Below are 113,572 nucleotides of genomic sequence, written 5' to 3'. Positions count from 1 at the left end.
CCCCAGGGCAGCAGGTAGCCCATGAAGGCTTCGGCCATCAGGCACAGGAAGATCGCGCAGCCGAACACCCAGATCAGCTCGCGCGGCTTGCGGTAGCTGCCGTACATGAGGCCGCGGAACATGTGCAGGTAGACCACCACGAAGAACGCTGACGCGCCCGTCGAGTGGATGTAGCGGATCAGCCAGCCCCATGGCACGTCGCGCATGATGTACTCGACCGATGCGAACGCCTGGTTCGCGTCGGGCTTGTAGTGCATGACGAGGAAGATGCCGGTGACGATCTGGATCACGAGGACCAGCATCGCCAGCGAGCCGAAGATGTACCAGAAGTTGAAGTTCTTCGGCGCGTAGTACTTGCCCCACTGATCGTTCCAGAGCTTGGTCAGCGGAAAACGGTTGTCGACCCAGTTCAACAGCTTGGCGCTGGCCGGGGCGTTGGGGGAGATTTCGTGGAATTCAGCCATGTTCTTCTTCTGCCTCAGGCCTTCTTGGAGTCTTCACCGATCAGGAGCTTGGTGTCCGACAGGTACATGTGCGGCGGCACAGGCAGGTTGTCGGGCGCGGGCTTGTTCTTGAAGACGCGGCCGGCCAGGTCGAACGTGGAACCGTGGCAAGGGCAGAGGAAGCCGCCTTCCCAGTCGTTGGGCAGCGAGGGCTGCGGGCCGGACTGCAGGCGGTCCACCGGCGAGCAGCCGAGGTGGGTGCAGATGCCGACCACGACCAGCACGTCGGGCTTGATCGAGCGGTGCTCGTTCTGGGCGTACTTGGGCGTGAACTCGTCGGGATGACGCTTGGACTGCGGGTCCGCGAGCTGCGCATCGAGCTTCGGCAGCTCGGCGATCTGCTCCGGGGAGCGCTTGAGGATCCAGACCGGCTTGCCGCGCCACTCGACGGTGACTTTCTCGCCGACCTTCAGGCCGGAGATGTCGACCTCGACGGCAGCGCCGGCGGCCTTGGCCTTTTCGGAGGGCTGGAACGTGCTGACAAAGGGAATCGCGGTGGCCACGCCTCCCACTGCACCGGCACAGCCGGACGCGATCAACCAGGTCCGCTTGCTTGTGTCGATCCGGGGGGAGCCGGCGGTCATGTCACTCATGGGGATCCTCTATCTTCTTCGCTGGAGCAGGGTCAACCGACGATTGTAGCGGGGCGCAACGTGCGAATTCAACGGTTGCAAGACCGCGCGGTCGCGCGAATGACGCTCCGATCCGACATCGGCGGGGCGCCGTCCGCGTGTCATCGACGCTTCGTCGATGGACGGAACGAGCGCGCGCGAAAGCGCCCGCGGCTTGGGACCGCGGGCGCTTCACGAGGGGAGATTCAGTTCAGCAGGCCGTGCTGCATCGCTTCGCGAACGGCTTGCGTGCGCGACTTGACCGCGAGCTTGCGGTAGATGCTCTTGGCGTGGAACTCGATCGTGTTGATCGAGAGGTAGAAGGCCTCGGCGATCTGGCGATTGCTCCAGCCCTGCGCGATCAGGTTCAGCACCTTGAGCTCGCTGACCGAGAGCACCGACTTCGGCGCTTCGGTTTCGGCGGCGGCCGACGGCACCTGCGTGCTGCTGCTGGCCGGCGCGCGGCGCGCGGTGCCGAACATGCGCTCGAGCACGCAGCGCGCGACGCGGGGGTCCATGGCCGCACCGCCGCGCTCGAGCGAGCGCAGCAGGAAGACCAGCTCGGTGTCGAGCGCATCGGTGAGCAGATAGCCCGCCACACCGGCCGAGACCGCGGCGCGCACGCGCTGCGTATCGGGCAGGGCCGAGACGGCGATGCGCTCCATGTGCGGATGCGCTTCGCGCAGATGCAGGATCGTCGAGACACCGCCGTCCTCGGGCAGGTCCATGCCGACCAGCGCCAGCGAGCAGGAACTGCGCGCCAGGATCTCGCGAGCCTGGGCACACGAGCGGGCGACCAGCACGCGGGCCCTGGGCTCGAGCACCGACACCACGCTGCGCAGACGTTCGGTCACCTGAAGATCGTCATGGACGATCAGCACGCTCTGGAACTTCGAATTCCTCGCCATCACGCTGGCGTCGGTCTTTTCCAACAGAATTTCCACCTTGAGTCTCCCGGTGCGGCAACTGGGTTGCGGGTCTGAAAAAAGTTAACGTTGGTTTACGCAAACGCAGGATCGATGCCTGCGCAGGGCGCCGGAGCCAGCAACCCGTACCCAGGAGAACTAAGCGGTTGATTTCATTGGCCTTTTTTGAGGCGAATTTGCTCGGACGCCCCCGGAACACGGTGGATTTCGGGCGTTTCGGAGGCCTCGTTACGGTCGACGTCACGCCTGTCGCTACGTAACATCAGATGCGTAACCTTTTTCACGGACCCGCACCGCGTCGGGTAACAAAGAAGAAACCGAGTGCAAACGGGTTGCGACCCACTTTCAATGCTGCTACTCTCGAATCGATTGCATAAAAATCTTTGAGAGGATCCCTTATGAAAACCAACCAACTGCTTGCAGCTGTCGCTCTGTCCGCCCTGGCGGTTTCGTCTGTGTTCGCTCAGACCGCTCCTGCTGGCGGCACCAATGCCACCAACAATGCGCAAGGCAGCTTCACGACCGAAGAGAAGATCGCTGCCGGTGCAGGCGCGGCTCTGTTCGTCGCTGCCGTCAGCGGCAATGGTGGCAATTCGGGCGGCGGCTTCGGCCTGATCCCCGGCACCGGCACCACCGGCACGACTGGCACCACGCGCTGATGCCGCGAGCCCTCCTTGACGGAGGGCATTCGCTGAAAAGTCCCCGCGTCGGTATCGCCACGCGACTTATAAAATGTTGCCTTTTGGCAACGTTTTTTTTGGGCGTTGGCGGTTGTTCTTCCGGTTCTTCCGCGATGCTGGATACAGCACGCGCCCTCTATAGAGGGCAATCGTCGGCCCCGCCGCCGACTTTCAACCCCAATTTCGCCTACCTGCGCGCCAACATCTCTGGCCGCACCGTTTACATGGTGCTTGGCTACCTGGATCAGCGACCCGAGGGCGCTGTCGAAGTCTGGTACAGCGGCGGCGGCGAAGTCATTCGGTTGCTGGATGGCCGTCTGATCGGCACCACCGGGCTTTCCACGGACTGGCGCGCGGTTCGCATTGCCGACTGGCCCGCATGGCCTACCACAGCTTCGAACGCCGGCAGCGCCCCCGTGCAGCGCTACGAACGCGAGCGCGACGTCATGCCCGGTTATCGCTTCGGCATCAACGACGAAATCACCCGCATCTCCATACCGGCACCCGGCGACAGCGCGATTGCCGGCACGGATCCGAAGTCGCTGCAGTGGTATGAGGAGCGCAGCGTCTCGCGCCCGGCGAACGCCTCCCTTCCTGCCGCCCGGTTCGGAATCTCGAACAAGACAGGCACACCTGTTGTCATCTATTCCGAGCAGTGCATCTCCAACAATCTGTGTATGAGCTTCGAGCGCTGGACACCCCCCACGCCGGCAGCCGGCGCCCCGGCGAGCGCTGGGACATGACCTCGCGAGGTCCGCACCACCGGCATTCCCACTGGCCTCGTCATATCGCGGCGGCATGCGCGCTGATCGTCACTTGCAGCGCCTGGGCTCAGCAACCCAATCCGGCGCCGTCGAGCGGCCAGGCCCCTCGCTCAGACGCCGATGTTCGCGCTGGCGAACGCTTCAGTACATGGTTGCTGCGGCAGCCGCCGGAGACGGCCTCTCCGGGGCTTTCGTGGCGCGTTCCAGAGGAGCGGCTGGCCCAGCAGTTCCTGAAGAACACTCTGCTGGTCCGCCTCGAGGCGGAAGCTCGCCGCGCCCCGCGCGAGAACCAGGTCGACCGGCTCGCGCTGATCACCTGGCTGCAAGGCCTGCCCGTGACCGGCCGCGTGGCCCTCGGCATCGTCGATCCCCGCTGGCTCGAGACGCATCCCGAGGAGGATCCCGTCCTGTCGGCCGGCCAGCAATTCGTGCCGGGTCCGCCAGAACTGAAGACCATCGCCGTGGTGCGTCCCAATGGCGAGCTCTGCCATGTCCGCCATGAGGCCGGCCGCAGCGCCTGGGACTATGCCAAGGCCTGCGATCTTCCCGCCGCCGATTGGGCCTGGGTGGCGCAGCCCGATGGTCGCACTGCGCGCGTCGCTGTGGCGCCCTGGAATGCGCAACCATCGGACGAACCCGCGCCTGGATCCTGGATCTGGGCTGCGCCGCGAGCGATGCCGGATCTGGTCGCGGCGTCGGAGGGGATGATCAAGTTTCTGGCGACCCAGGGACCGTCGCCCCAGGTGCTGGATGCCGCGGCGCTCGATGCTGTCACATCGGCGCCCGCCGCCGACAAGCGCACGCCGCTGACCACATCCCTCGACGCACGCAAAGGCCTCGACGCAGCCCACTATGCGCCCGTGCGCTCCGTGCTGCCCGAGCCGGTGCCCACGCCCAAGGTCTTCAGAACCAGCACGAACGACTGGGGCGAAACCGGCCTGCTCCAAACGCCCACGGCCCGCATGGGCGAGCTCGGGGACTTCCGGCTCTCGCTCACCAACGTCTATCCCTACTCGCGGCTGAACTTCATGTTTCAGCCTCTGGAGTGGTTCGAAGCGGGCTTTCGCTACACCTCCATCAGCAACCAAGCCTACGCGGCGAGCACCACGGGCCAGTCGAACAAGGACAAGAGTATCGATTTCAAGGTCCGACTCGCCAAGGAGTCGGCCTACGTGCCGGAGCTCGCTCTCGGATTCCGCGACTTCGGCGGTACCGGCTTGTTCTCGTCCGAATACCTCGTCGCCAGCAAACGCTATGGCGACTTCGATTTCAGCCTCGGCATCGGCTGGGGCTACATGGGCAGCAGCGGCAACATCAAGAATCCGCTGATCGCCATCAGTAATCGCTTCAGAACACGACCCGGCAGCACAGCCACCACCGGCGGCCAGGCCAACTTCAACAGCTTCTTTCGCGGACCTGCCGCGCTTTTCGGCGGCGTCGAATGGCGCACCCCTTGGGACCCGCTGACCCTGAAGCTCGAGTACGACGGCAACGACTATCAGCACGAGCCTTCGGGCATCAACCAGCGCCAGCGCACCCCTTTCAATGTGGGGCTCGAGTACCGCTACGCGCCCGGACTGTCGTTCTCCCTGGGCTTCGAGCGTGGCGACAAGGTCATGCTTGGCGTGTCGCTCTCGACCAATCTCGCCAAACTCCAGTCTCCCAAAGTGGCCGATGCGCCGCTGCCGCGTTTCACGCCCGAGGCGCCCAAGTCGCCACCTGGTTGGCCGACCACCGCAGCCGACATCGAGGCCCGCACCGAATGGACCGTGCAGCGCATCGCCCCGCAAGACGACAAGCTGCATGTCTGGATCAGCGAAAGCTTGACGGTCTATCGCGAAGCGCGCGTCGAGACCATCACCGCATTGCTGCATCGCGACGCGCCGGCTTCAATCAAGTACTTCGTGCTCCACTACCGCGAACGCGGGCTCTCGCTGCATGCGCAAGTGATCAATCGCGACGAATGGGTCAACGAGCACTACAGGGCAATGACGCCGAGCGAGAAACGTGCTGTCGGCCAGCGCGAATACGCACCCAATGTGGACAGCAGCGAAGACATGCAGCCGCTGCGAGCAGTGGCTGCCACGGCGGCAAGCGCATCCGTCAATGCGCCGCAGAATGCGGGGAATGGCTCGCCGACCGGTGTCGCCGCCACCACAGCTGCAACGGCCATGCCGCCGATGGCACCATGGGAACGCAAGCGCGAACGCTATACCTTCGGCATCACGCCCAGCACCTCGCAGATCGTCGGCGGCCCAGACGCCTTCCTGCTCTACCAAATCGGCGTTCAAGCAGTTCTCGAGTACCGATTCACCGACAGCACCTGGTTCAACGGCGCCCTCAACTGGCGCATGTTCGATAACTTCGACAAGTTCAGCTATACGGCGCCCAGCAATCTGCCGCGCGTACGAACCTTCCAGCGCGAGTACGCCACGACGAAGCGGCTCACCTTGCCGGTGTTCCAGCTCACGCATGTGGGCCGTCTGGCAGAGGATCAGTACTACAGCGTCTACGGCGGCGCGCTCGAGCCCATGTTTGCGGGCGTCGGCGCTGAATGGCTCTATCGCCCGTCACGCAGCCGTGTCGCTTTCGGCATCGACATCAATCATGTGCGCCAGCGCGACTTCGCCCAGGACTTCGGTCTGCGCGACTACAAGGTCAACACGGGCCACGCCACGCTGTACTGGGACACGGGCTGGAACGGCGTTCGCGCGACCGTCAGCGTGGGCCAGTACCTCGCTGGCGACAAGGGCGTCACGCTCAACGTCAGCAAAAGCTTCGACAACGGCGTCGTGCTCGGCGCTTACGCAACCAAGACGAACGTGTCTTCGCGAGAGTTCGGCGAAGGCAGCTTCGACAAGGGCATCTACGTGGCGGTGCCTTTCGACGCCTTCCTGCCGAAGTCGAGCAAGTTCACTGCGGCCTTCAATTGGTCGCCGCTCATTCGGGATGGTGGTGCGAAGCTGGGGCGGATCAATCCGCTGTACGACATGACGTCGATCAGGGATCCCAAGGCCTTCTCGATCGGGGCGCCGGAGAGCAATCCGGCGCGGGCGGGGGACAATATTCTGAACTTCGAGGGTGCTCGCTGAGACGGAAGATGTGCTACCTCAGGCTGAGGAGCAGGCAAAGCACCGTGGTCCTCTCCGCACCGTGCTCGAAGGTATTCACATCAGAAACAAGGCCGCCCATTGCTAATGCAATGGGCGGCCTTGTCGCTTGCCGTCAGTCGTCCTGAGTGGATCAAGCAATCCGATTCAGGCCACCAGAACGGCTCCGGCAACCCGAGTCGAGCTATCCAGCAGTACCTCATCACCAACGATGTTCGAATCTTCATCGACGTCACGCAACAGCACCGCGTTTGCCGAGTGCCTTTCTAGATGCACCCAGTCGACCACCTCCGCATGCGGCTGGTATCCGGGCAGCATCTGCGCCAGCGCGTGCTTGAGCGCTGGCACATCGTTGCGATCGAGGATGGCTCCCAACATTGCGAACTGCCGCCATAGCTCCTCGGCCGGTGGGCAAGGCTCATGGGCCTTCATCACCCGAGAGTGACTGGTCTGCATCGCGTTGTTCCCGATGAGAAGTTCTTCATAAAGCTTTTCACCTGGTCGCAGGCCTGTAATGCGAAGTTCGATGTCTCCGTCAGGGGCGCTCTCGTCGCGAACGGTTCGCCCCGAAAGCTCCACCAGTCTTCGGGCCAAATCGATGATCCGAACAGGCTCACCCATGTCGAGAACGAAGACGTCTCCGCCTTGAGCCATGGCGCCAGCCTGGATCACCAGTTGCGCCGCCTCGGGGATCGTCATGAAATAACGGGTGATGTCAGCATGCGTCAGGGTAATCGGACCACCAGCCTCGATCTGCCGGCGGAACAACGGAACCACAGAACCACTGGAGCCCAGCACATTGCCGAAGCGCACCATCGAAAAGCAGGTGCCCGAAGGCTGCTGCGCTAATCCTTGCAGAGCAAGCTCGGCCAAGCGCTTGCTGGCTCCCATGATGTTGGTCGGCCGCACCGCCTTGTCGGTGCTCACCAGCACGAATCGGCGAACCTGGCATTCCATCGCGACTTGGGCCGCCATGAGCGTACCCAGCGAATTGTTTCGCACCCCTTCGACGGGGTTGTGTTCCACGAGCGGTACATGCTTGTAGGCAGCCGCGTGATAGACGGTATCGGGCCGCCAAGTGCGCATGATCTCGCGCAGACGCGCTGGGTCACGCACCGAAGCCAGGAGGGGAATCACTTGGACATCGGGGCACATCGCCTCCAATTCTTGATGGATCGCGTAAAGCGCGAATTCCGTCAGCTCCACCAACAGCAGCTTCGATGGCGCTAGCTTGATGATCTGCCGACAAAGTTCGCTGCCGATCGAACCGCCAGCCCCAGTGACCAGCACCACCTGATGCCGTATGTGCTTGTGCAACAGATCGTCGACCGGCGCGACAGGATCACGGCCCAGCAGATCCTCGATATCGACTTCGACCAGATCGTGAACCTGCACGCGGCCATTGGCCAGATCTGCGAGCGCGGGCAGCGTGCGCACGTGCAGATGAAGCGGCAACAGATCATGCAGGATCTCCGCGCGCCTTGCCCTGCTGGTGGAGGGCATTGCCAGCAAGACATCCGAAATTCCGAGCATTGCGGCGTTATCTCGCAACCAGCCCGGCGGCTGAATTCTGACGCCGTTGAGAGTGCTGCCGTGAAGGTGCTTGGCATCATCGATGAAGGCTCGCACCAGCATGTCGCGACTTTGCGCGAGTGCAGCCGCAAGTTGCAGCCCCGCACCGCCGGCGCCATAGATAACTACCTGCGGCAACGACTTGCGCTGGACAGCACTCATGTACATGCCACCGAGCCAGTATCGTGCAAGCATGCGCAGCCCGCCAATGCACATGAAGAGCAACAGCGGAACCACCAACCCGACCGTGCGTGGCACAGTGCTGACACCAACAACGGTGAAAAGCGCAGCGTAGGCAAGCCCGAACAACGCACACGCCCGCAAGATAGCCAAAACCGCCGGCGCCCCCGCGTAGCGAAAAATTGCACGATACAAGCCGAACACGGTAAACAGTGGAAGTGCAATCAGCACCGCCATGGCCCCCGCCCACCATTGCGATCCGCGAGGAAGCATCCACTGCTCGAAGCGTAGGCTCAACGCAAAGCAGACACACAGCACGCACACGAGTGCGTCCACGCTTAACGCCAGTAACCGTTTGGCAGGCCTAGGCAATCCGAGCAACTGCTCAGCCAGACGATTGATCACGCAAGAACTCCTACCCGAGCCGCGCTCGGACATTGCGAAGAATTGTGCCTCTCATGCTTCAAGCCACTCTCCGCGCTCAACACTTTGATTGTTATGAAGTGTACGAACTACTACGTTTGTAGGCGACCCCCCAAAAGACATAAGAAGTTCGACCACTCAACCTTCGAAAGTAGGTCCCCCTCTCTACAAGGGAGCACCTACGTCCCCAAATATTAGTCCGCCTGTTTGTACTTGTACTCGGTATAGCGATAGCCGCCGTATTTGTAGCCATAGCTACCATAGTGCCTGCGTGAGAGATCCATTCCGTTGAACACCACCCCGCTGACACGCTGGTTAGCATGCGCCAACCGCTTGACGCTTTCGCTCAGCTCTCCGATTTGCGTCAGCCCATCTCTGGCGACCAGCAAAATTGCCCCGACATGAGCAGAGACTGCCGCTGCGTCCGCTGCCACGAGAACCGGCGGACTGTCGATTACGACCAGATCGTATCGCTGTGCCGCCCCATCCAAAATATCTCCCAGCATGGCCGACAACATCATGTTGGCGGGATTGAAGGGGTAAAGTCCCGTCGTAAGAACGTCGAGATTCGGAAGCACCTGCGAATGAATGGCCTGATCAAAAGCCATGTCGCCGGCCAATACATCCGCAAGCCCTCCTTGGCGTGGAAGGCCAAAGGACTTATTGATATGGCCTTTACGCAGGTCCGCGTCAATAAGGAGCACACGCTTCCCAGCCTGAGCCATGATGACGGCATAGTTGCTCGACACAAAGCTCTTGCCGACGCCCGGTGTTGCACCTGTTACCAACACCCGATTGCTTCCAGACTCAAACATTGCTAACTGCAAAGATATCCGCAAATTTCTCAGGCTCTCGATCGCTAGACTCTCAGGCGCAGTCACTGCGAGGACTTGCGCACCACCAGCACCAGTTGCAATGAGCTGTAGCAGCGCATCCTGCTCAACCGCTTGAGGCACTACCGAAAAAACGCTCAACCCGAGACGATCTTCAATCTCTTGCGGGTTATGAATGCCGCTGGCCATCTTGCTTCGAGCAATTGCTAATGCAATCCCAGACAATAGACCCAACAGCAATGACAACGCGACAATAAGCGACTGCTGTGGTTTTACGGGCCTCCTGGGTTCAATCGCTTTATCAAGCACGCGAACATTTCCCACCTTTCCCTCTTTTACGAGACGCAGTTGAAGGGAGCTATTGAGAAGAGATTTGTAGAGCTCCCCATTTACGCGCACATCTCTCTCGAGACGCAAGGCGTCGCGCTGAAGCACTGGCATTGCGCTCACCCGACGGTCGACGCCGTCGAGCTCATGACGAAAAGCCGCTATTTGGCCATCGATGACACGAACTTTCGGATTTGCTTCCGTGAAGCGGGAAAGAAGATCGCGACGAAGCTGTTCCGACTCAAGTAGCTTTGTTTGTAGCTGGACAGCTTGACCAAGAATTGCCTTGGCCTCTTCATCAAATGCAATAGTTCCATTTTTATTACGAAATTCCGCGTAAATATCCTCCGAGTTTTCAAGTTGCTTTTTGAAATCGGGCAATTGCCTATCAAGGAATTGAAGAGTCTTCTCTGCTTCCGCAGCCTTGCGGTCTACATTTTGGCGCACGTACTGCGCTCCAATTTCATCGAGAATACGGCGTAGTCGATCACGATCGCTGTCTTCCAACGTCACACTTATCACATTGGATTGCTTTCCCTGTTCATTGAGCTGTACGCGCTTTTGTAAATCCTCTGTCGTGGCGAGCACAGAAGCCCGCGATACAAGAAACTGCGCCCCAGGCTTTCCATCGAGCTGAGACACCATCAGCACGAGAGCCCCTGCGGGCAATTTCTGGGTTAACACCTTACCGACGCTTCCAACTATTGGCTCATCTAGATCAGGATGCGCGAGAGTGTATTGATTATCGCCCCCCACCGTAATTGTAAAAGGAGATTGATCCTCAAACGCCACGGGCACGTCAAATTTTGCAATGCTTATAGCCTCTTTGCCAGAAACATATCCATTCATCCCGAGGAATCCAGGTTCAGAGATCCCCTTGGCACGCCGCGCAAGCCACTCCCCGATGAATGGTATATATCGCGGGCGCGCGTTTATGTACAGCCGTGTGGCTTCGACTGCACCACCCATAATCATTCGCGACCGAATAATCTGAATTTCACCGGTCGCTGGCGTCTTCACATCGAACAAATTGGCAGTATCGCCAAGAAAGTTCTTCGCGTCCGGCGCAGAGTCCTCAACCTGAATCAAAAGATTTGATTGATAGACTGGCGTCGAAAGCAGTGCGTATGCCATCCCAAAAGCGACTGCAACACCTGCGATGACTGCGACGAGCCACTTACGGTCAATCAAGATATCCAAATACTCCGACAACCGAATTACGTCGTCGTCATGCGAAGGCACCGCAACGCTAGCAGATGATGCGGATGAAGTAGCAAAGGCGTTCATGAAAGTTTTTTTATGCGCTCGGCCCAGGCGGCCGCACCAGCATCAATGAGTTGCAGAGCTTGGTCAAAGGCCGTTCGACCTAAGCGATAAGGGTCGGGAATGTCTACACGGGCCGCCTCGCCCAGACGGAACAATTTGCCGCGAGTGAACGGATGACGCTGATTGATATGCAAACGCTGATCTTCGTCCATAACCAAAATCAAGTCAGCCTCTTGACACATATTGCTAGTCAGTTGGCGCGCCCGGTGGGACTCGATATCAAGGCCGCGTTCAGCCATCAAGGCACGCGCCAAAGGATCCGCCGACTGACCTACGAGCGCACCGACACCGGCAGACGACACACTCAAATGTGGCAAGGCAGCAGCAATCAACGCCTCGCCCATTGGGCTACGGCAGATATTTCCAATGCACACAACTAATACGGATTTCATGTCGCCCGATAACCCGCTGAATTGAAGATGGCCAACAGTCGCATCAGATTTTTATTCATAGTAATTTCTTCCCTTTTTTTAGATTTTGGCTGATCACTGCCATGCACGGATATCAAAAAAACCAAGATGACCAAGACGCTTCGCATGCACGCCACGACTCCCGACGAACTGCGCCATTGTCGCCCACATAACAAGCGCGCCCCATGAGATGAACATTGCAGAACGAGGACAGCAGTAGTTGCCCGCGATCCATACGTCGACCATGCCGCTCAACCCGTCGCCTCCGCCAGCACTTGAGAGATGACACTGCAGCTCTTGTCGATCTCGAGGGACGTCAACGTTGGATGCACCAGAAACATCAGGCTTGTTTCGCCGAGTACACGTGCGACAGGCAGTGGCTGCAGCGGGCGCCAACTGGTGCCATCGAACGCACGCTCCAGATACACCTCGGAACAGGATCCCTGATAACAAGGAACCCCGTTACCTTGGATGATGTCGATGATGCGATCACGGGTCCAGCCCTCCGCCAACCGTTCTGGTTGCACATACATATAGCACTTGTAGTGCGCATGAACGCTCGCGGCGACGTCGTCGTGACTCGCGAAATCGGGAACACGGACCGCAGCATGAGGGCGAGCCGCTACCCACAAAGCCTTTGCATGACGCGTACGAATAGCCGTCCATTCCTTCATCCGCTGCAGCTGGATGCGACCGATGACGGCCTGTATCTCAAGCATGCGCCAATTGGTACCAAAGCTTTCGTGCACCCATCGAAAACCGGGCGGATGCTTGCGCTCGTACACAGCCTCAAAACTCTTACCATGATCCTTGTACTCCCACATGGCACGCCACAACGGCTCATCATTGGTAGTGACCATGCCACCTTCGCCGCCCGTAGTCATGATCTTGTCTTGGCAGAAGGACCAAGCACTCGCATGCCCGATGGATCCGACCGAACGCCCCTTGTAGCGCGCACCGTGCGCCTGGGCGCAGTCTTCGATAACCTTGAAGCCATGCCTGCTCGCCAGCGTCATGATCGGATCCATATCGCAGGGCCAGCCAGCGAGATGCACGCAGATCACGGCCTTGGTACGTGGTGTGACGACCTGGGCGATGGTTTCCGGCGAGAGGTTTCCACTGACCGCATCGACATCCGCGAATACCGGTGTCGCCCCAGCATTCACCACACAAGACACGCTGGCGATGAAGGTACGCGGCGTGACGATCACCTCGTCGCCCGGCCCGATGCCCATGCCCTTGAGGATCACATCCAGGGCCAACGTGCCATTGGCTAGCGCCAGCGCATGCGAAGTGCCCGCCCATGCCGCGAATTCCTTCTCGAAGGTACGGCACTCTTGCCCGGTCCAATAATTCACCTTATTGGAAAGCAGCACGTTCCGCACCGCATCGGCCTCCTCTGCGGTGAAGCTGGGCCAGGGGGAAAAAGGAGTATTCAACACAACAGTTCAGCCTTTTTTGAAAAAGGGTTTGGCCGGGTTTCCGGCCACGGTAATGCCGGGTGGCACATTGCGCGTGACCACCGCGCCCATGCCGACCAGGGCACCTCGACCAATTACGAGGGGGTGGCCCGGCGTGCCCTGCTTGATGACGGCTCCAGCGCCGATGTAGGCGTGGTCCTCGATATGCACATTCCCATTGCACTTGGCCCCAGGGGCAAAAGTAACGAAATCGCCGATCACACAATCGTGCTCTACATAGCTGTAAAGGTTGGCGTGAAAATGCTTGCCGATGCGAATGTTGGAGGTAAGCGTGACGAACGGGCTGAGAGCAGCCCCCTCGCCCAGCAAAACATCGTCCATGACCACTACATTGGCGGCTTGAATTGTCCAAGGCTGTACACCGTCGACCGCGCAGCGGTCAGCCAGTTTTTCACGAACCTTGCTGTTCGCGATAGCAATCACGATCTGCCTTGTACTTGCCTCGGCCCGTAAGAATTCTTCATAACGCAACACGCGATGGCCATTGACGGTCAGGGCGTCGGGCTGGTCGTCCACGAAGACCAATTGCGTTGCCGGAATGCCTTCGCGCGCCAGTTGCGCGCGAGCAAAGGGCATCACTCCGCGACCACAGCCACTGGCTCCGAACACAGCAAACAATGGCAAGCTCATTGTTCGCGCTCCAACTGCGATCCCGTAAAGCGCGGCATCGTGGCGTCACCTGCCGCACTGATGCCATCACGCACCAGCACCTTACGGACAGTGAGCCACAGAATCTTGATGTCGAGCCAGAGCGACCAGTTCTCGACGTACCAGACGTCGAGCTTGAATTTCTCCTCCCAACTCAATGCATTGCGTCCATTGATCTGGGCCCAGCCCGTGATGCCGGGCCGCACCTCATGACGACGCGATTGCTCGGCGGAATAAAGCGGCAGGTAATCCATCAGCAACGGACGCGGGCCAACCAGGCTCATGTCTCCCTTGAGCACGTTCCAAAGCTCGGGTAGCTCGTCAAGACTGCTGGCACGCAGAAAACGGCCGAACGGCGTCAAACGGTCCGCATCGGGCAACAGTTCGCCACGAGCGCCACGCGCATCGGTCATCGTGCGGAATTTGATCATGTTGAACGGCCGCCCACCCAGACCCGGTCGCCTCTGGCGAAAGAACGCAGGGTTACCCAGCTTGCGGCGCACCTGCCACGTCAAAAACAACAGCGGAAGGCTAAGGAGCAGCAATGCCAAGCAGGCAAGCACGATGTCGAAAATGCGCTTCATTTCGCCATCACCCCCCTGCCAATCGCTTGAAAATGGTACCGAATTTGGAGACACCAACCTGCAAGGCCAGTTGCTCACGGTAATAGCCTTGAGCTTGGCGTCCCATGGAGGACAAGGCCTCGGGCGGCATCGCCGCCAATGCTTCTGCAGCATCGGCGAGCGCCAGCGCGTTTTCGGATTCAACGACTACGCCACCACCCGACCGCGCAACCAGCTCGGCCGCGTTGCCATCGACCGCCATCAACAGCGGCTTGCCCACTGCCATATAGGCCTGCGTCTTAGAAGGGATCGTGATCTCGAACAGCGAATCCTTGCGCAGGTGGACTAGCAGGACCTCGGCCGCATTCAGCAGGGCACCTACTTCCGACATGGGGACGGGCGGCAAAAAGATCGTGTTGTGCAATTGCAGGTCGGCGGCCCGCTGCTGGAGTCGAGCCACTTCGACACCGCCTCCTAGCAGCACGAAACACACCCGCGCGTTGCGCGCCTGCAGGACAGCAGCCGCTTCCAGCACGGTATCCAGGGCTTGAGCCTTGCCCATGTTTCCCGCAAAAAGGATGCGAAGTCGCTCCGGCCCTGGAAAGTTCGCGGGAGGATGGCCTTGAGGTGAAGCCAGCGCGGCCTCATCGGCCCAGTTGTAGATCACGTCCACCTTGGCGTCGGGCACACCACGCTGAAACAGCAGGCGCTTGAAACCCGGTGAAAGCACTGCGATGTGGTCCGCACGCCGATATACCCATCGGCACACTGCCGCTACTACGCTCAAGGCTCGCGCGTTGCTAACCATGCCGGTGGCACGCAGGGTGTCGGGCCACATGTCCTGGATGTCATAGACCACTGGGACGCGGCGCAGGAGCCGTAGCAGCCCGGCAGTTACGCCCACCGTCAGCGGCGGATGATAGGCATAGATCACATCGGGGCGCCGCGCCATGAACAATCCATACACAAGCGATGAAGCGGCGAAGCTCGCGTAGTTCAGCACTCGTTTAATTGCCGACTGGTCATGGTTAGGATAGAGAGGAACACGCGTCACCTGCACGCCGTCGATCACTTCACGCTGCAGCAGCTTGATCCGGTAACCTGGGTACACCTTGCCGCCAGGGTAGTTGGGGAAACCCGTCAACACCTCGACCTCAAAACCTTGGCGCACCAATTCGCGGGCGAACACGATGCCCTTGAAGGTAGGTTCGGGATCGAACCACTGCGTCAGCAACAACACGCGAATTGCCATGCGTCAGTACTTCTTCCAGACCACGCGATTCACGTAGTCGGTGTAACTGTGGACGATACGCAGCACCTTGTCCGACACATTGGGCATGCTGTAGTCGGCCACTTGGCGCAAACCGCGTACTTCCCCTCGCGGCTGGCTCTCCAAAATTGCTAGGCCTTGGCGTACTCGGTCTACTTCGAGGCCCACCATCATGACGGCAGCTTCTTCCATACCTTCGGGACGCTCATGCGCTTCGCGCAAGTTGAGCGCAGGAAAGTTGAGGATCGATGACTCCTCGTTGATGGTCCCGCTGTCGGAGAGCGTGACGCGCGCCGAAAGCTGCAGCTTGACGTAATCATGGAATCCCAGCGGCTTCAACAAGCGTACCTGCTTGTGAAATTGCGCCCCCGTCGCGTCGATGCGCTTTTGCGTGCGCGGATGGGTGGATACGATGACTGGCAAGTCATGGTCTTCGGCAACAGCATTCAAGATTGCCACCAGTTTGGCAAAGGACTGCGGAGACTCGATGTTCTCTTCACGATGGGCGCTCACCACGAAGTACCGCCCAGCTTGCAAACCCAAGCGTTCGAGCACATTAGATTCGTCGATGCGTGGACGATAGTGCGTCAGCACCTCGAACATCGGGCTGCCGGTCTTGATGACCAGGTCGGGCGACAGCCCCTCGCGCAGGAGGTAATCGCGCGCGATGGTGCTGTAGGTCAAGTTGACATCCGCCGTGTGGTCCACGATGCGCCGGTTGGTTTCCTCTGGCACACGCTGGTCGAAGCAACGGTTGCCTGCCTCCATGTGAAAGATCGGTATCTTCCGACGCTTGGCCGGAATCACCGAAAGACAGCTGTTGGTATCGCCTAACACCAGCATGGCCTCGGGCTGCACCTCGTTCAACACCTGATCCATCGCGATGATGAGGTTGCCGATGGTGTGTGCCGCGCCGGCAGCATTGGCCGCGCTGTTCAGGAAATGGTCGGGCTTGCGCACGCCCAGGTCATCGAAGAAGACCTGGTTGAGTTCGTAGTCGTAGTTCTGGCCGGTATGCACCAACACGTGATCGCAGTGCTCATCCAGGCGAGCTAACACGCGCGAAAGGCGGATGATTTCTGGTCGGGTGCCGACCACTGTTATGACTTTGAGTTTTTTCATAGAGAGAGATCCAAAGTCCCCGAGCTACAGCGGACAGGCGAAAGTGTCCGGCCGCGCGCGATCAAACACCTCGTTGGCCCAGAGCATGACGACCATTTCTTCAGTGCCGATGTTGGTGATGTCGTGCGTCCAGCCGGGAACGGTCTCGACGATTTCGGACTTCTCGCCCGTTGTCACCAATTCATGGGTCTCACCGGTCTGCATGTGCCGGAACTTGAAACGTGCTCGCCCCTTGATGACGAGGAACTTCTCGGTCTTGCTGTGATGGTAGTGACCGCCGCGCGTGATGCCCGGGTGCGCGGTGAAGAACGAAAACTGGCCGGCGTCCGGCGTCTTCAGCATCTCGACGAACACGCCGCGAGCGTCCCCATGCTGCGGTACGACATACGAGAACGATTCCGGCGGCAAATAGCTCACGTAGGTGGAATAGAGGGCACGTACCAGCCCCGTTCCAACGCGGTCAGTTATAAGAGTGTTGCGACTGTCCTTGAATGATTGGATCTGCCGAGCCAGTTCGCCCACCGTGGTGGTGTATTTCGGCGTAACGGTCGCGAAGCCGTCCATATCCCTAGTCGCGTCGACGCCATCCATAAGCTGGACAAAGCGCTCGATAACATCATCCACATACACCAGCGTGACAGCCGCAGCCGGGTCGTTGACTTGGATAGGGATATCACGGGCGATGTTGTAGCAAAAGGTGGCCACCACGGAGTTGTAGTTCGGCCGACACCACTTACCAAACACATTGGGCAAGCGGAAGACGTGCACTGGAATGCCATGACTAGACTCCACCGCTTGCAATGCCTCTTCCGCCTCACGTTTGCTATGACCATATGGGTTATCGAACGCAGCTTGGGAGGATGAGGTGTAGACAATTGGAACCCTTCTGCCAGTATCCTCGGCCAAAGTGCAAACGGTACTCCCTAGACTACGTGTCAGTTCTGTATTGCCAGTGGCGAATTCCCGTGAGTCTACCGGGCGGTTCACGCCTGCTAGATGGAATACGATATCCACGTCTCTCAGCAACGCCGGGAGTTGCCCCAAGCCCTCATCCCGGGTGTAGCAAACCACCTGCACGTCCCTACGTTGAGACAGGTGCAATTGCAAGTTCTTACCCAGGAAACCGCGGGCACCGGTGATCAACACCTTCAAGATTTTATTCCTGCGACAGCGCCATCTCGCCGCGAGCGATACGCTGCATGAAGTCAAGCTTAAGGAGCAATGCCTTCATACCCGTAACATCAAGCCGCGTGGTGTTGTGCGAATTGTATTCGTCGCGATGCGCGCTTTGCGTCAGCCGCTCCTCTCCTTGATCAACGAATTTAGCGTAGTTCAGATCGCGTCCATCCGGCGGCACGCGGAAGTAATCACCCATATCTTCGGCGCAAGCCATCTCCTCTCGGCTAAGCAGCGCCTCATAAAGCTTTTCGCCGTGCCGCGTACCCAGTACACGAATCGGATGATCAGGCTTTTGCATCAACTCTAGAATGCTTTGAGCCAATACCGCCACCGTCGCGGCAGGAGCTTTTTGCACAAAAATGTCGCCACTATTACCATGCTCGAATGCATAAAGCACCAGATCCACAGCATCCGCCAGCGTCATCATAAAACGCGTCATGGCCGGATCGGTTACCGTAATAGGCTTGGCAGAAAAAATCTGGTCAACAAACAAAGGGATCACCGAGCCGCGCGAGGCCATCACATTGCCGTAGCGAGTACCGCAAATCACCGTTCCAGCTAAATTTCGGCTCGTGGCTACCATTACCTTCTCCATCAACGCTTTAGATATGCCCATGGCGTTAATTGGATACACCGCCTTATCGGTGCTCAGGCAAACCACGCGCTTCACGCCAGCAGCGATAGCGCCTTCCAGAACATTTTCCGTGCCCAACACATTTGTGCGCACAGCCTCCATTGGATGGAACTCGCATGAAGGCACTTGCTTTAGGGCCGCTGCATGAAAGACATAATCCACCCCTCGCATGGCTTGGGCGACACTTCGTGCATCACGCACGTCACCGATGTAAAACTTGAGTTTTTCGCTATTGCAGCGCTTTCTCATGTCATCCTGTTTCTTTTCATCTCGGCTGAAAATTCTGATTTCAGCAATATCCGTATCAAGAAATCGCTTAAGCACCGCATTCCCGAAAGAGCCAGTACCACCAGTAATGAGAAGGGTTCGACCCGAAAATACATTAATCGTCATTGCAAGCCCAGATTTGTAAAGAGTTGCCGATTTTGCTCAACGGCTTCTTTTCCGCCAATATTTTCCACCGCCCAAAGACGGATTTTTTTCCTCCAATCTTCGTATTCCTGCGGGGACTTCTTAAAACACCATTCAATATTAGCCAAAAATTCCTCCGCTCGCTCCAAAGGAATATCCCATCCAATTGATTTTTCCGCCAAGTTTCGCCACGGAGTTTTGTCGCTGACCAACACCGGCAATCCCGCCGACAGAGCCTCGGCAATAACATGACCAAAGTTCTCACCAAGAGTAGGAAAGAAAAATAAATCATATTTCGAAAGAGTCGTAATCACTTCATCAGGTGGCAAAGTTCCGCAATGCCGGAATCGAACATTTTTTGGCAGCGACTCTGCTGCGGCAACGCATCCATCCCAATAAAAGGGATCCTCAATAGGCCCGTAAATATCAAAAACAATATCAGCCGTAACACCCCTAAGCATTTCAATCGCACCAAGAAGATTTTTCTTTGGGGATATACGGGAAAGAAAAACCAAACGTAATGGTGCCTTGGGCACTCTTGAAGGAGAAAACACCCCATCGCCCGGCTTTGCAATGTCCATTGCGACTCGAACACAAACATCATCGCCTATGGTGTGACGGATATCAGCTTCCTCGTAACTCGAAGACGCAAGCCACAGTACACTTTTATGCAACCCAAAAAATTTGGAGATTTGCAGAAAAAACTTCTTTTTAAACCTCTTCAACCCAAGAGCGTTGCCAGAAAATTCTCCCCGCGGCCCAAGGACCAAGGGAAGCGAGCCACGAAAAATCTTGCAGAACAAAAGAGGAAGGATGCTAAATTTAAAAGAAAAGAAACTGTTTAATAAAACAGCATCATATTTTTCTTCACTCATCAATCGAATGAGCTTAACCATCCCACGCAGGCTTGGGGGGACATAGAAAACTTCGGCCTTCCCCTGAGGATTCCATTCATTCAGGCGGATAGACGAATACATTAATTCTTCCCCAAGATCGCGGTCCGCCGAAACAACCCGGCATTCAATAGAGTCACCGACGACCTCAATCATATTCGAAATTGTTCGAATAGGCCCTCCTCCTTTGAATCCAGGAAGGTAAAATCCAGAAAAAATCAAAATCCGACGCATGGCCCACCCCAGCAATTCAACATCTTATCTGGCTTAAATTTCAGAAAATCAATCACCATCTTCAAAGTCGCATGAGCGCAACGCCTGAGGCAACCGAGCGACAAAAAATAATCATTGCATGCATTCACCGCCCATCAGCAAACCCTTAAATCTCCAACCAAATGTTCATCACCTGAATTTCGTGAATCATGGGAAGAAGTGAGCAGCGAATGAACTTTCACGGCCAACAATTTTGCAGCCTCCCCTTTCAAAGTTAGGTTCAAAGGCACCGGCTTGGTTGACAAATAATAAGCGCACACAAAATCGAGGTTGTATTTTTCATCAACATCAACCTGCCGCCCCAACTCACCCCTCAAAACACCAAACAACTCAGAAGGGTTATTAATACGCACCACACTCTTATGGAAATCATAAAAAACCTTCCCAAACACGAAGGCCTTCTTTCCCATCAAGATTGCTTCGTAGCCAACCGTGCTGGTTAAGGTAATGACCGCCGCTGACTGCTTAATAAGTGCTTTTGTCTGCTCACCCGGATGAAGCAAACGAACATTCGGCAGCTTTCGTATCTTTTTATAGAATTCAAGCGACGGATAGCCCCATGCGCTTATATGATCTTTAACATAGAGCTTTAGCCCTTGAGGCAAGTTAAAGGCTATATTGCGAATAACCTCGTATTCATCCAGATAAGTTCCCGCCAAAATCGACGTAGAAGACTCAGGATGAAAATGTATAGGATATAATAAAAAATCCTCCCCTGCCACTGGCTCTTCATAATATGTGCCAATTGCGAAGAGTTTTAATCTTCGATGGAAATTCCGCAAGAACAAATTCAAATAAGTTCGAGCAGGATTACCAATCTGAAACGAATGATAGCTGTCATCTTGAGAATGCCTTAGCACCCTTGCAATTCTCTTTAGATTTTCGGCCTTTCCATACTTTCGAACCAAGCTGGTGTTATCAGATCCATTGGTTTTCATATAGTCCGGAACAATCGTCTCTATATTGTTCAAATACTCTTTGCACTGAGTTCGAACCTCGGGGTCGACAACTTTAACGGCAGCGCGAATTTTTCTGAACTCCTCGACCAACTCGCTATCATCAAGTGGATCAGCGGTAATAGAAAAACGCCCCGGCAATCTAGACCCTCCGATACCCACATACCGAGCGCCATACTTTTTCGCCACAAAAAAGGCAAAATAGGCAAACGCGTTCGAGACGTTTTCGTAAAGAACAACACTAATGTTGTCACGACGAAAAATATCCTCGAAATAGCTCAGCAATGCGCTTTTTAATTTTTCAAAATAATCGAACTTTTTCCTCCCCCAAAGGCCATATACCGTCGCTCGCTCAAAATCCGATAACAAAGCAAAATTGAGGTTGAATTCAGAATATTTTTCGAGTAGCACATTATCTATCTTGTGCTTGGCAAAGTAACTCGAAAACTCATAGACACTGAAGTCGAATAGTTTTAGTTCGTTGACTTCTCGCGAAAATTCACTATCGACCGCAACAACGACCCTAGAACCATCATCGCAGAACAATTGGGCCAAATTATTGAAAAAATGATGATAGTTTGGCGCGCCATTAGATAGCAAAAGGATATTCATTCAGCGTCAGCATTTTTGATATTTTTCAACTCAACAGGTGTATTTGCTTTAACGTCGTCCGTGACTTTTCTTCCAACTACATAATCATACATTTTTGGAGGCAGTCCGAATCCCGGTCTTACGCTACGCACCGCATCCGGAAGAATCGTATCTCCGGCTTTTAAATCTTTAACGAAATACAATGAACGCCGAAATTTTGCATTACCTTGCTCACTCGATTTTCGGCCATAATCTACTTTGCCAATAGCAAGCCACGCGGTCTTGCTGCTTTGACATAACGCAATCAACTCACTGGGTTCAAGAGAAAAACTATCATCGGGCCCACCGCCATTTCGATCTAGCGTAAAGTGCTTTTCAATAATAGATGCCCCCATAGCTACGCTAGTGATGGCCGTGGTGTTATCTAGAGTGTGATCCGAAAGTCCTACCGTAAGCTCAAAGCGCTGAATCATGTCTGCGACCGTACGCAGGTTGTAGTCCTCGGCAAGAGCGGGATAACCACTCACACAGTGCAAAATGGCTAATTCCTTGCAACCCCCATCACGCGCGGCTTCTATGGCCTCTTGAATTTCCTGATCGTCTGCCAAGCCCGTGGAGATAATCATTGGCTTGCCGGTGCTAGCAACATATTTGATTAGCGGAAGATCAATTGCCTCGAAAGAGGCAATCTTATACGCAGGCGCGTTCAAATCTTCTAATAAATCCACGGCCGTCTTATCGAAGGGCGAACTGAATATGGTGATACCTTGATTCCGCGCGTGCTCGAATAACGGAGCGTGCCAGTCCCAGGGCATGTGAGCTTCCTCATACAATTCATACAGTGTTCGACCGTCCCATAGACCACCGTAGATTCGAAAATCCTCCGTATCGCATTTCAGGGTGATGGTGTCGGGCCGATAAGTTTGTAACTTGACGGCATCTGCCCCTGCTCGCTTCGCGGCTTCGATGAGTTTGAAAGCGGTGTTGATGTTGCCATTGTGATTAGCGGACATCTCAGCGATCACATAAGGAGGCTCGTCGATCGCGATACGGCGTCCAGCGATGGTTATGCTAGGATAATTTATCATCCGAATTTTCCTGATTTTCAAAGCTCGAATGCCAGTTATCGCGTAGCAATCCAAGCTGAATAACATGGTGATAGCGCTCGCCATCGAAGTGATGATTTCGCAAAACATCCTCTTCCTGGAAACCAAGCGCCTTATGAAATTGAATGGAGCGTTGGTTATAAGCCAAAGCTTCACCCTTTATTTTTTTTAACTTCAGTTTGCCAAACGCATAGTTGAGTGCCGCATTACCAAGCTGCCGACCGCTGCCCTTGGGGGCATCAGGCGCCACATAAAATCCCCATTCAGCAACAACAGCACGCTCGACTTCATCAAGGCTCACAAAACCCAGTGATTGATGAGCAACTTCGAAAATAAGCAAATGCTTTTGGGGGTTTAGCAAACAACGCTCAAACCATTTCAAGTGCTCGGTCGAATCAATTTCGTGTTGCGTATACATATAGCGCCGAACATCGGGGTGATTGCGCCAAGCCAGCACAAGCGCCAAATCCGAATGAGTCATCAGCCGTATTTTTGAAAGACCCGAATCTGACTCAAGCATCATGAATTTCCATCGCGCTAATGACTTTATCGGCCCCCTCGCCGCTGACGATAGAACTCGCAGCACGACTCAATAGTAGAAGACCTTCAGAATCAAGAAACTCCTCGATCGCTCGCGGAAGCCGGGCAGCAATATCACTAACAGTCCCGATCAACCGCGCTGCATTTACCGCATGTAAAGCATTAGCACCAGTTTTCTGATTTTCAGCAATTATCACCATCAAAGTGGGGAGCCCCAAGCAACATCGCTCCCAAGAAGTACCACCTGCTGCACCAATCGCCAAATCACTAGCGGCCATTCGCTGGGCCATATCGTTGACATTAACGACCACTTCGGTGGGCCAAGGCATCTGTTCTGCAATGTCACGCACGTTTTGCAGCCACGGCGCTCTTAAACCCATTACTACAGTGATCCGACACCCCTGAGGTAAAGAAGACGTTTTGAGAGCTTGAAGAATCTTGCCTGTTGCATTGGGCTGATCAATCCCTCCCATTGTCACAAGCAATTCATTCAAGGGGGACCCCACTTGGCGGCGTTCCAGGCTGTAGTTCCGCAAGGCGGCAAACTCTGGGCGCAGAAGCGCGAAAACCGGGCCAATAAGAAGCCGACAATGAGATGGAATTAAGGCAGTGTATTCGTACGCCTGCCTTCCAAGATTCTGATCAAGTAATAAATCGCATTGATGCGAGCGATCCGCCAAATCGTCAATGACCAGCAACCGGCGGCAATATGGAGAAAGCGCTTTTTCCCACCGAAAGTCCAGGGCGTAATGATCTACAACAAGCCAGTCGGGCTGGAGCCGCGTCAAAATCGACTTTGTTTCCTCCGCATCATTCTGCCAAGCGCCTTCCAGCCAAGCCTCGTACGACCGACCTCGCTCTTCCTCCTCAATCTTTTCTGTGACTTTATGACCCTTGTTCTGCAATAGTTTCGATGAAACGAGAATACTTACAGTGTGGCCGTGCTGGCGGATAGTCTCCAAAAGGTGACCTTGATGTGCACGACCAATAAAGTGGCAATCCGCACCCCGCGCTTTCAGCCTGTCAGCCAAAGCCAAGCAACGCATGACGTGACCACTGCCAATTTGTAACGAGGCATCAGTGCGGAATGCAATTTTCATGCTTGCAGAGGCGCTCGAAGCGCCTTAAACATCCATTCAGCTCGCACCCAATCTTCAAGGGTATCGATGTCTTGCACTCGATATCGAGGCAGCAGGACCGGGGCACTAACTGGGCTGAAGATCAGTTTCCGTTCCCGCCAAGCATCCGCGCTGCCCCAGTAAAACTGGCCCGCGTCATGGTAAGCCTCCTCAAGATCCTGCGAACGACTATTGAAATGCTTAGCGTCAAGCATCTCGATCCGGCCGGCGTGAGTAATGCGGACGGCACGTTGAATCGGAAAGGCATAGCTGGTCACAGAAAAGGCATAGTCGCAACCCGTTTCATTGAGCACGTTCAACCCACGAAGCAGATCGTCTGGGGTGACAAATGGGGCTGTGGCGTAAAGGCAGCACACCTGGGTTGGGATCTGACCACGCATCGCAAACCAGTCGACAGCATGAGCAACAACTGCGGTAGTCCCAGTGTGATCATCTGATAGTTCCGCCGGCCGTACAAAGGGGACATGTGCGCCATATTGGCGAGCAACCTCGGCAATTTCGGTGTCATCCGTTGAAACCATGACTTCGTCGAAACAACTGCTTTTCAACGCAGCTTCAATCGACCAGGCAATCATCGGCTGACCGCAAAAGAGCCTGATGTTTTTACGCGGAATCCGTTTGCTGCCACCTCGCGCAGGAATGACAGCGAGCCTCATACCCCAAGAGCTTTACGCAGACAATCAACAACTTCATCCTGCTGCATTTCTGTCATCGTAGGGTACATAGGAATACTTATAGCCTCGGAGTAATAGCGCTCTGCTTCCGGAAATTGTCCAGGAGTAAATCCCATCTCTCGAAAGTAGGGCTGAGTATGAACCGGAATATAGTGCAAATTAACAATAATGTCGTCAGCGCGCAATGCCTCAAACACTTGCAGATGAGTTTTTTGAATTTTCCCCAACTGCAGGCGAATAACGTACAAATGCAGCCCTGAGTACCCATCCGGGTGCTGCCAAGGAATCGTTATTGGCAAATCTTTTAACAACTCGTCGTAACGCCGGGCTAAAGTATGGCGACGAGTGACATATTCCTCGAGGCGCTCCATCTGACTGGCACCCAAGGCACCCTGCAAATCTGTCATACGATAGTTATAGCCAAGCGTAACTTGCTGGTAATACCACGGCCCCTCCATGCCTTTGGTCATAAGAGCCGGATCGCGTGTAATTCCATGGCTGCGCAATAGGCCCATGCGTTCGGCCAAGCCCCTGTCATTCGTCAATGCCATGCCGCCTTCTGCGGTGGTGATTATTTTGACTGGGTGGAAACTAAAAACGGTAATATCGCTAAAACGACAATTTCCAATCGGCTCACCTTGATATTTTCCGCCAATGGCGTGCGATGCATCTTCGATAATCCTGAATCCAAAACGCTTGGCGAGCGCATGTATCGCCTGCATGTCACAAGGCTGACCACATAAATGAACCGGCACCACGATTTTGGGCAGAAGACCGACCTTTTCTGCGGCAATCAACTTTTTCTCAAGAGCCACCGGGCACAAATTGTAAGTACGAGGGTCGATATCCACAAAATCGACTTTTGCACCGCAATACAACGCACAGTTGGCTGAGGCAACAAAGGTATTGGGCGTAGTCCACAACCAGTCATCATGACTGAGCCCCAATGCCAAACAAGCTATGTGCAATGCGGACGTCGCACTATTAACAGCAAGGGCATGCTTGGCTTGACAATGTCTGAGCACCGCTTCTTCGAAGCGCGGAACGGCAGGCCCCTGCGTTAGATGAGTAGAGTGCAGCACTTTGATAACCGCATCGATATCTACTTGTCTAATATCTTGGCGACCATATGGAATCATAAGTTAACGACTTTCTATATTTCTCATTCGGTTAATCAGTGCACCCCGCATTGCACTCAATGATTGACCAATTACACCCGGGCAAAAATATACGATTTTGGCGTAAGCCTCAAAAAAGCCCACATCTTCCAACTGAAAATAAGTGCAAACGCCGCGCACAGACCAAGCGGAACAGCTGATGATGGCCAGTGCTGCAAAAAAAACCAGGTCGAACCGACAAAAACAAAAAGACTGGAAATATGGCTACGAATTATCGGACGATCAAGGCCTTGAGCATAAAGCGCATAATGTGGAATCATGCCCAAGGCATATAAAGTCATTGCAGCCAACACCCAGATATACAGGTATTGATGCACCAAATATAGGGGGTTGCCTATCCAGCTCAACAAAAACGGCAGCGCAATGAGACTCACCGCAGCAAATACTATAGAGAGTACGACCGTTTGCAATGACAGTAGCCGCAGGCCCTCTCGAAAAGATGCCGAATCTCCTTTTTGATGGGAACCAATCAATCCCGGATAGCTAAAAGAAAAAACCCCGGCATCAAGAAATGACATTAATGCCCCGCCAATTCCCATAAAAAGCACATATGAGCCAACAACCTCCAACCCACCAATGGACTGAAGCCAATACCGATCGAGGGTAAACAATGCACGAATCGCCAATGTGGCCAGCAACAGCGGAATCGAAATCTTCAATCCGCTCAAAATCCATTTCCAATCGATTTTCCCTTGCCACCCGCCAATATCAAGCTTTCTCAAGCGATCGAACCCAATTAAAGCAGCAAAGAAGGCGCCTGCCACCCAAGCACCAAACACGTAATTCAAGGAACGCGTTGTGGCCTCTGCATTCATCAAGAAAATGATCGCGATTGCCCATGAGCCCTGCCTGAGAAAAAGCATAATGCTCGCCAAGAGTTGTTCTGAAATTGTTATTAACAACCGACTCAACTCTTGATTCAAATGCTCCAACACTAAAAGTATGAAAAACCACCCTACCAATTCCCAAGGCAGCAGTTCGCCAAGAAATATCAGGCTTAACAAAGGCATGAAAATGGCATACAAAACCAAAGACAATGCCGCCTGATTTTTTAGTATTTCTCCCCAATCTTGGCGCTCACGCTTAAGTACTTCTCGAGTAGTGAACGTATAAAAATCAAATCCCAACAGATACAACGAGTAACCTACAGTGGCAGTAAGCAATCCATATAAGCCCAACTGCGCGGGATCGAGAAATCGAGCCAAGAAAAAGATCAAAAAAAACCGAGTGGACAAAGTTGCTATGCGCAAACCTATGTTCAGTACTCGAGCCTTGTTGGAAGCAACCATTCTTTTACAAAAAACCCACTTGGGGTCGCTTGGAAGACATACTTTTAAAGATTAATTTCTACAAAAAATCCAAGATTTGGATGACATTTCGAAAATGCCTCACCCATCGGACCAATGGTCTATCGCTACCTCATCAAAATGGCATAAGAATTTCTAATTACCGATGCCTGATGTATATTTCACTGGCAGTGTTGACTACCTGGGCAGAAGGCAAAATCAAACTAACCACCCGATTCCATTTCACCAAAGGAACCGGGTCGATATAGACAACGTCTTGAGGCTGCAGGCGGAATTGACTCGCGATAGCAAGTGCTGCAGGATTTTTGGCATTGAGATTGAAGATCGCGGGGGCGCCCGTTGCGCCTTGCCGAATGACATAAATCTGTCCAGCGCTGGCCGTGGCACTCATTGGTCCCCCCGCCTCACCCAGAGCCTCACTCAAGCTAAGGCGTCCATTGCTACGCATGGGCAATGCCAAGGGCGCCAAAACCTCTCCCATGAGAAAGACCTTAGAGTCCTCCCTGTTCGCCACGCGAACGGTATCCTCGCTTTTCAGGGGGATGCTGTTACCGTCATACCCGGACTCCCTCAGATTGACCAAGTCAATTAAAATGGATCGACCATCCCGAATAAGCGTGACTGCTGATCGATTTCCCGCAGCGGTAATGCCCCCAGCTCTATTGATGGCTTCGTTCAGAGTCATTGGCACGTCCGTGAAGATCTGCGAGCCAGGGTTGCGGACTTCTCCTTCCACGTACGCACGACGACTTCTAAAAGATTGAATTCGCACCGTGACCTGCGGATCGCGGATGTGCGGTCTCAGCAACTTGATCAGTAGATCCGAAGCGTCGCCTTCGCTCAGCCCTGCCACGCGCACACGACCGATATACGGAAATGCGATCTCGCCGTCGGCGTCGACGATGAACCCCGGAGCAACCTGCACGCCTGTCGGATCTACAGACTGGGCGATGACGGCGCCCGCATTCGGCAACAATTCTGGGTGGTCATACACGATGACACCCACCACATCGCCCGACCCGATTGTGTAACGCGCACCCTTGCCAAACAGCGCCTGCACCTCCTGCGGCACACCCTTGGGCGCGGTTTCCGCCAGGGTACGGACCAGTGCAAGAGAAATAGGAGTGATCTCTCCTTCGGGTGCACCATCCGGCAGATAGCGGAAGTCGTTTGGCAATGGGCCCGCGGCATCGTAGGGCTCCACCGCTCCCAGCCCAGGCGCAACCGCACAAGCCTGCAACGCTGCCGCGGACATCAACAAAACCCACTTCAAAAAATTCGTTTCTTTTTTCAATTCCAACCCCCACGGGAAATCAATTTTCGCCATCGTCAATTTCGAATTCGGGACAAGCCCTACCTCAACAAAACCCGAACCAAATGATTGGCTGGCCCAATGGGGTGCACATAGCGTCTTCTCAAAACGATCCTCGTCGCGCGACTGATTGATTGTTGAACAACCCAGACCCCCAGGCGCATCTGCGCCTGGCCTCTGACGCGGTGGTCAGACAGCCTCCCTGTTTGGCTGTTGGTCAAGAGACCCGCGGGATTTCCCTCCCCCAGGCCAACCCGGCATTGTCGCTGCACGTGACGACTGCTATCCCGGCTTGTGAGTTGCAAAAGATTGTGTCCAACCCTTGCTCGACAGGTCGATCATAGGCGAGTCCTTTGGTCTCTCTCGTTTCAACACCCCCTGCCCAGCAAACCAATCTACTCGATGAAGAAGACTTTTTTATAACCTTCGTAGCATTGCCAAAGTGTTAGCGATCCCCACGTCGTTACCGTTTTCCGTGGGGAAACGTTGTTCGACACCCACGAAAAACCTCGCCGAGAAGGCCGCCCGCGTGAATGTAAAGTTGCGAAAAAGTTCGCGCATCCCCCGCTTGAGGGAGTGCCAAGAGGCAAAGGCTTGCCTCAGTCCGAGCAGGGCTGGAAACAACTAGCAACAAGTTGGGCTCAGTCGGGTCACCGAGCGATCTGTCGCGCCGGCAGAAATCCAGATTCGATTCAGCTTTGTGAAGGACTTCATGAGGCTCAGGCACCACGCCACGCGGAACACCACGGCCTCCCGTGCATACTGGCGCCTCTCTCAACCCCAGTGCTCCCGCACCCTCCCAACCATGACCATCCTCAGCGAATTCAAGGAGTTTGCCGTCAAGGGCAATGTCGTCGACCTGGCGGTCGGCGTGATCATCGGCGCAGCCTTCGGCAAGATCGTCGACTCGCTCGTGGTCGACATCATCATGCCGGTCATCGGGCTGGTGTTCGGCAAGCTGGACTTCTCGAACCTCTATGTGGTCCTGGGCACGGTGCCCGCGGGAATCGCCAACAACCTGGCGGAGCTCAAGAAGGCCGGCGTGCCGGTGCTGGCGTACGGCAACTTCATCACCATCGTGGTCAACTTCGTGATCCTCGCCTTCATCATCTTCATGATGGTCAAGCAGATCAATCGCCTGCGCCGCACGGAAGAAGCCGCACCGGCCGCTCCGGCTGCACCGCCCGAGGACATCGTGCTGCTGCGCGAGATCCGCGACAGCCTCAAGCGCTCCTGACGCGCAGCGCGGCCCGGCACGGGCCGCGCATCTCCCTCAGATACCGGCCAGCGCGCGCGCCATGCGCAGCGCCTCGATCAAGCTCGATGCATCCGCCCGCCCGGTGCCCGCGATATCGAACGCCGTCCCGTGATCGGGGCTGGTCCGCACCAGCGGCAGCCCGAGCGTCACGTTCACGCCCTTCTCCACGCCCAGGTACTTCACCGGGATCAGACCCTGGTCGTGGTACATCGCCACCACCACGTCGAACTCGCCGCTATCGGCCGCGCCGGGCTGCTTCGCGCGGGCACGCATGAAGACGGTATCGGGCGCATGCGGCCCATCGGCGGCGATGCCTTCGGCGCGTGCCGCGGCGATGGCCGGCACGATGACCTGCTGCTCCTCCAATCCGAAGAGTCCGCCCTCCCCGGCATGCGGATTGAGCCCTGCGACACCGATGCGCGGCGCGCGTCCCAGGGTGCGCGAGAGCGCATGGTGAGTGATGCGCAAGGTCTCGAGCACGCCATCGAAGGTGACGGCCTCGATCGCCTGGCGCAGCGACATATGGATGCTGACGAGCACGGTGCGCAGCTCGTCGTTGGCCAGCATCATGCGCACGGGCACCTCGGCCACGCTGCGGCCCAGATGCGCCGCGGCCTCGGCCTGCAGCAGTTCGGTATGGCCCGGAAAGGGAAATCCTGCCGCCGACAACGCTTCCTTGTGCAAGGGCGCGGTGACGATGGCGGCGATCTCGCCGCGCAGCGCGGCCCGGGCCGCCCAGACCACCGCATCGCCCGCCGCGCGCCCAGCCTCGGCGCTGATGCGGCCATGGACCACACCTTGCGGCGGCGCGATCACCTGCAGCACGGGCACACAACCGGGCGGAACCTCCAGCGCCTCGGCCGATGAAGCAATTTCGACCACGGGCCATGCCGGATTCCCGGGCGCCGACAGGGCCTGCAGCGCCTTCCGCATCGTCCCCACATCACCCGCCACGAAGGCGCCACGCGTGGCCTCGGGCGCATCGCGAAATGCCTTGCCGATGATCTCCGGCCCGATGCCGGCCGGGTCACCGAGCGTGATGGCAACGGGCTTGCCGCCCGCAGAACCGGCGCCCGTCATGCCGGGTTGTCGATGTCGATGAACTCGTGCTGGAGCCCGAGCTGCGCAGCCACGTGTTCGGCCACGGCGGGCGCGCCATAGCGCTCGGTGGCATGGTGCCCGCAGGCCAGGAAGGCCACGCCCATCTCGCGCGCGTAGTGGGCCTGCGGCTCCGAGATCTCGCCGGTGATGAAGGCGTCGGCACCGGCCGCGATGGCGGCCTCGAAGTAGCCCTGCGCGCCGCCGGTGCACCAGGCGATGGTCTTGATCGGACGATGGGCGGTATCGACCAGCGTCACGGGCCGCTTGAGCACCTTCTCGACGTGGACGGCGAGCGCCTTCGCGTTGGCCAGGGTCTCGCCGTCCTCGAGGCCGCCGAGAAAGCCCAGCTCCTGCTCGCCGAAGCGCCCGGCCGATCCGGGATGCGCCAGCAGGCCGAGCTGCAGGCCGAGCTGCGCGTTGTTGCCGAGCTCGGGATGCGCGTCGAGCGGCAGGTGGTAGGCGAAGAGGTTGACGTCGCGATTCAGCAGCAGCGCCAGCCGCTGCTTCATCCAGCCGGTGACGCGGCCGTCCTGGCCGCGCCAGAACAGGCCGTGGTGGACGAAGATGGCATCGGCCTCGGCGCGGATCGCGGCCTCGATCAGCGCGCGGCTCGCGGTCACGCCCGAGACGATCTTGCGCACCGTGGTGCGGCCCTCGACCTGCAGGCCGTTCGGTCCATAGTCCTTGAAGCGCTCGGGAGCGAGCAGCAGGTCGAATGCGTGAAGCAGTTCGTGGCGGGTGGTGCTCATCGCGACATTGTCGCGCCGCCGGCCGGCGCCACGCCAGCCCGCATGGGGTGGCCGCGGGCCGCCAGGGGGAAGAACGCGAGCACGAAGCCCAGCGCGGCGAGCACCGCCACGTAGTGCGCGGGCGCCATGCTGTCGTGCTGCAACCAGAGCGTGAGGACCACCGGCGTGAGCCCGCCGAAGACGGCGTACGACATGTTGTAGGCGAATGAAAGCCCGGTGAAGCGCACCGGCGCGGGGAAGGCGCGCACGCCGGCGATCGGCACGGTGGCGATGGTGCCCACGAACAGGCCCGTCAATCCGTAGTGCCAGAACAGCGTGGCCGGCGTACCGGGCAGGCCGGTGTAGAACAGGTAGGCGGTCACGAACAGGCCGCCCCAGCCGATCAGCATCACGGCGCGCGTACCGAGGCGGTCGCTGGCCCAGCCGGCGATCACGCAGCCGATGGTCAGCGTGAGGGTGGCGAGTGCATTGGCCTCGAGCGCGAGCGCGGCCGGGATGTGGTGCACCTTCTGCAGGTAGGTGGGCGTGTAGAGAACGATCACCACGATCGCGGCCGACAGCACCCAGGTCTGCAGCGCGACGAACACGCTGGCGCCGCGGTGCTCGCGCAGCACGGTGCGCAGCGGCAGCTCGCGCGCCACGCTGCGGCGGTCGGCCAGTTCGCGGAACACCGGAGTCTCGTGCAGAAAGCGGCGCAGGTACACCGACACCAGCCCGAACACGCCGCCGAGGATGAAGGGGATGCGCCAGGCGAAGTCGCTCACCTGCTCGGGCGCGTAGTGCCGGTTGATGGCCACGGCCACCAGCGAGCCCAGCAGGATGCCGCCGGTGATGCCCGAGGTCAGCGTGCCGACGCCGAAGCCGTAGCGCTGCGCGGGCACGTGCTCGCCGACGAACACCCAGGCACCGGGCATCTCGCCGCCGATGGCCGCGCCCTGCAGCACGCGCATGGCCAGCAGCAGCAGGGGCGCCGCCACGCCGATGCTGGCGTAGGTGGGCAGCAGGCCGATGACCAGCGTGGGCGCGGCCATCAGGAAGATCGACAGCGTGAACATGCGCTTGCGGCCGAGCAGATCGCCGAAGTGCGCGATCACGATGCCGCCGACCGGCCGGGCCAGGTAGCCGGCCGCGAAGATGCCGAAGGTCTGCAGCTGGCGCAGCCAGTCGGGCATGTCGGCCGGGAAGAACAGCGCGCCCAGCACGGTGGCGAAGAAGACGTAGATGACGAAGTCGTAGAACTCGAGCGTGCCGCCGAGGGCGGACAGGGCGAGCGTCTTGTAGTCGCGGGCGTCGAGCGCGCGTGCCGGGGCCGGCGTGGTGCCGTCCGGGGTGATGGCGTGTGAAGTCATGGCGGGCGGAGAGTCATGGCTGCGCACCGGGGCCGCAAGGCCGGATGGGAAGCGAAAGCGGTACGCCGACGAAAGTGCCGGGCCGCGTCCACCGGGTGGGCGGTGCGGCGGCGAAGGAGAGCCGGGTTGGCAGGATCCCGATGCTAAGGGTTATCCCTTATATGCACCTCGAGCCTCCAGGAATCTCGACCGGCCGGCGCGGTCTTCGTCCTCTGCCGTTGAGAGACAATCTCCCGCAGCGCCGCGCTCCGCGGCCTTTCCCCCTCAGCGCCCTCGCCCTTTCGCGCCTTTTCACCAAGTTTTCATGAAACGCACCTGGCTGCTCTTCGCCCAAGCCGTGACCGTCCTGCTGGCGGCCTATTTCGTGGTCGCCACGCTCAAGCCCGAATGGATCAACCGGCGAACGACCTCGCTGGGCGGCGTGGTCTCGATCATCGAGGCGCCCGCCAGCTCGACGCCCGGCGTGCCCGCGCCCGGCAGCCTCAGCGCCGCGGCCAAGAAGGCCTCGCCGGCAGTGGTGAGCATCAACACCAGCAAGGCGGCGCAGCGCCATCCGCGCAGCAACGACCCCTGGTTCCGCTTCTTCTTCGGCGACCAGGACGACCAGCCCCAGGTGGGCCTGGGCAGCGGCGTGATCGTGAGCACCGACGGCTACATCCTCACCAACAACCACGTGGTCGAGGGCGCGGACGAGATCGAGGTCACGCTCAACGACAGCCGCCACGCGCGCGGCAAGGTGATCGGCACCGACCCCGACACCGACCTGGCCGTGCTCAAGATCGAGCTCGACAAGCTGCCGGTGATCGTGCTGGGCAGTTCCGATGAGCTGCAAGTGGGCGACCAGGTGCTGGCCATCGGCAATCCCTTCGGCGTCGGCCAGACCGTGACCAGCGGCATCGTCTCGGCGCTGGGCCGCAACCAGCTCGGCATCAACAACTTCGAGAACTTCATCCAGACCGACGCGGCCATCAACCCCGGCAACTCGGGCGGCGCGCTGATCGACGTCAACGGCAACCTGCTGGGCATCAACACCGCGATCTACTCGCGCTCGGGCGGCAGCATGGGCATCGGCTTCGCCATTCCCGTGTCGATGGCCAAGATCGTGCTCGAGGGCATCGTGAAGGAAGGCCAGGTGCGCCGCGGCTGGATCGGCGTCGAGCCGAGCGACCTCTCGCCGGAGCTGGCCGAGACCTTCGGCGTGAAGGCCGACGCGGGCGTGATCATCACCGGCGTGCTGCAGAACGGCCCGGCCGCCAAGGCCGGCATCCGCCCCGGCGACGTGATCACCGCGGTGGGCGACAAGAAGACCGACAGCGTGCAGGCGCTGCTGACCGCCGTGGCCGGCCTCAAGCCCGGCAGCACCGCGCGCTTCGCGCTGCAACGCGGCAGCGACAAGATGGAACTGGACGTGATGCCGGGGCTGCGGCCGAAGAGCCCGGTGCGGCAGGTGCCGAACCAGAACGAGTGAACGAACGAGACGCGCGGGCCCCGGGTCCGCGCAACCATGAAAAAAGCGGCCGACGGGCCGCTTTTTTCATGCCGGATCCGGAAGATCCTCGCCGCTCAGGGCGGCGTGGTCGACGAGGAATCCGCTTCCTCGTCCTCCGGCGACTTCGAGACGCGCGAGAAGTACTTGGCCCCGATGATCCCGACCTCGTACAGCACGCACATCGGGATCGCCAGCGCCAGTTGCGACACCACGTCGGGCGGCGTCAGCACGGCGGCCACGATGAAGGCCACGACGATGAAGTAGCCGCGGAACGAGCGCAGCTTCTCGATGGTCACCATCTCGAAGCGCACCAGCAGCATCACGACGATCGGCACCTGGAAGGCGACGCCGAAGGCGAGATAGAGCGACAGGATGGCCTCGACGTACGAGGAGATGTCGGGCGTGGCCGCCACCGCGGCCGGCGTGAACTTCTGGATGAAGCCGAACATCTTGTCGAGCACGAACAGCTGCACGAAGGCGATGCCCGCATAGGCCAGCAGGCTGCCGAAGATGATCAGCGGCAGCGCGAAGCGCTTCTCGTGGGTGTAGAGGCCCGGCGCCACGAACATCCAGGCCTGGTACATGAGCCACGGCAGCGCGAGCAGCACCGCGGCCATCATCAGCACCTTGAGCGGCACGAAGAAGGGCGAGAACACGCCCACGGCGATCAGCTTGGCGTCGGGCGGCATGTGGGCGCGGATCGGCATCGCGATGATGTCGATCAAGCCGCCCGGGCCGGGCCAGACCGCCAGCAGGATGCCGGCGATCGCCATGCCGTAGACGCAATAGAGCAGCCGGTCGCGCAGCTCGATCAGGTGCGCGACGAAAGGCTGCTCGGTGCCAGCGAGCTCGTCTTCTTTGTTCTTGGAGTCGGAATCAGCCATTGAGGAGATGGAAAGCGTGGGCTGCCGACGGGCGGCGCGCGTGGGAACGCTGGGTGGAGGGGGAAACGCGCCGCGCCGCTGCTAGCTGACCTTGTGCGGCCGGTAGCGCGCGACGCGCGCCGCGCCCGACAGTGCCTTGGTGCGCACGCCGTTGCGGGACTTGTACCACTGCGGCGTGGCGCCCTGCTTGAGGCGCCAGTTCTTGCGCGGATGCTTGTAGACCGGCACCACCGGTTCCGGTTCGGCCAGCGCCGAGAGGGTTTCGCCCGCGGGGGTGGAGAACTGCTTCTCGAGGTCGCTCACGCCCGAATGGATGTTCTGCTCCACGTCGCGCGCCGCGTCCTCGACGGTGGTCTTCATCTTGCGGAGCTCGTCGAGCTCCATCGAGCGGTTGACCTCTGCCTTGACGTCGTTGACGTAGCGTTGCGCCTTGCCGAGCAGGGTCCCGACGGTGCGCGCCACGCGCGGCAGCTTTTCGGGTCCGATGACGATCAGCGCCACGACGCCGATCAGCGCCATCTTCTCAATGCCGAGGTCCAGCACGTGTCGCCCGGATCAGGACTTGTGGCGTGCTTCGACGTCGATCGTCGGCTTGTCGGTGGCGGCCGACTGGCTCGTGACCTGGGCGGCCGGGCCGGTGGCGGTCGGCGCGTCGGTCGCGGAACCGTCCTTCATGCCGTCCTTGAAGCCCTTGACGGCACCGCCGAGGTCGGAACCCATGTTCCGAAGCTTCTTGGTACCGAAGATCATGACGACGACGAGCAGCACGATCAGCCAGTGCCAGATGGAAAAAGAACCCATGGAAGACTCCTAAGAATGTGCCGATTTTAGTCGCGGCGAATGTGACAAATTTACTTAACGGCTCAGCCGCGAAGCCAGGGGCGCGGACCGCCCATGACGTGGACATGGAGATGATGCACCTCCTGCCCCCCTTCGGTACCCGTGTTGACCACCACCCGGTAGCCGCCTTCGGGGTACGGATTGCAGCCCTGCTCGAGCGCCAGCCTGGGCGCCAGGGTCATGATCTTGCCCATCAGGGCCGCGTCCTCGGGCGTCAGCTGGGCCATCGAGGCGATGTGCTTCTTGGGCACCAGCATGAAATGCACCGGCGCCCAGGGCGCGATGTCGTGGAAGCCGAAGACGTCCTCGTCCTCGTAGACCTTGCGCGACGGGATCTTGCCCTCGACGATTTTGCAGAAGATGCAGTTCGGATCAGATGACATCGTTGGGTTCCATAGGACGGCCGTCGTTCATCCGGATCATGCCTTTCACGATCCGGTAGAGGAACCACAGCGAAATCAGGCTCCAGGCGATCCAGCCCGGGACGAAGAGCAGCAGCCAGAGCCACGAGGTGACGATGTACAGCAGCCCGGCCCAGAGCACCGAGCGGATGCGCCAGCTGAAGTGCGAGGCCTGCCAGGTGCCGGCCGCATCGTCGCGCTTCACGAAGTCGATCACCAGCGCCACCAGCAGCAGCAGCACCGAGGCCTGGGCGCCCGGCACCACGGCGCCGATGGCGACGATCAGGTGCAGGATGTAGCTGACCCAGCCCCAGGTCTTGAGCGAGTCGTCGGGCTGAACGTTCACGATGTCGTTGGGCATGGCGATGTCCTTTCGGTCGTCAGAGTCATCCCTCGGCGCTCAGGCGGTCACTCGCTGGCGGCTTCGCGGGCCTGCACCTTGCGCAGCGCCTTTTCCTCGATGCCGCTGGTGCCTTCGCGCCGCTCGAGTTCGGCCACCACCTCGGCGGGCGTCAGGCCGTAGTGCGCGAGCGCCACCATGGTGTGGAACCAGAGGTCGGCCACCTCGTAGACCACCTTCGTGCGGTCGCCGCCATGGTCGGCGTCCTTGGCCGCCATCACCACTTCGGTGGCTTCCTCGCCGATCTTCTTGAGGAAGGCGTCGGGACCCTTGTGCAGCAGCCGCGCGACGTAGCTCTTCTCGGGATCGCCGCCATTGGCGGGCAGGCGGCTTTCGATGACCGCGGCCAGGCGTGCGAGGGCGTCGTTGGTGTTCACGGTGCCGCTCATTTGTAGATCGATTCCGGGTCTTTCAAGACCGGCTCGGTCACGGTCCACTGGCCGTTCTCGTACTTGTTGAAGAAGCAGCTGTGGCGGCCGGTGTGGCAGGCGATGCCGGGCTCGTGGCCGAGCTGGGTGACCTTGAGCAGCACCACATCGTTGTCGCAGTCGAGGCGGATCTCGTGCACGGTCTGCACGTGGCCCGATTCCTCGCCCTTGAACCAGAGCTTGCCGCGCGAGCGGCTGAAATACACCGCGCGGCCGAGTTCGGCGGTCTTCTCGAGCGCCTCACGGTTCATCCACGCGAACATCAGCACGTCGTTGGTGCCTTGTTCCTGGGCGATCACCGGCACGAGGCCGTTGGCGTCCCATTTCACTTCATCGAGCCAGATCATGGGCGGGATTGTCGGCGATCGGCCGGCCGCGACCGACGCCGAAGGGTCATTAAATCCGCACCGGGATGCCGCGCTCGGCCATCCGCGCCTTCGCTTCGCCGACCGTGTGCTCCCCGTAGTGGAAGATGCTCGCCGCCAGCACGGCGTCCGCCCCGCCCTTCTGGATGCCATCGGCCAGGTCGTCGAGGTTGCCCACGCCGCCCGAGGCGATCACCGGCACGTTGACGGCGTCGCTGACGGCGCGGGTGAGCGCCAGGTCGAAGCCGCTCTTGGTGCCGTCGCGGTCCATGCTGGTCAGCAGGATCTCGCCGGCGCCGCGGCGCGCCATCTCGGTGGCCCATTCGACGGCGTCGAGGCCGGTGTTCTTGCGCCCGCCATGGCTGTAGACGTCCCAGCCCGGGCCGCGGCTGGCCGCTTCCTCGGGCGTGCGGCGCTTGGCGTCGATGGCGACCACGATGCACTGGGCGCCGTACTTGGCCGAGGCGTCGCTGATCACCTGCGGATTGGCGATGGCGGCCGAGTTGAAGCTGGTCTTGTCGGCGCCGGCATTGAGCAGCCGGCGCACGTCCTCGACGGTGCGCACGCCGCCGCCCACGGTCAGCGGGATGAAGACCTGCGAGGCGACCGACTCGATGATCGGCAGGATCAGGTCGCGGCCGTCGCTGGTGGCGGTGATGTCGAGAAAGGTCAGCTCGTCGGCGCCCTGCGCGTTGTAGCGCGCGGCGATCTCGACCGGATCGCCCGCGTCGCGCAGCTCGAGGAAGTTGACGCCCTTGACGACACGGCCGCCGGTGACGTCGAGGCAGGGAATGATGCGTTTGGCGAGCATGGTGGGGTAACTGGAAGGAAGTGGGAATCAGAGGACGCGCAGCTGCTGCCAGCCCTGCCACTCGGCGCCGGGCGCGAGCTGCACGGGCTCGTCGATGCGCGCGGCCTCGACGCAGAGCATGTGGCGAAAGCCGTCCTCGGGCATGTCGGCGAGTTTCGCACCGAGCACGGCGCCCGGGTTCCAGACCACGGTTTCGGTGCAGGTGGCGCCCTGGGAAATCTCGAGCGTGCCGCCGGGCTGCACCAGCCGCAGCGGCTGGGCGGGCGCGGCATAGACGCTGTCGAACTCGGATTCGAAGCGCAGGGCCGGCGCGGTTTCCACATGGCGGTCGTCGCGCACCGCATCCCAGCGGTTGGCGCCTTGCAGGCCCTCGAGCCGGGCCTCGGCGATGTCGTCCGCGGCCAGGTAGGTGTGCAGCGCGGCCGTGAATGCGAAGGGCCCGCCGCCGAGGTTGCGCAGGCTCAGCGCGATGCGCAGTTGCCCGGCGTCGAGCGTGAACGCGACCCGCGCCTCGAAGGCATGCGGCCACAGGGCCCGGGTGGCGTCGTCGTCGCGCAGCCGCAGGGTCAGCGCGCCCGAACCGGCATCCACGCCCTGGTTTTCCCAAGGCAGATTGCGCATGAAACCATGTTTGGGGAGCATGCCGCGTTGGTTGAATTGCGGGCAGCAGATGGGCACGCCACCGCGGATCGCGGTCTTGCCGTCGAACACGGCGCGCGGGCTCAGGTAGAGCCTTTCCCTGCCGTCGGCCGTGGTCCACGAGAGCAGATGCGCCCCGTGCAGGACCACGGTGAGGGTGCTGCCGTCGGCACCGGTGGCGCGCAGCGCGGGCTGGCCGCGGAACTCGATCGAGCTGATGTGCATGTGAAGAATTGTAGGCAGCGCGCCATGGGGCCTAAAGACTGCATGGTCAGGCCCCGATTGCAAGCCGGGGGCCTTCTTGGATACCCTGTGCCTGCAAAAAAATCGCTCACACAACCAAGCACAAGGGGAATCGAATGAAGAAGAAGTTGCCGATGGCGGCGTGGATACTGATTGCCATGGTGCTCGGCATCATCCTCGGCTACATGATCTTCGCGAGCTTCCCGGACAAGGGAACCGCCAAGGAGATCGCGGGCTACGTCTCGATCGTCTCGGACGTGTTCCTGCGCCTGATCAAGATGCTGATCGGGCCGCTGGTGTTCTCCACGCTCGTGGTCGGCATCGCGCACATGGGCGACGCCAAGTCGGTGGGTCGTGTGTTCGGCAAGGCCATCGGCTGGTTCCTCACGGCCTCGCTGATCTCGCTGGTGATCGGCCTGGTGATGGCCAACCTGCTCGAGCCCGGCGCCAACCTGGGCCTGCCGCTGCCCGACATCGGCGCCTCGGCGAACCTCGCGACCTCCAAGTTCACCTTCAAGGACTTCGTGAGCCACACGGTGCCGAAGTCCTTCATCGAGGCCATGGCCAACAACGAGATCCTGCAGATCGTGGTGTTCTCGATGTTCTTCGGCGTGGCGCTGGCCTCGCTCGGCGACAAGGCGAAGACGCTGGTCGCCGCCACCGAGGAACTCTCGCACGCGATGCTGAAGATCACGGGCTACGTGATGAAGCTCGCGCCGCTCGCGGTGCTGGCCGCCATGGCCGCCACGGTGGCGGTCAACGGGCTGGGCATCCTGATCAAGTTCGCGGTGTTCATGCGCGACTTCTACCTCGGCCTGTTCGTGCTGTGGGGCGTGCTGATCCTCGCGGGCTTCACCTTCCTCGGCCCGCGCGTGCTCAAGCTGCTGGTGCTGATCAAGGAAGCCTTCCTGCTCTCGTTCGCCACCGCCAGTTCCGAGGCCGCGTACCCGAAGATCCTGCAGGCGCTCGACCGCTTCGGCGTCAAGCGCAAGATCTCGAGCTTCGTGATGCCGATGGGCTACTCGTTCAACCTCGACGGCTCGATGATGTACTGCACCTTCGCCGTGCTGTTCATCGCGCAGGCCTACAACATCCACATGCCGATCAGCACGCAGATCACGATGCTGCTGATCCTGATGCTGACCTCCAAGGGCATGGCCGGCGTGCCGCGCGCCTCACTGGTGGTGATCGCCGCCACGCTCAACCACTTCGACATTCCCGAGGCCGGCCTGCTGCTGATCCTGGGCGTGGACACCTTCCTCGACATGGGCCGCTCGGCCACCAACGCGGTGGGCAACTCGATCGCCACCGCCGTGGTCGCCAAGTGGGAAGGCGAGCTGCTGCCGGAGAGCGAGGCCGAGCTCAACGCGGCCAAGCTCGACGAAGAGGCGGCCGCGACGCTGGCGCATCCGGCGCATGGCTGAGGCGATGCGCAGCATGACGACGATGCTTGGCAGGGCCGGTCTGGCCTGCGCGGCCCTGTTGCTCGCGGCTGGCGCGGTGCAGGCGCAGGAACTGCTCACCGGCACGCTCGCCAAGGCGCGCGCCAGCGGCGCCATCATCATCGGCTACCGCGAATCCTCGGTGCCCTTCTCCTTCCTCAACACGCGCAAGGAACCGGTCGGCTATTCGATCGAGCTGTGCCGCGAGCTGGTCACGGCGATCGGCAACGCGGTCGACCGCACGCTCACGATCCAGTGGGAGCCGGTCACCTCCGACTCGCGCTTCGACGCGGTCACGAGCGGCAAGGTCGACCTCGAATGCGGCTCGACCACCAGCAACCTCGAGCGCCAGAAGCGCGTGAGCTTCTCGCCGACGATCTTCGTCTCTGGCACCAAGGTGCTGGTGAAGAAGGGCACGCCGATCGCCTCGTTCCGCGACCTCGCGGGCCGCAAGGTGGCGGTGACGGCAGGCACCACCAACGAGAAGACGCTGCGCGAGCTCTCCGAGAAGTTCAAGCTCGGCATCCAGCTGCAGGTGGCGCGCGACCATGCCGAGTCCTTCGCGCTCGTGAAGAGCGGCCAGGCCGATGCCTTCGCGACCGACGACGTGCTGCTCTACGGCCTGATCGCGCAGGAGAACGCCAAGGCCGACTACCGCGTGGTCGGCGACTTCCTCTCCTACGACCCCTACGGGATCATGTACCGCAAGGGCGACCCGCAGCTCGCGAAGGTGATCAACGACAGCTTCCAGGTGCTGGCCGAGGACGGCGAGATCGAGCGCCAGTACAAGCGCTGGTTCCTGCGCAAGCTGCCCACCGGCGCCAGCCTCGACCTGCCGATGAGCGCGCAGCTCGAGACGATCATCAAGACGATGTCGGTGAAGGCCGAGTAGCCGGGGCCGCTTTCAGCGCACCGGCCACTCCCAGCGCGGGATCTCGCTCATGTCGAGGTTCGCGATGCGGGTCTCGCCCAGGCGCTTCTCGAGCACCACCGACTGCAGCGCGACGCCACCCGCGGCCGCCTCCTCGAGCGCGGCGATCAGCCGCGAGGCGTGCGACACCACGATCACCTGCGACTCGCGCGCGGCATGCGCGATCAGCCGGCCGAGCGCGGGCAGCAGGTCGGGATGCAGGCTGGTCTCGGGTTCGTTGAGCACCAGCAGCGCGGGCGGCCGCGGCGTGAGCAGCGCCGCGATCCACAGCAGGTAGCGCAACGTGCCGTCGGACAGCTCGGCGGCGGTCAGCGCGCGCAGCAGGCCGTGCTGGTGCATCAGGGTCTGGAAGCGGTCGCCCGCGGCGTCGATCTCGATGCGCGCACCCGGGAAGGCATCGTCCACGGCGCGATCGAGCGCCTCGCCGTCGCCGATCTCGCGGATGGTCTGCAGCGCCGCGGCGAGGTCGGCGCCGTCGTTGGCCAGCACCGGCGTGCGGGTGCCGAGCTGCGGCTGGCGCGCCGGCGCCTCGGCGTCCGAGCGAAAGTGGTCGTAGAAGCGCCAGGAACGCATCTGCTCGCGCAAGGTGAGCATCTCGGGCGCGTCGCGCGGATCGGCATGCTCGGTCATCATGCTCGCGAAGGGCGGGATCGGCCGGCCCACCGGTTGCCAGCCGCGGCCGTCGCGCAGCCGCAGCGAGGCGCCCTTGCGGTCGACCAGCTGCGTGGATGGCCGCAGCAGCGGGCCGCTCCAGATGGCCTCGTGCTTGATCTCGGGATCGCGCGAGAAGGCGGTCGAGGGAATCGGCGGCGGCAGGCCGATATCGATCGCGTAGCCGAAGTCTTCGGCGCTGGCGCCCGCGAAGCCCAGCTTCAGCGCGACCGGTTCGCTGCGCGTGATGCCCTGCACCGGCATCTCGCCGCGCAGCATGGCGGCCGAGAAGCGCTCGGGCCCGGCCCACAGCGTGGAGGACAGGCCGCCCTCGCGCACCAGCGAACGAATCGCGCCGCCGTTGGCGATCTCGGCCAGCAGGCGCATGGCGCGGTAGACGCTCGATTTGCCGCTGCCGTTGGGCCCGGTGACCACGGTGAGCCGCGCGAGCGGCACCGTGAGCTGGCGCAGCGAGCGGTAGTTGGCGATGGCGAGCGCGGACAGCACGCGCCGCCAGGCCCTCTCAGGCGCCGGCCAGTTCGTCGGCGCGCGCCTGCGCCTGTCCGAAGTCGAGGTCGCCCGAGTAGATGGCGCGGCCGCAGATCACGCCTTCGACGCCCTCGGATTCGACTGCGCAGAGCTGGTCGATGTCGGCCATGTTCGACAGCCCGCCCGAGGCGATCACCGGAATGGACAGCACGCGCGCGAGCTTGACCGTGGCCTCGATGTTGATGCCCGACAACATGCCGTCGCGGCCGATGTCGGTGTAGATGATCGATTCGACGCCGTAGTCCTCGAACTTCTTGCCCAGGTCGGCCACTTCGTGGCCCGTGAGCTTGCTCCAGCCGTCGGTGGCGACCTTGCCGTCCTTGGCGTCGAGGCCGACGATGATGTGGCCGCCGAAGGCGCTGCAGGCGTCTTTCAGGAAGCCAGGGTTCTTGACCGCGGCGGTGCCGATGATCACGTAGCGCAGGCCGTCGTCGATGTAGCGCTCGATGGTGTCGAGGTCGCGGATGCCGCCGCCGAGCTGCACCGGGATGTCGTCGCCGACTTCCTTCAGGATCGCCTTGATCGCCGCGTGGTTCTGCGGCTTGCCCGCGAAGGCCCCGTTCAGGTCGACCAGGTGCAGGCGCCGGGCACCGGCCTCGACCCATTTACGCGCCATGGCGGCAGGGTCTTCGCTGAAGATGGTGGACTGTTCCATGTCGCCTTGTTTCAGGCGTACGCAATGGCCGTCTTTGAGGTCGATCGCTGGGATGAGGAGCATGAAAGTGACGCGAGAGTGCAACGAAAGGGCGCCGGCCGGCGGCGCCCGGTCAGGGGAACGAAGTGTTCAGGGATTCCAGTGGAGGAAGTTTCGGTAGAGCTGCAACCCGTGGTCCGCACTCTTCTCCGGGTGGAACTGGGTGGCAAAAATGTTATCGCGTGCGATGGCGGCGGTAAAGCATGCCCCGTATTCGGCTTCGCCCACGCTGTGCCGCGCATCGACCGGCCGCGCGTAGAAGCTGTGCACGAAATAGAAGTAGCTGCCGTCGGGCACCCCGGCCCACACGGCGTGCGGCTGCGCCTGGCGCACCTGGTTCCAGCCCATCTGCGGCACCTTGAAGCGGCTGCCGTCGGGTTGCAGCTGCCCTTCGAGCTCGAAGCGGACCACCTCGCCCGGGATCAGGCCGAGCCCGTCGGTCGGCCCCTCGTCGCTGCGCGACAGCAGCATCTGCATGCCCACGCAGACGCCGAACAGCGGCTTCGTCGCCGCGGCCTCGAGCACCGATTCGAGCAGGCCCGAATCGCGCAACTCGCGCATGCAGTCGGGCATGGCGCCCTGCCCCGGCAGCACCACGCGCGTGGCCTTGCGCACCACCTCGGGATCGGAGGTCACGAACACCTCGACGCCGACCTGGTCGGCGGCATGGCGCACCGCCTGTGCGACGGAGTGCAGATTGCCCATGCCGTAATCCACCACGGCGACGGTGTTGGCGTTGTTTGCTACAGTTTTCATAGCTTCAATGACAGGCGGAGCGTGCAATGGCACGCTGTTCCGCTTGCAGGATCAGAGCGAGCCCTTGGTCGAGGGAATGACACCGGCCGAACGCGGATCGAGCTCGAGCGCGGCGCGCAGGGCGCGGGCGAAGGCCTTGAACACGGTCTCGCACTGGTGGTGCGCGTTGACGCCCTTGAGGTTGTCGATGTGCAGCGTGACGAAGGCGTGGTTCACGAAGCCCTGGAAGAACTCGTAGGTGAGCTGGCTGTCGAAGGCGCCGATCATCCCGCTCGTGAAGGGCACGTGCATCTCGAGGCCGGGCCGGCCCGAGAAGTCGATGACCACGCGGCTGAGCGCCTCGTCGAGCGGCACGTAGGCATGGCCGTAGCGGCGGATGCCCTTCTTGTCGCCCACGGCCTTGGCCACGGCCTGGCCCAGCGTGATGCCCACGTCTTCCACCGTGTGATGGCCGTCGATGTGCAGGTCGCCCTGGCAGTCGATCTCGAGGTCGATCAGCCCGTGGCGGGCGATCTGGTCGAGCATGTGATCGAAGAAGCCGATGCCGGTGGCCAGCTTGGCGCGGCCGGTGCCGTCGAGGTTGACGCTGACGGTGATCTTCGTCTCGGCGGTGTTGCGCGCGACCGTGGCGGTGCGCGCGGCGAGGGCGTCGGGGGTGGCCGCGGGAGCGGCTTGGGGGGTGGTCATAGTGAGGCTTCGAGCGCCGCGAGCATCCTGGCATTCTCGTCGGCCGTTCCGACGGTCAGGCGCAGGCAGTTCGCGAGCAGTTCGTGCATTTTAGAAACGTTCTTCACCAGCACCCCGCGCGCCTTCATGCCGTCGAAGGTGCGGGAAGCATCGGGCACGCGCAGCAGGATCATGTTGGCGTCGCTGGGCCAGACCTTGACGCCCGGCAGCCGGCCGAGCCCCATCATCAGCCGCTCGCGCTCCTCGCGGATCTGACGAGCCTGGGCCTCGAACACCTCGGCATGCTCGAGCGCGAACAGCGCGCACTCGCAGTTCAGCACGCTGACGTTGTAGGGCGGGCGCACCTTGTCGATCTCGGCGATCAGTGCGGCCGGGCCCATCAGGTAGCCCAGCCGGATGCCGGCCAGGCCGAACTTGCTGAGCGTGCGCATCAGCAGCACGTGGCGGTGCTTCGCGAGCCGGTCGATGTAGCTGCGCGCGGCGAAGGGCTGGTAGGCCTCGTCGATCACCACCAGGCCGCCCTGCGCGCCCTGGGCCTCGACGATCCTCTCGAGCACCGCGTCGTCCCAGAGGTTGGCGGTCGGGTTGTTCGGATAGGCCAGATAGACGATGGCCGGCTTCTCGCGCGCGATCGCGGCCAGCATGGCGGCCTCGTCGAGCTCGAAGTCGGCCGTGAGCGGCACGCCCACGAAGCGCAGGCCCTGGAGCTGGGCGCTCATGGCGTACATGACGAAGCCCGGCAGCGGTGCCAGCACGCTGGCGCCCGGCAGGTCGCAGGCGATCGCGAGCAGCGAGATCAGTTCGTCCGAGCCGTTGCCCAGCACCAGCGAGAAGCCCTCGGGCAGGCGCGCCTGCGCGGCCAGCGCGCGCTGCAGGTCGGCGCCGCGCTCGCCCGGGTAGCGGTTGAGCGCCAGCGCGCCGAGCCGCGCGCCCAGCTCGGCCTGCAGCGCGGGCGGCAGGCCGAAAGGGTTCTCCATCGCGTCGAGCTTGACCAGGCCGCGCGCGTCCTGCACGGCATAGGCATGCATGGCGCGCACGTCGGCGCGGATGCGCTGGAGCGCGGGGACGGGGGCGGTGGTGTCGGACATCGGGGACTCGGAGGAAAGAACGTTCGTTGAAGAAAGAAAGGTTAGGACGCGCAGCGGAAGCTGTTCTGCAGCGCCGCCGACAGCACCATCTGCACCGGCATGTCGGCCTCGTAGAGCTCGGCGTTGCGCTTGAGCTCGGCCTCGAACAGCGAGCGCGCCATCGAAGGCTCGAGCCGGCGGCCGTCGACGCAGAACAGCGGCTTCTGGCCCGTGCGGCGGGCGGCGTCCCCGGCCTCGCGCAGGCCTTCGAGCACGCCCACGAGGTAGTAGCTGGCGTAGGCCTTGCCCTCCTTCTTCTCCTTCACCTCGAGGGTGTGGAACTCGCGGATGCTCATGGCCTGCACGCCCAGGCTGGCCGCTGCCAGCGCGAGCAGCAGACAGAGACGCACGCGGGGCATGGCGGCGCTCACTTCGCGTAGCGCGGCGGCGGCGCGTAGCCGGTCGCGCCGTCGGCCGGGAAGGCATTGGGCTGCGCGGCATCGGGGCCGCGGCGCGGACGGCGCGGGGCGTCGGGCTGCGCGATCTCGAACAGCGCGGCGCCGAGGATGCCGATGTTGCGCGCGTCGCCGGCCTCGGTGTTGGCGGCATAGGCGCGGCCCGGCGTGGCGAAGCGGAAGGCCGCGACCTCGGACTGGCTCTTGCGGAAGCCCTCGATGTCGAGCACCTGCAGCGGACGCAGCACGTAGCCGCCGTTGCGCAGGCTGCCGGGCTTGCCGTTGAGCACGTCGAGGCCGTCGACCGTGGCGATCACCTCGTAGCTGCGGTCGCTGAGGTTGCGAAAGCGCAGCGTGTAACGCGCGCCCTCGGCGCCCGCGAGGCGGAAGCCCTCGTCGCCACCGCTGCCGCGGCGCGCGCGCTGCAGCGGGATGGCGCGGCCCGATTCGTCGATCACCGACCATTCGACGTCGCCCTGCGCCAGCTGCAGGTTGAGCCGGCGCTCGGGATTGGCACCGACGCCGCGGCGCACGCTGGCGGCGTCGTTGTAGCCGATGGAAGCGACCTCGTCGGGCTGGTCGGGCGTGTAGCGCTGGACCTGCACGCTGCGCGTGTTCGATTCGCGGCCCTCGCCCCACTGGGTGCCCAGGCGCGGCGCCGGCGCGGCGGGCGCGGCAACGGCGGCCGCCGTGCTCGGCACCGCCTCGGCCTGGCTCTGGGTGCGCGGCATCGGGGTGCAGGCCACGAGCAGCGCGGTCCCGGCCAGCAGGCCGAGGGCGAACTTGAACAGGCGCGAACGACGCAGACGTTGATTCATCATCAGGCTTGCTCCTCCCGAGCGGGTTGTGGACGGAAATGCCATCGGAACCGGGCCCGCGGCCGCGGCCCTCAAACCTTGCGCAGCCGCATGCGCGCGGCCTCGGCGTGGCCCTGCAGGCCCTCGCCCTCGGCCAGCGTGACGGCGATCGGCCCGAGCACCTGGGCCCCGGCCTCGCTGACCTCGATCAGGCTCGAGCGCTTCTGGAAGTCGTACACGCCCAGCGGGCTCGAGAAGCGCGCGGTGCCGCTGGTGGGCAGCACGTGGTTCGGGCCGGCGCAGTAGTCGCCGAGGCTCTCGCTGGTGAAGGCGCCGAGGAAGATCGCGCCGGCGTGGCGCAGCAGCGGCTCCCAGCGCTGCGGCTCGCTGCTGCTGACCTCCAGGTGTTCGGGCGCGATGCGGTTGCTGATCTCGCAGGCCTCTTCCATGCTCTTCGTGTGGATCAGCGCGCCACGGCCGTTGAGCGAGGCGGCGATGATCGCCGCGCGCGGCATGGTCGGCAGCAGGCGGTCGATCTCGGCCTGCACGCGGTCGATGTAGGCGGCGTCGGGGCACAGCAGGATGCTCTGCGCGAGCTCGTCGTGCTCGGCCTGGCTGAACAGGTCCATCGCCACCCAGTCGGGCGGCGTGCTGCCGTCGGCCAGCACCAGGATCTCGCTCGGGCCCGCGATCATGTCGATGCCCACGGTGCCGAACACGCGGCGCTTGGCGGCGGCCACGTAGGCATTGCCGGGACCGGTGATCTTGTCGACCGCGGGAATGGTCGCGGTGCCGTAGGCCAGCGCGGCCACGGCCTGCGCGCCGCCGATGGTGAAGGCGCGCGTGACGCCGGCCACGTAGGCGGCGGCCAGCACCAGCACGTTGCGCTCGCCCTTGGCGGACGACTCGCCGCCGGCGCCGCCGGTGGCCACGCTGCCCTTCACGGGCGTCGGCACGACCATGATGATCTCGCCCACGCCGGCCACGTGGGCCGGAATCGCGTTCATCAGCAGGCTCGACGGATAGGCCGCCTTGCCGCCGGGCACGTAGATGCCCACGCGGTCGAGCGGCGTGACCTTCTGGCCCAGCAGCGTGCCGTCGGCGTCGCGGTAGCTCCAGCTCTCGCCCGAGGCCTTCTTCTGCGCCTCGTGGTAGCTGCGCACGCGGTCGGCCGCGGCCTGCAGCGCCTCGCGCTGCACGGCGGGCAGCGAGTCGAAGGCTTGCTTGAAGTCGGCCTGCGTCAGTTCGAGTTCGGACACCGAAGCGGCACCCAGGCCGTCGAAGCGGCGCGTGTACTCGAGCACCGCCGCGTCGCCGCGCGTCTGCACGTCGGCCAGGATGTCGGCCACCGTCTTCTCGATCGCGGCATCGGCATCCGCGGACCAATGCAGCCGCGCCTTGAATTCAGCATCGAAGCTGGCTGAAGTCGTGGACAGTCGGGCGGGGGCTGCTTGCAGGGTCATTTGGCGAAGTGCGGTTCGAGGGATCAGGCGGAGGGGATGGCCGACGCGAAGGCGTCGATGATGCGGCGGATGGGTTCGCGCTTGAGCTTGAGCGCGGCCTGGTTGACGACCAGGCGCGCGCTGATGTCCATGATGCGCTCGACCTCGACCAGCTGGTTGGCCTTGAGCGTGTTGCCGGTCGAGACCAGGTCGACGATGGCGTCGGCCAGGCCGGTCAGCGGTGCGAGCTCCATGCTGCCGTAGAGCTTGATCAGGTCGACGTGCACGCCCTTGCTGGCGAAGAAGTCGCGCGCCAGGCCCACGTACTTGGTCGCGACCTTGAGCCGCGAGCCCTGGCGCACGGCCGAGGCGTAGTCGTAGTCGGCGCGCACGGCCACGCTGAGGCGGCAGGCGGCGATGCGCAGGTCGAGCGGCTGGTACAGGCCCTGGTTGCCGTGCTCGAGCAGCACGTCGAGGCCGGTCACGCCGAGGTCGGCGCCGCCGTACTGCACGTAGGTCGGCACGTCGGAGGCGCGCACCAGCACCACGCGCACGTCGGGGCGGGTGGTGCCGAGGATCAGCTTGCGCGACTTCTCGGGGTCTTCCGTGACCTCGATGCCGGCCGCGGCCAGCAGCGGCATGGTCTCTTCGAAGATGCGGCCTTTGGAAAGCGCCAGGGTGATCATGCGGTGGCTCCGGTCACGCGTTCAATGTCGGCCCCGAGGCCGCGCAGCTTGGCTTCCATGCGGTCGTAGCCGCGGTCCAGGTGGTAGATGCGGTCGACCAGGGTCTCGCCCTCGGCCACCAGGCCGGCGATGACCAGGCTGGCCGAGGCGCGCAGGTCGGTCGCCATCACGGTGGCGCCCGACAGTTGCTGCACGCCCTCGACCATCGCCACCTTGCCCTCGACGTGGATGCGCGCGCCCAGGCGCACCATCTCGTTCACGTGCATGAAGCGGTTCTCGAAGATGGTCTCGGTGACCATCGAAGCGCCGTGCGCGATCACGTTGAGCGCCATGAACTGCGCCTGCATGTCGGTCGGGAAGCCCGGGTATTCGGTGGTGCTGAAGCTCTGGGCCTTGAGCTGTTCGGCGCCCTTCGAGGCGATGCGGATGCCGTCCGGCGCGCAGCCGACTTCGCAGCCGGCGTCGCGCAGTTTGTCGATCACCGCGTCGAGGTGGTCGCCGCGCGCATGGCGCAGCAAGGCCTCGCCGCCCGCGGCCGCCACGGCGCACAGGAAGGTGCCGGCCTCGATGCGGTCGGCCACCACGGCGTGCTCGCAGCCGTGCAGCGTCTCGACGCCCTGGATGCGGATGTGGCTGGTGCCGTGGCCCTCGATCTTCGCGCCCATGCGGATCAGCATCTCGGCCAGGTCGACGATCTCGGGCTCCTGCGCGGCGTTCTCGAGCAGCGTCTCGCCCTCGGCCAGCGCGGCGGCCATCAGGAAATTCTCGGTGCCAGTGACCGTGACCATGTCGGTCAGGATGCGCGCGCCCTTCAGGCGCGTGCGGCCGGCGGGCAGGCGCGCGACCATGTAGCCGTGCTCGACCACGATCTCGGCGCCCATGGCCTGCAGGCCCTTGATGTGCTGGTCGACCGGCCGCGAACCGATGGCGCAGCCGCCCGGCAGCGACACCTTGGCATGGCCGAAGCGCGCCAGCAGCGGGCCCAGGGCCAGCACCGAGGCGCGCATGGTCTTCACGAGCTCGTACGGGGCCTCGGGGCGGGTCAGGTCGCCGGCGTTCAGGCGCACGGTACCGTTGTCGTCACGCTCGGCCGACACGCCCATGTTGCGCACCAGCTTGAGCATGGTCGACACATCCTGCAGGCGCGGCACGTTGTGCAGCACCACGGGCTGGTCGGTCAGCAGGGCCGCGCACAGCTCGGGCAGCGCGGCGTTCTTGGCGCCGGAAATGAGTACTTCGCCGCGGAGCTGGCGCCCGCCGCGAATCAGGAGTTTGTCCATCGAAGGTCCAGCGAGTGGCTCGCAAAGGGCCCGCAGGCCCGGAGAGTTATTTTTCAGCCACCGCCCATTCGGACGGCGTGTAGGTCTTCATCGAGAGCGCATGCACCTCATCGGTATGCATTTTCGCACCGAGGGTGGCGTAGACCCGCTGATGGCGCTGGATCGAGCGCTTGCCCTCGAATTCGGCCGAGACGATGGTGGCGTACCAATGTCGGCCGTCCCCCTCGAGCGCGATGTGCTCGCACGGCAGGTGGGACTGGATGATGGCCTTGAGTTGGTCTGCGGTCATGGAGTGTGGGGTGGGCCGTTCAGCCTCGGATTTTGTAGCCGATCTTCAGCAGGTGGACCGCGATCGCGCTGACCACGAGCCAGGCGCTGCCGACGATCCCGAAGCTCAGCCACGGCGAGGCGTCGCTGACGCCGAAGAAGCCGTAGCGGAAGCCGTCGATCATGTAGAAGAAGGGGTTCAGGTGGCTCACCGACTGCCAGAACGGCGGCAGCGAGCCGATCGAATAGAACACGCCCGACAGGAAGGTCATGGGCATGATCAGGAAATTCTGGAACACGGCCATCTGGTCGAACTTCTCGGCCCAGAGCCCGGCGATCAGGCCCAGCGTGCCGAGCATGGCCGAGCCGAGCAGCGCGAACACCAGGATCCACACGGGCGCCGCGAAGTCGGGCACCGCGAAGAAGATCGTGACCAGGAACACGCCCAGGCCCACCGCCAGCCCGCGGATCACCGACGAGCCCACGTAGGCGAGGAACCAGCCCCAGTGCGACAGCGGCGTGAGCAGCACGAACACGAGGTTGCCCATGATCTTGCTCTGGATGATCGAGGACGAGCTGTTGGCGAACGCGTTCTGCAGCACGCTCATCATCACCAGGCCCGGGATCAGGAAGGCGGTGTAGCCGACGGTGCCGTAGACCTTCACGTGGTCCTCGAGCACATGCCCGAACACCATCAGATAGAGCAGCGCGGTGAGCACCGGCGCGCCGACGGTCTGGAAGCCGACCTTCCAGAAGCGCAGCGTTTCCTTGTAGAGCAGCGCGCGCCAACCGGTCACGGCCATCATCGCGCGACCTCCAGCGGCGTCTGCTCGCCCGCCATCAGGTCGATGAACACGTCTTCCAGGTCGGCCTTGCGCATTTCCACGTCTTCCACCGCCACGCCGGCCTGCCGGATGGCGGCCAGCAGTTGTTCGACCTCATGTGCGTTCTGCGCCGGCAGCTGCACGATGCGGCCCGTGATGCGCGCGTGCTGGGCGATCTCCCATGGCAGCATCGCATCGGTCTTGAAGCGCAGCACGTTGCTCGCGGCCGACTTCAGCAGCTCGCTGGTGCGGTCGAGCGCGATCACGCGGCCGAGCTTGAGCATCGCGATGCGGTTGCACAGCGCCTCGGCTTCCTCGAGGTAATGGGTGGTCAGGAGCACCGTGCTGCCCTGCTTGTTGAGCCGCGCGACGAACTGCCACAGCGTCTGGCGCAACTCGACGTCGACGCCCGCGGTGGGCTCGTCGAGCACGATCACCGGCGGCTTGTGCACCAGCGCCTGCGCCACCAGCACCCGGCGCTTCATGCCGCCCGAGAGCTGGCGCATGTTGGCGGTGGCCTTGTCGGCCAGGCCCAGGCTCTGCAGCAGTTCGTCGATCCAGGCCTCGTTGTTCCTGATGCCGAAGTAGCCCGACTGGATGCGCAGCGACTCGCGCACGTTGAAGAAGGGGTCGAACACCAGCTCCTGGGGCACGATGCCGAGCTGGCGGCGCGCCTCGGCGTAGTCGCGCTGCACATCGAAGCCGTGCACGCGGATCGACCCGGACGTGGGCCGCGACAGGCCCGCGAGCATGCTGATCAGCGTGGTCTTGCCGGCGCCGTTGGGGCCGAGCAGGCCGAAGAACTCGCCGGGTTCGATGTCGAAGCTGACCTCGTCGACCGCTCGCAGCCCGGCCTTGCCCTGGGCCCGCTGCTGTCGTGAGGGAGGATAGGTCTTGGAGACCGATTGGAATGAGATCGCGGGCATGGGAGGCCGGGATTTTAAGGGCGCGGGTCGCTCAGCGCAGTTCGTGCGGGAATGCAAGCCCGGCGGACCCTTAAGGACCGCGGGCCCGGTTGGGATCAGAATCGCGCCCGACGCCGGGCGGGGCACCGCCACCGCCGGCCGTCGCAAGGAGCCCTCGTGATGCGATCGTTGCACCGCCCTCCCCGGCCCTGGCTGGCCGCCGGGGCCCTCATTCTTGCGAGCCTGCTGTCCGCCTGTGGCGGCGGTGGCGGTGGAGGGGGCGGAGGCTTCCCCGGCGTCGGCGGCGCGCCGCCGCCCAGCACGGCCGAGCTGCCGGCCCGCGAGGCGCTGATCGCCCGCGCGCGGTCGCTCGAGCTCAACACGCCCTACGTGCCACCGCCCGGCAACGTGCTCGAACACAACACCTCGGGCTATGCCAAGGCGATGTGCTCGGCGGTCTTCATCACCGGGCTCGACCCGGACGTCGCCGCCGAGACCATCGGCTACTTCGTCGGGCCGTATTCGGAACGCAAGAAGGTGGGCAAGCCGGTCGTCGACCGCACGAAGCGCGAAGTACGCATCGCCATCCCCGGCGGCCCGACGCTGACCGCGCGCCAGTTCGGCTCGCAGGGCTGCGTGACGCTGCCGCCCGGACGCGACGACGTGTTCTTCACGCCGCTCGAGGTCAAGAGCACGCTGCCCGATGCGGCCACCCAGCCCTGGCCGATGGGCGACCTGCTGCCGAGCACCCCGCCGCCGGTCGGCGTGAACATGGCCAAGGTGGCGCAGGCCGTGGACGCCGCCTTCGCCATCCCCGAGGCCTACACCTCGGCCTTCGTGGTCACGCACAAGGGGCGGATCATCGGCGAGCGCTACATGCAGGGCATCGGCCCGACGACACCGCTGGAATCGTGGTCGATGGGCAAGAGCGTCGTGGCCACGATGATGGGCGTGCTGATCAAGCAGGGCGTCTACACGCTCGACCAGCCGGCGCCGATTCCCGAATGGCAGGGCGAAGGCGACGGCCGCCAGAAGATCCGCATCTCGGACCTGCTGCACATGTCGAGCGGGCTGCGCATCAAGGCGCCCGACGATCCGGACTTCGATCCCAACGGCACCTACCCCGACCACCTCTACTTCTACACGGGGCGCATCAACGCCTTCAACTACGCCGCCACGCGACCGCAGCAATGGCAGCCCAACCTCGTGGGCCGCTACCGCAACACCGATCCGGTGCTGGCCAGCTACCTGGTGCGCCTCGCGGTCGAGAAGCGCGGCGAGGAGTACCTCTCGTTCCCGCAGCGCGCGCTGTTCGACAAGATCGGCATCCGCTCGATGGTGCTGGAGACCGACCCCTACGGCAATTTCCTGGCGCAGGGCTACGACTTCATGTCGGGCCGCGACTGGGCACGGCTGGCCAATCTGTACCTGCAGGACGGGGTCTGGAACGGCGAGCGCCTGCTGCCCGAGGGCTACGTGAACTTCGTGCGCACCGTGGCGCCGGGCTGGGCGGCCGACAAGCGGCCGATCTACGGCGGCTTCTTCTGGCTCAACGGCGCGATCAGCGGTGCCACCGTGTTCCCGGTGCCGACCTCGGCCTACTACATGCTGGGGGCCGACGGGCAGGTGGTGCTGATCGTGCCCTCGCACGACCTGGTGATCGTGCGCATCGGGCACTCGAAGGGCGCACCGGTCTACAGCCGGTCGCTCAACGATGCACTGAAGCTGCTGATGGAGGCCGTTCCAGCCTCCTGAGCGCGTAAAGACGAGGGGAAGAAGGGATCAGGGCGCGGCCGGCAGCAGGCCGGCGATCCCGTAGAGCGCCGCCAGCTCGCGCAGCCGCGGCGACAGGCCCTTCACCGCGAAGCCGCGCCCGAGCGCGCTGGCCTCGCGGCGGCATTCGAGCAGCACCGCCAGCGCCGACGAGTCGAACTGCACCAGCGCGCTGGCATCGACCACGGTGGCGGAGGCATCGGCCTGGCCGGCGAGGCCCTTCTGCAGCATGCGCATGCAGGCGGGCGCCTCGTCGTGCGTGAGCTTCGTCGGCAGGACCAGCATGGCCTCGGCTCCTGTTTTGGCGTGCCGGCCGGGCTCAGCCCTTGCCGCTGCCCTTGTTGCGGGCGGCCAGCGCGGTGATCAGGCCGTCGATGCCGCGGGCGTTGATCTCCTGCGAGAACTGGGTGCGGTAGGTATCGACCAGCCACACGCCGAGCACGTTGAGGTTGTAGACCTTCCAGCCGCCGCCCTGGCCGGGCGTCTTCTCGAGGCGGTAGTCGAGCTGGACCGGGTCGCCGCGGCCGCGGACCTCGGTGCGCACCAGCACTTCCTTGTCGTCGGGCGAACCGCGGTAGGGGCGCACGGTCACGGTCTGGTCGCTCACCTGGTCGAGCGCGCCGGCATAGGTGCGCACCAGCAGGGTCTTGAACTCTTCCTGCAGGCGCTTCTGCTGCTCGGGCGTGGCCTGGCGCCAGGCCGGGCCGACGGCCGAGGCGGTCATGCGCTGGAAGTTGACGTTCGGCATGATCTTGCTGTCGACCAGCAGCATGATCTTGTTGACGTCGCCGGCCTTGATCGAGGTGTCGGCCTTGATGGTCTCGAGCACGTCGGTCGACAGCCGCTTGACCAGCGCGTCGGGCGCTTCGTCCGCGGCCTGCGCGGGACGCATGAAGGCGACGCCGGCGCCGATCAGCAGCGCGCCGGCCAGCACGAGGCGGCCGAGGCTGCGTCGTTGAATCAAGGTCTGGGTTTTTGTCATGATCGTGAGTCCCTCTGGTTGAATCTGCCGCGCGGCTCTTCGAAAAAGAGAGCAGCCGCGCCAAGTCTGGAACGGTTTCGACAGGGTACCGGCTCGCGGGGTTCCTGAACGTCGGATGAAGCCTGCAACCGGATGCAAGCAAATGCCGCAGCCGGTTGCCTGGGTCGCCATGCGCCAGGCACGGCGGGCCGGCGCTTACTTGCCGTCGTTGCCCTTGCTGTCCTTGCCGTCGATGTCCTCGCGCTCGTCGGGCGGGTTGCCGTCGTAGATGTCGCTGCGGCGGTGCTGCAGGTAGGCGTCGCGCGTGAAGGTGTACTTGTCGAGCGCCGCATCGTCGAGCAGGCGGCCGGCGCGCAGGTACTTGGCGCGGGTGTCGACCAGGTTCAGCACGTTGAGCGAATTGCGCCACGCCACGTCGTTCATGTGCGAGATCGGATCGCCCCAGCGGTCCACCGGCAGCGCCGCGGCATCGCGCACGGTCGAGGGGCCGAGCAGCGGCAGCACGAGGTACGGGCCCGAGCCGACGCCCCAGTAGCCCAGCGTCTGGCCGAAGTCCTCGTCGTGGCGGTCGATGCCCGCCTCGGTGGCGATGTCGAGCAGGCCGCCCAGGCCGAAGATGGTGTTGACGTTCAGCCGCATGAAGGTCTGCGCGCTGTTCTGCAGCTTGGCCTGCGCCACGTTGTTGGCGAGGTTCCAGACGTCGCCCACGTTGTTGAAGAAGTTGGCGACGCCGGTGCGCACGAGTGAGGGCAGCACGCGGGTGTAGGTGGTGGCCACCGGCACGAGCACGTTCTCGTCGACGACGTCGTTGAAGCGGGTCACGCCACGGTTGAAGGGCTCGAGCGGATCGAGCGGATTGGCCTGCGGGCCGGTGGCGCACGCAGCAAGCACCGACAGGACGGCGGAAACGCCCATCCAGCGGGCATAGGTAGCTATGTTCTTCATAGCATTCGACATGGGGTGACGGTTTTTCATTTCTTGTTGCTGTTGGCCGGCGTGGAGCTTCCCTCGGCGGCCTTGCTGTAGAGGAACTGGCTGATCAGGTTCTCGAGCACCACGGCCGATTGGGTCGCTGTGATCGTGTCGCCGGCCTGCAGGTTCTTCTCTTCGACGCCCGCCTCGATCCCGATGTACTGCTCGCCGAGCAGGCCACTGGTGAGGATCTTCAGCGAGCTGTCCTTGGGAAAACTGTAACGGTTTTGCAATGCCAGCGTCACGTCGGCCTGAAATGTCTTGTCGTTGAACGAGATGGACTGCACGCGGCCGATCACCACGCCGGCGCTCTTGACGGCCGTCTGCGGCTTGAGGCCGCCGATGTTGTCGAAGCGCGCGGTGACGGTGTAGGTCTTCTGGAAGTTCAGGCTCAGCAGGTTGGCCGACTGCAGCGCGAGGAACAGCAGCCCGGCCGCACCGAGCAGCACGAACAGGCCGACCCAGATGTCGTTGTTGGAACGTTGCATGGTTGCACTCTCTATCTAGAACGATCGGGGGCGAGCCCCTTCAGATACTGAACATCATGGCGGTGAGCAGGAAATCCAGCCCCAGCACCGACAGCGAAGCCGCCACCACCGTGCGCGTGGTGGCGCGCGACACGCCCTCGGGCGTGGGCTGCGCCTCGTAGCCCTGCAGCAGCGCGATGAAGGTCACGGTGAAGCCGAACACGATGCTCTTGATGACGCCGTTGCCGACGTCGCGCCAGACATCGACGCCCGCCTGCATCTGGCCCCAGAACGCGCCGGGATCGACGCCGAGCATCAGCACGCCCACCACGTAGCCGCCAAGGATGCCGACCGCGCTGAACACGGCCGCCAGCAGCGGCATGGTGATCACGCCGGCCCAGAAGCGCGGCGCGAGGATGCGTTGCACCGGATCGACCGCCATCATCTCCATGGCGCTGAGCTGTTCGCCGGCCTTCATGAGGCCGATCTCGGCCGTGAGCGAAGTGCCGGCGCGGCCCGCGAACAGCAGCGCCGCCACCACCGGCCCGAGCTCGCGCACCAGGCTCAGCGTGACCAGCAGGCCGAGCGCTTCCGAGGAGCCATAGCGCTGCAGCGCGTAGTACATCTGCAGGCCGAGCACGAAGCCCACGAACAGACCCGACACCGCGATGATCGCGAGCGAGTAGTTGCCCAGGAAATGGATCTGGTCGCGCACCAGTGCGAAGCGGCGCAGGCTGCGCGAGCCCTGGAAGGCGAGCCGCATGAACAGCTTGGCGCCATAGCCGAGGTCGGCCAGCTTGCTGCGCACGGCGAAGCCGACGTCGCGCGGGTTCCACCAGCTCATGACCCGCTCCCGCTCATCGGACCGAAGTCATCCTCGATGCTGACGCCCGGGTAGTGGAAGCGCACCGGCCCGTCGGGCAGAGCATGCACGAACTGGTGCACCAGCGGGTCGCTGCTGTTGCGCACCTCGTCGGGCGTGCCCTGCGCGGCGATGCCGCCGTTGGCGAGCACGATCACCTGGTCGGCGATGCGGAAGGTCTCCTCCACGTCGTGCGACACGATGATGCTGGTGAGTCCCAGCGTGTCGTTGAGCTGGCGGATCAGCCGCGCCGCGGTGCCGAGCGAGATCGGGTCGAGGCCGGCGAAGGGTTCGTCGTACATCACGAAGTCGGGGTCGAGCGCGATCGCGCGCGCCAGCGCCACGCGCCGCGCCATGCCGCCCGAGACTTCGCTGGGCAACAGGTCGCGCGCGCCGCGCAGGCCGACGGCGTCGAGCTTCATCAGCACGATGTCGCGCACCAGGGCCTCGGGCAGTTCGGTGTGTTCGCGCAACGGAAAGGCCACGTTGTCGAGCACGCTCATGTCGGTGAACAACGCGCCGAACTGGAACAGCATGCCCATGCGGCGCCGTGCGGCATAGAGCGCGGCGGAGTCCATGCGGCCGACGTCCTGGCCGTCGAACAGCACCTCGCCGCGCTGGGCGCGCTGCTGGCCGCCGATGAGGCGCAGCACGGTGGTCTTGCCGCCGCCCGACGCGCCCATGAGCGCCGTGACCTTGCCGCGTGGCAGCGAGAACGAGACGCCATCGAGGATCGCGCGCGCGCCATAGCCGAAGCGAACGTCGCGAAACTCTACGAAGGGCTGTGGCTGTGCGGCTGGGTCCATCTCAATAAAAAAGCCGGGCGCCCTGAGGAGGCATCCCGGCATGCGGTTTCCGCGGATGATAAAGGAGCCGCGAGAAGCCCCGCCGAATTGAAACAAATTTCCGCCGGGCCAGCCTGCTCCGTTTGGAGGAGACGCCCGCCCTCCCGAGGGAGCGCGGGCGCGGCACCTGGACTTATCGCGGCAGGTCGCTGAAACCCATCAGGAACTCGTCGACCGAGCGCGCGGCCTGGCGGCCCTCGCGAATCGCCCACACCACCAGCGACTGGCCGCGGCGGATGTCGCCGGCGGCAAAGACCTTCGGTACGTTGGTGGCATAGCCGCCGATGAAGTCGACGCTGGCCTTCGCATTGCCGCGCGCATCCTTCTCGACGCCGAAGGCGTCGAGCACGGTCGCCACGGGGCTCACGAAGCCCATCGCGAGCAGCACGAGGTCGGCCTTGAGCACCTGTTCGCTGCCGGCCACTTCCTGCATCTTGCCGTCCTTCCACTCGACGCGAACGGTCTTCAGGCCGGTGATCTTGCCCTTCTCACCGATGAATTCCTTGGTCGAGATCGCGAACTCGCGCTCGCAGCCCTCGTCGTGGCTGGAGCTGGTGCGCAGCTTGATCGGCCAGTAGGGCCAGGTCAGCGGGCGGTTCTCTTCCTCGGGCGGCTGCGGCATCAGCTCGAACTGCGTGACGCTCACGGCGCCATGGCGGTTACTGGTGCCCACGCAGTCGGAGCCGGTGTCGCCGCCGCCGATCACGATCACGTGCTTGCCGTCGGCGCGCAGCTGGCCCTTGACCTTGTCGCCCGCGTTGACGCGGTTCTGCTGCGGCAGGAACTCCATCGCGAAATGGATGCCGTCGAGGTCGCGGCCGGGCACCGGCAGGTCGCGCGACTGCTCGGCGCCACCGGTCAGCAGCACGGCGTCGAAGTCCTTCTGCAGCTGCTCGGGCGTGACGGTTTCCTTGGACAGATTGGTGACCTTGGAACCCTTGCCCAGCGGATCCTTGGCGGCGCCGACGACCACGCCGGTGCGGAACACCACGCCCTCGGCCTTCATCTGCTCGACGCGGCGGTCGATGTGCGACTTCTCCATCTTGAAGTCGGGGATGCCATAGCGCAGCAGGCCGCCGATGCGGTCGTTCTTCTCGAACAGCGTCACGTCGTGGCCGGCGCGCGCGAGCTGCTGCGCGGCGGCCATGCCGGCCGGGCCCGCGCCCACCACCGCGACCTTCTTGCCGGTCTTGTGCTTGGCCACGCGCGGCGCGACCCAGCCCTCGTCCCAGGCGCGATCGATGATCGCGTGCTCCAGCGACTTGATGCCGACCGCGTCGTCGTTCACGTTGAGCACGCAGGCCGCCTCGCAGGGAGCGGGGCAGATGCGGCCGGTGAACTCGGGGAAGTTGTTGGTCGAGTCGAGCACCGCGAAGGCGTTCTGCCAGTCGTTGCGGTACACGAGGTCGTTGAAGTCCGGAATGATGTTGTTGACCGGGCAGCCGCTGTTGCAGAACGGCGTGCCGCAGTCCATGCAGCGCGCGCCCTGCACCTTCGCCTGGTCGGTGTTCAGGCCGACGACGAATTCCTTGTAGTGCTTGAGCCGTTCCTCGACCGGGCGATAGCCCTCCTCGATGCGCTCATGCTCCAGAAAACCGGTGATCTTTCCCATCGTGCTGTTCCTTCGTTGTGTCTTCGTTCACCGGCGCCTTCAGGCGGCGGCCGGCGCCGTCTTGGGCGCGGCGGCGATCGCATGCGGCTCGAGGCCGACGTGCGCGTTGTTGCCGGTGCTGGCGAGCTCGACCTTGCGGTCGTGCAGCTCGCCGAGGGCGCGCTTGTACTCGTTGGGGAAGACCTTGACGAACTTGGTGCGCGACACGGCCCAGGTGTCGAGCAGCTCGCGCGCGCGCTTGCTGCCGGTCCAGCGGTGGTGTTCCTCGAGCAGCTTCTTCAGCTGGGCCTCGTCGGTCTCGCCGCCGTGCCAGATCTTGCGATGCACGCTGGCGGTCTGCTCGGCCGAGGTCAACACCTTCTCGAGCGAGACCATCGACATGTTGCAGCGCGAGGCGAACTGGCCGTCCTCGTCGTAGACGAAGGCCACGCCGCCGCTCATGCCGGCCGCGAAGTTGCGTCCGGTCTTGCCGAGCACGGCCACCGTGCCGCCGGTCATGTATTCGCAGCCATGGTCGCCCGTGCCCTCGATGACCGCCGTGGCGCCCGACAGGCGCACCGCGAAGCGCTCGCCGGCCACGCCGCACAGGTAGGCCTCGCCGGTGGTCGCGCCGTACAGCGCGGTGTTGCCGACGATGGTGTTGCGCACGGCCTCGCCGCGGAAGTCGAGGCTGGGGCGCACCACCACGCGGCCGCCCGACAGGCCCTTGCCGGTGTAGTCGTTGGCGTCGCCGATCAGGTACAGCGTGATGCCGCGTGCCAGGAAGGCGCCGAACGACTGGCCGCCCGTGCCCTCGAGCTGGATGCGGATCGAGTCGTCGGGCAGGCCCTGCGGATGCACCTTGGTCAGCGCGCCCGAGAGCATCGCGCCCACCGAGCGGTTGACGTTGCGCGCCACCTCGATGAACTGCACCTTCTCGCCCTTGTCGATCGCGGGGCGCGACTTCTCGATCAACCGGACGTCGAGCGCCTTGTCGAGGCCGTGGTCCTGGTTCTCGACGTGGAAGCGCGAGACGTCGGCCGGCACGTTCGGCAGCGCGAACAGGCGGCTGAAGTCGAGGCCCGAGGCCTTCCAGTGCTCAATGCCCTTGCGCATGTCGAGCAGGTCGGCGCGGCCGATCATGTCGTCGAACTTGCGGATGCCGAGCTGGGCCATGATCTGGCGCACTTCTTCCGCGACGAAGAAGAAGTAGTTGACGACGTGCTCGGGCTTGCCCGAGAACTTCTTGCGCAGCACCGGGTCCTGCGTGGCCACGCCCACCGGGCAGGTGTTGAGGTGGCACTTGCGCATCATGATGCAGCCCTCGACCACCAGCGGCGCGGTGGCGAAGCCGAACTCGTCGGCACCCAGCAGCGCGCCGATCGCGACGTCGCGGCCGGTCTTCATCTGGCCGTCGGCCTGCACGCGGATGCGGCTGCGCAGGCGGTTGAGCACCAGCGTCTGCTGCGTTTCTGCCAGGCCGATCTCCCACGGGCTGCCCGCATGCTTGATCGACGACCAGGGCGAAGCGCCCGTGCCGCCGTCATGGCCGGCGATCACGACGTGGTCGCTCTTGCACTTGGCCACGCCCGCGGCGATGGTGCCGACGCCGATCTCGCTGACCAGCTTCACGCTGATGCTGGCGTGCGGTGCGGTGTTCTTCAGGTCGTGGATCAGCTGGGCCAGGTCCTCGATCGAGTAGATGTCGTGGTGCGGCGGCGGCGAGATCAGGCCCACGCCCGGCACCGCGTAGCGCTGCTTGCCGATGTACTCGGTGACCTTGCCGCCCGGCAGCTGGCCGCCCTCGCCCGGCTTCGCGCCCTGGGCCATCTTGATCTGGATCTGGTCGGCCGAATGCAGGTACTCGGCCGTGACGCCGAAGCGGCCCGAGGCCACCTGCTTGATGCGCGAGCGCAGCGAGTCGCCGTCCTTGAGCGGCAGGTCGACCTCGACGTTCTCGGCGCCGATCACGCTGCGCAGCGTGTCGCCCTGCTTGATCGGGATGCCCTTGAGCTCGTTGCGGTAGCGCGCGGGGTCTTCGCCGCCTTCGCCGGTGTTGCTCTTGCCGCCGATGCGGTTCATGGCCACGGCCAACACCGAGTGCGCCTCGGTGCTGATCGAGCCCAGCGACATCGCGCCGGTGGCGAAGCGCTTGACGATGTCGGCCGCCGACTCGACCTCGTCGACCGGAATCGCCTTCGCCGGATCGATCCTGAACTCGAACAGGCCGCGCAGCGTGAGGTGGCGGCGGTTCTGGTCGTTGATGAGCTGGGCGTATTCCTTGTACGTGTTCCAGTTGTTGGCGCGCGTGCTGTGCTGCAGCTTGGCGATCGCGTCGGGCGTCCACATGTGCTCTTCGCCGCGCGTGCGCCAGGCGTATTCGCCGCCGGCGTCGAGCATGCTGGCGAGCACCGGGTCGTCGCCGAAGGCGGCCTTGTGCATGCGGATGGCTTCCTCGGCGATCTCGAACACGCCGATGCCTTCCACGCGGCTGGCGGTGCCGGTGAAGTACTTGCTGACGGTCTCGCTGTTCAGGCCGATGGCCTCGAACAGCTGGGCGCCGCAGTAGCTCATGTAGGTGCTGACACCCATCTTCGACATGATCTTCGACAGACCCTTGCCGATCGCCTTCACGTAGTTGTAGATCGCCTTCTCGGCGCTCAGCGCGCCCGGCAGGTCGGCATGCATGCCGGCCAGGGTGTCCATCGCGAGGTAGGGATGGACCGCCTCGGCGCCGTAGCCCGCGAGCACGGCGAAGTGGTGCACCTCGCGCGCCGAACCGGTCTCGACCACCAGGCCGGCCGTGGTGCGCAGGCCCTCGCGCACCAGGTACTGGTGCACGGCCGACAGCGCCAGCACGGCGGGAATCGCGACCTGCGTCGGGCCGACGCCGCGGTCGCTGACGATCAGGATGTTGTGGCCGCCCTTGATGGCATCGACGGCTTCGGCGCACAGCGAGGCCAGCTTGGCTTCGACGCCTTCGTCGCCCCAGGCGAGCGGGTAGGTGATGTCGAGCACGTAGCTCTTGAACTTGCCCTGCGTGTACTTGCCGATGTCGCGCAGCTTCGCCATGTCGGCGAAGTCGAGGATCGGCTGGCTCACCTCGAGCCGCATCGGCGGGTTGACCTGGTTGATGTCGAGCAGATTGGGCTTGGGTCCGATGAAGGACACCAGCGACATCACGATGGCTTCGCGGATCGGGTCGATCGGCGGGTTCGTGACCTGGGCGAACAGCTGCTTGAAGTAGTTGTACAGCGGCTTGTTCTTGCTCGAGAGCACGGCCAGCGGGCTGTCGTTGCCCATCGAGCCGATGCCCTCTTCGCCGGCCTGCGCCATCGGGCTCATCAGGAACTTGATGTCTTCCTGGGTGTAGCCGAAGGCCTGCTGGCGGTCGAGCAGCGCGACCTGCGAGATCGGCGCGGCGACCGGCTCGGCCTGCACGCTGTCGAGCTTGATGCGCAGGTTCTCGATCCACTGCTTGTAGGGCTTGCTGTTGGCGAGGGTGGCCTTGACCTCCTCGTCGTCGATCATGCGGCCCTGCTCGAGGTCGATCAGGAACATCTTGCCGGGCTGCAGGCGCCACTTGCGCACGATCTTCTGCTCGGGCACGGGCAGCACGCCCGACTCGGAGGCCATGATGACGAGATCGTCGTCGGTCACGCAGTAGCGCGAGGGACGCAGGCCGTTGCGGTCGAGCGTGGCGCCGATCTGGCGGCCGTCGGTGAACACGATCGAGGCCGGGCCGTCCCAGGGCTCGAGCATGGCGGCGTGGTACTCATAGAACGCGCGGCGGCGCGGATCCATGGTGCTGTGCTGTTCCCAGGGCTCGGGAATCATCATCATCACGGCCTGGCTGATCGGGTAGCCGGCCATCGTCAGCAGCTCGAGGCAGTTGTCGAAGGTGGCGGTGTCGGACTGGCCCGCGAAGCTGATCGGATAGAGCTTCTGCAGGTCGGCGCCGAGCACGGGCGAGGACATCACGCCCTCGCGCGCCTTCATCCAGTTGTAGTTGCCCTTGACGGTGTTGATTTCGCCGTTGTGCGCGACGTAGCGGTACGGGTGGGCCAGCGGCCACTCGGGGAAGGTGTTGGTCGAGAAGCGCTGGTGCACCAGGCCCAGGGCCGAGACGCAGCGCTTGTCCTGCAGGTCGAGGTAGTAGGTGCCGACCTGGTCGGCGAGCAGCAGGCCCTTGTAGACCACGGTGCGGCTCGACATGCTCGGAACGTAGTATTCCTTGCTGTGCTTGAGCTTCAGGCGCTGGATGTTGGCGCTCGCGGTCTTGCGGATCACGTAGAGCTTGCGTTCGAGCGCGTCCTGCACGATCACGTCGTTGCCGCGGCCGATGAAGACCTGGCGCAGCAGCGGTTCCTTTTCGCGCACGGTGGGCGACATCGGCATGTCGCGGTTGACCGGCACGTCGCGCCAGCCCAGCAGCACCTGGCCTTCGGCCTTGATCGCGCGTTCCATTTCCTGCTCGCAGGCCTGGCGCGAGGCGTGTTCCTTCGGCAGGAAGATCATGCCGACGCCGTACTCGCCCGGCGGGGGCAGCGTGACGCCCTGCTTGGCCATCTCGTCGCGGTACAGGTGGTCGGGCAGCTGGATCAGGATGCCGGCGCCGTCGCCCATCAGCTTGTCGGCGCCCACGGCGCCGCGATGGTCGAGGTTCTCGAGAATCTTCAAGCCCTGCAGCACGATGGCGTGGCTCTTCTCGCCCTTGATGTGGGCCACGAAGCCGACGCCGCAGGCATCGTGCTCGTCGGCACCGGAATACAGACCGTGTTGTTGGAGATGTTGAATCTCGGCAGCCGTCGTCATGGCGCACTCCTTCAGTTTTCGCAGGGATTGGGAGCATATTGCGATGCACAAAGAATGCCAAACACTTTAATAGGGGTCAGATTCCGATTAAATCTTGAGTTTTCTTGTCAGAATTTAATTGGGGACACATTAAATTAGATAGCGGAAGGCCGCGACTGGGCAGCGGTTTCCGCCCTTTTCAGTTCAGTTCTTGGCACCCGAAGGCGGCCGCCCAGCCTTGGCCGGCAGCACTCGGCGCTCGGTGTTCTTCTGCAACGCGTCCAGAAAATCCGCATCGCCGACCGCCCAGCCACGCAGCGTGGCTTCGGTCAGCGCCGACTGGTCGGCGGCCCGGACGCCCGCACGCACCAGTTCGACATACGCCGCCTCGCGCGCGAACGGGGTGTTGCCGAGCTCCCAGTACAGCGGATGGGGCGTGAGCAGCCGGTCGTGCCGCAGCCCCGCGTAGTGCGCATGGCTGGACCACGCGAAGTCGCGCGGATCGATCACCAGCCCCGCGCGCACCGGGTTGAGGTCGATGTAGGCCATGCAGGTCAGCAGGTAGCGCTCGGTCTGGATCAGGGTCGACCTGTAGCGCCCTTCCCACAGCGTGCCGCTGCGGCCATGGCGGTCGTTGAAATAGCGCACGTAGCTGCGCCCGACCGACTGCATGAGCTGCGGCAACCCGGTGACGCTGTCGGGCGTGGCCAACAGGTGGAAGTGGTTGTCCATCAGCACGTAGGCATGCACCGCGACGCCGAAGCGCGTGGCGTTGTCGGCCAGCAGGGCGAGCAGCTTCTCGTGGTCCGCACGGTCCACGAAGATCGGCTGGCGGTTGTTGCCGCGCTGGATCGCGTGGTGCGGCAGGCCGGCAAGGGTGAGACGGGGAAGGCGGGCCATGGGCCAGGAAGGGGTTGACGCGCGGGGCTTGTATCCTAAGCCGCCCGCCGAACCATTCCATCCTGGCGGGGGAGGAGCCATTCGATGTTCAAGTTCTTCAAGGAAATGCTCGATACGGTCAAGGAAGGCATGGCGGAGGGACGCGCCGAGCTGGCGCAGGAAACCGCCGAGCGCGAGGCCAAGGCGCAGCAGGATGGCGCGGCGCTCGAGGCCCGGCTCGCGGCCTCGTCGCGCTACGAGAACATGGCCGTGGCGCTGGCCGCGATCTACCGCGAGACCTTCGCACCCGAGCTCAAGGCCGCCAAGGAGGCGAACCGCAGCGCGGTGCACCTGCTGTGCGTGCCGATCCCCGACGAGGAAGTCGCGCCGTGGAAGAAGCTGCTGGCGCGCGACTTCGACGCGGGCGACGAGGCACAGGCACGCGAAGCCATCGCCGACACCCACGACGCGGCCGAGGCGATGGCCCGCAGCGCGGACGGCGAGCTGGCCGTGTGGATCGCCCGCTTCGCGCACCTCGCGACCGGCTCGGCGGCGGTCGGCTACCTGGAAGCGCGCGAAGCGCTGGACGCGCTCGAGCCGGCGGTGGCGCTGGCGATCGAGCGTTTCGACGGCTGGGAGCACTACGGCCGCAGCTTCCTCGAGGGCGAGCGCGATGCCGCGGGCAGCAACTTCATGGGCCGCAAGGTGCTGGCTTCGGTGACCGAACGGCTGCTGGAAGACGAGCGCAGCCCGTGGAAGACGCTGGACTGGCCCGCGCGCGACGCGCTGCCGGCGCTGCTCGCGTCGCGCTGACCCGACGCGGCGTTCGGCTCGCCTTCTCAGTCGAGCCGAAAGCGCGTATCGCCCAACGCATCGAGCCCGAACTGCGCCAGCAGTTCGCGCAACCGCGCGGCCGCGCTCGCCTTGCGCTGGCCGGTATGGCGCGCGAGGATCAGTTCGTTCTTCATGCTGTGCTCCCAGCCCACGAGCTCGGTCACGGTGACGCTGTAGCCGTTGGCCTCGAGGTACAGGCAGCGCAGCACGTTGGTGAGCTGGCTGCCGATCTCGCGCGTGTGCAGCGGATGGCGCCAGAGCTCGGCCAGCGGCGTGCGCGAGAGCGCCAGCGCCTTGGTCTCGCGCAGGCAGGCCGCCACCTCCGCCTGGCAGCAGGGCACCAGCACCATGCAGCGCGCCTTCTTCGCGAGGCCGAAGGCGATCGCGTCGTCGGTGGCGGTGTCGCAGGCATGCAGCGCGGTCACCACGTCGATCTGCGGTGGCAGCTCGCCCGCGGTGGCGGACTCGGCCACCGTCAGATTCAGAAAGGACATGCGGTCGAAGCCCAGCCGCTGCGCGAGTTCGCGCGACTTCTTGACCAGCTCGGCGCGCGTCTCGATGCCGTAGACCTGACCGCCCTGCCCCGCGCGGAAGAACAGGTCGTAGACGATGAAGCCCAGGTACGACTTGCCCGCGCCATGGTCGGCCAGCGTGGCGTTGGCACCGCCCTCGGGCAGCTCGCGCAGCAGCTGCTCGATGAACTGGAACAGGTGGTAGACCTGCTTGAGCTTGCGGCGCGAGTCCTGGTTGAGCCGGCCCTCGCGCGTGAGGATGTGCAGCTCCTTGAGCAGCTCGACCGACTGGCCCGGGCGCAAGGCCTCGGCGAGTTCGGCATCGGCCTTCGCCACCTTGGCGGTCTTGCCGCCCTTGGCGGGATGGTCGTCGCGGGTCTTCTTCGGTGCGTGGGTATTCATGTGGGGGTGCTCCCGGGGCCGACGTCGAGCGCGGCCCAGCCTTCGGGCCCGAGGGCCTCGAGGGTGTCGATGTTGCGGCCGAAGATCTCTTCGGCATCGGGAAAGGCTTCGACCGCGCGGTCCACGCTCTCTTCGCGCAGCAGGTGCAGCGTGGGATAGGGCGCGCGATTGGTCGCGTTGCCGATGTCGTCGGGCTCGGTGCCGCCGAACTGGAACCGTGGATGGAAGCTCGCGAGCTGCAGCACGCCGTCGAAGCCGGCCTTGGCGAGCCGGCGCTCGGCGCGCGCCGTGAAGTCGTTGAAATCGAGGAAGTCCGAAAGCGCGTTCGGCGCGATCAGCAAGGTGGTGTCGCGCTCGGCGGCATCGAGCGCGACCAGCTGCCGGGCTTCGGCCAGCAATGCGTCGAGCAGGTCGTCATGCTCGGCAGGCAGATGGGTGGCGTAGTGGACCTGGCCCTTGACGTGCACGGCCTTCGCGAACGGGCACAGGTTGAGGCCGATCACCGCGCGCTCGAGCCAGCGGCGCGTGTCGGCAACGGCCTGCTCGGCCGTGATGGAAGCATCGCCGCTCATGGCGTCGCCGCCTCCAGCGCCAGCCGCGCGCGACCGAGCCGGCGCGCGATCGCGATGCCGGTCAGCGAGCAGGCCAGCGTCGCGACCCAGGTCCAGTGCCATCCGCCGACGCGGTGCGCCACCCAGGCGACAGTCGGCGGCGCCAGGAACTGACCCAGCGACGAGGCCTGCTGCATCAGCCCGACGGTGGTCGACACGGTGGCCGGTCCGGGCGCGAAGCGCACGCCGAGCAGGAACAGCGTGGCCGGCACCATGCCGCCCGCGAGCGAGAAGGCGCAGACGGCCACGAAGCGCAGCGAGGCGGGCAGCCCGATGGCATCGGCGCCCGGTCCGCGCAGTTCCGCGAAGGCCGCGATGCCGCCCAGCGCCATGATCAGGAAGCCCCATTGCAGCAGCCGCTCGGGCGCGATGCCGCGCTGCAGCCAGCGCCCGCCCATGATGTTGCCGACGATGTTCATCGCCGCGGCCAGCGCCGTGAGCACCGCGTTCCAGCCAGCCGGCACGCCCGCGCCGGCATAGATCGCGGGCAGGAAGCCGATCACCGCCATCCACTGCGCCGAATAGACGGCGAAGCTCAGCGCCGTGAGCCAGGGCCCGCGCGCGCCGACGGTGGTGCGCAGGCGCGACCAGCCGCTCTCGGGCACGGTGGCGGCGATCGGCGCGCGTTGCCGGTCGGCCGGCACCGCGACGAACAGCCAGGCCGCCGCCACCGCCGACACCAGCGACAGCGCCCACCACCAGCCGGGCCAGCCATTCCAGCCGATCAGCACCGGGCCGAGCAAGAGGGCCAGCGCCACGCCGAACGGCATGTAGGCGCCCCAGAGCCCCAGCGCGGCCTTGTCGGCGCCCGCGGGCGTGAGGGCGCGGATCAGGCCAGGCCCCGGCATCACCGCCAGCAGGAAGCCGATGCCCTCGATGGCGCGCAGCACCAGCAGCCAGGGCACGGCCTGCTCTGCGGGCAGGTGGCTGCCGACCGCGCCGCCCGCGAGGCTGGCCAGGGTCAGCACGGCCAGTCCGCCGAGCATGCTGCGGCGCAGGCCGATGGTGTCGGCCGCCAGGCCCGCGAGCAGGCCCAGCGTCATGCTCGCGACCTGGACCAGCGAGAGCAGGAAGCCGGCCTCGACCAGGCCGATGCCCAGCGAGGCCTGCAGCGCCGGCACCGCGGGCGGCAGCTTGCCCAGGTGCAGCGCGGCGCTGACGCCCGCGACCACGACCGCGAAGGCGGCCGCGGGGATGCGCGGGCGCGCGCCGGGCGATGTCATGCCGTCGGCCCGTCGGCGCGCGCAATGCCGCGCCGGCCAGTCAGCCGCTCGTGCTCGCGCATCGCGAAGCGGTCGGTCATGCCCGCGATGTAGTCGGCCACGGCACGCGGGCGGTCCGCGCGCTCGGCGAAAGACTCGGGCATCTCGGCGCCGCGCTCGAGGTAGGCATCGAACAGTTCGCGCACCACCTCGCGCGCCTGGTCGGTGGTCTGCACCACCTGCGGATGGCGGTAGAGGTTGCGGAACAGGAAGCGCTGCAGCGTCTCCGACTGCGCGCGCATGCCCTCGCTGAACGCGACCACCGGCGGCGCGCGGCGCACCGCGTCGGCGTCGCCGGGCGCAAGCGCCTCGAGCGTGGCGCGGGTGGCGTCGATCACGTCGTAGACCTGGGCGCTGAGCATGCGGCGGATGGTCTCGTAGAGGACGCGGCGACCGCTGAGCGCCGGGTATTCGGCCAGCGCTTCGCGCCGGTAGCGCTCGAACAGCTCGACCTCAGCCAGCTGCTCGACGGCGATCAGGCCGGAGCGCACGCCGTCGTCGATGTCGTGGGCGTTGTAGGCGATCGCATCGGCCAGGTTGCACAGCTGCGCCTCGAGGCCGGGCTGGGTGCGATCGATGAAGCGGCGCGCCACGCCGCCGGGCTCGGCCGCCTCGAGCTTTTCGGCATTGGCGCGCGAGCAATGCTTGAGGATGCCTTCGCGCGTCTCGAAGCTGAGATTGAGGCCGTCGTACTGCGGATAGCGATGCTCGAGCGCATCGACCACGCGCAGGCTCTGCAGGTTGTGCTCGAAGCCGCCGTGCTCGGCCATGCAGGCATTGAGCGCGTCCTGCCCCGCATGGCCGAAGGGCGTGTGGCCCAGGTCATGAGCCAGCGCGACCGCCTCGACCAGGTCCTCGTTGAGCCGCAGTGCGCGCGCAATGGAGCGGCCGAGCTGCGCCACCTCGAGCGAATGCGTGAGCCGCGTGCGGAACAGGTCGCCCTCGTGGTTGAGGAACACCTGCGTCTTGTAGACCAGCCGCCGGAACGCCGTCGAATGCACGATGCGGTCGCGGTCGCGCTGGAAGGCGTCGCGCGTGGGCGCGGGCGGCTCGGGATGGCGGCGGCCGCGTGAACGCGCGGGATGAGAGGCGTAATGCGCGAGGCTCATGAATCCGCGGGGGCGATGCCGGCCATCGGAATGGGTCAGGCCGCCGCGCAGGACTGCGCGAGCACCTCACGCACCAGCGCGTCGGGCGCGCCGCGCATGATCGCGGAGCCGGGCTTGTCGATCACCACGAAGCGGATCTCGCCGGCCTCGGATTTCTTGTCGACGCGCATCAGCTCGAGGTAGCGGTCGGCGCCGAGGTCAGGACCGACCGTGGGCAGGCCGGCGCGTTGGATCAGACGGGTCAGGCGCTCGACGAAGGCCGCGTCCACGCCACCGAGGCGCTGCGACAGCCGCGCCGCCATCACCATGCCGCAGCCCACGGCCTCGCCATGCAGCCACTCGCCATAGCCCAGGCCCGATTCGATCGCATGGCCGAAGGTGTGGCCGAAATTGAGGATGGCGCGCAGGCCGGTCTCGCGCTCGTCCTGGCCGACCACCAGCGCCTTGATCTCGCAACTGCGCCTGACTGCATGCGCGAGCGCGGCGGGATCGCGCGCCACCAGGGCTTCGATGTTGGCTTCGATCCAGTCGAGAAAGGCCATGTCGTGGATCGGCCCGTACTTGATGACCTCGGCCAGGCCGGCACTGAGTTCGCGCGGCGGCAGGGTCTGCAGGGTGCCGAGGTCGCAGACCACCAGCTGCGGCTGGTAGAACGCGCCGATCATGTTCTTGCCCAGCGGATGGTTGATAGCCGTCTTGCCGCCGACGGAGGAATCGACCTGCGCCAGCAAGGTGGTCGGCACCTGGACGAAGGGCACGCCGCGCATGTAGCTGGCGGCCGCGAAGCCGGTCATGTCGCCGACCACGCCACCGCCGAGCGCGAACAGCACGGTCTTGCGGTCGCTGCCGTGGCCGAGCAGCGCGTCGAAGATCAGGTTCAGGGTCTCGAGGTTCTTGTAGACCTCGCCATCGGGCAGCTCGAGCAGATGCACCTGCCGGAACCGGCCGGCCAGCGCCTGGCGAAGTGCCTGGGCGTAGAGCGGCGCGACCGTGGTGTTGCTGACGATCAGCGCGCTGGCCGCCTGCGGCACGATGCCGTAGGTATGGGGATCGTCGAACAGGCCGGCGCCGATGAGGATGGGATAGCTGCGATCGCCGAGCGGGATGTCGACGCGTTCGAGGGGGGGCGAGGAAGCGGAAGCGGCAGGCGATGGCATGGCGGGAGTTTAGGCGGTGCGGCGCCCAGGGGCCGGAGCGCCGGCGCCAAGCGCCTTGGCGCGCGAGGGTCGATCCGTGCCCGGCCCGGGCCTCTCTAGCCCGAGGACGGGGGCGGCTCGGGGCCCTCGGGATGCGCACCGGGCGGAACGATGCCGGCCAGCTCGAGCTGCATCACGATGATGTTCACGAGTGTCGCGACCGTGGGACGGCCGGTGTCGACCACGTCATGGGCGGTCTCGCGGTAGAAGGGGTCGCGCGCGTCGTGCAGCTCGCGCAGCCGGCCCAGCGGATCGGCCACCTGCAGCAGCGGACGCTTGACGTCATGGCGCAAGCGCCGGAACAGGTCCTCGGGCGAGGACCGCAGGTAGATCACGTGGAAATGGCCGCGCAGCTGCTGCCGGTTGGCCTCGCGCAGCACCGCGCCGCCCCCGGTGGCCAGCACGCCATGCGCGCCGGCCGCCAGCTCGGCGATCACCTGCTGCTCGAGGTCTCGGAAGGCGGCTTCGCCTTCGCGCTCGAAGTAATCGCGGATCGAGCAGCCGATGCGCTGCTCGATCTCGTGGTCGGTGTCGACGAAGGGAAGATCGAGCCGAAGCCCCAGCCGCCGGCCCACCGCGGACTTTCCGGCGCCGGGCAATCCGACGAGTGCGACGGCCACGCCGTGGCTGCTACGCCCGCGCGTCAGCGCGCGGCGTTGCGGTCGGTAATCATCTTCGGGGTGATAAAGACGAGCATTTCGGTCTTGTTCGCAATGCGAGTGCGTGTGCGGAACAGCGCCCCCAGATAGGGCACTTCACCCAGCACCGGCACGCGCGACTCGTCATTGGATTCGTTGAGCTCGAAGATACCACCGATGACGACCGTGCCGCCGTTTTCGACCAGCACCTCGGTCTGGACATGCTTGGTGTTGATGGCCGGGCCGGCGGTGGTGTTGATGCCCCGCGCGTCCTTGCTCACATCCAGCGTGAGGATGATGTTGCCTTCGGGCGTGATCTGCGGCGTGACTTCGAGCTTGAGCACCGCCTTGCGGAACGAGATCGAGGTGGCGCCGCTCGAGGTCGCCTGCTGGTAGGGGATTTCCTCGCCCTGCTCGATCAGGGCCTTGGTCTGGTCGGCCGTGATGACGCGGGGGCTGGACACCAGCTTGCCCTTGCCGTCGGCTTCGAGTGCCGATATCTCGAGGTTCAGCATACGGGAGAAGCTGGAATTGAAGAGCGAGATCGCGAAGGTGCCGGCGGCGACGCCGTTGCCGGTGGGATCCGACGCAGGCATGTTGACGAAGTTCGAGTTGGTCCAGGTGGTGGTGCCCGTACTTCCGCTGCCATTGGTCCCTTGGGTTACGACCGGCATCGCACCAAAGTTGCCGAAGGCCCGATTGCCGTTGGCAGAAGCCACGCGCTCGCCCGCAATACCTCCCCCCAGGCGCGCGCCCAGCGACTTGCCGAATGTGTCGGTCGCTTCAACGATACGGGCCTCGATCAACACCTGCCGCACCGGCACGTCCAGCTTCTGGATCAGTTCGGCCACCTGGTTCAGACGAGAGGGGATGTCCGACACGAACAACTGATTGGTGCGCGCTTCCGCGATCACGCTGCCGCGCGGGCTCAAGATGCGCGTGGCCGTGCCGGCACTACCACCACCCGCTGACGAGCCAGTTCCCGTCAACCCTTGGGCAATGGCAATCGCCTTCGTATAGTTCAGCTGGAACGACTGCGTCCGCAGCGGTTCGAGATTCTCGATCGCGGCCTTTGCCTCGAACTCGAGCTTTTCCTTGGCATTGATCTCGTCCTTCGGTGCAATCCACAGCACGCTGCCGTTCTTGCGCATGCCGAGGTTCTTGGCCTGCATGATGATGTCGAGTGCCTGGTCCCAGGGCACGTCCTTCAACCGCAGGGTCAGCGCACCGGTCACCGAATCGGAGGTCACGATGTTGAAGTTCGTGAAATCGGCGATCACCTGCAGCAGCGAGCGAATCTCGATGTTCTGGAAGTTGAGCGAAAGCTTCTCGCCCGTGTAGCCCACGCCCTGCGTCAGCTTGGTCGGATCGACCTTGCGCGCACGGACCTCCACCACGAACTGGTTCTCGCTCTGGTAAGCGCTGTGCTCCCAATCGCCCTTGGACTCGATCGTCATGCGGACGCGGTCGCCGGCCTGCTGGGCCGTGATCGACTGCACCGGCGTATTGAAGTCGGCGACGTCGAGGCGACGGCGCAGTCCCTCGGGCAGCGTGGACTTGGTGAACTCCGCCACCAGGGTTTTGCCTTGCTGTCGCAGATCGACACCCACCTGGTTGTTGGCCAGATCGATGATGACGCGGCCTGTATTGTCAGCTCCCATGCGGAAATCGATGTCACGCAACGGCAGCATGTCGCGGTTTCGGTTCTCGGCGAAGGTCCCCGAAGCAGACGCCGCAAGCGCGACGCCGGCCACGGGCTCGAGCATCACGAGCAACGACTTGCCCTGAATCTCGGTCTTGTATGCCGTGGCCTGCTTGAGGTTGAGCACCACGCGGCTGCGTTCACCAGCCTGCACCACATTGACCGAGCGCAGATTGCCTTGATTCATCTCGATCGCTGAACGCCCGATGGCATTCGTGACACCGGGGAAATCAAGTGCGATGCGCGCTGGCGTCTGGACCGCAAAACCCGTGGGCACCGTGGCCAAAGGTTGCGCCAGGTCGATCCGGATCACCTCCGCACCGGACTGCATCGAACTCGTCACGGCCTCGATGGCGTTTTGCGCATGGGCCATGGCAAACATGCCACATGCCAGCAGTCCGAGCGCGGCGCTTCGCAGCCGCTGCGCCATCTTCGATTTTTGTAGATTCATTTCGCACTCTCTTGCAACTGCAGCGATGCTGCGCGTTCGATCCATTCACCGGCCGCGTCCTGCACGATTTCCCGCAGGGCGACTTCGCTTTCGTTGATCCGGGTGATGCGGCCATAGTTGAGGCCCAGGTATTCGCCGACGCGCACCTTGTAGAGCAGCTTGTCGACCTTCACCAGAGCCACCGGCTGGCTGTTGCGGTTCATGGTGCCAACCATGGCCATCGAATCGAGCGGGAAGGCCTCGAGGGCCTCCTTGCGCCGCGCCAACTCGGGCGCGATCAGATCGGAACTGCCCTGCTGGTTCGATTCGCGGCGCAGCGCCTGCGTGAGCTTCAGCTTGTTGAAGGGCTCGAACGACGACGCTTCCGTGTAGGCCTGCGGCGTGAACCGCTTCGGCTCGGCGATCGGCGTGATACTGGGCCTGACCTGGGCGCGCTGCTCCACCATCCAGCGCTGGAGGTCTTCCTGCTCGGAGTTGCCACAACCGCTCAGGCCGATCGCGGCGGGCAGCAGCCACAACAGATGAATGGCCGTCTTCATTTCTTCTTGCCCTTCGGGGCCGCGACACGCTTCTGGGCCAGGCGCTCCTCCTCGTCGAGATAGCGATAGGTACGCGCGGTCGCATCCATCGTCAGCACGTCCTTGTCTTTCTGTGGCGTCACGCTCAGGTTGTTCAACGTGACGATGCGAGAGAGGCTCGCGATGTCGGCCGCGAAGGCCCCCATGTCGTGATAGCGGCCCGTCACGCGTACTGCGATCGGCAACTCGGCGTAATAGTCTTTGACCACGACCTGCCCCGGACGGAACAACTCGAACTGCAGGCTGCGGCCGAGTCCGGCCTGATTGATGTCCGACAATAGTGCATCCATCTCGGCCTTGCTCGGCAACTGCTTCTCGAGCAGCGTGACGTACTGCTGCACCTGTTCGCGCTGCTTCTTCAGCAGGTCGAGGTTGGCGGCCTGCGCCACCTTCTTTTGGTAGTCGGTCCGCAGCGCGATTTCCTTGCTGCGCTCCGATTCGAGCTCGTCGTTCGAATTCGTGAGCCAGACGAACCACAAAGCCACGACCACGACGACGCTCAGGCCCAGGCACAGCGCATAGCGCGGCACCGGCGGCCAGTTCGCGGGGTCGTTGAGGTTCAGTCCACGGAACTGATCGCCGAAGCGGCGCATCGCAGCGCCGACGTCGACTTTGGGGGAGGAGCGTTTGCTTGCCATGATCGCCTAGCCCTTGGACTGCGCCGCGGTGGCCAATGCCTTGTCGGCCGCCTTCTGGGCGTCGGTCGGACGCTTGAGGCCGATGCGCATGGTGAAGTTCGCCACGCGCCGCTGGTCGCGCTGGTTCGAACTCAAGCTCACGGTGGCGGAAGTGATTTCGACCAGCTCCGGCTTCACGAGCCAGGGGCTGTTGTTGCCGAGATTGCGCAGCAGTTCGGACACGCGTTCGTTCGACTGCGCCATGCCCTGCAGCGTGACGGTCTGGTTGTCCTGCTTCATGTTCGATAGATAGACGCCATCGGGCAGTTGCCGCACCAGCTCGTTGAGCAGATGCACCGGCAGGTTGCGGTCGCCCTGCAGGTCTTCGACGGCCTGCTGGCGCGCGCGCAGCGCCGCGATTTCCTCCTGCAAGGTCGAGATCTCCTTGATCTCGACCTCGAGCTTCTTGATCTCGCCCTGCAGGAAGCGGTTCTTCGATTGCTGGGCCGAGATCTGGGCCTCGAACCAGAGGTAGCCCAGGCAGGCGATCAGGCCACCGAGCAGCGCGGCGGCGGCCAGGGTGCCGAAGAAGGCCTCGCGCCGGCGCTTGCGCGCGGCCTCGCGGTGAGGGAGCAGATTGATCAGGATCACTGCAGGAACCTCCGCATGGCCAGACCGCAGGAGGTCAGGTAGGAAGGCGCTTCGCGCCGGACCTTCTTCTCGCGGATGTTCGAACCGAGCTCCATGCCGTCGAAGGGATTCACGAGCGAGCAGGCGAAGGAGGTCTGCCGCGTCACCGCATTGCTCAGTCCCGGCAGCGAGGCCGACCCGCCGGCCAGCATCACGTAGTCGACGCGGTTGTGCGGCGTGCTGGTGAAGAAGAACTGCAGCGCGCGCGCGATTTCCTGGGCGATGCTCTCGACGAAGGGCTTGAGGACGCCCGCACCGTAGTCGTCGGGCAGATCGCCGCTGCGCTTCTTGGCCTCGGCCTCCTCGGCCGAGAAGCCGTACTGGCGCACGATCATTTGGGTCAGTTGGGCACCGCCGAAGGCCTGGTCGCGGTCGTACAGCACTTCCTGGTTGCGCAGCACCTGCATGCTGGTGGTGAAGGCACCGACCTCGAACAGGGCGACGATCGCATCCTGGCCCTTGCTCGGCAGTTGCTCGATCAGGCGCGCGGTGGCGAGGCGCGAGGCGTAGGACTCGACGTCCAGGATCATGGCCTTGAGGCCCGCCGCTTCGGCCAGGCCTTCGCGATCCTGCACCTTTTCCTTGCGCGACGCGGCGATCAGCACTTCGACGTCGCCCGCCGAGCTCAGGCTCGGCCCGGTCACGCAGAAATCGAGGCTCACTTCGTCCAGCGAGAACGGAATGTATTGATTTGCTTCCGATTCGACCTGGATTTCGAGCTCCTGCTCGCTCATCCCGCCCGGAAGAATGATCTTCTTGGTGATCACCGCCGACGGCGGCAGCGCCAGCGCGACATTGCGCGTGCGCGTGCCGCTCTTGCGCACCACGCGGCGCACGGCCTCGGCGACTTCGTCGAACTTCTCGACGTTGCCATCGGTGATCCAGCCCCGCTCCAGGGGCTCGATGGCGCAGCGTTCCAGGATCAGCTTGCCGCTGGCTTCACGGCCGAGCTCGACCAGCTTGACGCTGGACGAACTGACATCCAGCCCGAGCAGGGGGGCGTTCTGACGACGAAACAACGTTCCAAGAGCAGCCAAGTTCTGTCCCTCTTCCCCTGCATTTGTAACCAATAGAAAAATATGCGTTCGGTTGCATGCTAGCAGCACGCTCCAAGGCATCCAAGCGAGGGATCGGGGCGGAATGGTCGAACGTTGTCAAAACCTGACGTTAAAGCCTCGTTCTGTAACTTTCGATTTAGGACTGGGCGCCCGAGGAAACATCCGGGCCCGCTCAGGGGGTGGCTTTTTATAATGCGCGGTGACTCTCGGGCCCTCCATGCAAGAAAACACACGGCCAACGCCAAATCCCAAGCGCCCAGCCAAGACTCCCCCCACCTCCACCCGACCCGCCTGGCTCAAATGGCTGCTGCGTTTCGTGTTCTGGGGGCTGGGCATCGCCGCGGCCGGCGTGCTGTCGGTGATCTGCGTGGTCGCGGTAGCGCTGGCGGTCGCCTATCCGAACCTGCCCGACATCTCCGAGCTCTCCGACTACCGGCCCAAGCTGCCGCTGCGGGTGTTCTCGGCCGAAGGCATCCTGATCGGTGAATTCGGCGAGGAACGCCGCAACCTGACGCCGATCTCCGCCATCCCCAAGGTGGTGAAGGACGCCGTGCTGGCGGCCGAGGACACCCGCTTCTACGACCACGGCGGCGTCGACTACAAGGGCATGATCCGCGCCGGCCTCGCGAACATGAACCGCGTGAAGAGCCAGGGTGCCTCCACCATCACCATGCAGGTGGCACGCAACGTCTACCTGAGCTCCGAGAAGACGCTGACGCGCAAGATCTACGAGGTGCTGCTGACCTTCAAGCTCGAGCACCTGCTGAGCAAGGACCAGATCTTCGAGATCTACCTGAACCAAATCTACCTCGGCAACCGAGCCTACGGCTTCGCCGCCGCCTCCGAGGCCTATTTCGGCAAGCCGCTGTCCGAGCTCACGATCGCCCAGGCCGCGATGCTGGCCGGCCTGCCCAAGGCCCCCGGCGCGAACAACCCGGTGAACAACCCGCAGCGCGCGCGCGGCCGGCAGTTCTACGTGATCGACCGCATGCAGGACGCCGGCTTCATCACCGCCGAGCAGGCCGCGGCCGCCAAGAAGGAAGAGCTGCACCTGCGCGATGCCGCCGATCCGAACCGGCTGCATGCCGAGTACGTGGCCGAGACCGTGCGCCAGCTCATGTATGCGCAGTACGGCGACAGCACCTACACGCGCGGCCTCAAGGTCTACACCTCGCTCGTGGCGGCCGACCAGGCCGCTGCCTACAAGGCGCTGCGCAAGGGCATCATGGATTACGAGCGCCGCCAGATCTATCGCGGCCCCGAGAAGTTCGTCGAGCTGCCGAACGATGCCAAGGACCTCGACGAAGCCGTCGACGACGCGCTCAGCGACCATCCCGACAACGGCGACGTGATGGCCGCCGTGGTGCTCAAGGCCACGGCCAAGCAGATCGACGCGGTGCGCGGCAACGGCGACGCGGTGCAGATCACGGGCGAAGGCCTCAAGCCCGCGCAATCGGGCCTTTCCGACAAGGCACCGCCCAACATCAAGATCCGTCGCGGCGCGGTGATCCGGGTGGTCAAGACGCCCAAGAACACCTGGGAGATCACCCAGCTGCCCGAGGTCGAAGGCGCCTTCGTCGCCATGGACCCGCGCGACGGCGCGATCAAGGCGCTGGTCGGGGGCTTCGATTTCGGCAAGAACAAGTTCAACCACGTCACGCAAGCCTGGCGCCAGCCGGGCTCGAGCTTCAAGCCCTTCATCTACTCGGCCGCGCTCGAGAAGGGCTTCACGCCCGCCACCGTGATCAACGACGGCCCGCTGTTCTTCGATGCCGGCACCACCGGTGGCCAGCCCTGGGAGCCCAAGAACTACGGCGGCGGCTACGACGGTCCGATGTCGATGCGCACCGCGCTGATGAAGTCGAAGAACCTGGTCTCGATCCGCATCCTGCAGTCGATCGGCACGCGCTACGCGCAGGACTGGATCACCAACTTCGGCTTCGAGCGCGAGAAGCACCCGGCCTACCTGCCGATGGCGCTCGGCGCGGGCTCGGTCACGCCGATGCAGATGGCGGTCGGCTATTCGGTGTTCGCCAACGGCGGCTACCGCGTCAATCCCTACCTCGTGACGCGCATCACCGACCACAAGGACAAGCTGCTGGTCGACAAGCAGCCGCCGCTGCTCAACGAGGCGCTGCGCGCCATTCCGCAGCGCAACGCCTTCATCATGGACAGCCTGCTGCAGTCGGTGGCGCGCGCCGGCACCGCGGCCAAGGCCCAGGCGATGCTCAAGCGGCCCGACCTCTACGGCAAGACCGGTACCACCAACGATTCGCTCGACGCCTGGTTCGCGGGCTTCCAGCCCACCATGACCGCGATCTCGTGGATCGGCTACGACACGCCGCGCAACCTAGGCGACCGCGAAACCGGCGGCGGCCTGAGCCTGCCGATCTGGATCAACTTCATGGAAACCGCCATCAAGGGCGCACCGGTCACCGACCTCTCGACCGCGCCGCCTTCCGGCGTGGTGAACGTGGGCGGCGAGTGGTACTACGACGACTACGCGCCGGGCCGCGGCGTGGCCAGCCTGGGTGTCGACACGACACCGGCGGCGCCGGCCGAATCGCTGAGCGGCGCGCCGGTGAGCCCGCCGGCACCGCCCGAGGAGCGCAGCCGCATCCTCGACCTGTTCCGCAACTGATGCCGCGTCGGCCGAGTCGCGGGCCTCAGCCCGCGGTGAAGCTCAGCGGCTGCCCCGCCTGCAGGGTCGCCTCGCGCGACAGATTGCCGAAGAACTCTTCCGCGCTCTTGGTGTCGACCCAGGCCTGGCCGTCGAAGCGGTAGTGGTAGCCACCCGAGCGCGCCGCCAGCCAGATCTCCTGCAGCGGCTTCTGCAGGTTCACGATCAGCTGGCTGCCGTTGGGAAACGAAATCGTGATCATGCCGCCTACGCGCTGGTTGTCGATGTCGGCGTCCGTGGCGTCGTTCAGGCGGTCGCAGCTTTGCTCGATCGCCGCCAGCGCGGCTTCGGCGCGGTCCATGTATTCGGAGTCCGTCATTACAATTTCGTTATGTTGAATGTCCACCAAATTCTAGTGAGCGCCCGCGGCCGCACTGCGCTCATGGTCTGCCTCGCCGCCGCCACCCTCGGCCTGGCCGCCTGCGGACAACGCGGCGCGCTCTACCTGCCGACCGATCCGGCCGCCTCGCAGCGCGCCACGCTGCCCGATCTGCTGACGCCCAGCATGCCCGGCGGCAACAGCGATGCCACTCCCTCTTCCAGCGCCGGCCAGGCCGCGCCGAAGCCCGCCACCGCCAGCAGCGGAGCCGCCCGATGAGCACCCTTCCCCTGCCCGGCCATCCCCATATCGCGCAGCGCGACGGCGCGCTCCAGGTCGAAGGCGTGTCGCTCGACGCGCTCGCGCGCGAGCACGGCACGCCACTGTTCGTCTATTCGAAGCAGTGGATGCTCGACGCGCTGGCGGCCTACCAGCGCGGCTTCGAGGGCCGCGATGCGCTGATCTGCTATGCGATGAAGGCCAACTCCTCGCTCGGCGTGCTGCGCGTGTTCGCCGAGGCCGGTTGCGGCTTCGACATCGTCTCGGGCGGCGAACTGGCGCGCGTGCTCGCGGTCGGCGCCGATCCGAAGAAGATCATCTTCTCGGGCGTCGGCAAGACCCGCGCCGAGATGCGGCAGGCGCTCGCGGCCGGCATCGCCTGCTTCAACGTCGAGAGCGAGGCCGAGCTCGACGTGCTCAACGAGGTGGCGCTGGCCGAGAAGGCGCGCGCGCCGATCAGCATCCGCATCAATCCCAACGTCGACCCCAAGACGCACCCCTACATCTCCACCGGCCTCAAGGGCAACAAGTTCGGCATCGCGCACGATCGCGCGGTGCAGGCCTACCGCCATGCGGCCAGCCTGCCGGGCCTCGAAGTGGTCGGCATCGACTGCCACATCGGCTCGCAGATCACCGAGGCCTCGCCCTACTTCGATGCCTTCGAGCGCGTGCTCGACCTGGTGGTGGCGATCGAGGCCGCGGGCATCCCCATCCATCACCTGGACTTCGGTGGCGGCCTGGGCATCGACTACAACGGCGAGACGCCACCGCAGGCCGATGCGCTGTGGCAGCAGCTGCTCGCGCGGCTCGACGCGCGCGGCTTCGGCCAGCGCAAGCTGGTCATCGAGCCGGGCCGCTCGCTGGTCGGCAATGCCGGCGTGTGCCTGACCGAGGTGCTCTACACCAAGCCCGGCGAGGACAAGAACTTCTGCATCGTCGATGCGGCCATGAACGACCTGCCGCGTCCCGCGATGTACCAGGCCTTCCATCGCATCGTGCCGGTGCGCGAGCGCGCTGGCACGGCCACCAGCTACGACGTGGTGGGCCCGGTCTGCGAGAGCGGCGACTGGATCGGCCGCGACCGCGAACTCAACGTGGTGGCCGGCGACCTGCTGGGCGTGCTCTCGGCCGGTGCCTACTGCATGAGCATGGCGAGCAACTACAACACCCGCGCACGCGCGGCCGAGGTGCTCGTGAGCGGCGCGGCGGCCACGCTGATCCGCCGGCGCGAAACCATCGAGGACCAGCTGCAGGCCGAGCTGCAGGCCGCCAAGGGCTGAGCGGGGACCGCGGCTAGTTCGACGGCCGCGCCCGCGTGCCGGCCCGCGCCGCCGGCACGCCCGCCTTGCGGGCGCTCATCCATCGCCAGAGCCGCCACGCCAGCAGCACGCCGATGATCGCCGCGTAGACGAACACCTCGGCGAAGTTGTTCTTGCCCGCGCGCATCCAGAAGAAATGCAGCAGCCCGAGCCCCGCGATCAGGTAGACCAGCTTGTGCAGCAGCTGCCAGCGCTTCGCGCCCATGGCCTTGATCGCGCGATTGAACGAGGTCAGCGCCAGCGGGGTCAGCAGCACGAAGGCCGAGAAACCTACGAGGATGAACGGCCGTTTCGCGATGTCCTTCGCGATCTCGCCCCAGTCGAGCCCCATGTCGAACCACGCGTAGCACAGCAGGTGCAGCACCACGTAGAAGTAGGCGTACAGGCCCAGCATGCGCCGAAAGCGCGCGAGACCGTTCCACTTCGTCGTCACGCGCAGCGGCGTGACCGCCAGCACGATGCACAGGAAGCGCAAGGTCCAGTCGCCGGTCGCGCGGATCAGGTACTCCTGGGGATTGGGGCCCAGCTGGTCAACCACCACGCCGTAGGCCAGCCACGCGAAGGGCAGCAGGCACAGCAGGAAGACGACGGGCTTGGCGGCGGGATGCAGCAGCAGCTTGTTCATGGCGTTCGGGTCGCGCCCCCGCGGGTTGCAGGGGTGCGCGCCCGCCTCAGTAGTTCTTCTTCAGGTCCATCCCCGCATAGAGCTGGCCGACCTGCGCTTCGTAGCCGTTGAACAGCAGCGTCTTGTTGCGCTTGGCGAACAGGCCGCCGCCGTCGCCGATGCGGCGCTCGGTCGCCTGGCTCCAGCGCGGATGGTCGACGTTCGGGTTCACGTTCGAATAGAAGCCGTACTCCTGCGCCGCCGCCTTGTTCCAGGCGGTGCTCGGCTCCTTCTCGACGAAGCGGATCTTCACGATCGACTTGGCCGACTTGAAGCCGTACTTCCATGGCACCACGAGCCGCACCGGCGCGCCGTTCTGGTTCGGCAGCATCTCGCCGTACATGCCGAAGGCCAGCAGCGTGAGCGGATGCATCGCCTCGTCCATGCGCAGGCCCTCGGTGTAGGGCCAGTCGAGCACGCGCGAGCCGACGAAGGGCATGGTCTTGGGATCGGCCAGGGTCACGAACTCGATGAACTTGGCATTGCCCTGCGGCTCGACCTTCTTGATGAGCTCGGCCAGCGAATAGCCGACCCACGGGATCACCATCGACCAGCCCTCGACGCAGCGCAGCCGGTAGATGCGCTCTTCCTGCGCGCTGAGCTTGAGCAGGTCCTCGATCGCGTACTTGCCGGGCTTCTTCACCAGCCCCTCGACCTCGACGGTCCAGGGCCGGGTCTTGAGCGTGCCGGCGTTCTTGACCGGATCGCCCTTGTCGGTGCCGAACTCGTAGTAGTTGTTGTAGCTGGTCGCGTCCTTGTAGTCGGTGAGCTTTTCCATCGTCTGCGCACCGGGCACCGCGGACTTCGCGCCTGGCAGCGCTTCCAGCTTGTTCGGCCGCGCCGTCTGGGCCAGCGCCTCGCGGCCCGCGAAGGACGCCAGCGCGGCACCGGCGGCACCGCCGGCCATCAGCTTGAGCAGGTCGCGCCGGCCTTCGTAGAGGGCGCGCGGCGTGATCTCGCTGGACAGCGGATGGATGAAACCGCTGGAGCTGCGGCGCGACGGACGGGAATGGAACGACATGACGGGCCTTTCGCTGGAATCGTTGTACTCGGAAGGTAATTCGTGGCTACCCCCGATTCGGTTACGCGCACGCGGGGCGTGCGGTTTCAATTCTTCGCGAAAGGCGGCCAGCGCGCGCCTACAGCGTGCCGTAGCTGTGCAGGCCGCTCAGGAACATGTTGACGCCCAGGAAGGCGAAGGTCGTGACCGCCAGCCCCGCGAGCGCCCACCAGGCCGCCACGGTGCCGCGCAGGCCCTTGACCAGGCGCATGTGCAGCCAGGCCGCGTAGTTGAGCCAGACGATCAGCGCCCAGGTCTCCTTCGGGTCCCAGCTCCAGTAGCCGCCCCAGGCATCGGCGGCCCACAGCGCGCCCAGCACGGTGGCGATGGTGAAGAAGGCGAAGCCGACCGCGATCGACTTGTACATCACGTCGTCGAGCACCTCGTTGGCCGGCAGGCGCGCCGCGATGCGCTTGCGCCCCAGCAGGATGCCGGCCGCGATCAGCGCCGAGATCGCCGCATAGGCCACCCAGTAGCTGCCGCCGGCTTCCTGCACGCGCTGGCGGAACGCCACCGGCACGAAGCACAGCGCCATGCCCAGCAGCCAGATCGGCGTGAGCTTGTACCAGCGGGTCTCGCTCGCCTGTTCCTTCACCAGGTAGGCGAAGGCCACCATGGCCGCGAGCGAGAAGGTGCCGTAGCCGATGAAGTTGGCGGGCACATGCAGCTTCATCCACCAGCTCTGCAGCGCGGGCACCAGCGGCTGGATCTCGTGCGCCTGGCGCACCAGCGTGTACCAGAGCAGGAAGCCGACCGCCGCGCTCACCACCAGCATCACGAAGGCGCCGAGCGCGCGCGTGCGGTAGTGCTCTTCGTAGTAGAGATAGAACGCGGCCGTGAGCCAGCAGAACAGCACGAACACCTCGTAGAGGTTGCTCACCGGGATGTGGCCGATGTCGGGGCCGAGCTGGTGGCTTTCGTACCAGCGCACCATGGTGCCGATCAGCGCCATGGTGATGGCGGCCCAGGCCAGCCGCGAACCGATCGCCTCGAGCGCATCGCCCTGCTTGCCGCCGAAGAAGCCCAGCCAGTAGAACAGCGTGCTCATGAAGAACAGCACGCTCATCCAGAGGATGGCCGACTGGCTCGAGAGGAAGTACTTGAGCCAGAACACGGTGTCGGCCCGCGCCAGGTCGCCCTGGTAGGACGCGATGGCCAGCAGCGAGGCCGCCGCGACCACGATCGCCAGCACCCGCAGCGGGCGCCAGAACCAGCCCATGGCGATCACGCAGATCAGCGCACCCACCAGGATCGGCTTCTCGTAGGAGTCCATCGAGCCCGCGTGGCGTGCGAAGGCGAACAGGCCGCCCGCGAGCACCAGCGCCGCGAACACCCAGTCGAACAGGTTGCGCCGCGAGAGCCAGCTTTCGTTGAGCGTGAGGGTGGTGGTGTTCATGGTGAGGCTGGCTCTTCTTTCTTCAGGGCGAGCAGCTTGTGCTTCAGATGCTCGAACTCCCGATCGCTGTCGATGGTCTTGCGATTGACCGAGAACGCCATCGTCGCGGCGGTCTCGGTGGTGTTGTCTCCGGCGGCGCCGGCGGGTGTCAGCCACACCCAGAGCCGACGCTCGCGCACGTACAGCATGGCAAAAATCCCGACGATCAGCAACAGACAGCCCAGATAGACGACGTTCTTGCCAGGGGCGCGCGCCACCTGGAACACGCTGGCCTGCACCTGGGTGAAGTCGGTCATCATCATCGCGACCGGGGCCGGGTAGAAGTGGGCGTCGCTCAGCGCGATCACCGCCTGCGTGAGGAAGGCCTGCGACTTCTCGTCGCCCGGCAGGGCCGCGAGGCCCGCGCCTTCGCGGCTGAGGTTCAGCACCTCGTACAGCACGTCGTTGAGGATGCGCACCAGCACCGCGCCCGCGCGCTCGCGCTCGGCCTCGGGCACGTTGCTCTCCATGAATTCGGCGATCGCCTGCCAGCCGCCCGCGGAGGCAGCGGCATCGGCGCGCGCGGGCTCGCTGCCCGCGAACAGCGCGAGCGCGCGCGTGGCCGACACCCGCAGCTGGTCGGCCATCTCGGGGCGCTGTGGATCGCTGGCCTTGGCGATGTAGCGCTCGATGGCACGCGCGCGCATCGCCGGGTCCTCGAGCGTGGCGCGCATGCGCACGAAACCGTCCATCGAGCCCTGCTCGTCGGCCGGCACGCGCAGGTAACGGAACGGTTCCTCGGGCTTCTCGCGCATGCCCAGCAGGAACACCGGCTGGCCGTCGCCGGTGTCGACCGGCACCATGTAGTTCTGGTACTCGCGCGCTTGGCCGGCCGCGTCGCGCAGCTTGTAGCCGATGCTCGGGCCGATGTTGCGCAGCACCTTGGGCTTGTTGGTCTTGTTGGCCGCGCCCAGGCGCGACTCGATGTCGTGGCGCAGGTCGACCTTGCGCACGTCGGCACCGCTGCCCATGGCGCCGCCGTCGGCGAAGTTCTCGACGTTGATCACGCGCAGCGCGGCGAACTCCAGCGTGAGCTTCTCCTTGCCGTTGGTGATCTCGCTGCTCGGGCCGCCGATCACGCCCTCGACCTCGAAGGGCTTGGCCGCGGCCGCCATCGGCACCGCCTTGAGCTTCACCGTCGAGCCGCCGTCGTCGAAGCTCGACTGGTAGATCTCTACGCCCTTGTAGCTGGCCGGATGGTTGACCTCGATGCGCGCGGGCACCTGCGCGCCGGTCTCGCGGTCGTGCAGCACCACCTCGCTCGCGAACAGCTTGGGCATGCCGGTCGAGTAGTAGTCGACGATGAACTTCTTGAGCTCGATCGAGAACGGCAGCTCCTGCAGCAGCACGCCGTCGGCCTGGTTGAGGATCGCCACGCTGCCCTGCCCGCCCTCGGGCACCAGGATGTTGCCGCGGAAGGTCGGATTGCTGGCCGACAGCCGGTGCTGTGGCGGCACGTCGGCGATCATGCCGCCGCCGGTGAACACGCTCTTGCCGTTGAACCAGGTCTGCGCGCGCACCACGAGGTCGCCGTCGAGCAGGCCGCCGATGCACACCAGCACGATGGCGCTGTGCGCCGCGATGTAGCCGAGCTTGTGCGCCCCGCCGGCACGCGCGGCGACCATCCAGCCGGCCGGCGTCTTGCCGTCGCCCGTGGCCTCGCGCTGCTGCAGCTTGACCTTCCAGCCGCCGCTCACGAGCAGTTGGCCGATGCGGTTGGCCGCCATGTCGGGCGTTTCGCCGAGCTGCGTCTGCGCGCGCTGGCCGAAGGCCTTGAGGCTCTGGGTGCGGATGTCTTCCTTGAAGGTGCGCAGCTCGACCACGATGCGCGGCGTGTTGCGCACGATGCACAGCGTGGTGCTGATCACCAGGAACAGCAGGATCAGCAGGAACCACCAGGCGCTGTAGATCGAGTCGAGCCGCGCGGCGCGGAACACCTCGGCCCAGAACGGCCCGAACTGGTTGATGTAGTTGTTGATCGGCTCGTGCTGCTTGAGCACCGTGCCGATGATCGAGGCGATACAGATGATCGTGAGCAGCGCGATCGCGAAGCGCATCGACGACAGCAGTTCCACCGCCGCGCGAACCGCTTGCGGGCCGCGATGGACGCGAAGGCCGTGAGTGGAGACTGACATCGATTGCTAGAGAAGAGCGAAGAAAAGGCGTCCGGAAGAAGCGAAACGCAAAAGGGCGGGCCATCCTTCTGGATCGGCCCGCCCTCTTTTGGGGTTGTTGTCGGCGGTTAGTTCACGCTCGCGCGTGCGGGATCAACGCAGACCGGCGATGTAGTCGGCCACGGCCTTGATTTCGCGGTCGTTGAGCTTGGCGGCCACGCCGGTCATCACGGCGTTGTTGGCGCGCACCGTGGTGCCGTCGCCGCGGAAGGCCGTGAGCTGGGCCGCCGTGTAGTCGGCATGCTGGCCGCCCAGGCGCGGGTACTGCGCGGGCATGCCGGCGCCGTTCGGGCTGTGGCAGCCGGCGCAGGCCGGGACCTGGCGGTCGGCGATGCCGCCGCGGTAGATCCGCTCGCCCAGGGCGATCGTGTCCTTGTCCTTCGAGAAGCCGGGCTTGACCTTCTTCGAACCGACGAACCAGGCGATGTTGCGCATGTCCTCCTCGGACAGCGCCGAGGCCAGCGGCTTCATGATCGCGCTCTTGCGCTTGCCGGACTTGAAGTCCTCGAGCTGCTTGAGGATGTATTCGGGGTGCTGCTGCGCCAGCTTGGGATTGGCCGGGATCGCCGAGTTGCCGTCCGCGTTGTGGCAGGAGGCGCAGCTCTGGCTGTTGGCCGGGGTGGCATTGAAGATGGTGTCGCCCTTGGCCGGGTCGGGCTTGGCCTTGACCGGTGTGGTCGGTGCGGCTGCCGTCTCCTCGGCAAAAGCACCAGTGCTGACTGCGGTACCAGCGATCCCCACGAGGGCCGCAAGCAGAAAATTGGCAAACAACTTCATATCGGGGGCTCGAATTTATTGGCGCAAAACCCCGCGATTCTACAATGGCGCCCCGTTCCGAAAGCCCATTGATGACCACGCCGTCGCGCAAGAGCACCGCATTTCCTTCCCGCGCGGCCCCCGCCAAAGACCCCGAGACCGCCGAACGCGAACGTGCCGCGCTGGGCTGGCTGCACACCGCGCACTTCCTGACCAGCGCCCCGCAGCTCGAGCACCTGCCGCCCTTCGCCCTGCCCGAGATCGCCTTCGTCGGCCGCTCCAACGCCGGCAAGTCCACCGCCATCAACACGCTCACGCAGCAGACGCGGCTGGCCTTCGCCTCGAAGACGCCGGGCCGCACGCAGCACATCAACCTGTTCGGCATCGGCCGGCAGAAGGTCGACGACGCGGTGCTCGCCGACTTGCCCGGCTACGGCTACGCGGCCGTGCCGCGCGAGGCCAAGCTGCGCTGGCAGCGCGTGATGGGCAACTACCTGATGACGCGCGAGAACCTGCGCGGCGTGGTGCTGATGTGCGATCCGCGCCACGGCCTGACCGAACTCGACGAGATCCTGCTCGAGGTGATCCGCCCGCGCGTCGAGCAGGGCCTCAAGTTCCTGGTGCTGCTGACCAAGTCCGACAAGCTCACGCGCTCCGAGGGCGCGAAGGTGCTGTCCATCGTGCGACTGCAAGCCGGCGGCGGCGAGGTCAAACTGTTCTCGGCACTGAAGAAACAGGGCGTGGGCGAGGCGGCCGAACTGCTGTCGCGCTGGGTCCACACGGAGGATGCCTCGGCCCAGCCCGACGAGGACACCGGCGGGCCCGCCGCGGAGCCGCCCGAAGAATCCTGAGCACGACCGGCTGCAGCGGCCGTCCCATCTGCCGAACTCACTATCGAAAAGATAGCAACCAAGAGGAGACAAGACGCATGATCGAGACCTTCCAACGCAGCCTGCCCAACGGCATCACCCTGAGCTGCCGCGCCGCCGGCGAGCCCGGCCGCCCGCTGATGGTGTTCCTGCACGGCTTCCCCGAGGCCGCGTTCATCTGGGACGAACTGCTCGCGTATTTCGCCGATCCCGCGCATGGCGGCTACCGCTGCGTGGCGCCGAACCTGCGCGGCTTCGAGAAGTCGAGCGCGCCCACCGAGGTGGCCGAGTACAAGGCGCAGCTGCTGATCCAGGACATCCAGCAACTGGTGGCCACCGAGAGCAAGGACGGCACGATGGCCGCGCTGGTCGCGCACGATTGGGGCGGCGCCTTCGGCTGGGGCTATGCCAACGCGTTCCCGCAGCAGGTCGGCAAGCTGGTGATCATCAACTCGCCGCACCCCGGCACCTTCACGCGCGAACTGCGCAACAGCGCGGCGCAGCAGCAGGCCAGCGCCTACATGAACTTCCTCGCGCGGCCCGACGCCGAGGCCCTGCTCGCGGCCGACGACTTCAAGCGCATGTGGCCCTTCTTCCTGCTGATGAAGGCCGGCCCCGATGGCTTCGGCTGGCTCACCGAGGAAGTGAAGCAGCAGTACCGCGAGGTCTGGAGCGCGGGCCTCACGGGTGCCTGCAACCTCTACCGCGTGACGCCGATGAAGCCGCCGCTGCCGGGCCAGACCATCGACGGCATCCCGGTGCTGCCGCGCGAGCGGCTGGTGGTGAACGTGCCCACCTTCGTGTTCTGGGCGCTCGACGACGCCGCGCTGCTGCCGGGCCTGCTCGAAGGGCTCGACGAGTACGTGCCCGATCTCGTGGTCAAGAAGGTGCCGGGCGCCACCCACTGGATCGTGCACGAGCAGCCGCAGCTCGTGGCGAGCGAGATCGAGGCCTTCCTCAATCGCCATTGAGGCGGTCGCCGCCGGGCCGCCCCAAGGCGGACCGCGCCTCCCCCTCGGGGGGTGGAGTTACAGGCGCGAAGCGACTGAAAAGCCGGGGGGCTCAGTAGATCGGCGGGTCGCCTTCGGGGCGCGTCTTGAAGCGCCGGTGCACCCAGTAGTACTGGGCCGGCATCGGATCGATGTAGCCCTGCAGCCGCGTGTTCATGAGCGCGGTGTCGGCCTCGACGTCGTCGGTCGGGAAGTTGCGCCAGGTCTCGAGCACCTCGATCTCGTAGCCCCCGCGCGTGAGCTTCGCGACGATCGGCACCACCTTCGCCTTGCCCAGCCGCGCGAAGCGCGAGAGCGAGGGCACCGTGGCCGCCTGCACGCCGTAGAAGGGCACGAAGATGGTCTGGTCGCGGCCGAAGTCCATGTCGGGCAGCAGATAGAGCAGCCCGCCCTTGCGCAGCCCCGAGAGCACCGGCTTGATGCCGTCGACCCGGTTGAGCGCCGCCACGTCGCCGAAGCGCGTGCGGCCCTCGCGGATCCAGGCATCGACCATCGGGTCGCGCTGGGTCGTGTAGATGGTGGCCGAGGGCCGCGCCGTGTGCATCGTGAGCGCGGTGGCCGCGGCGTCCAGGCCGTAGAAGTGCGGCGCGAACAGGATCATCGGCTCGCTGCCCTCGGCGATCTCGCGGATCTCCGCGGCCGCGCCCACGATCTTCAGCCGGCTCGCCACCACCTTCTCGGGCGCATGCCAGAGCCAGCTGCGGTCGAGCCACGATTGCGCCACGTAGACGAAGCTCTCCTTCGCGATCGCGCGCCGCTCGGCCTCGGACTTCTCGGGGAAGCAGACCGCGAGGTTGGTGTCGACCACGCGCCGGCGCGGCAGCGCGATCGTGTGCAGCACGCGGCCCAGGAAGGCGCCGAAGCCGCGCACCAGCGGCAGCGGCAGCGGCGCGATCACGCGCATGAAACCGATGCCCAGACGGGAACCCAGACTCATCGTGCAGCCCCCCCGGCCTCGGCCACCACGGGCGCGTCGCCGCGCGGTTCCTTGTAGCGCGCGTAGTCCCACACGTACTGGCCCGGCAGGCTGCGGATCAGCCGGCCGATGGCCTCGTTCATCGCGGCGGCCGCGTCCTCGAGCGAGGCCTTCGGGTCGGTCAGCGCGGTGCCCACGATCGGCTCGAAGCGGATCACGTAGCCCGCGCCGCGCGGCAGCCGTTCGCAGACGCTGAGGAAGCAGGCCGCACCGGTCTGCTGCGCGAGCCGCGGCAGCAGGCTCATGGTGTAGGCGGGCCGGCCCAGGAACGGCGCCCACACGCCCTGCCCCAGCGGCGGCACCTGGTCGGGCAGGATGCCGGTGTAGCCGCCGTTGCGCAGCGTGCGCATCAGGCCGCGCACGCCGGTGATGCTGGTCGGCAGGGTCTGCAGCCCGGGCCGGTCGCGCGAGCCGGCGGCGATCAGCGCGGCCATCCACTTCTTGCGCGCGGGACGGAACAGCGCGGTGATCGGACCATAGCGTTCATGGAAGCGCTCGCCGATCGCCTGGCCGCACATCTCCCAGCTGCCCAGGTGGGGCGCGACCAGGATCACGCCCTTCTTCGCCTGCAGCGCGGCCTCGAAGGCTTCCACGCCCTCCCAGCGCAGCACGCGCGGCAGCACCGTCTCGCCATGGGGGCGCAGCCAGAGCCAGGGCAGTTCGGAGGCCATCTTGCCGGCCGCGGCGATGGCCGGGCGGTAGGCGTCGGGGCCGAAGCCGGCGCTGTGGGCATTGGCCCGGAAGCGCCTCCGGTAGTCGGGTGCCAGGGCCCAGACCAGCCATCCGAGCCCCGCGCCGAACCAATGCATCACGGGCATTGGTACGCGGGCAAGCAATCGGAAGAGAGCGATCATGGACAGGTCGGGAATGGGGTCAAGGACGCGCGCGCACGGTTTGGCGCGGCTCGAATAGAATCGAAATTGTCGCCGAGTTACGGAACAACTTGCAGGGCGACAAGCACGGGCGCCGCATGGCGATTGTGCCCGCCGATGGCTCATCGGCATTCTGCTAAAGCGTTCGCCAGGGCTCCGCAGAGTTGGCAACGCGCCAAACCACTTCAAGGAGCTTTGAACAAATGGCGAACGACTTCCTCTTCACTTCCGAATCCGTCTCCGAAGGCCACCCCGACAAGGTTGCCGACCAGATCTCGGACGCCATCCTGGATGCGATCTTCGAGCAGGACCCGCGCAGCCGCGTGGCCGCCGAGACGCTGACCAACACCGGCCTCGTGGTGCTCGCCGGCGAGATCACGACCAACGCGCACGTCGACTACATCCAGGTCGCGCGCGACACCATCAAGCGCATCGGCTACGACAACACCGACTACGGCATCGACTACAAGGGCTGCGCGGTCATGGTCTGCTACGACAAGCAGTCCAACGACATCGCCCAGGGCGTCGACCATGCATCGGACGACCACCTGAACACCGGCGCCGGCGACCAGGGCCTGATGTTCGGCTACGCCTGCGACGAAACGCCCGAGCTGATGCCCGCGCCGATCTACTACGCGCACCGCCTGGTCGAGCGCCAGGCCCAGCTGCGCAAGGACGGCCGCCTGCCCTTCCTGCGCCCCGACGCCAAGAGCCAGGTGACGATGCGCTACGTCGATGGCAAGCCGCACAGCATCGACACCGTGGTGCTCTCGACCCAGCACAGCCCCGACCAGAGCGAGACGCCGACCAAGATGAAGGCCTCGTTCAACGAAGCCATCATCGAGGAGATCATCAAGCCCGTGCTGCCCAAGGAATGGCTGCAGAACACGCGCTACCTGATCAACCCGACCGGCCGCTTCGTCATCGGCGGCCCGCAGGGCGACTGCGGCCTTACCGGCCGCAAGATCATCGTCGACACCTACGGCGGCGCCTGCCCGCACGGCGGCGGCGCGTTCTCGGGCAAGGACCCGTCGAAGGTCGACCGCTCGGCCGCCTATGCCGCGCGCTACGTGGCCAAGAACATCGTGGCCGCCGGCCTGGCGCGCCAGTGCCAGATCCAGGTGGCCTACGCCATCGGCGTGGCCCAGCCGATGAACATCACGGTCTACACCGAAGGCACCGGCGTGATCCCCGACGAGAAGATCGCCGAGCTCGTGCGCGAGCACTTCGACCTGCGTCCGAAAGGCATCATCCAGATGCTCGACCTGCTGCGCCCGATCTACCAGAAGACCGCCGCCTACGGCCACTTCGGCCGCGAGGAGCCCGAGTTCACCTGGGAAGCGACCACGCAGGCCGCGGCCCTGCGCGCTGCCGCCGGCCTGTAAAGGCTACCCCGCGTTCTCCGCCGGTCCCGCTGGCGGAAAACGCACCGTGACCAGCAGCCCGCTCGCCTCGCGCGGGTTGGCCGCCAGGTCCACGTCGGCTTCGAAGGCCCGCGCGATCTCGCGCACGATGGCCAGCCCCAGCCCCGTTCCCTCGCTGTCCTGCGCCACCCGGTAGAAGCGCTCGAACACGCGCTCGCGCGCCTCGGCGGGAATGCCGGGGCCGTTGTCCTCCACGCTCAGCACGACCGCGTCCGCGGCCTCGCCTACGCCCACGCCCACGCCCAGCGTCACCCGGCCGCCCTCCTGCGTATAGCGCAGTGCGTTGTCGAGCAGGTTGGTGACCAGCGCATCGAGCAGCGCCGGCTGCGCCCGCACGAAGGCCGTGCCAGTCGCCTCCAATCCCAGGTCGATGCGGCGCCGGTCCGCCAGCGCCGCGAGCTGCTCCACGCAGCGCAGCGCCACCGCCGCCAGGTCGACCCGCTCGAGCCGCGTGTGCGCATCGCCGTGTTCGGCCTGCGCGAGCAGCAGCAGCTTGTTGGTGACGTCGACCAGCCGCCGGTTGCTGGTCTGCATCGCGAGCCACATCGCATCCATGTCGGCCCGGCGCGTGTCCCACTCGCCGCGGTGCTGGCGCGTGTAGCGCGCGTACTCGATCTGCGAGGCCTGCATCGCCAGCGGCGTGCGCAGCTGGTGCGCCGCGTCGGCGATGAAGCGCCGCTGCGCCTCCGAGTGCGCGCGCAGCTGCGCGACGAAGCGGTTGATGGTGTCGGCCACCGGCCGCAGCTCGGAGTGCAGCGCGCCGGGATCCACCACCAGGTCCAGATGCAGCGGGTCGCGCTGCGCGAGCTGCTGGCTCAGCCGCACGATCGGCCGCAGCTCCAGCGTCAGCGCGGCCACGGCGAGCGCGATGGCCAGCGCCAGCGCGATCAGCAGGTACTCCATCGACGGCCACCAGAGCGTGCGCAGCATGTGGTCGCGGCTGCGCTCGGTCTTGCCGACGGCGATGGTGATGTCGCGCGCACCGCCGACCTCGTACATCGAGCGCGTGGTGACGACCGCGCGCAGCGGCAGGCCCGCGAATTCCGTGTCGTACCACTGGGCGCGGTCCACGCCTTCGGGCTTGCGCCGCGCGGGCAGCGGGAAGTCGGCCGAGCCGGCCAGCACTTCACCGTTGGCGCCCGTCACGCTGAGGAACACGCGGTCGTGCTCGGGCGAGACGAACAGGCTCAGCGCCGACGGCGGCACGCTGGCCTGCACGTCGTCGTCCTCCCAGATCAGCCGGTCCGACAGCACCTTGGCCGAGGACAGCAGGTCGTGGTCCTGCACGTAGTCGGCCACGCCTGCGGCGTTGCGCCAGTTGAGCCAGCCGCACAGCGCGACGAACAGCGACAGCGGCAGCAGCAGCCACAGCGCGAGGCGCAGGCGCAGGCTGGAGCGCTTCTTCATTCTTCCTGGCGCGTGCGCAGCAGGTAGCCCACGCCGCGCAGCGTGATGATGGTCGCCTGGCTGGCCTCGAGCTTCTTGCGCAGGCGATGGATGTAGATGTCCACCGCGTCGGCGCTGGGCTCGTCGTCGAGGCCGAAGATGGCGTCGATCAGCGCCTGCTTCGACACCGTGCTGCCGGCCTTGAGCATCAGCGTCTCGAGCAGCGTGCGCTCGCGCGGCGGCAGCGCGAGTTCCTCGCCGGCCAGCGCGAACTGGCGCGTGCGCAGGTCGTAGCGCAGGTCGCCGCAGGCGATGTCGTTGGCCTTGCCCGGCATCTGCCGGCGCACCAGCACCTTGATGCGCGCCACCAGCTCGCGGATCTCGAAGGGCTTCACCAGGTAGTCGTCGGCGCCGATCTCCAGGCACAGCACCTTCTGGTCGAGCGAGGCCGTGGCCGTGAGGATGATCACCGGCACCGTGTCGCCGCGCTCGCGCAGCCGGCGCAGCACGGCCTTGCCCGGCAGGCCCGGGATGTTGAGGTCGAGCAGCACCACGTCGTAGCCGGCCTGCGCCAGCTGAAGGTCGGCGGCCTCGCCGTTGGCGACGTGGTCGACCACGAAGTCCTGTTCGCGCAGCAGGCTGGAGAGCCAGTGCGCGAGTTGCGGGTTGTCTTCGATCAGCAGCAGCTTCATGCGGTCGGCGGGAGTGGCCGTGGATTCTAGGAAGGGTGGCGGCCAGGGCACGGGCCTAGGGATAACCATGAGGATTCGCGCGCGGCGCTGAAAGCTGGCCGAAGGATGGCGATTCCTAGACTGGCCCGACCGAACAACCTCGACCGGAGACACCCGACCCCATGTCCGCCACCCGCCGCACCCTGCTCGCCGCCGCTCTCTGCGCCGCCTTCGCCACGCCCTTCGCCCAAGCCGCCGACGCGCCCATCACCATCATGGTGGGCGGCATCAACAAGATCATCTACCTGCCGGCCAAGCTCACCGAGGCGCTGGGCTACTTCAAGGACGAGGGCCTGAACGTCGAGCTGCAGTCGCAGCCCGCGGGCGTCGACGCCGAGAACCAGCTGATCGCCGGCGCCGTGCAGGGCGTGGTCGGCTTCTACGACCACACCATCGACCTGCAGAGCAAGGGCAAGGAGATCCAGGCGATCGCCGTCTTCTGCAAGGTGCCGGGCGAGGTCGAGCTGGTCAGCACCAAGGCCGACGCGGCCGGCTTCAAGAGCATGGCCGACGCCAAGGGCGGCAAGACCCTGGGCGTGACCGGCCTGGGCTCGTCCACCGACTTCCTCACGCGCTACCTCGCCGACCGCGCGGGCGTGGCCTCGAAGGACTACTCGCTGCTGCCCGTGGGCGCGGGCAACACCTTCATCGCCGCGATGAAGCAGGACCGCATCCAGGCCGGCATGACGACCGAGCCCACGGTGTCGCAGATGGTCAAGAGCGGCGACGCGCAGGTGCTGGTCGACCTGCGCACCGAGGCCGACACGGTGAAGGCGCTCGGCGGCCTCTATCCGGCCGCCAGCCTCTACGTGCAGAACGCCTGGGCCGAGTCGCACAAGGCCGAGGCCGGCAAGCTGGCGCGTGCCTTCGCGCGCACCATGCAGTACATCCAGTCGCACAGCGCCGAGGAGATCGCCGAGAAGGTGCCGCGCGACTACTACGGCAACGACAAGGCGCTCTACGTGCAGGCGCTCAAGGCCTCGCTGCCGATGTTCACGGCCGACGCGAAGATGCCCGCGGGCGGGCCCGAGACCGTGCTCAAGGTGCTGGCCACCTACAAGCCGCTGGTCAAGAGCAAGAACATCGACCTGTCGAAGACCTACAGCAACGCCTACCTCGCGGCGGCGAAATGACCATGCGCCACGGCACTCCCTCTCCCAGCGGCGGCAACGTCGCGACCACTTCCGCGATCGACTTCGACGACGTGTCGCTGCGCTTCATCTCGCAGGACGGCAACGCCACGGTCGCGCTGCGCAACTTCAGCATGTCGGTGGCGCGCGGCGAGTTCGTCGCCATCGTCGGGCCCACGGGCTGCGGCAAGTCGACCACGCTCAACATGATCACCGGGTTGCTCAAGCCCACCGTCGGCAATGTGCGCGTGATGGGCCAGCCGGTGACCGGCGTCGACCCGCGCATCGGCTTCGTGTTCCAGGCCGACGCGGTGTTCCCGTGGCGCAGCGTGGAAGACAACGTGGCGGCCGGCCCGCTCTTCCGCGGCAAGCCGAAGAAGGAAGCGATGGAACTGGCGCAGCAGTGGATCCACCGCGTAGGCCTGGCCAAGTTCGGCAAGCACTACCCGCACCAGCTCTCGGGCGGCATGCGCAAGCGCGTGGCGCTGGCCCAGACCTTCATCAACGACCCCGAGATCCTGCTGATGGACGAGCCCTTCTCCGCGCTCGACATGCAGACCCGCACGCTGATGCAGGACGAGCTGCTGCAGCTGTGGTCGAACAACGGCGGCAGCGTGGTCTTCGTGACGCACGACCTCGAGGAGGCGATCGCGCTGGCCGACCGCGTGTTCGTGCTCTCGGCGCGGCCCGCCACGCTCAAGCGCGTCTACGAGATCGACCTGCCGCGCCCGCGCGTGATGGCGCAGGTGCGCTACGACGCGCAGTTCATCGAACTGTCCAAGCACATCTGGGACGACCTGCGCGAAGAGGTCGTCATCCAATGAACAACGCTGTCACACCCTCCCACGCCGCCATGAGCTCCTCCACCCACACGCCTGCCGCCGCGCAACTTCCCTCGGCCCTCAGCGACGCCGCGCTCGCGCGCGAATCCGAGATCGCGCAGGCGGCCATCCGCGGCCGTCGCCGCATGATCATCGCGCTGCGGCTGGTCGTGCTGGTGGTCGCGCTCGGCGGCTGGGAGATCGCGGCGCGCCTGAAGTGGATCGACCCCTTCTTCTATTCGATGCCCACCATGATCTACGACCAGCTCGTGGAATGGATGCGCGACGGCACGGCCCAGGGGTCGCTGTGGATGCAGGTCGCGGTGACGCTCGAGGAGACAGTGATCGGCTTCCTGATCGGCTCCATCGCCGGCGTGATCTGCGGCATCGTTCTCGGACGCAACAAGCTGCTGTCGGACGTGTTCAGCCTCTACATCCAGATCGCCAACTCGATCCCGCGCGTGGTGCTCGGCTCGATCTTCGTGATCGCGCTCGGCCTGGGCATGGCCTCGAAGGTGGCGCTCGCGGTGGTGATGGTGTTCTTCGTGGTCTTCGGCAATGCCTTCCAGGGCGTGCGCGAGGCCGACAAGTACATGATCGCGAACGCGCAGATCCTCGGCGCCTCGCCGCGCCAGCTCACGATGGCGGTGGTGATTCCCTCGGCGATGTCGTGGATCCTCGCGAGCCTGCACGTGAGCTTCGGCTTCGCGCTGGTCGGCGCGGTGGTCGGCGAGTTCCTCGGCGCCAAGGAAGGCATCGGCCTCCTGATCTCGACCGCGCAGGGCGCCTTCAATGCCAGCGGCGTGTTCGCGGCGATGATCGTGCTCGCGGTGGTCGCGCTGGCGGCCGACTTCCTGCTGAGCTCGCTCGAAAAGCGGCTGCTGAAATGGCGGCCCGCGGCCTTCTGAGGCACTCGACCATCCATCGCGACGGCGGGCAGTGCCCGCCGTTTTTCATGGGCCCGCAGGCTCAGAAGCGGTACGAACCGCTCATGCCCACCGTCCAGTTGCGCCCCGGCGCGGGCTCGAAATAGCGCGCATTGCCTTCGTTGACGATGACCGAGCCGGCATAGCGGCGGTCGAACAGGTTGTCCACGCGCGCGAAGGCGTTGAACTCCCAGCGCTCCCACTTCTTGAGGTAGCCGGCATAGGCGGCAGCCACCGCATAGCCGGGCGCGCTCGCGCTGTTGAGGTCGTTGGCCTGGATGCGGCCCAGCGCGCGCATCTCCACACCCGCGCGCCAACCCTCGGGCGGCACCCAGCCCAACGAGGCGAACAGCGACTGCCGCGCGATGCCGGGAATGCGGTTGCCAGCGGCCACCGTGTTGGCGGCCGCGCACGGCGAGGGCGAACAGAAGGCATCGCGGTAGGTCGCATCGAGCCAGGTGTAGGCGAGCTGGGTGCGCCAGTGGTTCTCGGTCTCGTGCTGCCAGGCCAGCTCGAAGCCGTTGCGCCGCGTGCGGCCCGCGTTCTGGAAGGTGGCGCGGCCGCCGAGGTTGGTGTCGGTCACGATCTCGTCGCGCGTGCGGGTGCGAAACAGCGCCGCGGTCAGCAGCCCGCCACCGAGCCGCGCCTTGGCGCCGAGCTCGAGGCTGTCGTTGACCGAGGGCCGCAGTGCGAAGTTGAGCCCGCTCGCGCCGCCCGCGCGGTACGACAGCTCGTTGAGCGTCGGCGTCTCGAAGCCGCGGCCGATGGAGCCGTAGAGCGCGATGTCGCGCGTGGCCTGGAAGCGCAGCGAGGCCACGGGCAGGGTCTTGGCATAGCGCGCGCTGCCGCTGTCGTCGCGGTTGCTGCCGACGATGTAGCGGTCGCCCGAATCGAAGTGCACGCTGCTGCGCCGCAGGCCGGCCTCGAGCGTCCAGCGCTCGGCGAAGCGCCAGCTGGCCTGCGCATAGGGATCGAGGTTCCAGACCTCGTTGCGCTCGTAGCGCCGCAGCCGCCCCTGCACGCCGAGGATCTGGGCCGCGCCGCTGCCGAGATAGTTCTCGTAGCCGCGGCGCCATTCGCGCAGGCTGTCGTAGCCCAGGCCCGCCACCAGTTCGAAGGGACGATCGGCCAGGGTGAAGGCACCGGTCCAGCGCAGGTCGAGGCCCCCGTACTGGCGCGTGAGGTCGATCACGCCGCCCGCATGCAGCGGGTTCTGCTGCGCCGAGGGCGGGATCGACTGGTACTGCGTGGTCTTGCGCTCGCCGCCGTAGACCATCAGGCGCAGTTGCTGCGTCTGGCTCAGGCGGCGCTCGTAGAGCAGCCCGGCCTGCGTCTGCTCGACGGTCTTGCGGGTGTCGTACTGCACGGCCAGCGGCGCGAGCCGTGGCGCCAGCGCGTACTGGTCGGCCGTGAGGCCCAGCGGGTCCTGCGCATCGATGCGCACGCTGTTGACGACCAGCGTGAGCCGGTCGCCGTTGTCGAGCGCGATGCCGAGCTTGCCGTTGGCGATGTCGCGCCGCGCGGCGCTGTGCTCGCGCCAGCCGTCGGTCTGGAAGCGGCTGGCGCCGAGCAGGTAGTCGATGGCGCCCTGCGAGCCGCTGGCCTGCAGCGACTGGCGCCAGGTGCCGTTGCTGCCTCCCGCCGCCGAGTAGGACAGTTTCGGCCGGCCCTCGCCCGAGGCGGTGAAGGCCTGCAGCACGCCGCCCGAGGAGTTGCCATAGAGCGCCGAGAACGGACCGCGCAGGATCTCGATGCGGTCGAGCGAGCCGATATCGATGTTCGAGGTCTGGCCCTGGCCGTCGGGCAAGGTGGCGGGAATGCCGTCGACATAGAGCCGCACGCCGCGCACGCCGAAGGTCGAGCGGGCACCGAAGCCGCGGATCGACAGCTGCAGGTCCTGTGCGTAGTTGAGCCGGTTCTGCACCTGCAACCCGGGCACCGCGCCCAGGCTCTCGGACAGGTTCACGCCGAGGCGGCCGTCGCGCATGGACTCGCCGTCGACGCGATCGACCGAACCCGGCACGTTGAAGGGCGCGACCTCGCCGCGCGGCGTGGAGACGGTGATCTCGCGCAGCGAGGCGCCCGCGAACGGCGACGGTGTTTCGGTCGCAGACTGCGCGCGCGAGGCCGTGGAGAGATCGAGCAGGAGACAGGCGACGGCAGCAGCGGCAACGGGTTTCATGCCGCCGATTCTGCGGTGTCGCGCCGACGCGGAGCCTCGGGGTTTCTCACCGTGGCGCGCGCCGTGCACACACCGATGCGATGCGCTACTCGCTGGCCGGACGCGGACGGCGCCAGCCGTACCACGCGCCCACCGCCACCGGAATGCCGAGCGTGATCCAGGCCAGGACGTCGCCGAGCCCGCCGTCGCTGAACAGCGCCGAGATCAGGCCGAAGGCCGTGAGCAGGCCGAGGACGATCGGCCAACCCCAGAGACGCCAGAAGCCGTGGTGCTGCGGATGCTTTGCTGCGGTCATGGGCTCAGACTTTCAATGCGGGCGCAGGATCGGCCTGCGGTGCGCCGCCCTCCTCGCGCTGCGGACGTTCGGCGGCCGCCCTGGATGCCGCCGCGGGCACGGTGTTCCCGCGCTTGAGCCACAGGTACAGGCCGCTGCCCAGCACGATGATGGTCGCGATGTCGAGCAGCGCCCAGAGGATCTGCATCGGCATGCCGCCGTAGTCGCCGAAGTGCAGCGGCTGCGACACCAGCAGCGCCGTGAGGTACCAGGGCAGCTTCGGCGCCGCCGTGACCTGCGCGGTCTTCGCATCGACCAGCACCGGCTGCAGCAGCTTCGAGGTGAAAGGCTCCTTGCCCTGCAGGAAGAAGGTGGTGTGGTGCGGGCTCGAGAACGAGGTGCCCGGGAAGGCGATGAACGACAGCCGGTTGCCCGGCGCCTGCTGCATCGCCGCCTCGTAGGAGCGCTGCACCGAGCCGCGCTCGCTCACGGCGACCACGGGCTCGTTCTTGTAGGGCGCCAGCAGCGTGGTGAGCTGGTCGTACTGCCAGTACTTGATCACCAGGTCGGCCCAGGTGTTGATCATGCCGGTGGCGCCGACCACGAACAGCCACACCAGCGTGACGATGCCCAGCAGGTTGTGCAGGTCGAGCCACTTGAGGCGCGGCCGCTTCTCGCGGCGCACCGTGCCGAAGTCGAGCTTGCGCATGAACGGCGAATACAGCACCACGCCCGAGACGATCGCGACCAGCAGCAGGAAGCCCATGAAGCCGAGGAACAGCTTGCCCGGCAGGCCCGCGAACAGGTCGACGTGCAGCTTGAACATCACGTACATGAAGCCCTCGTCGAACTTCGGCTGCGCGAGGATGACGCCGGTGCGCGCATCGACCGCGACCGACTTGAAGTCGTCGGTGGGCGCGGGCGTGGGCGTGAGCGTGACGAACCACAGGCCGTCGTCGTCCTCGGGCTGCGAGGCGAACTGCACCACGCGGTCGGGGTGCTGCGCGCGCGCCACCTCGAGCACGCGATCGAGGCTCACGCGCGGCGTGCCTGCGGGCATCTTCGGCGCCTCGACCTCGGTGCCCAGCAGGTGGCCGATCTCGTGGTGGAAGATCAGCGGCAAGCCCGTCAGGCACAGCAGCAGCATGAAGACCGTGCACACGAGGCTGCTCCACTTGTGCACCCAGGCCCAGGTCTTGATCTTTCGGCTGTTCATCGACATGGCGGAATTGTCCCCGAGGCTCGGTGTGGCGGCGGCTCGAAAAACCTCAGAACTTGTAAGTCGCGGTGGCGACCACGTTGCGACGCGTGCCGTACCAGCAGTCGCCGCGGGCCAGACAGGTGCTGAAGTAGACCTTGTCGGTCACGTTGTTGATGTTGAGCGCATAGCGCCACTTGTCCGACTCGTAGGCCAGCATCAGGTCGAGCAGCGCCACCGACGGCACGCGCGGGCCCGCGCCCGTGCTTTCGATGTCGCGGAAGCCGCTCATGTAGCGCACGCCGGCGCCGGCCGAGAAGCCCGTGATGCCGCCGACGGCGAAGCGGTACTTGCCCCACACCGAGAGCTGGTTGCGCGGCGTGTCGGTGAGCTTGGGATCGACCTCGATGTAGGTGTAGTTGGCGATCAGGTCGAGGTCGCGCGCGAGCGTGGTCTTGAGCTCGAGCTCGAGGCCCTTGTTCTTGCTCGAATCGACCTGGCGGCCGTAGTTCGGGTTGGTGCTGTCGGAGACGGTGCGGTTCTTTTCCTTGAGCGAGAAGACCGAGGCCGTGAAGCTGGTCGGCGAACCCGCGGGCTGGTACTTGACGCCGGCCTCGACCTGCTCGCCGCGCAGCGGCTTGAACAGCCGGCCGTTGACGTCCGTGCCGGCCTGCGGCGTGAACGACTCGGTGTAGCTCAGGTAGGGCGCCCAGCCCGAGGGCAGCGTGTACATCACGCCGAGCCGGCGCGAGGTGGCGGTGGTGGTCTCCGAGGCACTGCCTTCGGTGCCGGCCGTGCTGCGGTCGTAGCGCAGGCCCGCGACGAAGATCCAGTTGTCGAGCTTCATCTGGTCCTGCAGGTACACGCCGGCATTGCGCTGCGTGGTGCGGGGCTTCCAGCTCAGGTCGGTCACCGGCACGTAGCCCAGGCCGTAGACCGGGGTGTAGGCGTCGATGGCGCTGTAGGCCGAGCCTTCGTACTTGTCCTGGCGCTGGCGCGAGTACTCGGCGCCCACCAGCAGCGTGTGGCGCAGCGCGCCGGTGTCGAAGTGGCCCTCGACATGGTTGTCGATGCCCGTCATGCGGGTCCAGGTCAGCGACTTGTCGTTGATGCGGCCGATCACGCGCTGGCCGATCGGGTCCATGCCCCAGCCGCCGGGGATGGAGAAGAAGTCCGCATAGTGGTAGTGCGAGTCGTTGTAGGTGCGCGACATCCGGAAGTTCTGCCGGAAGGACCAGTGGTCGTTGAACTGGTGCTCGAACAGCCAGCCGAAGGTCTTGCGCTCGGTGTCGTAGCCGTCGCCGGGCTCGCCGATGAAGCGGCTCACGGGCAGCTTGCCGTTGACGTTCGGCAGGATCGTGCCCTGCCACGGCAGGAACTGCGAGGTGCTGCCGGTCTTGTCCTTCTGGTAGAGGCCCTGCAGGGTCAGCGAGGTGGCGGCGCTCGGGCGCCAGGTCAGCGAGGGCATGACCAGCGTGCGGTCGTCGGGCACGTAGTCGACCTGCGTGTCGGCCTTGCGCTGCAGCGCCACCAGGCGGTACGACCAGTCGCCGTCGGCCGTCAGCGGGCCGGTCAGGGCGGCCTGGATCTGCTTACGGCCCCAGGAGCCGAACTGCACGCCCACTTCGCGCGCGGCCTGCGTCTGCGGGCGCTTGCTGACCATGTTGATCACGCCACCCGCCGTGCCGGCGCCGAAGAGCATGCCCGACGGGCCGCGCAGCACCTCGAGGCGCTCGAGCGTGTAGGGATCGGGCCGCGCGGTCGCGGTGTACCAGCCCGCGGAGAAGAGCTGCAGCCCGTCGAGGTAGACCGAGGCATCGCTGCCACGCACCAGGAAGCTGTCGGAGCGCGAGTCCAGGCCGTAGGCATCGGAGCGCACGCCGGCTGCGTAAGTGAGCGCATCCTGCAGGTTGGTAGCGCCCTGGTCCAGGATCTGGTCGCGGGTCACGACCGTCACCGACTGCGGCGTCTCGGCCAATGGCGTGTCGGTCTTGGTGGCGGTCGCCGCATTCCTCGCGCGGTAGCCGTTCACCGGCGTGGTCGCCGTTTCGGCCGGGGCCTCGACCCGGATTTCGGGCAATGCCGTCGTGGCGGCCGTTTGCGCCAGCACCTGCTGGTTCGCGTAGATCGCCAGACACCCCATCAGCGCCAAGGCATTGCGCTGCGTCAACAAGACCGCCATTCCGACTCCACTCCTCTAGATATTAAGAACCATTCTCATTCTAAAACGGAATAATTCACATTTCCGCCAAATCCGGGTGGGTGCAAGGGGTGCCGCCTGATCTTGCGACTCGTGGTTTCGGCGCAACACAGCTAGCATCGGCGCGCGCCAGGCGCGGGATAGTCCCGTCAAGCTTCCCACCGTCCCTGCAACATTCGCGCGTCCGCCGTCATGCACACCACCCTCGCCTCCCGGTTCCTCGCCTTGCGCGGCGCCGCGGCATGGCTGCTCGCGCTGGCGACCGCCTTCGTGCTCGCGGGCTGCGCCGGCCTGCCGCCGCGGGCCGCCGACACGCCGGTGCTCGCCATCCCGGCCTCCAATGCCACCCTGCTCGGCCGCGCCGCGGCCCATCTCGATGCGCCACGCGACGGACTCTCGAGCGTGCGGCCGCTGATCGAGGCCTCGTTCGCGCTCGATGCGCGGCTCGAGCTGATCCGCCGCGCGCAGAGCTCGCTCGATGTGCAGACCTACCAGCTCGGCAACGACAAGACCGGCCGCCTGCTGCTGCGCGAACTGCGCGATGCCGCGCGCCGCGGCGTGCGCGTGCGGCTCCTGCTCGACGACTTCTATACCTCCGGGATGGACCCGCTGCTGCTCGGCCTGGCGGCCGAGTCGAACGCCTCGGTGCGGCTGTTCAACCCCTTCGTGAATGCGCGCGACCACTCGGCCACGCGCTGGATGGAGTTCCTCGGTGACTTCCGGCGGCTCAACCACCGCATGCACAACAAGCTGTTCGTGGCCGACGGCGCCATCGCCATCGCGGGCGGGCGCAACCTCGCCGACGAATACTTCCTGCGCAGCGAAGTCGCCAACTTCATCGACTTCGAACTGCTGATGGCCGGCCCGGTGGTGGCCGAATCGGCCGCGGTGTTCGACACCTACTGGAACAGCGACGTCGTCTATCCGATCGAGACCGTGGCCATCAACCACCGCACGCCGGCCGTGTTGAAGGCCGATTTCGAAACCGCCACCTCGTTGCGCTTCGCGCCCTGGCCCGATCCGCCGGGCGATGGCGATGTGCTCGGCGATCCGCCGCTGGGCCTGCAACTGCTGAACATCCCCACCCTGCAATGGATGCGCGCCGACGCGCACGCCAGCGCCGACAGCCCGAACAAGGCACTCGGCGTGATGCGGCATCCCACCGAATCGGTGGCGCAGCGCTTCCACGAACTGGCGGCCACCGCGCGCTCGAGCGTGCTCGTGATCTCGCCCTACTTCATCCCGGGCGACGAAGGCATGGCGCGCATCCGCGAAGGCCGCCGGCGCGGCGTGCAGGTCAGCGTGATCACCAATTCGCTGGCCGACAGCGACGAGCCGCTGGTCAACATCAACTACAACCGCTACCGCGTCGACATGCTCAAGCTCGGCGTGGAGCTCTACGAGGTCAGCACGCAGCAGCTCAAGCGCAGTGGCCAGTTCCGCGACCTGCTGAAGAAGGCGCGCGGCCGGCTGCATGCCAAGCTCGCACTGATCGACCGCGAATGGGTGATGCTGGGCTCGATGAACCTCGACCCGCGCTCGGCCCTGCTCAACACCGAGTTCGGCGTGCGCGTGCGCAGCTTCGACCTGACCCAGGCCCTGCTCTACGCCTACCAACTCGACGACATCGAGGGCGTCTACCGCGTCGTGCTCAAGCCCGATGGCGAGAACGTGCAGTGGATCGGCACGGGGGACGTCAACAACGAGGTGCTCGACAGCGAGCCCGATTCGAGCATGCTGACGCGGTTTCAGCTGCTGCTGTTCTCGTGGTTCGTGCCGACGGATCAGCTGTGAAGTTGCCGCGCGAGCCGGCCGCCCCTGCTTACTTGTAGGCCAGCGTCAACGTGACCATGCCGTCGGCCTGACCGGGGACGATGTCCTTGGCCGTCTGGTAGTAGCGCGCCTTGAACGGCATATCGATCGTGCCAGCCGCGGAATTGCCGATCGCGACGGGCTGGCCGAATTTCACCGGCGTGCTGGTCTTGCCGTCGAGTATCTGTATACCCACGCCGACGGCGACCTTGTCGGCATCGGAAGAGAGCTGGAGCACGCCAGGCTTTTCCGACGGATCCGCCGTCCCTTCGAGGATCAGAGACACGGTATTGCCCTGCTGATGCTCCGACACATCGCAAGCCACGCCGATATTGAAAGTTTTTTCCGCCGCCGTGCTGCCCACGCCCGAGAAGCGATTCATTCGCACATCCCCCAGCGAGACCGTCTGGTTCTGCGTCGCCGTGGTGATCTGGCAGGTGGGCGCGAGGATCCTCACGGTGCCGATGTTCGCGGTGAACCACTGCTGCGTAGAGTCCCCCCTTGTATGAAAACGAGCATATTCGCCGGCAGCAATTAACCCGTTTCCGACGACTGGCGCCGTCTTGACCAAATCGATGATCACTCCTGTCCATCCGATATAAACGGATGACGTAGTGGTCGGCCAATTTCCGGTGTAGGTGTCATTGAGATCGATATTGCTTCCCGCTATCTTCACTCTGTAGCCGATGCCGTCGATATTGGTCGAGTACGTCGGGGGAGACAGTCCAGGCACCAGTGCGCCCCGAAGCGGTGAAAGCACGGCACGAACGCCCGCGGCCGTTTTATTGCACTGACCAATCCAGAATGGATAGCTTGAAAACTTGATGACATTGCTGCTCAAAATGGTCTCACCGACCTTTGCCGTCCGCAATGCGGTGGTCGTTCCTGACACATTGAACGTGCGTGCGCCTTTGTTCATGTTGGTGCTGTATTCGCAGTTCGCGAACGCACTGCCCGACGCGATGCTCAACCCCGCCAGAACACCGAACCCGAGAAAGCAACGATAAAGCGCGCTCATCGGCAGATCTCCTTCATTTCGTGGATGGGCGCCGCAACGTCCTGAGCAGGTACGCGATAGCTGACCTGACATTGCGCGCCGGCACGGTCGCCCCAGATGACTTTCAAGGTGCCCGTCTCACCCGCGCCGGTCACGTAGGCCTGGCCCTCGGGCCCGACCACGCCCACTTCCTGCCCCGCCTCGTTGTCGATGCGCGCGCCGAAGGGGAGCGGCCGGCCTTGCGGATTGGTCAGCGTCAACATCAGCCGATAGCCGACCGAGGTCTCGTACGGCGCCAGCACCACGGCGCCTCGCGTGGGCACGACCTCGCGCGCGGCATGCTTGACTTCGACCTTGTCGTCCAGGTCCTGCGTCAGCAATGCAAGGCGGTTGTTTCTATAGGGCGTGAGGTTGGGCACGACGGCATGGCCCGTGCCGTCGGTGCTCACGCCGGACTGCGACTCGATGCCCACGCCCGAGGCCTTGGGAACGCGCACGAGCGCGATGGTTTCGCCCAGGGGCTGCGACAAGGTCACGCCTTCGCCATGCGCCACCAGGCCGCCCGCCACGCTGATATTGGTCTGGCCATAGCCCTGGCCCTGGCTGTGGCTCAGGTTCACCTGGCCGCTGCGTCCCTTGTAGTTCAGGTTCGCGCTGCCATTCGATCCGTCCTCGTTGGAGCGGTCCACCGTCAGGCCGTAGGTCAGGCGATAGTCGTCCCATGCGCTGCCGGAAACCCCCGCCTGATGGGTGACACGCCCCTGGTTGTTGCGCGAGACGGCGTAGCTCGCATTGACGTTCGATCCGAGCGGAATCGACAGCGTCAGCATGACCTGGCGATTGGCCGGTCCCCGGAGGTTGGAGACCTGGCTGTAGAAGATGTTGTAGCCCACCCGCCCGTAGCTGCCGGAATAGCCGACCTGCACGAGCTTGTCCTTGCGGTCGCTGCCCCAGTAGCTCTGCTGCCGGGCCGACGCGTAGAACGAGCCCCACTCTCCCAAGGGCTGCGCCAGGTCCAGCCGCACCTCGCTGCGCCGATTGAAGAAGGGCAACTGGTTCTCCGCTGCATAGCGCATCTCGACCGATTCGGAAAAGGTCCGGAAGCCGCTCGTCGAATAACGGTAGCCGGCCATGCGAAACGTGGTGCCCGTGTCATCGATCGTCTTGGAATACAGGGCCCGCAGCGACTGGCCGCTGAGGGTCTGGTCGCCCTGGCCTTCGGTTCGGGCATGCGTGAGGTCCAGCGACACCGCGCCGAGGCCATACATGTTCTTGCCCGAGCCGATCATCCCGGCCTGATAGCCGCGCGCCAGCGTGGCGCCGCCATAGACGGAGAAATCCTTCGGCAAGCCTCGCGCCAGCGTGCCCTGGACGAAATAGGGGCGCTCGGCGTTGCCTCTGTAGCGCTCGTCACCGCTGCGGAACTGGCCCGCGGTGGCGCTGTAGCGCCACGTGCCTTCGCGCAGCAGCGTGGGCACCGCGGCGAAGGCCTGGATGTAGCGCGTCTCGCGGCCGTCGGCCTCGGTGATCGTCACCTCCAGGTCGCCCCCCGATGAAGTCGGGTACAGGTCGTCCAGCGCGAACGGGCCGGGCGCGACATAGGTGTTGTAGATGATGTAGCCGTTCTGCTTCACCGTGACGCGGGCATTGGTCTGCGCCACGCCCCGGATGGTGGGCGCATAGCCTTGCAGGCTGTCCGGCAGCATGGCGGTGTCCGAGGCCACCTGCACGCCTCGGAACTGGAAGCCATCGAACAGCTCGGCCGATGTGAAGCCATCGCCGATCAGCAGCTGGCCGCCGATCGAAGGAAGATCGCGCTGCGCGTACGTCTGGACGGCCTGCCAGCGCCCTTTGGCATCGAAGCCGCGGTCGTAGTTGGAGCGGTGGCGAAAACGCCAATCGCCGAGGTTGAACCCTCCCAGCACCGAGGCATAGAACGTGTTGCGCTCGACCTTCTCACCGCCGAAGGCGCCAGTCGAGGTCGGCCCTCGATAGGAGAGGCTGTTCGATCCATGGTTGCGCGACACGCTGAGCTGATAGTCCAGCATGGCGGCACTGATGCCATGGTCCCATTTCGACGGCTCGACCGCGCCCCGGGCCGAACGCTTCAGGGCCGCCTGGGGAATGCTCAGCAGCAGCCGCTGCTGGCCTGCGTCGTAGGTGGCCGTGGCCTCCGGCACCGCGGCATTCAGGTCGACGCAGCTTTCGGGCGGCAGCGTCGACAGGCTGGAGAAGACCTCCACGTTCACGCCCGAACTGCGCAGCAGGTCCACCGTGAGGCAGGGCACGGCATCGCGCTTTCCTTCCACCGCATCGAAGCGGACTTCCACCTTGCTCAGTGGGGCGCCATTGCGGATGATTTCGACCATGTAGACGCCGGGCATCACCTGGTTGCCGAACGAGAACATCGAAAGATCGGCGTTCGCCTGGTCGCCGTTGATGGTCAGGAACTTCTCGTTGAAGATGCTTTCCTTCGGCTTCTGCGCATGGCTGGCGTGTGCCACGAGCGCGAGCGCAATGGCCGAAAGCGCGTGCTTTCGAACATTTCGAGGGGGGACGGAGGCACTCACGACATTCATCTCCGTGACGTCATGGCCGCTTGTCGGTCGCCGCGGCTTGAGGCTGGAGTTCCACGGGCTCGTTCGCCGCGGGAACGCGGACGCTTTCCTGAGGGGTCTGCCCGCCGAAGTCGTTGATCGTGGTGAACTTCACGGAAACAGCCTGTGGCTCCGTGATGCTGTTCAGCGGATAGATGCGCTCCTCCATCGGCGGCAACATGTCGGGATTGATCTCCTGCTGATTTCCATTGATATGGAGATAGGTGAAGGTGACGTGATAGGGCGTCGGGTTGACGATCTTCAATGCGGCGCCCTTGCCGTCCTGCCCCGCCACGATGGCCCACTTCAACCGGTTCCGGGCGGCCGCCGGATCGCTATCCCGCAGGGCCGTGGGCCGATAGAACAGCTTGATGCGCGTGCGCACCGCGATCTGCAGCACGTTGTCTTCCTGCGCCTTCTCGGGAATCTCCTTCACGTTGAGCCAGAACGCCGATTCGCGGTCGGCGGGAAGATCCTTGGATGTGCGCAGTACGCGCAGAATGTTTTCCACGCCGGGGTCCAGCCGCGAAAGAGGCGGCGTGACCAGGAAAGGTGTCTTGTTCTTGCCTTCGCCGGCATCGATCCAGGCTTGCACGACATACGGCGAACCGCTTTCGTTCTTCATCGAGATCGATGCTTCGCGGTCTTTCTCGTGGAGGATGACGCGGGTACCACCGAGCATGACGGCGGCATCGGCCGGCGCGATATGCGCACCCAGCAAGCCGACCACCATCAACGTGACACCTGCCGAGCGCAGCGCGTTTTTGAAAAGCATGGAATTCCCCGATGCGCGGCCCAGGCGGAGCGTGACGCGCCTCATGTGCGCGGCGAGCCGGTCCGGCGCCAAGAAGAAGAAAGAAGAAGAGGGAAAAATGGCCCGTGAAGGAGCGGGCCGTATCCGGTTGGAACATCCCATCCGGCTGCCGCCGAACGGGTTCCGGATTTACTTGTAGGCGATCGTGAAGTTCGCGACGGCGTTGGCCGAACCGCTCTTGACGGTGTCCTTCTTGGTCGTCACGTAGCCAGCCTTGAACTGCAGCGAGAAGTCGCCCTTGCCCAGGCTGTAGTTGGCGGACGCCGCGTTGTTCGCGATCTGGCTGCCGGCGGAGTCGAGCACTTCGATGCCGACGCCGACCGCCGGGTCGGTTTCGCCCAGGCCGACGGCCAGATACGCGGAGTTGTCGGCATGGGGCGGTCCGCTGAACGTCACCGTGGCGCCGGTGGCCGTTTCGCCGCAGTTCATCAGCTTGATCACGAAGGGCACCGGCGTGGACTTGGTGCCGTCCGCGGTGGCCATGTAGGCGGTGGAAATGGTGCCCAGTTCCACGTTCTGGTTCTTGCTCTCGCCAGCGATGGAGCAAGGCGCCTCGATGATCTTGCCTTTGAAGTTGACAGTGCCATCGATCGCGAAAGCGCTCTGGGCGGCGACACCCAACGCGGCGACAGCGACGATCTTTGCGACCGTGAATTGATTCATTTGTATTTCCTAGGGAATTAGATTGATAGATTAAGAGACCAGTGCCGAGATGGCGGAGCGAAGTCTATTCAGGAAAAACACGTCAAAAATTGAACTTTGACAATTGTTCAATATTGCAACTAAGGTATGACTGGCAATTCGGACTGCGATCGATCGCCACTCGATGTCACGACACGCACCAGTCGGAATCCCTGCGCATAGACGCTTGCCAATTGCGCCCCGTTCTCAGGCTGCAATTTCAGCTTGACGCGCAATCGGTAGATATGCGTGTCGAGCGTTTTGGAATCGATACCGAGTTCCCGGCCCCAGATGGCCTTTTCGAGCATGGTTCGCGTGACGAGCTTGCCGACATTGCGGAACAGATACAGCGCCAGATCGAACTCCCGACGCGACAACTTGACCGGCTGGCCGTACAGGCAGAGATGACGGGCGGGAAGGTCGATGGCATAGACACCCACGCGCAATACATCGCTGGGGAGCTCGAGGTGCGGATAGGCGCGCCGGGCCAGCGCCTGGATGCGCGCCGCGAACACGGAGCGATGCGCGGGCCTCGGCAGGACATCGTCGACACCGGCCGCATACAGGGTGGCGATGACGTCTTCACGGAGTTCCGTGCTCAGAAGCAGAACGGGAGGCAAGACACCGACCCGCGCACGGATACGCTCGATCAACAGGCAGGCCTTCTCGGCGGAGAAACGGTGCAGGTCGAGGACGAACAGGCCGGCATTTCCCGTGTCGTCCTTCTCGACGGAATGAACGTCGAGCGCCATGGTGCGAATCGAATAGCCGAGGTCCACGAGCAAGCTGGCGAGCGCCTCGGCCTGTGCCGTATCGTCGCCCAGCAGCGCAATCTGCAATGGCTGCTCAGCGCAGCGCTCTTCTTCGGAGTCCATCTCGATGCGGTGCCTCGAAACACTCCATTCGTCGCTCTGGGGCATTTCGGCTTTGCGCGACAACGCGCGCGCATGACCGCCATGAAAGCCACGAGAGATGGAACCCTGCCAAAACATACTGTCTCCTGCGTCTGCAAAACACCAATACCGTCACCCTGACCGCGCTTCCGAGGGGGGATTCAGGGCCACCAGGCGGTAGCCGACCCCATAGATCGTCAACAGCCTCACCCCCTTCTCCGGCCCCAGCGAAAGCTTTCTTCGCACGCGGGTCACGTGCACGTCGAGCACCCGCGAACCGGGACTGGCGGGCCGGTCGAAGAGCTGCGCTTCGATCTCCGCGCGGCCGATGACCTTGCCGAGGTTCTGGAACAGGATCAGCGCCACCTCGAACTCGCGTGGCTGCAGGCGGACTTCCACGCCATCGACCAGCACCACGCGCGCCTGCCGCTTGAAATGGAAGCTGCCCCAGATCAGGTCTTCCTCGACCGGCGGCGCGTTGGTGCCGTTCCTGCGCGAGTGCAGCAGCCGCAGGCGCATGGCCAGCTCGGCACCGTCCACCGGCGCCGTGGCGAACTCGATCCGTTCGCCGTTGATCGATTCGTCGTCGAAGGTGGACGCGAGCTCCAGGGCATCGCGCGAGACGACCACGAGGATCGGCAGCTTCACCATGCTGCGCAGGTTGACCCAGCGCCGCGGGCTCCACGCCTTGTCGGCGCAGGCGATCAGCGCGTCGTAGCGGCGGCCCGAGGACAGCGAATCCCACAGGTTCTGCACCGAATCGAAGGCCGCCGAGGCGAACCCCTGCGAATCGAGCGCATCGCGCAACGCACCTCGGTTGCGGTCGTCGCCGAAGACCAGCGCCAGCGAGGAGATGGATCCCGGGTTCGAGAGCCCGGCGTTCGTGGTCGGGCTCATGCGTACGCTCCAGGCGCCGGCGCCGCCGATTCGGAGCTC

General features: G+C 64.5%; 106 protein-coding genes and 1 pseudogene (2 of these 107 running past the window's edge). 19 read left to right on the top strand and 88 right to left on the bottom strand.

Annotated elements, in window-relative coordinates; all coding sequences use genetic code 11:
- The 3 genes from AC07PU_RS28715 to AC07PU_RS28705 form a co-directional block, all read right to left on the bottom strand.
- Positions 1-464, bottom strand: the beginning of a protein-coding gene (locus tag AC07PU_RS28715) for a cytochrome b (protein WP_208511608.1). It extends 973 nt beyond the left edge of the window; 464 of the gene's 1,437 nt are visible here — the first part of the coding sequence; its start codon is at positions 462-464; its stop codon lies beyond the left edge, outside the window.
- 14 nt (positions 465-478) lie between these two features.
- Positions 479-1,096 carry a ubiquinol-cytochrome c reductase iron-sulfur subunit gene (petA, locus tag AC07PU_RS28710; protein ID WP_093351864.1) on the bottom strand — a complete coding sequence of 206 codons (618 nt, stop codon included), beginning with the start codon at positions 1,094-1,096 and terminating at the stop codon, positions 479-481.
- Positions 1,097-1,320: 224 nt separating this feature from the next.
- The gene (locus tag AC07PU_RS28705; RefSeq protein WP_256222900.1) at positions 1,321-2,046 is read right to left on the bottom strand and encodes a response regulator transcription factor; all 726 of its coding nucleotides are present in this window, start codon (positions 2,044-2,046) and stop codon (positions 1,321-1,323) included.
- Between the two features lie 392 nt (positions 2,047-2,438).
- Here AC07PU_RS28705 and AC07PU_RS28700 point away from each other — a divergent pair, with 392 nt between their 5' ends.
- The 3 genes from AC07PU_RS28700 (at position 2,439) to AC07PU_RS28690 (ending at position 6,576) form a co-directional block, all read left to right on the top strand.
- Positions 2,439-2,699 (top strand): hypothetical protein, encoded by a 261-nt coding sequence (locus AC07PU_RS28700; RefSeq protein WP_495321773.1) that lies wholly within the window; start codon positions 2,439-2,441, stop codon positions 2,697-2,699.
- A 134-nt stretch (positions 2,700-2,833) separates the two neighbouring features.
- Positions 2,834-3,463, top strand: a complete 630-nt coding sequence (locus AC07PU_RS28695) for a YjbF family lipoprotein (protein WP_495321772.1) — start codon at positions 2,834-2,836, stop codon at positions 3,461-3,463.
- Complete coding sequence (locus AC07PU_RS28690) at positions 3,460-6,576, top strand: YjbH domain-containing protein (protein WP_495321770.1); 3,117 nt, start codon at positions 3,460-3,462, stop codon at positions 6,574-6,576. Before AC07PU_RS28695 ends, AC07PU_RS28690 begins: the two co-directional genes overlap by 4 nt.
- Before the next feature lie 165 nt (positions 6,577-6,741).
- Here AC07PU_RS28690 and AC07PU_RS28685 read toward each other — a convergent pair whose 3' ends face one another.
- From AC07PU_RS28685 to AC07PU_RS28595, 19 genes are all read right to left on the bottom strand, one after another.
- Positions 6,742-8,751, bottom strand: a complete 2,010-nt coding sequence (locus AC07PU_RS28685; protein WP_495321769.1) for a polysaccharide biosynthesis protein — start codon at positions 8,749-8,751, stop codon at positions 6,742-6,744.
- A gap of 212 nt (positions 8,752-8,963) precedes the next feature.
- On the bottom strand, positions 8,964-11,216 hold the full coding sequence (locus tag AC07PU_RS28680; protein ID WP_495321767.1) for a polysaccharide biosynthesis tyrosine autokinase: 2,253 nt from the start codon (positions 11,214-11,216) through the stop codon (positions 8,964-8,966).
- Positions 11,213-11,647, bottom strand: coding sequence for a low molecular weight protein-tyrosine-phosphatase (locus tag AC07PU_RS28675; protein ID WP_495321766.1), 435 nt, complete (start codon positions 11,645-11,647; stop codon positions 11,213-11,215). The genes AC07PU_RS28680 and AC07PU_RS28675 overlap by 4 nt, the downstream gene beginning before the upstream one ends.
- A 269-nt stretch (positions 11,648-11,916) precedes the next feature.
- Positions 11,917-13,107, bottom strand: coding sequence for a DegT/DnrJ/EryC1/StrS family aminotransferase (locus AC07PU_RS28670; protein WP_495321765.1), 1,191 nt, complete (start codon positions 13,105-13,107; stop codon positions 11,917-11,919).
- A gap of 6 nt (positions 13,108-13,113) precedes the next feature.
- Entirely contained in the window at positions 13,114-13,776 is a 663-nt protein-coding gene (locus AC07PU_RS28665) for an acetyltransferase (RefSeq protein WP_495321764.1), read from the bottom strand.
- Complete coding sequence (locus AC07PU_RS28660) at positions 13,773-14,378, bottom strand: sugar transferase (protein ID WP_495321763.1); 606 nt, start codon at positions 14,376-14,378, stop codon at positions 13,773-13,775. Before AC07PU_RS28660 ends, AC07PU_RS28665 begins: the two co-directional genes overlap by 4 nt.
- Positions 14,379-14,385: 7 nt before the next feature.
- Entirely contained in the window at positions 14,386-15,609 is a 1,224-nt protein-coding gene (locus tag AC07PU_RS28655) for a glycosyltransferase family 4 protein (protein ID WP_495321762.1), read from the bottom strand.
- A 3-nt stretch (positions 15,610-15,612) separates the two neighbouring features.
- Positions 15,613-16,749 carry a non-hydrolyzing UDP-N-acetylglucosamine 2-epimerase gene (gene wecB / locus AC07PU_RS28650; RefSeq protein ID WP_495321761.1) on the bottom strand — a complete coding sequence of 379 codons (1,137 nt, stop codon included), beginning with the start codon at positions 16,747-16,749 and terminating at the stop codon, positions 15,613-15,615.
- Positions 16,750-16,773: 24 nt separating this feature from the next.
- Complete coding sequence (wbjC, locus tag AC07PU_RS28645) at positions 16,774-17,901, bottom strand: UDP-2-acetamido-2,6-beta-L-arabino-hexul-4-ose reductase (RefSeq protein ID WP_495321760.1); 1,128 nt, start codon at positions 17,899-17,901, stop codon at positions 16,774-16,776.
- Between the two features lie 4 nt (positions 17,902-17,905).
- Positions 17,906-18,955, bottom strand: coding sequence for a polysaccharide biosynthesis protein (locus AC07PU_RS28640; protein WP_495321759.1), 1,050 nt, complete (start codon positions 18,953-18,955; stop codon positions 17,906-17,908).
- On the bottom strand, positions 18,952-20,022 hold the full coding sequence (locus AC07PU_RS28635) for a glycosyltransferase (protein WP_495321758.1): 1,071 nt from the start codon (positions 20,020-20,022) through the stop codon (positions 18,952-18,954). The genes AC07PU_RS28640 and AC07PU_RS28635 overlap by 4 nt, the downstream gene beginning before the upstream one ends.
- A gap of 212 nt (positions 20,023-20,234) precedes the next feature.
- On the bottom strand, positions 20,235-21,707 hold the full coding sequence (locus AC07PU_RS28630) for a capsular polysaccharide export protein, LipB/KpsS family (protein ID WP_495321757.1): 1,473 nt from the start codon (positions 21,705-21,707) through the stop codon (positions 20,235-20,237).
- Positions 21,704-22,774: a pseudaminic acid synthase gene (gene pseI, locus AC07PU_RS28625; RefSeq protein WP_495321756.1), complete on the bottom strand. Its 1,071-nt coding sequence runs from the start codon at positions 22,772-22,774 to the stop codon at positions 21,704-21,706. The genes AC07PU_RS28630 and pseI overlap by 4 nt, the downstream gene beginning before the upstream one ends.
- Complete coding sequence (gene pseH / locus AC07PU_RS28620) at positions 22,758-23,312, bottom strand: UDP-4-amino-4,6-dideoxy-N-acetyl-beta-L-altrosamine N-acetyltransferase (RefSeq protein WP_495321755.1); 555 nt, start codon at positions 23,310-23,312, stop codon at positions 22,758-22,760. Before pseH ends, pseI begins: the two co-directional genes overlap by 17 nt.
- Complete coding sequence (gene pseG, locus AC07PU_RS28615) at positions 23,305-24,432, bottom strand: UDP-2,4-diacetamido-2,4,6-trideoxy-beta-L-altropyranose hydrolase (protein WP_495321754.1); 1,128 nt, start codon at positions 24,430-24,432, stop codon at positions 23,305-23,307. Before pseG ends, pseH begins: the two co-directional genes overlap by 8 nt.
- Positions 24,429-25,127 (bottom strand): pseudaminic acid cytidylyltransferase, encoded by a 699-nt coding sequence (pseF, locus tag AC07PU_RS28610; protein ID WP_495321753.1) that lies wholly within the window; start codon positions 25,125-25,127, stop codon positions 24,429-24,431. The genes pseG and pseF overlap by 4 nt, the downstream gene beginning before the upstream one ends.
- On the bottom strand, positions 25,124-26,284 hold the full coding sequence (gene pseC, locus AC07PU_RS28605) for a UDP-4-amino-4,6-dideoxy-N-acetyl-beta-L-altrosamine transaminase (RefSeq protein ID WP_495321752.1): 1,161 nt from the start codon (positions 26,282-26,284) through the stop codon (positions 25,124-25,126). Before pseC ends, pseF begins: the two co-directional genes overlap by 4 nt.
- A gap of 71 nt (positions 26,285-26,355) precedes the next feature.
- Entirely contained in the window at positions 26,356-27,612 is a 1,257-nt protein-coding gene (locus tag AC07PU_RS28600; protein ID WP_495321751.1) for a lipopolysaccharide biosynthesis protein, read from the bottom strand.
- A gap of 157 nt (positions 27,613-27,769) precedes the next feature.
- On the bottom strand, positions 27,770-28,957 hold the full coding sequence (locus AC07PU_RS28595; RefSeq protein WP_495321750.1) for a polysaccharide biosynthesis/export family protein: 1,188 nt from the start codon (positions 28,955-28,957) through the stop codon (positions 27,770-27,772).
- Positions 28,958-29,747: 790 nt separating this feature from the next.
- Here AC07PU_RS28595 and mscL point away from each other — a divergent pair.
- A complete protein-coding gene (gene mscL, locus AC07PU_RS28590) occupies positions 29,748-30,179 on the top strand; it encodes a large conductance mechanosensitive channel protein MscL (protein WP_495321749.1) in 432 nt (143 codons plus the stop codon).
- A 36-nt stretch (positions 30,180-30,215) separates the two neighbouring features.
- Here mscL and pdxA read toward each other — a convergent pair whose 3' ends face one another.
- From pdxA to AC07PU_RS28575, 3 genes are read right to left on the bottom strand one after another with little or no spacing between them, the layout of a single operon-like run.
- On the bottom strand, positions 30,216-31,280 hold the full coding sequence (pdxA, locus tag AC07PU_RS28585; RefSeq protein WP_495321748.1) for a 4-hydroxythreonine-4-phosphate dehydrogenase PdxA: 1,065 nt from the start codon (positions 31,278-31,280) through the stop codon (positions 30,216-30,218).
- The gene (locus tag AC07PU_RS28580) at positions 31,277-32,050 is read right to left on the bottom strand and encodes a Nif3-like dinuclear metal center hexameric protein (protein WP_208511629.1); all 774 of its coding nucleotides are present in this window, start codon (positions 32,048-32,050) and stop codon (positions 31,277-31,279) included. Before AC07PU_RS28580 ends, pdxA begins: the two co-directional genes overlap by 4 nt.
- Entirely contained in the window at positions 32,047-33,399 is a 1,353-nt protein-coding gene (locus AC07PU_RS28575; protein ID WP_495321747.1) for an MFS transporter, read from the bottom strand. Before AC07PU_RS28575 ends, AC07PU_RS28580 begins: the two co-directional genes overlap by 4 nt.
- Before the next feature lie 304 nt (positions 33,400-33,703).
- Between AC07PU_RS28575 and AC07PU_RS28570 the strand changes: the two genes are divergently transcribed.
- Positions 33,704-34,867, top strand: coding sequence for a S1C family serine protease (locus AC07PU_RS28570; RefSeq protein ID WP_093351920.1), 1,164 nt, complete (start codon positions 33,704-33,706; stop codon positions 34,865-34,867).
- A 95-nt stretch (positions 34,868-34,962) separates the two neighbouring features.
- Here AC07PU_RS28570 and tatC read toward each other — a convergent pair whose 3' ends face one another.
- The 9 genes from tatC to AC07PU_RS28525 form a co-directional block, all read right to left on the bottom strand.
- A complete protein-coding gene (tatC, locus tag AC07PU_RS28565) occupies positions 34,963-35,772 on the bottom strand; it encodes a twin-arginine translocase subunit TatC (RefSeq protein WP_093351923.1) in 810 nt (269 codons plus the stop codon).
- Between the two features lie 81 nt (positions 35,773-35,853).
- The gene (gene tatB, locus AC07PU_RS28560; RefSeq protein WP_093351925.1) at positions 35,854-36,315 is read right to left on the bottom strand and encodes a Sec-independent protein translocase protein TatB; all 462 of its coding nucleotides are present in this window, start codon (positions 36,313-36,315) and stop codon (positions 35,854-35,856) included.
- A 12-nt stretch (positions 36,316-36,327) separates the two neighbouring features.
- Complete coding sequence (gene tatA / locus AC07PU_RS28555) at positions 36,328-36,573, bottom strand: Sec-independent protein translocase subunit TatA (RefSeq protein WP_093351928.1); 246 nt, start codon at positions 36,571-36,573, stop codon at positions 36,328-36,330.
- A gap of 62 nt (positions 36,574-36,635) precedes the next feature.
- A complete protein-coding gene (locus tag AC07PU_RS28550; RefSeq protein ID WP_495321746.1) occupies positions 36,636-36,995 on the bottom strand; it encodes a histidine triad nucleotide-binding protein in 360 nt (119 codons plus the stop codon).
- The gene (locus AC07PU_RS28545) at positions 36,985-37,374 is read right to left on the bottom strand and encodes a DUF4870 family protein (RefSeq protein ID WP_057595255.1); all 390 of its coding nucleotides are present in this window, start codon (positions 37,372-37,374) and stop codon (positions 36,985-36,987) included. The genes AC07PU_RS28550 and AC07PU_RS28545 overlap by 11 nt, the downstream gene beginning before the upstream one ends.
- Positions 37,375-37,421: 47 nt before the next feature.
- On the bottom strand, positions 37,422-37,802 hold the full coding sequence (locus AC07PU_RS28540) for a phosphoribosyl-ATP diphosphatase (RefSeq protein WP_208513624.1): 381 nt from the start codon (positions 37,800-37,802) through the stop codon (positions 37,422-37,424).
- Positions 37,799-38,197 carry a phosphoribosyl-AMP cyclohydrolase gene (gene hisI, locus AC07PU_RS28535; protein WP_208513651.1) on the bottom strand — a complete coding sequence of 133 codons (399 nt, stop codon included), beginning with the start codon at positions 38,195-38,197 and terminating at the stop codon, positions 37,799-37,801. Before hisI ends, AC07PU_RS28540 begins: the two co-directional genes overlap by 4 nt.
- A gap of 40 nt (positions 38,198-38,237) precedes the next feature.
- Positions 38,238-39,017 (bottom strand): imidazole glycerol phosphate synthase subunit HisF, encoded by a 780-nt coding sequence (gene hisF, locus AC07PU_RS28530; protein ID WP_093351941.1) that lies wholly within the window; start codon positions 39,015-39,017, stop codon positions 38,238-38,240.
- A 27-nt stretch (positions 39,018-39,044) separates the two neighbouring features.
- Positions 39,045-39,881 (bottom strand): D-hexose-6-phosphate mutarotase, encoded by an 837-nt coding sequence (locus tag AC07PU_RS28525; RefSeq protein ID WP_495321745.1) that lies wholly within the window; start codon positions 39,879-39,881, stop codon positions 39,045-39,047.
- Positions 39,882-40,015: 134 nt separating this feature from the next.
- On the opposite strand from AC07PU_RS28525, the gene AC07PU_RS28520 reads away from it, so the two are divergent.
- Both AC07PU_RS28520 and AC07PU_RS28515 read left to right on the top strand, forming a co-directional pair.
- Positions 40,016-41,323, top strand: coding sequence for a dicarboxylate/amino acid:cation symporter (locus AC07PU_RS28520; protein WP_495321744.1), 1,308 nt, complete (start codon positions 40,016-40,018; stop codon positions 41,321-41,323).
- Between the two features lie 13 nt (positions 41,324-41,336).
- Complete coding sequence (locus AC07PU_RS28515; protein WP_495321743.1) at positions 41,337-42,233, top strand: amino acid ABC transporter substrate-binding protein; 897 nt, start codon at positions 41,337-41,339, stop codon at positions 42,231-42,233.
- A 12-nt stretch (positions 42,234-42,245) separates the two neighbouring features.
- Here the strand turns inward: AC07PU_RS28515 and AC07PU_RS28510 are convergent, their stop codons facing one another.
- The 13 genes from AC07PU_RS28510 to AC07PU_RS28450 all read right to left on the bottom strand — a co-directional run bounded on the left by AC07PU_RS28510 (position 42,246) and on the right by AC07PU_RS28450 (position 53,353).
- Positions 42,246-43,430: an AAA family ATPase gene (locus tag AC07PU_RS28510; protein ID WP_495321742.1), complete on the bottom strand. Its 1,185-nt coding sequence runs from the start codon at positions 43,428-43,430 to the stop codon at positions 42,246-42,248.
- 16 nt (positions 43,431-43,446) lie between these two features.
- Complete coding sequence (gene hisA / locus AC07PU_RS28505; RefSeq protein WP_208513629.1) at positions 43,447-44,190, bottom strand: 1-(5-phosphoribosyl)-5-[(5-phosphoribosylamino)methylideneamino]imidazole-4-carboxamide isomerase; 744 nt, start codon at positions 44,188-44,190, stop codon at positions 43,447-43,449.
- 66 nt (positions 44,191-44,256) lie between these two features.
- Complete coding sequence (gene hisH / locus AC07PU_RS28500) at positions 44,257-44,922, bottom strand: imidazole glycerol phosphate synthase subunit HisH (protein WP_208513630.1); 666 nt, start codon at positions 44,920-44,922, stop codon at positions 44,257-44,259.
- A 51-nt stretch (positions 44,923-44,973) separates the two neighbouring features.
- A complete protein-coding gene (gene hisB, locus AC07PU_RS28495; protein WP_203204635.1) occupies positions 44,974-45,609 on the bottom strand; it encodes an imidazoleglycerol-phosphate dehydratase HisB in 636 nt (211 codons plus the stop codon).
- Positions 45,606-46,697 (bottom strand): histidinol-phosphate transaminase, encoded by a 1,092-nt coding sequence (gene hisC, locus AC07PU_RS28490; protein ID WP_495321741.1) that lies wholly within the window; start codon positions 46,695-46,697, stop codon positions 45,606-45,608. The genes hisB and hisC overlap by 4 nt, the downstream gene beginning before the upstream one ends.
- 41 nt (positions 46,698-46,738) lie before the next feature.
- Positions 46,739-47,095, bottom strand: a complete 357-nt coding sequence (locus tag AC07PU_RS28485) for a hypothetical protein (protein ID WP_495321740.1) — start codon at positions 47,093-47,095, stop codon at positions 46,739-46,741.
- An 8-nt stretch (positions 47,096-47,103) separates the two neighbouring features.
- Positions 47,104-47,952, bottom strand: coding sequence for a hypothetical protein (locus tag AC07PU_RS28480; protein ID WP_495321739.1), 849 nt, complete (start codon positions 47,950-47,952; stop codon positions 47,104-47,106).
- 68 nt (positions 47,953-48,020) lie between these two features.
- Entirely contained in the window at positions 48,021-49,391 is a 1,371-nt protein-coding gene (gene hisD / locus AC07PU_RS28475; RefSeq protein WP_495321738.1) for a histidinol dehydrogenase, read from the bottom strand.
- Between the two features lie 23 nt (positions 49,392-49,414).
- On the bottom strand, positions 49,415-50,056 hold the full coding sequence (hisG, locus tag AC07PU_RS28470; RefSeq protein WP_057596768.1) for an ATP phosphoribosyltransferase: 642 nt from the start codon (positions 50,054-50,056) through the stop codon (positions 49,415-49,417).
- The gene (gene murA, locus AC07PU_RS28465; RefSeq protein WP_495321737.1) at positions 50,053-51,336 is read right to left on the bottom strand and encodes a UDP-N-acetylglucosamine 1-carboxyvinyltransferase; all 1,284 of its coding nucleotides are present in this window, start codon (positions 51,334-51,336) and stop codon (positions 50,053-50,055) included. The genes hisG and murA overlap by 4 nt, the downstream gene beginning before the upstream one ends.
- A gap of 46 nt (positions 51,337-51,382) precedes the next feature.
- Positions 51,383-51,625: a BolA family protein gene (locus AC07PU_RS28460; RefSeq protein ID WP_093351969.1), complete on the bottom strand. Its 243-nt coding sequence runs from the start codon at positions 51,623-51,625 to the stop codon at positions 51,383-51,385.
- Positions 51,626-51,644: 19 nt separating this feature from the next.
- Positions 51,645-52,400, bottom strand: coding sequence for an ABC transporter permease (locus AC07PU_RS28455; protein ID WP_495321832.1), 756 nt, complete (start codon positions 52,398-52,400; stop codon positions 51,645-51,647).
- 5 nt (positions 52,401-52,405) lie between these two features.
- A complete protein-coding gene (locus AC07PU_RS28450; RefSeq protein ID WP_093351971.1) occupies positions 52,406-53,353 on the bottom strand; it encodes an ABC transporter ATP-binding protein in 948 nt (315 codons plus the stop codon).
- Between the two features lie 159 nt (positions 53,354-53,512).
- On the opposite strand from AC07PU_RS28450, the gene AC07PU_RS28445 reads away from it, so the two are divergent.
- Positions 53,513-55,087 (top strand): serine hydrolase domain-containing protein, encoded by a 1,575-nt coding sequence (locus tag AC07PU_RS28445; protein ID WP_495321736.1) that lies wholly within the window; start codon positions 53,513-53,515, stop codon positions 55,085-55,087.
- Between the two features lie 27 nt (positions 55,088-55,114).
- Here AC07PU_RS28445 and AC07PU_RS28440 read toward each other — a convergent pair.
- From AC07PU_RS28440 to AC07PU_RS28400, 9 genes and pseudogenes are all read right to left on the bottom strand, one after another.
- Positions 55,115-55,399: pseudogene (locus tag AC07PU_RS28440) on the bottom strand (STAS domain-containing protein); the annotation flags it as partial.
- A 25-nt stretch (positions 55,400-55,424) separates the two neighbouring features.
- Positions 55,425-56,087: an MlaC/ttg2D family ABC transporter substrate-binding protein gene (locus tag AC07PU_RS28435; RefSeq protein WP_093351976.1), complete on the bottom strand. Its 663-nt coding sequence runs from the start codon at positions 56,085-56,087 to the stop codon at positions 55,425-55,427.
- 195 nt (positions 56,088-56,282) lie between these two features.
- The gene (locus AC07PU_RS28430; protein ID WP_093351979.1) at positions 56,283-57,032 is read right to left on the bottom strand and encodes an MlaA family lipoprotein; all 750 of its coding nucleotides are present in this window, start codon (positions 57,030-57,032) and stop codon (positions 56,283-56,285) included.
- A 26-nt stretch (positions 57,033-57,058) separates the two neighbouring features.
- Entirely contained in the window at positions 57,059-57,547 is a 489-nt protein-coding gene (gene mlaD / locus AC07PU_RS28425) for an outer membrane lipid asymmetry maintenance protein MlaD (protein WP_093351981.1), read from the bottom strand.
- Positions 57,548-57,587: 40 nt separating this feature from the next.
- Positions 57,588-58,370 carry a lipid asymmetry maintenance ABC transporter permease subunit MlaE gene (gene mlaE, locus AC07PU_RS28420; protein ID WP_093351984.1) on the bottom strand — a complete coding sequence of 261 codons (783 nt, stop codon included), beginning with the start codon at positions 58,368-58,370 and terminating at the stop codon, positions 57,588-57,590.
- Positions 58,367-59,194, bottom strand: coding sequence for an ABC transporter ATP-binding protein (locus tag AC07PU_RS28415; protein ID WP_281077295.1), 828 nt, complete (start codon positions 59,192-59,194; stop codon positions 58,367-58,369). Before AC07PU_RS28415 ends, mlaE begins: the two co-directional genes overlap by 4 nt.
- Positions 59,195-59,366: 172 nt before the next feature.
- On the bottom strand, positions 59,367-60,845 hold the full coding sequence (locus tag AC07PU_RS28410) for a glutamate synthase subunit beta (protein WP_495321735.1): 1,479 nt from the start codon (positions 60,843-60,845) through the stop codon (positions 59,367-59,369).
- Between the two features lie 39 nt (positions 60,846-60,884).
- Positions 60,885-65,639: a glutamate synthase-related protein gene (locus AC07PU_RS28405; protein WP_495321734.1), complete on the bottom strand. Its 4,755-nt coding sequence runs from the start codon at positions 65,637-65,639 to the stop codon at positions 60,885-60,887.
- 183 nt (positions 65,640-65,822) lie between these two features.
- Positions 65,823-66,518: a transposase gene (locus tag AC07PU_RS28400; protein WP_495321733.1), complete on the bottom strand. Its 696-nt coding sequence runs from the start codon at positions 66,516-66,518 to the stop codon at positions 65,823-65,825.
- Between the two features lie 84 nt (positions 66,519-66,602).
- Here AC07PU_RS28400 and AC07PU_RS28395 point away from each other — a divergent pair, with 84 nt between their 5' ends.
- Positions 66,603-67,310 carry a DUF1266 domain-containing protein gene (locus AC07PU_RS28395; protein ID WP_495321732.1) on the top strand — a complete coding sequence of 236 codons (708 nt, stop codon included), beginning with the start codon at positions 66,603-66,605 and terminating at the stop codon, positions 67,308-67,310.
- Positions 67,311-67,336: 26 nt separating this feature from the next.
- On the opposite strand, the gene AC07PU_RS28390 is transcribed toward AC07PU_RS28395, so the two are convergent.
- The 11 genes from AC07PU_RS28390 to AC07PU_RS28340 form a co-directional block, all read right to left on the bottom strand.
- Entirely contained in the window at positions 67,337-68,245 is a 909-nt protein-coding gene (locus tag AC07PU_RS28390; protein WP_495321731.1) for a class I SAM-dependent methyltransferase, read from the bottom strand.
- Positions 68,242-68,817 (bottom strand): DUF1415 domain-containing protein, encoded by a 576-nt coding sequence (locus tag AC07PU_RS28385; RefSeq protein ID WP_495321730.1) that lies wholly within the window; start codon positions 68,815-68,817, stop codon positions 68,242-68,244. The genes AC07PU_RS28390 and AC07PU_RS28385 overlap by 4 nt, the downstream gene beginning before the upstream one ends.
- Positions 68,814-70,079 carry an MFS transporter gene (locus tag AC07PU_RS28380; protein ID WP_495321729.1) on the bottom strand — a complete coding sequence of 422 codons (1,266 nt, stop codon included), beginning with the start codon at positions 70,077-70,079 and terminating at the stop codon, positions 68,814-68,816. The genes AC07PU_RS28385 and AC07PU_RS28380 overlap by 4 nt, the downstream gene beginning before the upstream one ends.
- Positions 70,076-71,227, bottom strand: a complete 1,152-nt coding sequence (locus AC07PU_RS28375; protein WP_431511767.1) for a deoxyguanosinetriphosphate triphosphohydrolase — start codon at positions 71,225-71,227, stop codon at positions 70,076-70,078. Before AC07PU_RS28375 ends, AC07PU_RS28380 begins: the two co-directional genes overlap by 4 nt.
- A gap of 35 nt (positions 71,228-71,262) precedes the next feature.
- Complete coding sequence (aroB, locus tag AC07PU_RS28370) at positions 71,263-72,384, bottom strand: 3-dehydroquinate synthase (RefSeq protein ID WP_495321728.1); 1,122 nt, start codon at positions 72,382-72,384, stop codon at positions 71,263-71,265.
- 95 nt (positions 72,385-72,479) lie between these two features.
- Positions 72,480-73,043 (bottom strand): shikimate kinase, encoded by a 564-nt coding sequence (locus tag AC07PU_RS28365; RefSeq protein ID WP_093352010.1) that lies wholly within the window; start codon positions 73,041-73,043, stop codon positions 72,480-72,482.
- 23 nt (positions 73,044-73,066) lie between these two features.
- Positions 73,067-75,214 carry a type IV pilus secretin PilQ gene (locus AC07PU_RS28360; RefSeq protein ID WP_495321727.1) on the bottom strand — a complete coding sequence of 716 codons (2,148 nt, stop codon included), beginning with the start codon at positions 75,212-75,214 and terminating at the stop codon, positions 73,067-73,069.
- Positions 75,211-75,753 carry a pilus assembly protein PilP gene (locus AC07PU_RS28355; RefSeq protein ID WP_495321726.1) on the bottom strand — a complete coding sequence of 181 codons (543 nt, stop codon included), beginning with the start codon at positions 75,751-75,753 and terminating at the stop codon, positions 75,211-75,213. Before AC07PU_RS28355 ends, AC07PU_RS28360 begins: the two co-directional genes overlap by 4 nt.
- The gene (locus AC07PU_RS28350) at positions 75,750-76,430 is read right to left on the bottom strand and encodes a type IV pilus inner membrane component PilO (RefSeq protein ID WP_495321725.1); all 681 of its coding nucleotides are present in this window, start codon (positions 76,428-76,430) and stop codon (positions 75,750-75,752) included. Before AC07PU_RS28350 ends, AC07PU_RS28355 begins: the two co-directional genes overlap by 4 nt.
- A 6-nt stretch (positions 76,431-76,436) precedes the next feature.
- On the bottom strand, positions 76,437-77,060 hold the full coding sequence (locus tag AC07PU_RS28345; RefSeq protein ID WP_495321724.1) for a PilN domain-containing protein: 624 nt from the start codon (positions 77,058-77,060) through the stop codon (positions 76,437-76,439).
- Positions 77,057-78,136, bottom strand: a complete 1,080-nt coding sequence (locus tag AC07PU_RS28340; RefSeq protein ID WP_208509128.1) for a pilus assembly protein PilM — start codon at positions 78,134-78,136, stop codon at positions 77,057-77,059. The genes AC07PU_RS28345 and AC07PU_RS28340 overlap by 4 nt, the downstream gene beginning before the upstream one ends.
- 238 nt (positions 78,137-78,374) lie before the next feature.
- Between AC07PU_RS28340 and AC07PU_RS28335 the strand changes: the two genes are divergently transcribed.
- Positions 78,375-80,798, top strand: coding sequence for a penicillin-binding protein 1A (locus AC07PU_RS28335; RefSeq protein ID WP_495321723.1), 2,424 nt, complete (start codon positions 78,375-78,377; stop codon positions 80,796-80,798).
- Positions 80,799-80,823: 25 nt separating this feature from the next.
- Here the strand turns inward: AC07PU_RS28335 and cyaY are convergent, their stop codons facing one another.
- Positions 80,824-81,156, bottom strand: coding sequence for an iron donor protein CyaY (gene cyaY / locus AC07PU_RS28330; RefSeq protein ID WP_093352029.1), 333 nt, complete (start codon positions 81,154-81,156; stop codon positions 80,824-80,826).
- A gap of 63 nt (positions 81,157-81,219) precedes the next feature.
- Between cyaY and lptM the strand changes: the two genes are divergently transcribed.
- Both lptM and lysA read left to right on the top strand, forming a co-directional pair.
- Complete coding sequence (gene lptM, locus AC07PU_RS28325; protein WP_495321722.1) at positions 81,220-81,435, top strand: LPS translocon maturation chaperone LptM; 216 nt, start codon at positions 81,220-81,222, stop codon at positions 81,433-81,435.
- Positions 81,432-82,715 (top strand): diaminopimelate decarboxylase, encoded by a 1,284-nt coding sequence (gene lysA, locus AC07PU_RS28320; RefSeq protein WP_495321721.1) that lies wholly within the window; start codon positions 81,432-81,434, stop codon positions 82,713-82,715. The genes lptM and lysA overlap by 4 nt, the downstream gene beginning before the upstream one ends.
- Before the next feature lie 13 nt (positions 82,716-82,728).
- Here the strand turns inward: lysA and msrQ are convergent, their stop codons facing one another.
- The 5 genes from msrQ to AC07PU_RS28295 all read right to left on the bottom strand — a co-directional run bounded on the left by msrQ (position 82,729) and on the right by AC07PU_RS28295 (position 88,864).
- Positions 82,729-83,379, bottom strand: a complete 651-nt coding sequence (gene msrQ / locus AC07PU_RS28315; protein WP_495321720.1) for a protein-methionine-sulfoxide reductase heme-binding subunit MsrQ — start codon at positions 83,377-83,379, stop codon at positions 82,729-82,731.
- A gap of 46 nt (positions 83,380-83,425) precedes the next feature.
- Positions 83,426-84,439 (bottom strand): protein-methionine-sulfoxide reductase catalytic subunit MsrP, encoded by a 1,014-nt coding sequence (msrP, locus tag AC07PU_RS28310; RefSeq protein WP_495321719.1) that lies wholly within the window; start codon positions 84,437-84,439, stop codon positions 83,426-83,428.
- Between the two features lie 118 nt (positions 84,440-84,557).
- Complete coding sequence (gene ccsB, locus AC07PU_RS28305) at positions 84,558-85,874, bottom strand: c-type cytochrome biogenesis protein CcsB (protein WP_093352042.1); 1,317 nt, start codon at positions 85,872-85,874, stop codon at positions 84,558-84,560.
- Positions 85,871-88,048, bottom strand: a complete 2,178-nt coding sequence (locus tag AC07PU_RS28300; protein ID WP_490875299.1) for a cytochrome c biogenesis protein ResB — start codon at positions 88,046-88,048, stop codon at positions 85,871-85,873. The genes ccsB and AC07PU_RS28300 overlap by 4 nt, the downstream gene beginning before the upstream one ends.
- Positions 88,049-88,180: 132 nt before the next feature.
- The gene (locus AC07PU_RS28295) at positions 88,181-88,864 is read right to left on the bottom strand and encodes a c-type cytochrome (protein WP_093352047.1); all 684 of its coding nucleotides are present in this window, start codon (positions 88,862-88,864) and stop codon (positions 88,181-88,183) included.
- 71 nt (positions 88,865-88,935) lie between these two features.
- Here AC07PU_RS28295 and yihA point away from each other — a divergent pair, with 71 nt between their 5' ends.
- Both yihA and AC07PU_RS28285 read left to right on the top strand, forming a co-directional pair.
- Positions 88,936-89,694, top strand: a complete 759-nt coding sequence (gene yihA / locus AC07PU_RS28290) for a ribosome biogenesis GTP-binding protein YihA/YsxC (protein ID WP_093352050.1) — start codon at positions 88,936-88,938, stop codon at positions 89,692-89,694.
- A gap of 77 nt (positions 89,695-89,771) precedes the next feature.
- Positions 89,772-90,683 carry an alpha/beta fold hydrolase gene (locus tag AC07PU_RS28285; protein WP_495321718.1) on the top strand — a complete coding sequence of 304 codons (912 nt, stop codon included), beginning with the start codon at positions 89,772-89,774 and terminating at the stop codon, positions 90,681-90,683.
- A gap of 91 nt (positions 90,684-90,774) precedes the next feature.
- Here AC07PU_RS28285 and AC07PU_RS28280 read toward each other — a convergent pair whose 3' ends face one another.
- Positions 90,775-91,659, bottom strand: coding sequence for an LpxL/LpxP family acyltransferase (locus tag AC07PU_RS28280; protein ID WP_431511759.1), 885 nt, complete (start codon positions 91,657-91,659; stop codon positions 90,775-90,777).
- The gene (locus AC07PU_RS28275) at positions 91,656-92,552 is read right to left on the bottom strand and encodes a lysophospholipid acyltransferase family protein (protein WP_296798804.1); all 897 of its coding nucleotides are present in this window, start codon (positions 92,550-92,552) and stop codon (positions 91,656-91,658) included. The genes AC07PU_RS28280 and AC07PU_RS28275 overlap by 4 nt, the downstream gene beginning before the upstream one ends.
- Before the next feature lie 221 nt (positions 92,553-92,773).
- On the opposite strand from AC07PU_RS28275, the gene metK reads away from it, so the two are divergent.
- A complete protein-coding gene (gene metK, locus AC07PU_RS28270) occupies positions 92,774-93,955 on the top strand; it encodes a methionine adenosyltransferase (protein ID WP_093352062.1) in 1,182 nt (393 codons plus the stop codon).
- Between the two features lie 3 nt (positions 93,956-93,958).
- Here metK and AC07PU_RS28265 read toward each other — a convergent pair whose 3' ends face one another.
- Both AC07PU_RS28265 and AC07PU_RS28260 read right to left on the bottom strand, forming a co-directional pair.
- Complete coding sequence (locus AC07PU_RS28265; RefSeq protein ID WP_495321717.1) at positions 93,959-95,401, bottom strand: sensor histidine kinase; 1,443 nt, start codon at positions 95,399-95,401, stop codon at positions 93,959-93,961.
- Positions 95,398-96,072: a response regulator transcription factor gene (locus AC07PU_RS28260; protein WP_057596005.1), complete on the bottom strand. Its 675-nt coding sequence runs from the start codon at positions 96,070-96,072 to the stop codon at positions 95,398-95,400. Before AC07PU_RS28260 ends, AC07PU_RS28265 begins: the two co-directional genes overlap by 4 nt.
- A 161-nt stretch (positions 96,073-96,233) precedes the next feature.
- Between AC07PU_RS28260 and AC07PU_RS28255 the strand changes: the two genes are divergently transcribed.
- The 3 genes from AC07PU_RS28255 to AC07PU_RS28245 are packed head-to-tail and all read left to right on the top strand — an operon-like array spanning position 96,234 to position 98,970.
- A complete protein-coding gene (locus AC07PU_RS28255; protein WP_495321716.1) occupies positions 96,234-97,244 on the top strand; it encodes an ABC transporter substrate-binding protein in 1,011 nt (336 codons plus the stop codon).
- Between the two features lie 2 nt (positions 97,245-97,246).
- Complete coding sequence (locus tag AC07PU_RS28250; protein ID WP_495321715.1) at positions 97,247-98,065, top strand: ABC transporter ATP-binding protein; 819 nt, start codon at positions 97,247-97,249, stop codon at positions 98,063-98,065.
- Between the two features lie 29 nt (positions 98,066-98,094).
- Positions 98,095-98,970, top strand: coding sequence for an ABC transporter permease (locus AC07PU_RS28245; protein ID WP_093352075.1), 876 nt, complete (start codon positions 98,095-98,097; stop codon positions 98,968-98,970).
- A 61-nt stretch (positions 98,971-99,031) separates the two neighbouring features.
- On the opposite strand, the gene AC07PU_RS28240 is transcribed toward AC07PU_RS28245, so the two are convergent.
- From AC07PU_RS28240 to AC07PU_RS28225, 4 genes are all read right to left on the bottom strand, one after another.
- Positions 99,032-101,170 (bottom strand): TonB-dependent receptor domain-containing protein, encoded by a 2,139-nt coding sequence (locus tag AC07PU_RS28240; RefSeq protein WP_296783112.1) that lies wholly within the window; start codon positions 101,168-101,170, stop codon positions 99,032-99,034.
- Positions 101,171-101,255: 85 nt separating this feature from the next.
- Entirely contained in the window at positions 101,256-101,465 is a 210-nt protein-coding gene (locus AC07PU_RS28235) for a hypothetical protein (RefSeq protein WP_296783115.1), read from the bottom strand.
- Between the two features lie 4 nt (positions 101,466-101,469).
- The gene (locus tag AC07PU_RS28230) at positions 101,470-102,660 is read right to left on the bottom strand and encodes a PepSY-associated TM helix domain-containing protein (RefSeq protein WP_296783235.1); all 1,191 of its coding nucleotides are present in this window, start codon (positions 102,658-102,660) and stop codon (positions 101,470-101,472) included.
- A 52-nt stretch (positions 102,661-102,712) separates the two neighbouring features.
- The gene (locus AC07PU_RS28225; protein ID WP_495321714.1) at positions 102,713-104,824 is read right to left on the bottom strand and encodes a TonB-dependent siderophore receptor; all 2,112 of its coding nucleotides are present in this window, start codon (positions 104,822-104,824) and stop codon (positions 102,713-102,715) included.
- 210 nt (positions 104,825-105,034) lie between these two features.
- Here AC07PU_RS28225 and AC07PU_RS28220 point away from each other — a divergent pair, with 210 nt between their 5' ends.
- Complete coding sequence (locus tag AC07PU_RS28220; protein WP_495321713.1) at positions 105,035-106,636, top strand: phospholipase D-like domain-containing protein; 1,602 nt, start codon at positions 105,035-105,037, stop codon at positions 106,634-106,636.
- A gap of 28 nt (positions 106,637-106,664) precedes the next feature.
- Here the strand turns inward: AC07PU_RS28220 and AC07PU_RS28215 are convergent, their stop codons facing one another.
- The 7 genes from AC07PU_RS28215 to AC07PU_RS28185 all read right to left on the bottom strand — a co-directional run.
- Complete coding sequence (locus AC07PU_RS28215; RefSeq protein WP_495321712.1) at positions 106,665-107,672, bottom strand: fimbrial protein; 1,008 nt, start codon at positions 107,670-107,672, stop codon at positions 106,665-106,667.
- A complete protein-coding gene (locus AC07PU_RS28210) occupies positions 107,669-110,230 on the bottom strand; it encodes a fimbria/pilus outer membrane usher protein (protein WP_495321711.1) in 2,562 nt (853 codons plus the stop codon). Before AC07PU_RS28210 ends, AC07PU_RS28215 begins: the two co-directional genes overlap by 4 nt.
- Positions 110,231-110,240: 10 nt before the next feature.
- Positions 110,241-111,023 (bottom strand): fimbrial biogenesis chaperone, encoded by a 783-nt coding sequence (locus AC07PU_RS28205; RefSeq protein WP_495321710.1) that lies wholly within the window; start codon positions 111,021-111,023, stop codon positions 110,241-110,243.
- A gap of 168 nt (positions 111,024-111,191) precedes the next feature.
- Positions 111,192-111,725, bottom strand: a complete 534-nt coding sequence (locus AC07PU_RS28200; protein ID WP_296783135.1) for a fimbrial protein — start codon at positions 111,723-111,725, stop codon at positions 111,192-111,194.
- Positions 111,726-111,844: 119 nt separating this feature from the next.
- Positions 111,845-112,618, bottom strand: coding sequence for a response regulator transcription factor (locus AC07PU_RS28195; protein WP_296783139.1), 774 nt, complete (start codon positions 112,616-112,618; stop codon positions 111,845-111,847).
- Positions 112,619-112,768: 150 nt separating this feature from the next.
- Positions 112,769-113,533: a winged helix-turn-helix transcriptional regulator gene (locus AC07PU_RS28190; RefSeq protein WP_093352100.1), complete on the bottom strand. Its 765-nt coding sequence runs from the start codon at positions 113,531-113,533 to the stop codon at positions 112,769-112,771.
- Positions 113,530-113,572, bottom strand: partial view of a TetR/AcrR family transcriptional regulator gene (locus tag AC07PU_RS28185; protein WP_495321709.1) — the 3' end only. 584 nt of this gene lie beyond the right edge of the window; the window shows 43 of its 627 coding nt (coding positions 585-627); its start codon lies beyond the right edge, outside the window; the stop codon is at positions 113,530-113,532. Before AC07PU_RS28185 ends, AC07PU_RS28190 begins: the two co-directional genes overlap by 4 nt.

It is taken from the genome of Variovorax sp. GW821-FHT10D07 (genome assembly GCF_059415325.1).
Note: the sequence above shows the minus strand (reverse complement) of the source record. Positions and strands in the feature narration are given on the sequence as shown.

Coding starts and splice junctions, on each gene's coding strand:
- AC07PU_RS28225 (WP_495321714.1), bottom strand. CDS start 104,824: ATGGCGGTCTTGTTGACGCAGCGCAATGCCTTGGCGCTGATGGGGTGT.
- AC07PU_RS28350 (WP_495321725.1), bottom strand. CDS start 76,430: ATGGCAAGCAAACGCTCCTCCCCCAAAGTCGACGTCGGCGCTGCGATG.
- tatC (WP_093351923.1), bottom strand. CDS start 35,772: ATGGCTGATTCCGACTCCAAGAACAAAGAAGACGAGCTCGCTGGCACC.
- AC07PU_RS28295 (WP_093352047.1), bottom strand. CDS start 88,864: ATGAAGTTGTTTGCCAATTTTCTGCTTGCGGCCCTCGTGGGGATCGCT.
- AC07PU_RS28255 (WP_495321716.1), top strand. CDS start 96,234: ATGTCCGCCACCCGCCGCACCCTGCTCGCCGCCGCTCTCTGCGCCGCC.
- pseG (WP_495321754.1), bottom strand. CDS start 24,432: ATGAAAATTGCATTCCGCACTGATGCCTCGTTACAAATTGGCAGTGGT.
- AC07PU_RS28540 (WP_208513624.1), bottom strand. CDS start 37,802: ATGAGCGGCACCGTGAACACCAACGACGCCCTCGCACGCCTGGCCGCG.
- AC07PU_RS28460 (WP_093351969.1), bottom strand. CDS start 51,625: ATGACCGCAGACCAACTCAAGGCCATCATCCAGTCCCACCTGCCGTGC.
- lysA (WP_495321721.1), top strand. CDS start 81,432: ATGAGCACCCTTCCCCTGCCCGGCCATCCCCATATCGCGCAGCGCGAC.
- wecB (WP_495321761.1), bottom strand. CDS start 16,749: ATGAAAAAACTCAAAGTCATAACAGTGGTCGGCACCCGACCAGAAATC.
- AC07PU_RS28630 (WP_495321757.1), bottom strand. CDS start 21,707: ATGAATATCCTTTTGCTATCTAATGGCGCGCCAAACTATCATCATTTT.
- AC07PU_RS28545 (WP_057595255.1), bottom strand. CDS start 37,374: ATGCCCAACGACATCGTGAACGTTCAGCCCGACGACTCGCTCAAGACC.
- AC07PU_RS28445 (WP_495321736.1), top strand. CDS start 53,513: ATGCGATCGTTGCACCGCCCTCCCCGGCCCTGGCTGGCCGCCGGGGCC.
- AC07PU_RS28410 (WP_495321735.1), bottom strand. CDS start 60,845: ATGGGAAAGATCACCGGTTTTCTGGAGCATGAGCGCATCGAGGAGGGC.
- petA (WP_093351864.1), bottom strand. CDS start 1,096: ATGAGTGACATGACCGCCGGCTCCCCCCGGATCGACACAAGCAAGCGG.
- AC07PU_RS28665 (WP_495321764.1), bottom strand. CDS start 13,776: ATGAGCTTGCCATTGTTTGCTGTGTTCGGAGCCAGTGGCTGTGGTCGC.
- AC07PU_RS28285 (WP_495321718.1), top strand. CDS start 89,772: ATGATCGAGACCTTCCAACGCAGCCTGCCCAACGGCATCACCCTGAGC.
- AC07PU_RS28450 (WP_093351971.1), bottom strand. CDS start 53,353: ATGCCCGCGATCTCATTCCAATCGGTCTCCAAGACCTATCCTCCCTCA.
- AC07PU_RS28360 (WP_495321727.1), bottom strand. CDS start 75,214: ATGAATCTACAAAAATCGAAGATGGCGCAGCGGCTGCGAAGCGCCGCG.
- AC07PU_RS28240 (WP_296783112.1), bottom strand. CDS start 101,170: ATGAAACCCGTTGCCGCTGCTGCCGTCGCCTGTCTCCTGCTCGATCTC.
- pseC (WP_495321752.1), bottom strand. CDS start 26,284: ATGATTCCATATGGTCGCCAAGATATTAGACAAGTAGATATCGATGCG.
- AC07PU_RS28275 (WP_296798804.1), bottom strand. CDS start 92,552: ATGATCGCTCTCTTCCGATTGCTTGCCCGCGTACCAATGCCCGTGATG.
- AC07PU_RS28485 (WP_495321740.1), bottom strand. CDS start 47,095: ATGCCCCGCGTGCGTCTCTGTCTGCTGCTCGCGCTGGCAGCGGCCAGC.
- hisH (WP_208513630.1), bottom strand. CDS start 44,922: ATGAAAACTGTAGCAAACAACGCCAACACCGTCGCCGTGGTGGATTAC.
- AC07PU_RS28235 (WP_296783115.1), bottom strand. CDS start 101,465: ATGACCGCAGCAAAGCATCCGCAGCACCACGGCTTCTGGCGTCTCTGG.
- AC07PU_RS28660 (WP_495321763.1), bottom strand. CDS start 14,378: ATGAAGCGCATTTTCGACATCGTGCTTGCCTGCTTGGCATTGCTGCTC.
- pseI (WP_495321756.1), bottom strand. CDS start 22,774: ATGATAAATTATCCTAGCATAACCATCGCTGGACGCCGTATCGCGATC.
- AC07PU_RS28195 (WP_296783139.1), bottom strand. CDS start 112,618: ATGGACTCCGAAGAAGAGCGCTGCGCTGAGCAGCCATTGCAGATTGCG.
- hisG (WP_057596768.1), bottom strand. CDS start 50,056: ATGATCACCCTGGCGCTTTCCAAAGGCCGCATCTTCGAAGAGACCATG.
- AC07PU_RS28280 (WP_431511759.1), bottom strand. CDS start 91,659: ATGAGTCTGGGTTCCCGTCTGGGCATCGGTTTCATGCGCGTGATCGCG.
- AC07PU_RS28390 (WP_495321731.1), bottom strand. CDS start 68,245: ATGAATACCCACGCACCGAAGAAGACCCGCGACGACCATCCCGCCAAG.
- mlaD (WP_093351981.1), bottom strand. CDS start 57,547: ATGCAACGTTCCAACAACGACATCTGGGTCGGCCTGTTCGTGCTGCTC.
- AC07PU_RS28355 (WP_495321726.1), bottom strand. CDS start 75,753: ATGAAGACGGCCATTCATCTGTTGTGGCTGCTGCCCGCCGCGATCGGC.
- AC07PU_RS28570 (WP_093351920.1), top strand. CDS start 33,704: ATGAAACGCACCTGGCTGCTCTTCGCCCAAGCCGTGACCGTCCTGCTG.
- AC07PU_RS28695 (WP_495321772.1), top strand. CDS start 2,834: ATGCTGGATACAGCACGCGCCCTCTATAGAGGGCAATCGTCGGCCCCG.
- AC07PU_RS28385 (WP_495321730.1), bottom strand. CDS start 68,817: ATGAGCGGCGATGCTTCCATCACGGCCGAGCAGGCCGTTGCCGACACG.
- hisA (WP_208513629.1), bottom strand. CDS start 44,190: ATGCTCCTCATCCCAGCGATCGACCTCAAAGACGGCCATTGCGTACGC.
- AC07PU_RS28635 (WP_495321758.1), bottom strand. CDS start 20,022: ATGATTGAGGTCGTCGGTGACTCTATTGAATGCCGGGTTGTTTCGGCG.
- ccsB (WP_093352042.1), bottom strand. CDS start 85,874: ATGAACACCACCACCCTCACGCTCAACGAAAGCTGGCTCTCGCGGCGC.
- AC07PU_RS28220 (WP_495321713.1), top strand. CDS start 105,035: ATGCACACCACCCTCGCCTCCCGGTTCCTCGCCTTGCGCGGCGCCGCG.
- mscL (WP_495321749.1), top strand. CDS start 29,748: ATGACCATCCTCAGCGAATTCAAGGAGTTTGCCGTCAAGGGCAATGTC.
- hisD (WP_495321738.1), bottom strand. CDS start 49,391: ATGACCCTGCAAGCAGCCCCCGCCCGACTGTCCACGACTTCAGCCAGC.
- AC07PU_RS28190 (WP_093352100.1), bottom strand. CDS start 113,533: ATGAGCCCGACCACGAACGCCGGGCTCTCGAACCCGGGATCCATCTCC.
- AC07PU_RS28265 (WP_495321717.1), bottom strand. CDS start 95,401: ATGAAGAAGCGCTCCAGCCTGCGCCTGCGCCTCGCGCTGTGGCTGCTG.
- AC07PU_RS28595 (WP_495321750.1), bottom strand. CDS start 28,957: ATGGCGAAAATTGATTTCCCGTGGGGGTTGGAATTGAAAAAAGAAACG.
- AC07PU_RS28580 (WP_208511629.1), bottom strand. CDS start 32,050: ATGAGCACCACCCGCCACGAACTGCTTCACGCATTCGACCTGCTGCTC.
- AC07PU_RS28230 (WP_296783235.1), bottom strand. CDS start 102,660: ATGAACAGCCGAAAGATCAAGACCTGGGCCTGGGTGCACAAGTGGAGC.
- AC07PU_RS28680 (WP_495321767.1), bottom strand. CDS start 11,216: ATGAACGCCTTTGCTACTTCATCCGCATCATCTGCTAGCGTTGCGGTG.
- lptM (WP_495321722.1), top strand. CDS start 81,220: ATGGTCTGCCTCGCCGCCGCCACCCTCGGCCTGGCCGCCTGCGGACAA.
- AC07PU_RS28405 (WP_495321734.1), bottom strand. CDS start 65,639: ATGACGACGGCTGCCGAGATTCAACATCTCCAACAACACGGTCTGTAT.
- AC07PU_RS28550 (WP_495321746.1), bottom strand. CDS start 36,995: ATGTCATCTGATCCGAACTGCATCTTCTGCAAAATCGTCGAGGGCAAG.
- AC07PU_RS28380 (WP_495321729.1), bottom strand. CDS start 70,079: ATGACATCGCCCGGCGCGCGCCCGCGCATCCCCGCGGCCGCCTTCGCG.
- AC07PU_RS28655 (WP_495321762.1), bottom strand. CDS start 15,609: ATGGCAATTCGCGTGTTGTTGCTGACGCAGTGGTTCGATCCCGAACCT.
- cyaY (WP_093352029.1), bottom strand. CDS start 81,156: ATGACGGACTCCGAATACATGGACCGCGCCGAAGCCGCGCTGGCGGCG.
- pseF (WP_495321753.1), bottom strand. CDS start 25,127: ATGAGGCTCGCTGTCATTCCTGCGCGAGGTGGCAGCAAACGGATTCCG.
- pdxA (WP_495321748.1), bottom strand. CDS start 31,280: ATGACGGGCGCCGGTTCTGCGGGCGGCAAGCCCGTTGCCATCACGCTC.
- AC07PU_RS28600 (WP_495321751.1), bottom strand. CDS start 27,612: ATGGTTGCTTCCAACAAGGCTCGAGTACTGAACATAGGTTTGCGCATA.
- AC07PU_RS28395 (WP_495321732.1), top strand. CDS start 66,603: ATGTTCAAGTTCTTCAAGGAAATGCTCGATACGGTCAAGGAAGGCATG.
- tatA (WP_093351928.1), bottom strand. CDS start 36,573: ATGGGTTCTTTTTCCATCTGGCACTGGCTGATCGTGCTGCTCGTCGTC.
- pseH (WP_495321755.1), bottom strand. CDS start 23,312: ATGCTTGAGTCAGATTCGGGTCTTTCAAAAATACGGCTGATGACTCAT.
- msrP (WP_495321719.1), bottom strand. CDS start 84,439: ATGTCGTTCCATTCCCGTCCGTCGCGCCGCAGCTCCAGCGGTTTCATC.
- murA (WP_495321737.1), bottom strand. CDS start 51,336: ATGGACAAACTCCTGATTCGCGGCGGGCGCCAGCTCCGCGGCGAAGTA.
- AC07PU_RS28675 (WP_495321766.1), bottom strand. CDS start 11,647: ATGAAATCCGTATTAGTTGTGTGCATTGGAAATATCTGCCGTAGCCCA.
- AC07PU_RS28375 (WP_431511767.1), bottom strand. CDS start 71,227: ATGAGCCTCGCGCATTACGCCTCTCATCCCGCGCGTTCACGCGGCCGC.
- AC07PU_RS28700 (WP_495321773.1), top strand. CDS start 2,439: ATGAAAACCAACCAACTGCTTGCAGCTGTCGCTCTGTCCGCCCTGGCG.
- AC07PU_RS28300 (WP_490875299.1), bottom strand. CDS start 88,048: ATGTCAGTCTCCACTCACGGCCTTCGCGTCCATCGCGGCCCGCAAGCG.
- AC07PU_RS28335 (WP_495321723.1), top strand. CDS start 78,375: ATGCAAGAAAACACACGGCCAACGCCAAATCCCAAGCGCCCAGCCAAG.
- AC07PU_RS28430 (WP_093351979.1), bottom strand. CDS start 57,032: ATGAAGAACATAGCTACCTATGCCCGCTGGATGGGCGTTTCCGCCGTC.
- AC07PU_RS28480 (WP_495321739.1), bottom strand. CDS start 47,952: ATGATGAATCAACGTCTGCGTCGTTCGCGCCTGTTCAAGTTCGCCCTC.
- AC07PU_RS28205 (WP_495321710.1), bottom strand. CDS start 111,023: ATGCTTTTCAAAAACGCGCTGCGCTCGGCAGGTGTCACGTTGATGGTG.
- AC07PU_RS28690 (WP_495321770.1), top strand. CDS start 3,460: ATGACCTCGCGAGGTCCGCACCACCGGCATTCCCACTGGCCTCGTCAT.
- hisF (WP_093351941.1), bottom strand. CDS start 39,017: ATGCTCGCCAAACGCATCATTCCCTGCCTCGACGTCACCGGCGGCCGT.
- AC07PU_RS28400 (WP_495321733.1), bottom strand. CDS start 66,518: ATGGCCCGCCTTCCCCGTCTCACCCTTGCCGGCCTGCCGCACCACGCG.
- AC07PU_RS28515 (WP_495321743.1), top strand. CDS start 41,337: ATGACGACGATGCTTGGCAGGGCCGGTCTGGCCTGCGCGGCCCTGTTG.
- AC07PU_RS28260 (WP_057596005.1), bottom strand. CDS start 96,072: ATGAAGCTGCTGCTGATCGAAGACAACCCGCAACTCGCGCACTGGCTC.
- hisC (WP_495321741.1), bottom strand. CDS start 46,697: ATGTCCGACACCACCGCCCCCGTCCCCGCGCTCCAGCGCATCCGCGCC.
- yihA (WP_093352050.1), top strand. CDS start 88,936: ATGACCACGCCGTCGCGCAAGAGCACCGCATTTCCTTCCCGCGCGGCC.
- AC07PU_RS28250 (WP_495321715.1), top strand. CDS start 97,247: ATGCGCCACGGCACTCCCTCTCCCAGCGGCGGCAACGTCGCGACCACT.
- AC07PU_RS28575 (WP_495321747.1), bottom strand. CDS start 33,399: ATGACTTCACACGCCATCACCCCGGACGGCACCACGCCGGCCCCGGCA.
- AC07PU_RS28210 (WP_495321711.1), bottom strand. CDS start 110,230: ATGAATGTCGTGAGTGCCTCCGTCCCCCCTCGAAATGTTCGAAAGCAC.
- hisB (WP_203204635.1), bottom strand. CDS start 45,609: ATGACCACCCCCCAAGCCGCTCCCGCGGCCACCCCCGACGCCCTCGCC.
- metK (WP_093352062.1), top strand. CDS start 92,774: ATGGCGAACGACTTCCTCTTCACTTCCGAATCCGTCTCCGAAGGCCAC.
- AC07PU_RS28245 (WP_093352075.1), top strand. CDS start 98,095: ATGAGCTCCTCCACCCACACGCCTGCCGCCGCGCAACTTCCCTCGGCC.
- AC07PU_RS28215 (WP_495321712.1), bottom strand. CDS start 107,672: ATGAGCGCGCTTTATCGTTGCTTTCTCGGGTTCGGTGTTCTGGCGGGG.
- AC07PU_RS28435 (WP_093351976.1), bottom strand. CDS start 56,087: ATGACAAAAACCCAGACCTTGATTCAACGACGCAGCCTCGGCCGCCTC.
- AC07PU_RS28520 (WP_495321744.1), top strand. CDS start 40,016: ATGAAGAAGAAGTTGCCGATGGCGGCGTGGATACTGATTGCCATGGTG.
- AC07PU_RS28525 (WP_495321745.1), bottom strand. CDS start 39,881: ATGCACATCAGCTCGATCGAGTTCCGCGGCCAGCCCGCGCTGCGCGCC.
- AC07PU_RS28200 (WP_296783135.1), bottom strand. CDS start 111,725: ATGAATCAATTCACGGTCGCAAAGATCGTCGCTGTCGCCGCGTTGGGT.
- AC07PU_RS28640 (WP_495321759.1), bottom strand. CDS start 18,955: ATGACGATTAATGTATTTTCGGGTCGAACCCTTCTCATTACTGGTGGT.
- AC07PU_RS28415 (WP_281077295.1), bottom strand. CDS start 59,194: ATGGACCCAGCCGCACAGCCACAGCCCTTCGTAGAGTTTCGCGACGTT.
- msrQ (WP_495321720.1), bottom strand. CDS start 83,379: ATGAACAAGCTGCTGCTGCATCCCGCCGCCAAGCCCGTCGTCTTCCTG.
- mlaE (WP_093351984.1), bottom strand. CDS start 58,370: ATGAGCTGGTGGAACCCGCGCGACGTCGGCTTCGCCGTGCGCAGCAAG.
- aroB (WP_495321728.1), bottom strand. CDS start 72,384: ATGCCATCGCCTGCCGCTTCCGCTTCCTCGCCCCCCCTCGAACGCGTC.